The following is a 93,399-nucleotide window of genomic DNA, read 5'->3' on the forward strand; positions in this document are numbered from 1 at the left end:
CTGGCCCAGCTGGATGCCTGTCGCCAGATCATCGGTCAGCACTGCTACAGCACCCAGGAAGAGATCCGCCGCGAGCTGTCGGAGCGCGGCTTTGCCGACATCAGCCAATCCACCATCTCCCGCCTGCTGCGCCGCCTCGGCGTGGCCAAGGCCCAAAATGCCAACGGCAAGAAGGTCTACACCCTGGTCGATGAGCAGCTGGAGCCCGCCGGCAGCACCCGCTCGATCCACGACATGGTGCGCGAAGTGGTACACAACCAGCAGATGGTGCTGATCCACACCACTCCGGGGGCCGCCACCGTGGTGGCTCGCCTGCTGGATCGCAACGCCAATCCCGAGATCATGGGCGCCGTCGCAGGCAATGACGTGGTGCTGGTCGCGCCGCGCCATATCAGCCGTACCCGTCAGGCCCATGCCGCCGTGGTGCGCACGCTGGCGCAGGCCCGCTAAGCCATTTCCCCCAAATACATCGAGGCGACCTGCGGGTCGCCTTTTTGTTGCCTGCTATTTTCTGTCCATCACTTCTTGCGCCCATAAAAAACGGGAGCCCGCAGGCTCCCGTTTCATCTTGCTTGTCATCCTCAGGAGAGCACGGCGCCCAGACTCAGGCAGACCACGATCAGCACGGTCAGGATACCGAGCAGCGGAGCCACCCATTTCAGCCAGCGCACATAAGGCACCTTGGCGATGGCCAGACCGCCCATAACCACGGCGGAGGTCGGGGTCACCAGATTCACCAGACCGGAGGCAGACTGGTAAGCAGTCACCACCAAATCGCGGCCCACGTTGGCGAAGTCGGCCAGCGGCGCCATGATCGGCATGGTCAGCACAGCCAGACCGGAGGAGGACGGCACCAGGAAGGAGAGCACCACTTCCAGCACGAACATCACGTTGATAAAGACGATAGTGGAGAGGCCAGTCACGATCCCTTCTGCACTGTGCAAAATGGTGTGAGTGATCATGCCGTTATCCATTACCACCACGATACCGCGGGCGATACCGATGATCAGCGCCACACCCAGCAGGTCGCGGGCACCGTCGATAAAGTTGGAGGTCAACTCCTCCTCGCTCATACGGGAAATGAGACCAACGATGATGGCGGCAGCCAGGAACACACCGGAGATCTGCGCCATCCACCAGCCCAGCACGGCCACACCATAGATCATCACGGCAAAGGCGGCGACGAAGATACCCAGCACGATTTTACGGGTCAGGGTGAACTCCAGCATCTGGTCGCTCTTGTTGCCAAGGAAGTGGGCACGGTTCTCTTCCCACTTGTCAGCCACCAGAGATTTGCTCGGATCGCTGCGCACCATCTTGGCGTAACGCATGACGTAGGCAACGCAGAGCAGCCAACCGGCGACCAGCATGGCGACACGCAGCCAGATACCATCAGTGAAGGAGATCCCGGCGGCGTTGGCGGCGATAACGGTGGCAAACGGGTTGATGGTTGAGCCGAGAGTACCGATACCGGCGCCCAGCAATACGGTTGCCGCTGCCACCACAGGGTCGAAGCGGGCGGCCATCATCACCGGCACCAGCAGGGTGTAGAAAGGCAGCGACTCTTCGGCCATGCCGTAGATGGTGCCCCCTGCGGCGAACAGCGCCATCAGGATCGGGATCATCCACTCTTCACGGCCACGCAGACGGTCGGTCACACGTTCGATACCGGCATCGATGGCACCTGTCTTGGTCACAATGCCAAGAAAACCACCGATGATCAGGATAAAGAGGGAGACGTCGATGGCGCCTGCCTCATAGGTGTCGTGGTTGTAGAGGCCATCGATAGGTGCCAACAGCACGTCGACGATCCCCTGGGGATTCCCCTCCACCAGTTTGTAGGTACCCGCCACCGGCACTTCTTTGCCGAGGGCTTCGTTCATGGTCATCTCATATTTGCCGGCCGGCACTATCCAGCTCAGGGCGGCCACCAGGGCGATCAGCACAAACAGTATCGTGTAGGCTGACGGGAACTTGAATTTGGTCATGGTCCAGCTTCCTTCTGTGGGTGTGGTATCCATGCAGGCTGCGGGTTGTAGGGTTAGAGGTATTATGCCGCTGTCACATGGTCGAAAAGCCGGGGGTCGCCCCCCGGCACCACTACTGCGACCTTAGTCGCCCAGCGTAGCAACCATCACTGCCTTGATGGTGTGCATCCGGTTTTCGGCCTCGTCGAACACGATGCTGTGCTCGGATTCGAACACGTCCTCGGTCACTTCCAGGCCTTTCATGCCATATTTGTCAGCCACTTCCTTGCCCATGGTGGTCTCGTCGTTGTGGAACGCCGGCAGGCAGTGCATGAACTTCACATCCGGGTTCTTGGTGGCGTTGATGACATCCATGTTGACCTGATACGGAGTCATCAGTTTGACGCGCTGATCCCAGGCTTCTTTCGCTTCACCCATGGATACCCAGACGTCGGTGTAGAGGAAGTCCGCACCCAGCACACCCTCTTTCACATCTTCGGTCAGGGTGATGCGTGCGCCGGTCTCTTCGGCGATCAGGCGGCACTTGGCAACCAGCTCCTCTTCCGGCCAGAAGGCTTTCGGAGCGACCAGACGGATATCCATACCCATTTTGGCGGCGCCGACCATCAGGGAGTTACCCATGTTGTTGCGGGCATCACCCAGGTAGGCGAACTTGATTTGATCCAGACGCTTGCCCTTGCCGTGCTCCAGCATGGTCATGAAGTCGGCCAGGATCTGGGTTGGGTGGAATTCGTTGGTCAGGCCGTTCCAGACCGGGACACCGGCGTAGGCGCCCAGCTCTTCCACGATCTCCTGACCGTAGCCGCGGTATTCGATACCGTCATACATGCGACCCAGTACACGAGCGGTGTCCTTCATGGACTCCTTGTGACCGATTTGGGAACCGCTTGGGCCAAGGTAGGAGACCTGAGCGCCCTGGTCGAAGGCCGCCACTTCAAACGCACAACGAGTACGGGTGGAGGTCTTCTCGAAAATCAGGGCGATGTTCTTGCCGACCAGATGCTTGCGCTCGTAGCCACCGTATTTGGCTTTCTTCAGGTCGATGGCCAGGTCGATCATGTATTGGATTTCGCGCGGGGTGAAGTCCAGCAGTTTCAGGAAGTTACGGTTACGCAGATTAAAAGCCATGATGAGTTCTCTCTATATATGTTTCAGACCAGTTCGGGCAGTAGTGTTGACTACGCATTCTCAGTACAGATATCGGTAATTACGCATGTACGGTGCGGGTGGCGACGATATTGGTGCCGGCTTCACCCTTTAGGATGGCGAGACCATCTTCCAGCGAGCCGATGCCGACCATGCCGCCGGTCGCTTTGACAAATTCACAAGAGGCTTCGACTTTCGGTCCCATGGAACCTGCATCGAACTTGACCCCGTCCAGCTCGTCCGGGCTGGTGACTCGCAGCGGGCGCTGGGTCGGCTTGCCCCAATCCAGATAGACGGCATCGGCATCGGTCAGGATCAGCAGGGCGTCGGCCTTGATCTGCTTGGCCAAATAAGCGGCAGACATGTCCTTGTCGATGACGGCTTCGATACCGGTCAGGCTCTGACCATCCCAAGTCACAGGGATGCCGCCGCCACCGGTACAGATGATGAGGTGGCCCTGGGCAATCAGAGTTTCGATGGCGTCGCCTTCGACGATGCGCTGGGGCAGCGGGGATGGCACTACACGGCGGAAGAACTTGCCGTCAGCCTTGACCACCCAGTGCTTCTCTTCTGCCAGGGTGCGGGCTTCAGCCTCTTCGTAGACGGGGCCGATAAATTTGGTCGGATTGGCAAACGCCGGATCCTTGGGATCGACCTGCACCTGAGTCAGCAGCGCGGTGACGTTGCGGCTCGGCATCAGGTTTTTCAGCTCCTGGATCAGCATGTAGCCGATCATGCCCTGGGACTCGGCACCCAGCACATCCAGCGGATAGGGGGATACCTTGGTGTAGGCGCTGTTTTGCAGGGCCAGCAGGCCGACTTGCGGGCCGTTGCCATGCACCAGCACCACGTTGTACTCCTGAGCGATGAGGGCGATGGTCTTGGCGGCAGTTGCGATGTTCTTGCGCTGGATATCCGCTTCCAGTGGCTCACCACGACGGAGCAGTGCATTGCCACCCAGAGCGACGACGACAGTTGGTTTTTTCATAGTGGTTAATCTCGAGTTTGGTTCTGTGTGGCGCCAGCTTCTGCCGGCGCCACGCCGTCTCATCAGATGCTGTCGCGTTCCATCGGGCAGCTCATGCAGCGGGCGCCGCCGCGGCCACGGCCCAGTTCATCACCCGGAATGGAGAGAACTGTGATACCGGCTTTGTCATACTTCTCGTTGGTGTAGGTATTGCGCTCGTAACCCACCACCACGCCGGGACGCACGGTCAACACGTTGTTGGCGTCGTTCCACTGCTCGCGTTCGGCTTCGAAGCTGTCACCGCCAGTGGTGATGATCTTCAGCTGATCCACGCCCAGTGCTTTCTCGATAGCAGTGACGAAGTAACCCTCTTCCTTGATGTTCATGCCGGTGGCGCCGCCCGGAGTCAGGCTCCAGCACTGCACATCCTTGCGGATCACTTCCGGATAGACGGAGAAGGTATCGACATCCATATGGGTCATGACGGTATCCAGGTGCATGCAGCTGCGGTGTTTCGGCAATTCCATGGCGATGACCTGTTTGGCCTGACCGTGTTTGAACAGGCTGCGAGCCAGGTGCTCGACACCTTGCGGGGTGGTGCGCTCGGACATGCCGATCAGCACGGCGCCGCGGCCGATAACCAGTACGTCGCCACCCTCGATGGTGGAGTTGTCGTAGTCACGCTCCTCGTCACCGAAGTACTTGATGAAGTCCTGACCGGCAAACATCGGGTGCCAGCGATAGATAGCCTTCACATGGTTGGTTTCGCGGCGACGAGCCGGCTTGGCCATCGGGTTGATGGAGACGCCACCATAAACCCAGCAGGAGGTGTCACGGGTAAAGAGGTGGTTGGGCAGCGGCTCGATGATGAAATCGGTCGGAGCGTGCATGCCCACTACCATGTTGATGCCGCTGTAGGGCATCTCGGAGTAAGTCAGGCCACCGGAGAGAATGCGGGCCAGTTCGCGGTGCGGCATGTCAGCCAGGAAGCAGCGCACGTCGTTGGCAAAAGAAGAGCCGAGGCGGTAGTCGGAGACCTGATGTTGCAGCAGCCAGGTTTTGGCTTCCGGCACATCCAGGGTTTCCGCCAGCAGATTGGTCAGCAGGAAAACTTCGACATTCTGATCGCGCAGTACCTGAGCGAATTTGTCGTGCTCCTGACCGGCACGTTCAACAGACAGGACGTCATCGAACAGCAGATCCTGGCAGTTGGAAGGAGTCAGACGCTTCAGACTGAGGTTGGGGCGGTGCAACATGACACGGCGCAATTGGCCAACTTCAGAACCTACATAAAATTTGCTCATGATTATATTCCGTCTAGCAGTGGTCCCTGCGAGTGATTGAATAGATTCCTTCTATTCATGCTCGTGGCTAAGGCGGGATATTCTTTGTGTAGGGTAATCGGCTTATGTTCTATCCTGCCCTTGCCTTTCGAGACCGAGGTTAGCCCTGCGAATCACGACAAACTTAGACATTGATCACATTCACTCAGAACTGAATATATTCACCATCCATTCTATGACCCCGGTAGCAAATTGCGCATTTTCCAAACAAATCGCACCGAATAACCATGCAAAACCACCCTGCTATATTTCAGGTTGATTCATTTTTTATTCATGCCAGTTCACTGGGGTGATTAAATGCAAATAACAAAAACTGTTAAAAATCATAATTATAAATAGCTTTACAAATAGAATTTGAATATTACTCCATATGTATTGAATACATCGCCGTGACGGGAGGAACGCGGGAGAAATAAATACTCACATCGACCACATTCACTGCATAAATTTTTTCTTGTTCCAGATCATGGCATTGATGCCAACCCCATCAGACCAGGCCTCATAAGTCACCACCTCTTTGTTCGGTTCAACTTAATATGCACAAAGTCCGCATCGAGGTGGGCAGCCATCCTCGTCGGTCACCACAACGCCTTTTGATACTTTTTTCATTAATTGAATTTATTCGTCTCACCTTGCGCTGGCGCCAACCTCGACTTAACTCAGAAAGTGATCCAGATCACACAGGAATGGCACTACCAAGGAGTTGTTATGAAGATGAAACCCATGCTGTTGCTCGCGACTTTGCTGCTCTCTGCGCTCCCCACCCTCAGTCAGGCTGAAGGAGCACCTGCCATGCCCATGGTGGTATGCCATGTCGACAAGGCCCCTCAAATGCTGGTGCCTGACTATGTCTGCCGCTGGCAGGGAGGCAGCGTTCATTACTAGTCGAAACAACGAGAGGAGCATCACTCCTCTCGCCTTGTGATGAGACAGGCCCCTCCTATACTGAAATCAGCGGTTTTCTCATGGATAGGGGAACGTCATGATCTTGTTGGTCGGTGGAGAGAAGGGGGGGAGTGGCAAGAGCTGCCTGGCACAAAATCTGGCGGTCTACCTCAGATCCCAATTTCAGGGGGAGGTGTTACTGGTCGACTGCGACCCGCAGCGCACCACCTCTGACTGGATTCAGGAGCGCAATGACAATCCGGAGCTGCCACAAATCAACTGCGTACAGCTCTATGGCAATATTCGCAACGACCTGCTCAGCCTGAAAAACCGCTACGACTACGTCATCGTAGACTGTGGCGGACAAGACAACCGGGCGCTGCGCTCTACCATGGCTGTCGCCACCCACGCCCTGATCCCCTTGCGCCCGAAACGTCGCGACCTCAAGACCCTGCCCCACATGGAAGATCTCATCACCACCTGCAAGATGGTCAACCCGACCCTCAATGCAGCCGTAGTGCTGACCCAGTGCCCCGCCCTGCCCAATCAGGTAAAACGCATTCTGGAAGCGAAAGAGGTTTGCTCCTCGTTCGGTGTCGACGTCCTGAACGCCATCACCTACGGCCGCAATGTCTATGACGACAGCGAAGAGAAGGGACTGTCGGTGATGGAGATCGAGCCGGATGGCAAATCCGCCGAAGAGATCCGGGCCATCGCCAAAGAGTTCCTGCAAGTGGGGGTGTGAGATGGGTCTGGCCGATCTGAAGAAAAAGCACCAGCTGCATCACCAGAAGAAGTTCACCGTCGACGAATTTATCGAAGATGCGGAGTTCTACGCCAAGGGCAAACCCAAAGTGGTCAGCCTTGAACTGGGCCTGCATCGTGACGAAGCCTTGTCGGCGCTGGCCTTTATCGAGAGTGGTGAGCACCTGAAGCCCAGCTACAAAAAAGCCACCTTCTCCATGAGCACGGTGGCCATCGACGAGCTGGGTAATCTGACCCAGCAAGACGGCATGAACAAGTCCCTGTTGCTGCGCCTCTTTACCCACTACTTCTCTTCGCTGACTCCTGAGGAGCGCCAGACCATCTATGAGCGACTCAACCAGCGCTCATAATTTCTCCATTCAGCCGCTCTTTGTCTGCCTCGCCAACTCACCCTGAATGACCATCATCAGACGGCAAAATCTGTTTCTGAAGCAACCAAAACGCCGTGTAAGAGATCTGCCATTACAGATGTAAGCCAACAGCCGAAAAGATCCCCGAGATAATCGGAAGATAAGATCTTAAAACATGAAGAGGATAAACTTAACTAGTTGTTTATAAATGAATAAATCGAAACTCACCACTTTCGAAATAGCTAATGACAAAAACGTTTTCCAATCTGGCGTTGTAGCCGGTTAGAAAATCCTTATAGTTACTCATGCACGGACGCAATGAAGTCGGTCAGGAAGACTGGCTGCCAGGGTTGGGTAAATGGACTAACCACAGGATGTGGTAAAGGACACCTCCCAGGACGGAGAAAGTGCGACGGGACAGGATGACTCGTCAGGCCAAGATGGCTAAAGGACACCCCAAAGGATTGGGAAGGGGAAACCTAAAGGAAGAGGTAAACCGTCAGGGATTGCAGGGAGCAACTTCGTTCAAGGATCTGAGCGATACGACTACCGGGGGCGACGCAAGTCGCCCCCATCTTTTTATCTGCATTTCACCGTCCCCTTGCTTGGCTCTCAATTGCTTGCCTCAGCGCAGAGACTTCTTACCAGAACCTTCCCGACCCGCTGCTTAAGCAAAAATACATATGAAAGGGGCGCCACAATGGCGCCCTTCTCTGTTTTCTAATCGGCAAACAAGCTTATATCACGCGAGAGAACTGCTGCTGACGCGCCTTGTTGCGCAAGTACACGTCGAAACACATGCAGATATTGCGGATCAGCAGCTGCCCGGTGGAGGAGACCTCCAGACCATCCTCCGTCATACGCACCAATCCATCGTTGATGAAGGTCTGCAGCAGCTTGAGATCGTCGGCAAAATACTCTCTGAAATTGAGCCCGTGCGCCTGTTCGACAGTGGCAAAGTTCAGACGGAAATCACAGATGAGCCGCTTGATCACCTCACGGCGGATCAGGTCATCCTGATTGAGCGAGCAGCCTTTCCACTGGGCATGACCCAGCTCTGCAACCTGTGCGTAATAGGTCTTGAGCTCTTTCTGGTTCTGGGAGTAGGTATCACCGATCATGCTGATGGAGGAGACACCCAGCCCCAGCAGATCGCAATCACCTTGAGTGGTATAGCCCTGGAAGTTGCGGTGCAACTTGCCCTCGCGCTGCGCCACTGCCAGCTCGTCATCGGGTTTGGCAAAATGGTCCATACCGATGAACTGGTAACCCTGACCGGTCAGGAAGGCGATGGTGTCCTGCAGCATGGCCAGCTTCTCCTGCGGCGCAGGCATATCCACCTCTTTCAACTTGCGCTGGGCAGCAAAGCGACTCGGCAGATGGGCATAGTTGAAGATGGAGAGGCGCGCCGGATCCGTCTTGAGCACTTCTTCCAGCGTATGGTGGAAACTGGCACGATCCTGATGCGGCAGGCCATAGATAAGGTCGAGGTTGGTCGAGCGGAAGCCTAGTTCACGGGCCCGTTCCAACATGGCTTTAATAAAGTCGTTGTCCTGCTCGCGGTTGACTGCGACCTGTACATCCTTGTTGAAGTCCTGCACCCCGAGGCTGATGCGGTTGAAGCCGACATCTCGCAGCACATCCAGCATGGTAATGGCAATCTCGCGCGGATCGACCTCGATGCTGAACTCCCCCTCTTCGGCGAAATGGAAGTGCTCACGCAGCATGGCCATCAGACGGCGCGTTTGCGCTTCATCCAGATAGGTGGGTGTACCGCCACCCCAGTGCAGCTGGGTAACCAGACGATGCTTGAAGAACGGGGCTTGCGCCTTGATCTCCTTCTCCAGGTAGTCGAGATACTCGTCAGCCTTGTGCTGATGACGGGTAATGACCTTGTTGCAGCCGCAGTAGTAGCAGAGCTTGTGACAGAAAGGGATGTGCACGTAGAGCGACAGATTGCGCTCGGGATACTGGCCGGCTGCGCGGACAAAATCCGGATAGCCGAAGCTCTCGTTGAACTCCAGCGCAGTGGGATAAGAGGTGTATCGCGGGCCACTGTAGTTATATTTTCCGATCAGGGCCTGATCCCACACAATCTGTTCTGCTTGCACGCTCGCTTCCTCTCTTGTTGTTATTGTTGGCTCACCGACCTAACTGAAAATCCTTCAGCTGGGCCACATCCTTGAGGATCTGAGCCTCCAGCTCGGCCTCGTAGCCGCTGCGTTCGAGATCCATCTTCATCACTTCATTGCGCTTGAGGGCGCGTCTGGCCTCATGAGTCGGCATATCTTTCACCTTCTCATACAGCCGGTACAGACCCGGGAACTCGGCAACGAACGCTCGCCCCCCCTTGATCTGCAACGCATCCAGCAGATTGGTCAGCCGAATGGCGCCTTCGGAGTAATCGCACTGCCCCTCCTGCACCGCATGGGCAATGACCCGTACGCTCTCCAGAATTCGCTCATTGCGAGCAGTTATAGCCTGCCACTGCATCGCTTGCTGTCGCCTCAATCTGGCCAGCAGCATGCCTGCATAGATGGCCAATCCTGACAAAATCAGGCCGCCCAACAGGGCGGCCAGCATCCATCCACTCATCACTTTTTCTTCGGCTCAGGCTTGGGTTCCGGCTTGAAATCAACCTGGTTGAAACGGTCCCACAACTCCTCTTCGGAGGCTGGTTTCTGCTCGTCGAACTCGGCGTCATCGCCATCATCAAACGGCAGCTCGTCATCTTCATCATCGTCGTTGTCGATGATGCCCAGTTCATCCATCAGCTCCTGATAACGGTCGACACGCTGATCAACCCAGGCCTGCTCGGCCGCTTCCAGGGTTTCACCGGCATCAAGACGATCCAGCAGATCATTCAAGCGGTCATCGTTTTCGATGGAAGCCAGCTCCTGCTCGGGCGTCATCACCAGCTTCTTCTCTTTCACCGCCTTGGGTGCTGCCGGCTTCTTCTGTTTGTCATCAACCACCAGTACTACCGGCTTGCGGGAACCGATACGCGGATCTTTGGACTGGCTGTTGCCAGACTTGCTCTTCGGCTGTTCAACTTGCTGACGAGAACCAGCCTTCAGGCCCTTGCGCTTGGCAGCCCGTTTACGCTCACGGCCTTCCTGAGCACTGACATCAGATTCTTTGCGCTTGCCAGTAGGCTTGCGAGTGGGTTGTTTGGCAGACATGAATGGCTAACTCCGAAAATAACTGGTTTGACCCGTACCCGGGATGATCTCACCCGGTGGGATACGATGCGAGGAACAGTAAGGCTGGAACAAGAGCAGGATCCCGCACCAATCAGGCCCAATCAGGCCACTGAACACCGCAGGATCGGTATCCTCTGGGCATGTTGCTGGTATTTTGACACAGAATGGCTGATCGGGTTAATGACCCAAAAGAAAAAAGGCAGCCGAAGCTGCCTTGATATGTTCATGCGTGCGCCATCCTGAATGGCAAAACAATCTGTTTCGTCCTCTCCTTGACAACTTGTCGCCGCATCATATCGTTGTGTGGTCATCCTGACCTTATATTGGTCGTTCCTGAATGTGCGTGTGCCTGTTTGACCCGTCTCGACCGCATCCTGCCATCGTGCCGGGGAGTCTGCATCCCGCAACCCCATCCCGCTCCGGAGATGGTCACCATCCTGATCCTTCAATCCTTTGCCAGCTCATCCGAGCCCATGGCATCCCGCCACGCCAGCCATCCTCTGCTCACAACACCCTGTCGTGAAACCGCCACCCAATCCGTGGGTGAATCCATTAAGCCTACTGTACCAACTCTATAAAGCGGCTCAATCCACTCAAAACATTCTCAACATGTCGAAAAATATCAATATTCATATAATTCATTGATAAATAATGATTATTTAATATTTTATGCAATTTTATGAGCCTTGGCCTGCCTTGAGAATGGGAGATCTCTTACAGAACGGGGGGATTAAACCGAGAATTATCTGAAAGCCATAAAAACAACGGGGAGCCCAAGCTCCCCGTTTCAACTCAAATCGACCGTATCGACTATATCAGTGCAGACCCGCCACATATTTGGAGAGGGCTTCGATATCCTGATCAGTCAGTTTCTTGGCAACATCCCGCATCATGCCATTCGGATCGTTGTCACGCGTGCCGGCACGGAATGCGGTGAGCTGAGCTTTGATATAGGCAGGATGCTGGCCGGACAGGTTTGGATACTTCGCCTGCTCGACACCCGAGCCACGGGGACCATGGCAAGCCGTACAAGCTGCCAGACCACGACTCATGTCACCACCCATATAGAGTGCCTTGCCCGCTTCGACCACGTCGTCAGGGACAGCGATAGGGGTAACCTTCAGGCTGGAGAAATAAGCCGCCAGGTCATCCATGTCCTGTTCCGACAAAGGTAACGCCATCGGCCCCATCACTGGCGCAACCCGGCCAATTTGACCAGAAGCGGCAGCCTTCAGTTCAACTAACTGCTTTTTGATATATGATGCGTGCTGACCAGCAATTTTGGGGTACATATCAACCAGGCTGTTTCCGTCCGGTCCATGACAAGCCGCACAAACGGCAGCCTTGGTCTGTCCCGCAGCGGCATCGCCCTTGGCTTGTGCCATCCCCGTTACGCCAACCATCAGAGCAAGAGTAATGACTAGGTTCTTCATGGCGTTCCAACTTTTCGTTATTAGGCTTCCAGATCCCATGCCGCTGAAGGCATGTTAAAATAAACGCGTTTAAGCGACGCTATTTTACACCATTTTACAAAAAAGTAACTCTATAACCCTCTATCTCCATGGGGAATTTACGTTGGATACACAAACTCTGAATTTCAATAAGGTGCATTTTGTGACCAGCGCACCCGACATCCGTCACCTGCCAAATGATGGGGGTGTCGAGATCGCGTTTGCCGGCCGTTCCAACGCCGGTAAGTCATCTGCATTGAACACCTTAACCAAACACAAGAACCTGGCGCGCACCAGTAAGACACCCGGTCGTACCCAGCTGATCAACCTGTTTGAGCTGGAACCGGGCAAGCGTCTGGTCGACTTGCCGGGTTATGGTTATGCGCAAGTTCCGCTCGAAATGAAGCTCAAGTGGCAAAAGTCACTAGCAGAGTATCTGCAGCGCCGTGAGTCATTGAAAGGCCTGGTGATCCTGATGGACATCCGCCACCCGCTCAAAGATACCGACATGAACATGCTGGAGTGGAGCTCGCATCGTCAGTTGCCAGTCATGCTGCTGCTGACCAAGGCTGACAAACTGAGCCCCGGCCCGCGTAACAACCAGGTGATCAAGGTGCGCCAGGCCGTTGCCAACCTTGGTTCCCAGATCCAGGTCGAAGCATTCTCCTCTCTCACCAATATCGGTGTGGAGAAGCTGGCGCAAACCCTGACCGAATGGTACGTCAGTGGTGACGATACCGACCTGCTGAACGCTGACGAGCAGCAACCTGCCGAGGAGTAATCTACTCCTCGCTCTCCTTGCAATTGGCGGAGCACTCCTCCGCTGATTGAAAGGGTTTCAGATTGCCGCTTTCACCTGCCTCACGACAAACACCCAGCATTCGCCTCCCCTGCTATATCCATTACCGCTTACAGTTCATATAGATAGGCAGTTAATTCACGAGAGGAATTAACCTCTAAAGGCGTTGAGAACGTTTTCAAATTCGTTCTTTCAAAACGAACCAGAATTACAAAAAGAGACAAAGATGAAATTTAATTACAAGACCTAATCGAAAGGGATAAAAATGAGGCCGGACGACAGTGATGCCATCCAGCCTGAAAAAATAAGTTCAAAAAATTGGGAAGAAGCTGAATCTTGAGTACCAGACGACAGGTATTCCTCAAGAAGCAGCCTCATTCTATCAAATGCATCGCCAATTTAAAGCATTTACTCTAAATGACACGCATAAAAAAACACCCCGACGAGAACCTCATCGGGGCAGCTATTCAGCCACATTCAATTACGTGAAATAAAAGGTCTGAAAGATAGAACATCTTACCTCTGTACCCTACGCAGACAACTGTACAGCAAAGCAGCAGAAAGTGAAAGTAATTTATGTAATTTAGTTTCACAACTTACAGATTAAGAAAAAACCCTTTACTTTCATGCAGATAAAAAAATCCCCAGTACGAATACCGGGGAGTTATAAAGGTGACTAGCTAGCACTTCCTCAACTATCTAGTTAGTCAGCGCCATTTCAAAGTAGTTCTGCTACAAAACAAAAAAACTTTGAAAAATCAGAGGTAGATAGCGCCATCCTCAGCAAACTCTTGTTCTTCAATGAGTTTTTCAGCCATATCTTCAATATCAAAACGTACACTTTCGAAGGCTCTGACGATGTCATCCTCCCTCGTCAGCGCCAGACCTGTCATTCTCTCCAGTCGCCGCTGGCTGATGTAACAATCTATCAGCGCCCCCATCTGCTGGGCAGGAAAACGCACCCGCTGTTCGTCAGCCTGCCACTCCATCAGGTCGGGAAACAGAATACCCTGGTTCATATCACCCCCAAGTTACGCTTCAACTCTCTCAATACCTGTTTAGTCCCGGGACGAATTCCGCGCCACACGGTAAACGCTTCGGCGGCCTGTTCCACCAGCATGCCGAGTCCATCCATGGTTTGACGGGCCCCATGCTGTTTGGCCCAACTGATAAACGCCGTATCCGAGGCGCCATACATCATGTCATAGATGGCAATATCAGTGTGGATCAAGGCAGGGGCCAACGGCGGCAGCGCTCCTTGCAGGCTGGCGGAGGTAGAGTTGATGACGAGATCGAATGACCCTGCCAACTGCTCATAGATCTGGGCAGTCACAGGCCCCAGATCGTGGAATTCGGCAGCCAACTGTTGCGCTTTTTTGTGGGTGCGGTTGGCGATCACCAGCTCGCTCGGCAGCTCTGCCAGCAGCGGCGCCAATGCCCCACGAGCCGCGCCACCGGCACCCAGCAGCAGGATCCTGCTATCCGCCAGCGTCACACCATGGGATTTGAGATCGGCGACCAGACCGGCGCCATCGGTATTATCCCCCAGCAACACGCCATCATCGGTCAGCTTGATGGTATTGACCGCGCCCGCCCGTTTGGCCCTTGGGCTCAAGCGATCGACCAGAGTGAATGCCTGCTCCTTGAAGGGAACGGTGACATTGCATCCCTTGCCCCCTTGGTCAAAGAAGGTGCGCAGGGCTTGGGCAAACTCGTCGACGGCGGGTTCAGCCAGCCCATACTTCAGCTCTTGCTGGGTTTGTCTGGCAAACAGGGTGTGAATGAAGGGGGACTTGCTGTGGCGCACCGGGTGGCCAAAAACCAGATAACGATCCATCAAAGAGTTCCATCAGAGGGCAATATTCCGATTTAACGGGTTTTCACTCTCGGGAACAAGCCGAATAACGGCCAGTAAAAAGGGACCATCATGGTCCCTCGGGTCACAGCCATTCTCGCGGCGTGAGGTAATCGGTGTAGAGCAAGGCTTCAGGAGTGCCCGCCTCCGGCTGCCAGTCATACTCCCAACGTGCCAACGGTGGCATCGACATCAGGATCGACTCGGTACGTCCGCCGGTCTGCAACCCGAACAGGGTGCCACGGTCATACACCAGATTGAACTCCACATAACGGCCGCGACGATAGAGCTGGAACTCCCGCTCCCGCTCGCCATAGGGCACTGCCTTGCGTCGCTCGATGATCGGCAGGTAGGCATCGAGATAACCCCGACCTACCGCCCGCATAAAGGCAAAGCAGTCGGCAAAAGGCCAGCGATTAAGATCGTCGAAGAAGAGACCGCCCACCCCTCGCGTCTCGTTGCGGTGTTTGAGGAAGAAGTAGCGATCGCACCAGGATTTGAACTCGGGGTAGATCTCATCACCAAAGGGCTGGCAGAGATCACGGGAGACCTGATGCCAGTGCTGCACATCCTCGGCAAACGGGTAGAAGGGCGTCAAATCGAAGCCACCGCCAAACCACCAAATGGGCTCTTCACCCTCTTTCTCGGCGATGAAGAAACGGACGTTGGCGTGGCTGGTAGGCACATAGGGGTTGTGCGGATGGATCACCAGCGACACGCCCATCGCCTCGAACTTGCGACCGGCCAACTCTGGCCGATGGGCCGTAGCAGAGGCAGGCATGGCATCGCCATAGACATGGGAGAAGTTGACGCCCCCCTGCTCGATCACCGCGCCGTAGCGCAGCACGCGGGTGCGTCCGCCACCACCGCCTTCACGGCTCCAGGCATCTTCCACAAAGTGTCCACTGCCATCGGCCTGCTCCAGACCACGGCAGATCTCGTCCTGCAACTGCAACAGGAAGGCCTTGACCTGGGCCACATCCGGTTTGCTCATCTTGTCTCCAGTCAGGCAGGATCGTGAACGCCCTGTCCATTTTTATAGTTAAATCAATCCGATGAGCTCACCGCTCAGCGGATTGATAGCAAATCATGACGTATCCGCCTGCTCAGGAGGGGCGAATAATGGCGCCGGTTCGGGCGTCCTTGATCTCGGATGGGTTAGCTTGACCACCCACTTCACCGGGCAGGATATAGGCTAACTTGCTTGCCAGCCGCTCACCGATATCGGCCACTCGACGGGCAGGATCCTCACCGGTCAGGTTGGCGCTGGTAGAGACCAGCGGCTTGCCAAAGGCACGGCACAACGCCTGTACCTGAGGATGAGCCGTCACGCGCACCGCCAGTGTCTCGAACTGCCCGGTCAGCCAGGCCGGCGTCGTTGCACGGGCAGGCATGATCCAGGTAAAAGGACCGGGCCAGCTGGCTTCAACCCGAGCCAGTTGCTCACCGCTAAGTTGGCTCAGATCGATGTAGTCCTGCAGCTGTGCCATGTCGGCAGCAATCAGGATCAACCCCTTCTCTACCGGACGCTGCTTGATGGCCAGCAGTCGCTGCACCGCAACTTCGGAGTCGGGATCACATCCCAGACCAAACACGGCCTCGGTCGCATAAGCAATCACCCCTTCCTGCTGGAGGGCGGCAACCGCCTGTTCAAATTCATTTGGCATAGGAAAAATGCGGCAGCCTGGCTGCCGCCTCGTCACTTAGTAGCAAGTTGAATCCGTATGGTGGCGACCATGGCAAAGTGACGTGTTGCTGTTGCACAGGAAAATACGACACATCCGGATCGCCACCTATTCACTTACTTGAGTTGAGCCTGCAGGGCGGCATCCTTGGCCATCACCTCTTCGGCATTCTTCTGGCGTTCGGCCCGAACCTTGGCCGCCAGTTCATCATCGGCTACTGCCAGCATCTGGGCTGCCAGATAACCTGCGTTCTTGGCACCGGCTTTGCCGATCGCCACGGTCGCCACCGGTACACCACCCGGCATCTGCACGGTGGAGAGTAGCGCATCCAGCCCCTTGAGCGGACCACCGTCGATGGGCACCCCGATCACGGGACGAGTCGTGATGCCGGCTACGGCACCCGCCAGATGCGCCGCCAGACCGGCAGCACAGATAAAGACCTTGCAGCCACGGGCCTCGGCATCGGTCACATACTGATGGGTCGCAGCCGGCGTGCGGTGCGCGGAGGTGACTTTGACTTCCACTGCGATATCAAATGACTTGAGCACCTCGAGGGTAGTCTGCATCACGGGGAAATCAGAATCAGAGCCCATCAATACGGCAACAAAGGGTTTATTCATGGTGGGAATTTCCTTACTCCAAGTGGGGGGTTGAAGTTCACCGAAAACGTTTCAATCCGGTTGCGGCGGCGGGATTATACCTGCTCACTTTGGTGGCCGCATTTCTTTTGCGGACAGACCCAACGCAGAGTTCCCCTCACTTTTTTCTCTACCATGATGCCCCAACCACACGCGGGACAAGGCATGGGGATCGGCTTGTCGTTCACCACATATTTGCAGTGTGGATAGCCATCACAGGAGTAAAACTGCTTGCCGTAGCGGGAGGTGCGGCTCACCAGATGACCCTTGCCGCACTCGGGGCAGAGGATCTGGGTATCATCGCTCTCCTGCAGGGATTCGATGTGCTGACAGGCCGGATACTGGGTGCAGCCGACAAACAAGCCGTAACGCCCCTTCTTGATCGCCAGCGGCTCTCCGCAATCGGGACAGGCAGAGCCTTCGAGCACCTTTTCGATGTCGCGGCCGGATGGCGTCAGGGAGCGTATGTAATCACAGGCAGGATAGGCAGAACAGCCGAGAAAGGGGCCATGTTTGCCCTGGCGGATCACCAGCTCGGCCCCGCACTGCGGGCACGGCTCGCGCTCGAAGGCATGTTCGTGGGCTGAAAAGAGGTGATGATCGATTTTTGACATGGGCCGCGCCTTGAAATCCAGATGGCCTGAATTCTACCAGCGCGGCACCGGACTGTCAGTGAATGACGCCGTCTGACTCATCAAACACCAGCTCTTCCATCTGCTGGTAGGCATTTTCACTGCCCGGTACGTTGAACAGCACCATCATGACGACCCACTTCAGGTCATCCAGCTCGATATCCGGCTTGTCCAACTCGAGCAGGCGCTCGATACAGATCTCACGGGTTTCGGCATTCAGCACCTGGGCCTGTTCCAGAAAGAGCAGGAAGCCTCGGCACTCGGTGCTGAGGCGTGCCAGCTCTTGCGGAGCATAGATACGCATCGAGCCTTGCGCACTGGCGGTGACATAAACCTCCCGCTCGCTATCGTGCAGATTGGCCAATCGCTCCAGCCAGTCGAGTGCCTTGTCGATCTCTTCTTTATCGAAACCGGCCCGGCTCAACTCGTCGGTGAGCTCATCCTGCTCGACCATCACATCTGCATCGCTGTGGATGTAGGTCTCGAAAAGGTACATCAATACATCAAACATGATTCGCCCTCCTCGCTCTGACGTATCCACCGGCTACCGCCATCACTGCACCGGCCAGCTCCAGCTCTACCAACCTGCCCAATACCACTTCGACAGGAAGCTGGGCCCGCTCGGCAACGGTATCCACGCTCGTGGTCTCATAATCTACGTTATCCAACAAATCGGCATAAGGCAATTCGCTATTATGCGGTTGCTCAGATGGTATGACCGACGAATGTGGCCGTGCGACCCACTCTGGCAGCTCTTCCACTATATCGGCCGCACTCAGCACAAGTTTGGCCCCCTGCTGAATTAATCTGTTGCACCCTATCGCCTGGGCGTTTTGCGGGGCGCCGGGCACTGCAAACACTTCGTGCCCCTGTTCAAGCGCATAGCGGGCGGTGATCAGCGAACCGCTCTGCTCGGTCGCCTCCACCACCAGAGTTCCCAGCGACAGACCACTGATAATACGGTTGCGACGAGGAAAATGTTCAGCCAGCGGCCCTTTATCCGGCGCCAGCTCGGAGATAAGCAAACCACCACTCTCCAGAATCTGGCCTGCCAGCCCCTGATGGCGTTTGGGGTAGAGGCAATCCAGCCCGGAACCCAACACGGCAAGGGTGATACCGCCACCAGCCAGCGCCTGCTGATGGCAAACACCATCGATACCGAGCGCAAGGCCCGAGGTGATGGCTAACCCGCATCCAACCAGCTCGCTACAAAGGCGGGAGGCATTATCTTTGCCTGCATAGGTAGGATGGCGTGTCCCCACCATTGCCAGCTGGGGTAGCGACAGCGCAGCAAGATCTCCACGACAGTAGAGCAACAGGGGGGCCGCGGGAATTTCCCGTAACAAGGGTGGATAAACCGGGTGATCTTGCGGAATAAGGAGATTGTCAGGCAAAGCAGCCCAAGCGAGGCTCTGCTCAACCACCGGCGAGGGCCAGCGCAGTTGTTTGATCTGCTCTGACGACAACCCCATACCATGCAGTTGCGCTTCATCGTTCTGAAACAGGGCCTCAATACTTCCCCCAGCCCGTTCCAACAGACGTGCAGCGGTCACCGGACCGATACCGGTGACCGCATCGAGAGTTAGCCAAAGCGCCAGACGCGCGTCGGGGTAGTTCACGTCAGAAGTGAGTGACCTGATAGCCCGCACTCACCATGTCGTTACTCTGCATGATGAGACCGTAACTCAGCTTGTCATACACCTTGAACAACATGACACGGGCAATCGCTTCAGAGGGCAGTGGTGCCTTCTTGTTACTGCTGTAAAACACCCGGTTAAAAACCGACGAGAGTTCCTTGTACTGTACATCGCCATTCTTGGTGACCAGAGCAGCACCGGGCCGTCTGACATCCAGTACATCCCCGGCGACCAGTTGATCGCGGCCACCCCGGTTGATCAGCACCACATCAAACTTGCCACCGCCCCGGGTCTTGTTCGGCAAATCGATGATATAGCCCGGCGTGATGGCAGGTGCCGCTTTCGGTGTGAAGACGGCGGGCATGTTCTCCTGAGCGGGCAGCGGCATCACCTTGTCGCCCTGCAGCACTTCGCGCTGGTTATGAGTCAGCATCACCTCGGTCCGATCGCCATCCAGACGCGCAACGGCCCGCACCACACCGGCAAAGATCGCCTCCTGGCCCAGCAGTTCACCAGTTTCGCGATCCTTGTAGACCACTCCGGGGTGATAAATGCCATAAACCTGCCCCGGAGTCAGGGAACCCTGCACATAGAGGGTGTCCCCCTCCAGCATGCCGATATGTTTCTGATCCGCCCCCAGCAGATAAGGCAAGGTTTTCTGCTGCTGGCTGTCAGCCAGAATATGGTCGGTTTGCAGGAAGGGGCCGATCTCGCTGATAGGCAGCGTCGGAATGGGGTTGGCTTTGTTTTCGTAACGGGTTTTCGGGCCGAGACGGATAACTTGCTTGCTACCCTGCATCGCCTTGCCGAGCCGGGGTTCACCATTGACCCAGCTCAGATGCAGTACATCACCGGGGTAGATCCAGTGAGGATTGGCTATCTGCGGATTGATGTTCCAGAGACGGGGCCAGAGCCAGGGTTCGGAAAGATACTTGCCGGAGATATCCCACAGGGTGTCGCCTTTTTGCACTACATAGCTTTCGGGGTAACCCGCTTTCAGCCTCAGCTGATCGGCCAGTGCTGCCTGACTCACTGTCACCAGCAGGCAGGCGAGGATGGTTTGCTTCAGATACATAACACTCCCTGTTACTTCTGTACGCAAAGTGTTGCTGTTTTTTGTCGGCGTAAATGACTAGAATTACGCCAATATTGACTGCATTTATACGAAACTAAAGAAAAAACTATGGCCATTCTAGATGTATTGCGTTTTCCCGATGAGCGCTTGCGCACCGTTGCAGCCCCTGTCGAGACCTTTACACCCGAGTTACAACAGATTGTAGATGATATGTTCGAAACCATGTACGCGGAGGAAGGCATTGGCCTGGCCGCGACTCAGGTCGACATTCACCAGCGCATCATAGTGATCGATGTCTCTGAAAACCGTGAAGATCCTCTGGTATTGATCAATCCGGAGGTCATCGAGCAGTGCGGCAGCACCGGCATTGAAGAGGGTTGCCTCTCCGTGCCCGGCAGCCGTGCTCTGGTGCCTCGCGCCGAACAGATCAAAATCCGCGCCCTGGATCGCAACGGCAAGCCGTTCGAGCTGGAAGCCGACGATCTGCTCGCCATCTGCATCCAGCATGAGATGGATCATCTGGTCGGCAAGCTGTTTGTGGATTACTTGTCCCCGCTCAAGCGCCAGCGCATTCGCCAGAAGCTGGAAAAGATGGCCCGTGAAGATCGCAAAGTCCTCTGAGGATCTGCCCCATTGAATAAGCTGAAACTGATTTTTGCCGGTACTCCCGACTTCGCCGCCCGTCACCTGGCGGCGTTGTTGTCTTCCGACCACGAGGTCGTTGCCGTTTATACCCAGCCTGACAAGCCCGCTGGCCGTGGCCAGAAGCTCACCGCCAGCCCGGTCAAAGAGCTGGCACTGGCCCACAACCTGCCGGTTTACCAACCTGCCTCTCTGCGCAAGGAAGAGGCGCAAGCCGAACTGGCCGCACTTGGCGCCGACCTGATGGTGGTGGTGGCCTATGGCCTGATCCTGCCCAAGGTGGTACTCGATACCCCGCGGCTGGGCTGCATCAACGTCCATGGCTCCCTGTTGCCCCGCTGGCGCGGTGCCGCACCGATCCAGCGCTCTATCTGGGCGGGCGATGCCGAAACCGGCGTCACCATCATGCAGATGGATGTGGGACTGGATACCGGCGCCATGATCCGCAAGGTAAGCTGCCCCATCGCCGCCGACGAGACCTCCGCCAGCCTCTATGACAAACTGGCCGAGCTGGGCCCGCAGGCACTGGTCGACACCATCAATGCCATGGCCGCCGGTGAAACCGCTGCCGAGGCACAAGATGATGCGCAGGCAAACTATGCCGAAAAGCTCTCCAAGGAAGAGGCCCGCATCGACTGGTCGATGGAGGCTGTTGCCATAGAACGCTGCATCCGCTCGTTCAACCCTTGGCCCATCAGCTGGTTTGAAGTGGCTGACCAGACAGTCAAGGTATGGCAAGCCGCCGTCATCGACAGCGACCACGGCCAACCCGCCGGCACCCTGCTCAAGGCCGACAAGCAGGGGATCGATATCGCTACCGGCAAAGGGGTACTGCGCCTGCTGACCCTGCAACCGCCCGGCAAGAAAGCGATGTCCGTTTCGGATCTGCTCAACTCTCGCCGCGACTGGTTTGAACCCGGCACGCAATTGAATTGAACTGGATTGAATTGACACAAGCGGGGCCCAGGCCCCGACTTGCGCATCTAAGGTAACTCTATGAAAACACGTGCACAGGCCGCTCTCGTTATTCAACAGGTGCTGGATCAGGGTCAATCCCTCTCCGCTGTTCTGCCTGCTGCCCAGGAGAAGGTTGCACCTCGCGATCGCGCTCTCCTGCAAGAACTCTGCTACGGCACCCTGCGCTGGCTGCCCCGCCTCGATGCGGCAGTCAACGAGATGATGGACAAGCCGCTCAAAAACAAGAGCCGCATTTTCCACTACCTCATCCTGGTCGGTCTCTATCAGCTCATCTACACCCGCATTCCGGCTCACGCCGCGGTGGCCGAGACCGTCAACGCCGTCAAACTGCTCAAGGGCACCTCCCTGCGTGGCCTCATCAACGGCGTGCTGCGCAACTTCCAGCGCAGCGCCGAAGTCATTCTGCTGCGTATCGACCGCGTTCCCAGCATTCGCCTCGGTCATCCGGAGTGGCTCACCAAGCGCCTGCGTCAGGCCTATCACGATGAGTGGGAATTCATCATGGAGGCGAACAACCAGCGCCCTCCCATGTGGATCCGCAACAACAGCCAGCGCCAAAGCCGCGAGCAGATGCTGGCTCGCATGGCCGAAGCCGGCATCAATGCGGTGGCCGGTGAAGAGGGCGAGGATTGCATCCTGCTGGAGCGTCCTTGCGATGTGACCAAGCTGCCCGGCTTCGAAGTGGGGGACTGCTCGGTACAGGATGGTGCCGCACAACAGGCTGCGGCACTGCTCGACCCGCAACCGGGCGAGTGGGTGCTGGATGCCTGCGCGGCTCCCGGCGGCAAGACCGCCCACCTGCTGGAGCGTCAGCCCAAGCTGGCTGGCGTGGTTGCCGTCGATGCCGACGAAAACCGCCTCAAGCGGGTGCAGGAGAACCTGGACCGCATCGGCCTGACCGCCAAGGTGATCCATGGCGATGCCGCGGCACCGGAACAGTGGTGGCCGGAGGGTCAGTTCGACCGCATCCTGCTGGATGCCCCCTGCTCCGCCACCGGCGTCATCCGCCGCCACCCAGACATCAAGTGGCTGCGCCGTGATCAGGACATTCGCGAGCTGGCCGAGCTGCAGCGCCGCATTCTCAATGCCCTCTGGGGCAAGCTGAAAAGCGGCGGCACCCTGCTCTACGCCACCTGCTCCGTCCTGCCAGAAGAGAACCGCGAACAGATCCGCGCCTTCCTTGCCGCGACCAAAGATGCCAAATTGGTACCGTTGCACGAACAGGACACCCCGGACTGCCCGGGTCGCCAGTTCCTGCCGGGTGAAGCCGAGATGGATGGCTTCTACTACGCCAAACTGGTCAAGCTCTGAGTCGGGCATGACAAACCTCATTCGGGAGAGCCGCCAGCTCCGTTCTGGCGCTCCCCTTTACAGCCTCAACGTGAGTAGACGTTCCCTATGAAAATCATCATTTTGGGAGCCGGCCAGGTCGGCGGCACCCTGGCCGAGAACCTGGCCGGGGAGAACAACGACATCACCATCGTCGACACCGACAGCGAACGCCTGCGCGAACTGCAGGACAAGTTTGACCTGCGGGTGGTCAACGGTCACGGCGCACACCCCAAGGTGCTGCGCGAAGCGGGGGCTCAGGATGCCGACATGCTGGTCGCCGTCACCAACAGTGACGAGACCAACATGATCGCCTGTCAGGTGGCCTACTCCCTGTTCAACACCCCGAACAAGGTGGCACGGATCCGCTCGCCGGCCTATCTGACCGAGCGAGATCGCCTGTTCCTGCCGGAATCGGTGCCGGTGGATCACCTGATCGCGCCGGAGCAGTTGGTGACCGACTATGTACGTCGCCTGATCGAATACCCGGGTGCCCTGCAAGTGGTTGATTTTGCAGGTGGCCGCGTCGGTCTGGTGGCGGTCAAGGCCTACTACGGGGGCCCGCTGGTGGGCAATGCCCTCTCCACCCTGCGCGAGCACATGCCCAACATCGAAACTCGGGTAGCGGCCATCTTCCGTCAGGGCCGCCCGATCCGCCCGCAAGGCACCACCATCATCGAAGCGGATGACGAGGTCTTCTTCGTTGCCGCCGCGGGCCATATCCGTGCCGTGATGTCGGAGCTGCAGCGCCTAGAGAGCCCCTACCGCCGCATTATGATCGTCGGTGGTGGCAACATCGGCGCCGGTCTCGCCCGCCAGCTGGAGAAGCGCTACAGCGTCAAGCTTATCGAGCGCAACCAGAAGCGGGCGGAGCAGCTCTCCGAACTGCTGGAGAACACCATCGTCTTCTGCGGCGATGCAGCGGATCAGGAGCTGCTGGCCGAGGAGCATATCGATCAAATCGACGTCTTCATCGCCGTGACCAACGAGGATGAGGCCAACATCATGTCGGCGCTGCTCGCCAAGAAGATGGGCGCCAAGAAGACCATGGTGCTGATCCAGCGCGGCGCCTACGTCGATCTGGTGCAGGGTGGCTCCATCGATATCGCTATCTCGCCCCAGCAGGCCACCATCTCGGCGCTGTTGACCCACGTGCGCCGGGCCGATATCGCCAACGTGTACAGTCTGCGCCGCGGCGCTGCCGAGGCGATCGAGGCGATTGCCCACGGTGACGAGAACACCTCCAAGGTGGTCGGCAAGACGGTAGGTGAGCTCAAGCTGCCGCCGGGCACTACTATCGGTGCCGTAGTGCGCGGGGATGAGGTACTGATCGCCCACGATCGCACCAAGATCCAGCAGGATGACCACGTGGTCATGTTCCTGGTGGACAAGAAGTACATCCCGGAAGTGGAGCGGCTGTTCCAGCCAAGCCCCTTCTTCCTGTAACGTCTTCATGCGCACAGGCTGTCAAACCAGACCCGGCTCAGCTCCCCCAAGGGGATGGTCCGGGTCTTTTGTTAATCAACGACCAGGTTATCGAACATGATCAAGCTGCGTCCCATTATCTTCACCCTCGGGCTGGTGCTCTCCAAGCTGGCGCTCTTCATGTGGCTGCCCACCTTGCTGGCACTGCTTACCGGGTCAGAGGGATTTGTCGAGTTTCTCAAGTCCGTGCTGATCACCCACGGCGCCGCCCTGCTCTGCCTCCACTACGGTCGCAAGGCGGAGTTTCATCTGGGGGTGCGGGAGATGTTCCTGCTCACCACCTCGGTCTGGGTGGTGGCCTGTATCTTCGGGGCGCTGCCCTTTGTCTTCATCACCCACATCAACTTTACCGACGCCTACTTCGAGACCATGTCGGGGGTGACCACCACGGGCTCTACCGTGCTCTCCGGCCTCGACAACATGGCCCACAGCATCCTGTTGTGGCGTTCCATCCTGCAGTGGCTGGGGGGGGTCGGCTTTATCGTGATGGCAGTTGCCGTGTTGCCCTACCTCAACGTCGGAGGCATGAAGCTGTTCCAGACCGAGAGCTCGGACTGGTCAGACAAAAGCGCCCCGCGTGCCAAGACGGTCGCCAACAACATCGTCGTGGTCTATCTGGTGCTCTCCATGCTCTGCTTCATGGCCTACTGGGCCAGCGGCATGAACATGTTCGAGGCGATAAACCACGCCATGACCACTCTCAGTACCGGCGGCTACTCCACCTCCGATCAATCCATGTCCCACTTCTCCAACTCGGCACACTGGATTGGCACCCTGTTCATGTTCCTCGGCGGCCTGCCCTTCCTGCTCTATGTGCAGAGCCTCAACCACAGGGACAACAGCCTGTTCAAGGATGCCCAGGTGCGCGGCTTCTTCTGGCTGGTGGTGTGGGTTACCGTCATCATGACCTTCTATCTGTGGGAGAGAGACCTGTTCGGCTTCTGGGATGCCCTGCGCATCAGCTGCTTCAACATCGTCTCGGTGCTCACCACCACCGGCTACGGCCTTGGTGACTTTGGCACCTGGGGGCCGCTCGCCAGCATCGTCTTCATCGTGCTGCTGGCTCTTGGGGCCTGCTCCGGCTCCACTGCGGGCGGCCTCAAGATCTTCCGGGTACAGGTGGCATTCGCCCTGTTCAGAAAGCAGATGCGCCAACTGATGCACCCTTCTGCTGTCTTCCCGCAGAAGTACAACGGCCGGATGGTCAATGACGCCATCATCCGCTCGATGATCTCATTCGTGCTGGCCTACTTCGCCATCATTCTGGTGATAGCCGCACTGTTGGGCGCCATCGGGCTTGACCCCCTGACGGCTATCTCCAGCTCCATCACCGCTGTCGCCAACGTCGGCCCGGGTATGGGCCCGGTGGTCGGCCCCAGCACCAACTTTGCCAGCCTGCCGGATTCGGCCAAATGGCTTTTGTCATTCGGCATGCTGCTGGGACGACTGGAGATCCTGACGGTCGCCGTGCTCTTCTTCCCCTCCTTCTGGCGCCAGTAATCCCTCACTGCAAGCCAGCAAAAAGCCGCAGCGTTCACCCGCTGCGGCTTTTTATCTCACCCATCCCCACGACTTTCGTTCGCCGCTTATCAGCCCACTCATCATCCATTGCTGATAGCCTGAACGAGCTCATCAGGATGGCCAGAGCGGATCACTGGCATAAAAAAACGGACCCAAACCAGAGGTTTGGGTCCGTTTATCAGTGAACCGTCAGCGGCCGCAAGGGCTGCCGAGACTCAGCACATAGCATTAACCACGGCCAGAGCGCTTGCGATCCAGCTCGGTCAGCAATTTCTTGCGGATACGGATGTTCTTCGGAGTCACTTCTACCAGTTCGTCGTTGTCGATGAACTCGAGAGCCTGTTCCAGAGTCATGCGGATCGGCGGAGTCAGCACTTGAGCTTCGTCGGTACCGGAGGCACGCATGTTGGTCAGCTGTTTGCCTTTCAGGCAGTTAACAGTCAGGTCGTTGGAACGGGAGTGGATACCGATCACCTGGCCTTCGTACACTTCGGTCGCGTGACCGATGAACAGACGACCGCGGTCTTGCAGACCGAACAGGGCGTAGGTCAGAGCCTTACCGGTTGCGTTGGAGATCAGCACGCCATTCTGACGTTCGCCGATGCTGCCACCCTTGTGCGGACCGTAGTGGTCGAAGGTGTGGTAGAGCAGACCGGTACCTGAGGTCATGGTCATGAACTCGGTCTGGAAACCGATCAGGCCACGGCTCGGGATCATGAAGTCCAGACGGACACGACCCTTGCCATCCGGCGTCATGTTGGTCATTTCGCCCTTACGCAGACCCAGTTGCTCCATCACGGAACCCTGGTGCGCTTCTTCAACGTCCACAGTTACGGTTTCGAACGGTTCTTGCAGAACACCATCAACGGTACGCAGGATTACTTCCGGACGGGATACCGCCAGCTCGTAACCTTCGCGACGCATGTTTTCGATCAGGATGGATAGGTGCAGTTCACCACGACCGGATACACGGAACTTGTCCGGATCATCGGTCTCTTCCACACGCAGAGCCACGTTGTGGACCAGCTCCTGGTTCAGACGCTCCAGAATGTTACGGGAGGTCACGAACTTGCCCTCTTTACCGGCGAACGGTGAGGTGTTGACCTGGAAGGTCATGTTCACGGTCGGCTCGTCAACGGAGAGCGGCGGCAGCGCTTCAACGGCACCGTTGTCACAGATGGTGTCGGAGATTTTCAGCTCGCCCAGACCGGTGATAGCGATGATGTCACCCGCTTGCGCGTCGGTAACTTCAGTACGGGACAGACCCAGGTAACCCAGCACCTGACCGACTTTACCGTTACGGGTCTTGCCGTCAGCACCAACGATGGTGACTTGCTGGTTGGTCTTGACGCGACCACGGGTGATACGGCCGATACCGATAACGCCCACGTAGGAGTTGTAGTCCAGCTGGGAGATCTGCATCTGGAAACCACCTTCGGCATCAGCCTTCGGCGCTTCAACGTTGTCAACGATAGCCTGGAACAGCGGTTCCATGTTCTCGGACTCGACGTCCTGATCCATGGTGGCCCAACCGTTCAGTGCAGAGGCGTAAACAACTTTGAAATCCAGCTGTTCGTCAGTCGCGCCCAGGTTGTCGAACAGGTCGAATACCTGATCCATTACCCAGTCAGGACGAGCACCCGGACGGTCAACCTTGTTGATGACCACGATCGGTTTCAGACCCTGAGCAAACGCCTTCTGGGTCACGAAACGGGTTTGCGGCATCGGGCCGTCTACGGCGTCAACCAGCAGCAGCACGGAGTCAACCATGGACAGTACGCGCTCTACTTCACCACCGAAGTCGGCGTGACCCGGGGTATCAACGATGTTGATGCGGTAGTCATTCCAGCGGATCGCAGTGTTCTTGGCGAGAATGGTGATGCCACGTTCCCGTTCCAGATCATTGGAGTCCATGATCCGTTCCTGGCCTTCCGTGGAGCGGTCCAGGGTGCCGGACTGCTGCAGCAGCTTATCAACCAGAGTCGTTTTGCCGTGGTCAACGTGCGCAATAATCGCAATATTGCGTAAATTCTCTAACATTCTCGCCTCAATCACCGGGTAAAATTGGGCGCTAATTGTACTCTTGCCTTTGTGATCTGCCTAGCAGAATTGCAGTACATTCGCGCATAACAACAGATCTGGATCATAGACCTCTCTGACAAACCCTGCTTAGATGGGCGGTGACCGTATTTCGCGCACCATTACAGTGCACCAAAACGATCCACCATCGCACTAAATTGATGCAACGCGAGTCGAGATCGCCTGATTTTGGGGAGCCTCTTCAGCACGATTGCCCTGAAATCAAGCTGTCACAAACTTGGCACGATACTGGCTTATGTGAATACGACGACGCATTCACCCAGAGAGTTTTAACACCGGAGGTTACTTAGCATGTCAGCCCAGAACGTTTTGGCCCTGATCCAGGAACACGAAGTCAAGTTTGTTGATCTGCGCTTTACCGACACCAAGGGTAAAGAGCAGCATGTATCCATCCCTGCTCACCAGGTTGATGAAGATTTCTTCGAAGACGGCAAGATGTTCGATGGTTCCTCCATCGGCGGCTGGAAGGGCATCAACGAATCCGACATGGTACTGATGCCGGACGCAGCCTCCGCCAAGCTGGACCCGTTCACCGAAGAGACCACCCTGAACATCGTTTGTGACGTACTGGAGCCTGCCACCATGCAGGGCTATGACCGCGATCCGCGCTCCATCGCCAAACGTGCAGAAGATTTCCTGAAGTCCAGCGGCATCGCTGACACCGTGCTGTTCGGGCCGGAGCCGGAATTCTTCATGTTCGACAACATCACCTTCTCCAACACCATGGGCCACAGCTTCGTGAAAATCGAATCTGAAGAAGCCGCATGGAACTCCGGCACTGCCTATGAGCATGGCAACAAGGGTCACCGTCCGTTCGTGAAAGGCGGTTACTTCCCGGTTGCACCGGTCGACTCCTCCCAGGATATCCGTGCCGCCATGTGTCTGGTGCTGGAAGAGATGGGCCAGGTCGTTGAAGCTCACCACCACGAAGTGGCCACTGCCGGTCAGAACGAGATCGCTACCCGCTTCAACACTCTTACGCTGAAAGCTGACGAAGTACAGGTACTGAAGTACGTGATCCACAACGTGGCCCACGCCTACAACAAGACCGTTACCTTCATGCCGAAACCCATGTTCGGTGACAACGGCTCCGGCATGCACTGCCACCAGTCTCTGGCCAAGAACGGCGTCAACCTGTTCGCTGGTGACCTGTACGGCGGACTGTCCGAGATGGCTCTGCACTACATCGGCGGTATCATCAAGCACGCCAAGGCCATCAACGCCTTCGCCAACCCGACCACCAACTCCTACAAGCGTCTGGTTCCGGGTTATGAAGCACCGGTCATGCTGGCCTACTCTGCCCGCAACCGCTCTGCCTCCATCCGTATCCCGGTGGTACCGAGCCCGAAAGCCCGTCGTATCGAAGTGCGCTTCCCGGATCCGGCTGCCAACCCGTACCTGGCCTTCGCAGCCCAGCTGATGGCCGGTCTGGACGGTATCATCAACAAGATCCATCCGGGCGATGCCATGGACAAGAACTTGTATGACCTGCCGCCGGAAGAAGCCGCAGAAGTGCCGACCGTTGCCGGTTCTCTGGACGAAGCCCTGGCTGCTCTGGATGCTGACCGCGAGTTCCTGACCCGCGGCGGCGTGTTCAGCGATGACTTCATCAACTCCTATCTGGAACTGAAACAGCAGGATGTTGACCGTGTGCGCATGACCCCGCACCCGCTGGAGTTCGAACTGTACTACTCCGTCTAAGTCTCAGCAGACTGGCCGTTTAAATCAGGTCAGCTTGCTTAATCGTGACAAAACCCGCCATCTGGCGGGTTTTTTCTCTGATAGGATTAAGCAAAATACCGTCAAGGAGAGATGGATGAACAACAAGCATGGCATAGGGGTGCTCAGCCTCCTGTTGCTGACCTCGTTCGCTGCGGATGCGGCCAAGGTCTACTCCTGGGTCGATGGCAATGGCATCACCCACTACTCGGATGCGCCACCACCCGGCAAAAACGCCAAAGAGGTCGATCTGCGGGTCGCCCCGCTGCTGGGCAGCAGCGCGCCCAGATCGGTGCAGGTGGATAACTTCAACAGCCTGACCGGCGCCGATGCCAAGAAAGAGAAAGAGGCGGCCAAGCTGACCATCGAACTGCTCTCCCCGGAACAAGGCAGCACCCTACGCGACAACACAGGCAACATCGTCTTTCAGGGCACCATCAGCCCCAAACCTCCGACCCAGTATGATGTGCGCCTGACCCTGGATGGCAAAGCCGCCCCCATCGTCAGCAACAGCCTCTCTGTCCGCGTCGAAAACGTCGATCGCGGCGCCCACGAGGCTCAGCTCGAGCTGCTCGCCAAAGACGGTACGATCCTTGCTAAATCCAGTGCAGTCACCTTTTACCTGCATAGAGCGAGCGTGACGCCGGCTCCCAAACCCACCCCCAAAGCCGACTAGGGGTGATATAGCGCATCGATGCGGGTAAACTCTATGCACCATATCGGTGCATAACAGGTGTGTAGCACCGTTTTAGGGAGAAACCTGTGCCAACCCGCTCGGACAACGCCAAAACACTCTTGGATAATTTGCTGACCGCCGTGATCCTGATGGATGAGCGGCTCTGCATCCAGTTCGTCAACCCGGCGGCTGAACAGCTGCTCTCTCTCAGTGAACGCCGGCTGATCGGCATCGAACTGCCCCATCTGCTGGAACATATCTCCCTCGATTTGCAGCGGCTCAAGCAGTGCCTCGTGTCAGGGCAAGGCTTTACCGATAGCGAAGTGACTCTGGTGGTAGAGGGAGAACCGCGACTGGTGGAGCTGAGCGCCACCCCGATGGCCGACCACGAACAACGTCTGCTGGTGGTGGAGCTGCGCAAGATCGACCAGCAGAAGAAGATCAGTCAGGAACAGCAGCAACATGCCCAGCAGCTGGCGGCCAAGGAGCTGGTGCGCGGGCTGGCCCACGAAATCAAGAATCCCCTCGGCGGCCTGCGCGGCGCGGCGCAGCTGCTGCAAAAAGAGCTGCCGGATCCGGCCCTGCGCGAATATACCGGCATCATCATCGAACAGGCCGACCGGCTGCGGATACTGGTCGATCGCCTGCTAGGCCCCCAACGTCCCGGCCGCCACCAGATGCACAATGTCCATTCTGTGCTGGAGCAGGTACGCCGACTGGTGGAGCTCGAACTCCCTCCCTCGGTTCGCATCGAACGGGATTACGATCCCAGCATCCCCGAATTCGAGATGGAGCCGGATCAGCTGCAGCAGGCGTTTCTCAACATAGTGCGCAACGCCGCCGAAGCGCTGGGCGATCAGACCGGACTTATCCGCATCAAGACCCGCACCGCCTTCCAGATCACCATCCATGGCCAACGCTACCGGCTGGCGGCGGAGATCAAGATCATCGACAACGGCCCCGGCATTCCCGATGCCATTCGCGACACCCTGTTCTACCCCATGATCACCGGCAAGGAGGGGGGAACCGGGCTCGGCCTCTCCATCGCCCAGAACCTGATCGACCAGCACAAAGGGCGGATTGACTGCATCAGCTGGCCGGGTCACACCGAATTCACCATTTTTCTACCGCTTCGCAAGTAAGGGAACCCCATGACCGCCAAAGTGTGGATCGTCGATGACGACAGTTCTATCCGCTGGGTGCTGGAGCGCACTCTCGGCAGCGAAGGCTTCAACTGCGAGAGCTTTGCCGATGGCGAAGCCCTGCTGCACGCCCTTGAACTGCGCTCGCCCGATGTCATCCTCTCCGATATCCGGATGCCCGGTATCGACGGCCTGAGCCTGTTGGAGCAGATCCACCGCCGTCAGGCCGATCTGCCCATCATCATCATGACCGCCCACTCGGATCTCGACAGCGCGGTCAACGCCTACCAGCGCGGCGCCTTCGAGTACCTGCCCAAACCGTTCGACATCGACGAAGCGGTGACCCTGGTGCGCCGCGCCGAGAATCACCTCAAGGAGCAGCGCACCAAGCGCAAGTCTCGTCAGCAAGAGACCACCGCCACTCCCGAGATCATCGGTGAAGCACCAGCGATGCAGGAGGTGTTCCGTGCCATCGGCCGCCTGTCTCGCTCCAGCATCTCGGTACTGATCAACGGCCAGAGCGGTACCGGCAAGGAGCTGGTCGCCCACGCCCTGCACAAGCACAGCCCGCGCGCCCACAAGAACTTTATCGCCCTCAACATGGCGGCTATCCCGAAAGATCTCATCGAATCCGAGCTGTTCGGTCACGAGAAGGGGGCTTTCACCGGCGCCAACAACATCCGCCACGGCCGCTTCGAGCAGGCCGACGGCGGCACCCTGTTTCTCGACGAGATCGGCGACATGCCGCTGGATGTGCAAACCCGGCTGCTGCGTGTCTTGGCCGATGGCCAGTTCTATCGAGTCGGCGGCCACCAACCGGTGCAGGTGGATGTACGGATCATCGCAGCCACCCACCAGAATCTGGAGAAGCGGGTCGCCGATGGCGAGTTTCGGGAAGACCTGTTCCACCGCCTCAACGTCATCCGAATCCACATCCCCGCTCTCAGGGAGCGCCGTGAGGATATCCCCCAGCTGGCCCGTCACTTCCTGCTGCGCGCAGCCAAAGAGCTGAACGTCGAGGCCAAGAGCCTGCACCCGGATACCCAGGCCTATATCAGCCGCCTACCCTGGCCGGGCAACGTGCGCCAGCTGGAGAACGTCTGCCGCTGGCTTACCGTGATGGCCTCGGGGCAGGAGGTTCTGGTGGGCGATCTGCCTGCCGAGCTGCTCACCCCCATCACCCACAACGCCGAACCGGGCCAACCGGCGTTGCCCGGTTGCTGGCAGCAACAGTTGCAGGAGTGGGTGGCCAGCAAGCTGGCGCTGGGAGAGACAGACATCCTGGCCGATGCCATGCCCCAGTTCGAGCGGATCATGCTGGAGACGGCGCTGGAACACACCCATGGCCACAAGCAGGAGGCCGCCCGCCTGCTCGGTTGGGGTCGCAACACCCTCACCCGCAAGCTGAAGGAACTCGATCTCTCCTGAGTCCCGGGGAAAAACGATTCCCATCACGCCCTGACAAATCACCGCCCGCCAGAACCCCGTTTAACCATAAACGGGGTATCTTTTTTGAAAGCCCCGCCTAGAATGGCAGGCTTTCAAACCTGACTCGACGAGGGCGCCCCCATGATTGACAGATCTCTCCCCCTGACCGACCTGCACCGCCATCTGGACGGCAACATCCGCCCGCAAACCATCCTCGAGCTGGGTCGCCAACACAATATCCAGCTGCCCGCCTTTGAGCTGGAGGCGCTGCGCCCCCACGTACAGATCGTCGAAAACGAGCCGAGTCTGGTTGCCTTCCTGAAGAAACTGGACTGGGGTGTGGCCGTGCTGGCTGACTATGACGCCTGCCGCCGGGTCGCCTACGAGAACGTGGAAGATCTGCTGCGCGCCGGTATCGACTATGCCGAGCTGCGCTTCAGCCCGGCCTATATGGCAATGGCCCACAAGCTGCACCCGCAGGGCGTGGTGGAAGCCATCATCGACGGCGTGGCCGCTGGCAGCCGCGATTTCGGTATCAAGACCAACCTGATCGGCATCATGAGCCGCACCTTCGGCACCGAGCAGTGCAATCAGGAGCTGGCCGCCTGCTTGGCTCACCGCGACAAGCTGGTCGCCATCGATCTGGCCGGTGACGAGCTGGGCTTCCCGGGCGAACTCTTTGTCGACCACTTCCGCAAGGTGCGCGATGCAGGTATGCGCGTCACCGTACACGCCGGTGAAGCCGCTGGCCCCGAGAGCATGTGGCAGGCCATTCGCGAGCTGGGCGCCGAGCGTATCGGCCACGGCGTCAAAGCGATTCAGGATCCGGCCCTGATGGCCTATCTGGCCGAACACCGCATCGGCATCGAATCCTGCCTCACCTCCAACATCCAGACCAATACGGTGGCGAGCCTGACCGAGCACCCGATCCGCCAGTTCCTGGCTGCCGGTGTACTGGCCTGCCTCAACACCGACGACCCGGCAGTAGAGGGCATCGACCTGCCGCACGAATATGAGGTGGCTGCCCCGGCCGCTGGTATGACGACGAGCGAGATCCGTACTGCCCAGCAGAACGGCCTGACCCTAGCCTTCCTGAGCGATAGCGAGAAAGCCGAACTGAGCGCCCGTGCCGCCAGCCGCTGATCCACACCGGCACTGCAAATAACAACGGCCCACTTCGGTGGGCCGTTTGCTTTGCGGATTTCAGATGATGGGTAAGCACTGGGCAAGCAGGCAGATAGCAAAAGGCCCAAACAGGGTTTGGGCCTTGGCTGATGGCGGTACAGGGGAAAACTACTCCTGCTCCTCGTCGCGTTCCAGCGCGCGCTCAACTAGCGGCTCGGGTAGGCTCTTTGTTACCTCCACCCCCAGCTCACGGAAACGCTCGACCTGCGCAATCAGGTTGCCACGGCCGTTGACCAGCCGCCCCATCGCCTTGTCGTAGCTCTCCTGCGCCTTGTGCAGGCTGCCGCCCATCTGCTGCATCTCCTCGACAAACAGCCGCAGCTTTTCGTAGAGACGACCGGCCCGCTCGGCGATCTGGCGGGCATTCTGGTTCTGCCGCTCGTAGCGCCACAGGTTCTCGATGGTGCGCAGCGCTACCATCAGGTTGGTGGGGCTCACCAGCAGGATGTTGTGGTCGAGACCGTAACGTACCAGCGAGGGATCGGCCTCCATCGCGGTAAGGAAGGCGGGCTCTACCGCCACGAACATCAGCACATAGTCGAGGGTGCGCACTCCGGGCAACTGCTGGTAATCCTTGTGGCCCAGCTCGCGGATATGGTTACGCACCGAGGCGACGTGCTCTTTCAGCGCCACCGCCTTCTCCAGCTCGTCATCGGCGTTGAACCAGCATTCGTAGGCGGTCAGCGACACCTTGGCGTCGATGATGATGTCCTTCTCCTGCGGCAGGTGGACGATGACATCGGGCTGGTAGCGCTTGCCCTTCTCCACCTCGATATTGACCTGGGTGTGGTACTCGTGGCCCTCGCGTAGGCCGCATTCGCTGAGAATCCGCGCCAACACCACTTCACCCCAGTTGCCCTGCTGCTTGCTGTCGCCCTTGAGGGCGCGGGTCAGCGCCGCAGCCTCTTCGGTCATGCGGGCATTGAGCTCGGCGAGGCGCTCCAGCTCGAACTTGAGGCTGTGGCGTTGGGCCGTCTCCTGCGCGTGGGTCTCGCCCACCTGACGGCGAAAGCCCTCGAGCTGCTCTTTGAGTGGAGTGAGCAGCAGATCGAGGCTGTTCTGGTTCAATTCGCGGAAGTTGCCGGAGTTTTGCTCGAAGATCCGGTTGGCGAGATTCTCGAACTGCTGGCTGAGGCGCTGCTCCGCCTCCTGTTGCAGTTGCAGCTTCTCTGCAGCGGCCAGCCGTTCGCTGCGCAGGGTCGCTTCCGCCTCCTTGAGGCGGGCGGTGAGCTTGATGAGCAGGGTCTGCTGCTGATCCAGCTTCTGCTGGCCCTGCATCCGCTCATCCTGCAACTCGTCGAAGCGATCCTGAAGCGCCTGATAACGCTCCTGCGCCAGCATCAGCTCCTGAGCCTGCGCCGTGGCGGTACGCCGCCCGATCAGCCAGCCAAGCCCGAGGGCCAGCACGGCGGCGGGCAGCAAGATCCCCCAAAGCCCGGGGTCGATCATTTGCGGCTCCGCTGACGCAGAAACAGCTCGAGATAGCGGTTAACCAGAATCCAGATCACCACGTAGATGAGGTAGGCGGCGAGCACCACCCACTTGTGGGTGTTGACGCCGGTATCAAGCTCGGCGAACTCGATATCCTTGATGCGGCAGTAGGCCCACATCAGCAGGGGAAAGACATAGAGCAGGGACGCACGCCAGAGAAATAGCCACATATGTTTTCATTCAACCACGTAATAAGACCCGCCTAGCTTACACAAGGGCAACTGCGCTTGCGATCCTGACGGCCGCTATTCTCTGGCCTGCTTCCCGAAACTTCGATAAAATTAACCCCTAATAGGTATCAGGGGCGAGCATGACTCACTATTTCCTCCGTTGGCTGACACAAGGTTGGCAAGCTTCCCGCAAGCCCGCCGTGGTTTGCCATGAAGCGCGCCCGCCGTGGGCCATCGAGGAGTCCCAGTACCTCTCCCTCTGCACCCGCTGTGGCGAATGTTTCAAGGCCTGCCCGCGCGGTCTGCTCAAACCGGCCACCCAGGAGGAGTACGAAGGGAGCCCCATCGCTGGCACGCCGGTGCTCGATCTCGCCTGCGGCCAGTGCAGCTACTGCGGCAGCTGCGCCAGAGCCTGTCCCACCGGCGCCCTCGACCTGCAACTGGGTCGGCAGGTGCAGACCCGGGTGCAGATTGAAGAGAGTTGTCAGGCACGGCAGGGCTTCTACTGCCTGCTCTGTGAAGATGCCTGCCCGCAACAGGCGATCAAGGCCACGGCCGATGGCATCAACGTCAATATGGATGCCTGCAATGGCTGCGGTGCCTGTGGCCTCGCCTGCCTGCACGGCGCCATTACCCTGATCCGCCAGCCAGGCAGTCGTTAAAAACCACCTGCGTACAAAAGCAAAAGGGGCCATCAGGCCCCTTTCACATCTTGTTCGTTATCCCGCGCCCCGTCAGGCCATGGTCACAATAGTCTCTTGCTCGATACCCAGCAGGTGGCAGAGACGGTTGGGATCGCGCACCGCATCAGCCAGGGTGTACTCGCCCAGCACTTCGAGAAAGGCGTTCATGGCGCGGCGCAGAATGCCCTGAATGCGGCAACCACCGGAGAGACGGCAGTTCTCGCGCTTGCAATCGACCGGACAGAGCACATGCTCCATGTCCATCACCACATCCCGCAGGTTGATGGAGACTGCAGAGCGACCGAGGCGGATGCCACCGTGCTTGCCGCGTACCGTCTCGATGTACCCCTTGATGCCGAGCTGGTGCACTATCTTGACCACGTGGTTGCGAGAGATGCCGAAGGTATCGGCCACTTCGGTAATGGTCGACAGGCGATCGCCCGGCTGCACCGCCAGGAAGGTCAGGGTACGCAGGGCGTAGTCGGTAAATCGTGTCAGTTGCATGGTCGCACTTGCCTCTTACTACAAGCCAGGAATCAGGACGACAACATTGAGCTAAGAGGCAGGAGACAACCGATTTGCCTCTGTCCACCAGAGGGGGCCTGTCTCTTAATCTGAGTTGCGGAGTGACAAGGTTAAGAGCAGCACAACCGGGTGTCGATGAAGATGCACATAAATCGACACTTTCTTTGATTGATCGCAAACTTGCCGGGTTAGCCCGGCGTTTGCCTCCATTCTGGCGGCTAAATTTCCCGAAATTCCTCACCGCCGCACCCAACAGACAAGAGGGGAAATCCCGCTTCGAACAGTGAATGAACGGGGTGTCAGTGGGGCTGTTTCAGCCAGTTTTTCAGCGCGACCGAGGGGATGGAACTCTCGGAGGCGACGGCAAACGCACCCCAGTCAACCGCGCACTGCAACGCATCCTTGATCGCCATGCCTCGCGCCAGCCCGTGGATCAATCCGCCAGCGAAAGCATCCCCCGCCCCCGTGGTATCAACCACCGAAACCGGCCGGGCGGCGACCCTGATCTGCTCCTCACCATGGATGGCCACCGCGCCCGCCTTGCCTTCGGTCAACACCAGCCATTCGAGCTGCTCCCCCGCCAGCTGACGGGCATGTTGCCAGGGGTCGCTGACCTCGCCGAGATCTGAGCGGGAAGCCACCAGCACGTGGCAGGGACGGCGCGCTTGGCCACCCTTGGGATACTGGGCCACCACGAAGCTCTTGCCGAGCATCTGGCGCATGTAGCTGATGATGGAGGTACCGGGATAGTTCACGTAGAGGCAGTCGATCCCCTCCAGCGGCAGATCGCCGGGCAGATCGGGGCGTCGTGGGCGGCGCAGTATGGTGCGCTCGCCGGTGGAGTCCACCAGAATCAGCAGCTCGCCGGTCTCGCCGCCAAAGCGCTCCACATGGCTGCAATCCAGCCCGTAACCGGCCGCCTGCTCCAGCAGCCAGTCGCCGGTCTCGTCCAACCCGATGCGCGAGGCGATGGTCACCTCGTGACCTGCCCACACCAGCCCGATGCCGGTATTGGCGGCGCCGCCCCCCAGCCTGCGCCCCTGATCCACATATTGCAGCCGAGCCCCCGCCACCAGCGGTTCGGAGAGGGAGAGCACATGATCACAGTTGAGATTGGCAAGCAGCAGAATGCGGGACATAGAGACCTCGGACGATGGAGATAGCCCAAAAGAGACAGGCTGAACCCCGAGTAGAGCCCAGCCTGACAGAAGAGACAACCGGCAGCGATCGGGAATCCGATCGGGATCAATAGATGGGCAGCTCCACCCCGGCCAGCAGCTCGTCGATGCGCGCCTGGGTCGGCTGCTGCATCACGCTCTGGATCACCTCCTTGGTGAGGTGAGGCGAGAAGGAGCTGATGAAGTCATACATGTAGTTCTGCAGCAGGATGCTCTTGCTGAAGCAGATCTGGGCCGGGCAGGGCTTGAACAGGTGCTCCAGATTGATGGAGACCAGCCCGGGGCTGTCGGTGTCGTTGGCCACCAGCGAGGAGATGATGCCGATGCCAAAACCCAGCTCCACATAACGCTTGATCACTCCGGCATCCATTACCGTCATGTAGTAGCTCGGGGTCAGCCCCGCCGCCTGAAACACCTCGTCCTGCACCTGCCGACCGGTGGCACCGCTCTCGTAACTGAGGATGGGGTAGTGGCAGAGCTGCTCCAGCGTCGGCTTCTTCACCTTGGCCAGCGGGTGATCCTGCGGCACCACCAGCGAGAGGGTCCAGAGGTAGGCGGGCAGCGCTATCAGCTCCTTGTCGAAGCCAATCTCGTGGGCAACGATGGAGAAATCGGAGTAACCCTTGCTGATCTGCTCCTTGCTCGCCGACATCACCGGATGGAGGTGGAACGAGATCTTGGGGTACTTCTTGGTGAAGTAGGTAACCGATTTGGGCAGCAGATAGCGGGCAATGGTGTGAGTAGTGTGGATGTTGAGAGTGCCCACGGTCGGATCCAGATACTCGCGGGAGATCGCCTTGATCTTGCTCTCGATGTTGAGCATCGCCTCGGCACACTTGATGATCTCCTCGCCCACCGGGGTGATGCGATGCAGATGCTTGCCACGGCGCTCGAAGATCCGCACTCCCAGCTCGCTCTCCAGCAGGCCGATCTGCTTGCTGACCCCGGGCTGGCTGGTATAGAGCGCATCGGACGCCACCGAGACGTTGAGGTTGTGGTCCCGGATCGCGATCAAGTACTTCAATTGCTGTAGTTTCAAGGCTTCACCCTCTCAAGCTGGTGCGGCGATCACGCCAGACAAACAGGCCGCCACAAAGGGCGGCCAGTGTATCATCCGATCCCGACATCGCAGCGCTTGATCCTTCATTTTGCTACAAAATCTAGCACCCGAAGGGGGTCGCTGACAAACCGGGCTCAGGCCGCGCCAGCCCGCAGCGGCAGGATCCCCAAAAACTGCAGCAACCACTGCATCATGGTGGTCGAATCCACCTCCCCCTCCAGCGAGGAGAGGCTGCTCTGGTAACGCTCGTCGGGCAGCAGGCCACGACGCCGTTCGATCAGCGCCCGGTTGTACTCCACCGAGAACTCGGGGTGCCCCTGAATGGCCACTATGTTGTCCCCCTGCAAGAACATGAAGTTGGGACAAAAATCGTTGCCCGCCAGCCGGGTTGCTCCGGGGGGGAGCAGCGCCACCTGATCCTGATGGCTCGCCAGAATGCGGATATGATCTCGCGCCGGCGCCATCCAGGGGGCATCTTCCAGCATGGGGTGAACCGACACCCCCAGCCCCCACCCCTTGGTGGATTTCACCACTTCGCCCCCCAGCGCCTGGGCGATCACCTGATGGCCGAAACAGATCCCGGCCAGCTTGACGTCAGCATCGTGGGCACGGCGGATCCAGCCGCGCAGTGCCTGGATCCAGGGGATATCGCTGTAGGCATCGTGGCGCGAACCTGTGATGAGCCAGGCATCGCACTCATGCAGATCCTCCGGCAACTCGCCATCGATGGCTGACCAGACCCGAAACTCCAGCTCGGGTGCCAGCGGCTGAAACCCCCTGATAAACATCTCGGAGTAGACGGGGCCAAAACGATCCGCCAGATCGGGATCCAGCCGGTCACAATCGAGAATTCCCAATCGCATCTGTTGCTCCTTTACAGAAGTGCCCCCGCAGACCAGCGATCTGCGGGGGCAAGAGAATCAAATCATGGTGGTGAGCCCTGGGCTCATCACTTCATGGTTGGCATGGAGAACTCGGCACCACTGCGCAGGCTCTGGGGCCAGCGCGCCGTCACCGTCTTCATCCGGGTATAGAAGCGTACTCCATCCGGCCCGTGCATGTTGAGCGGCCCGAAGATGGATCGCTTCCAGCCACCAAAGCTGTGAAACGCCATCGGCACCGGAATGGGGACGTTCACCCCTACCATACCGACCTGCACCCGCGCCGTGAAGTCCCGTGCGGTGTCGCCGTCACAGGTAAAGATGGCGGTACCGTTGCCGTACTCGTGCTCGTTGATGAGGCGCAGTGCCGTCTCGTAATCCGGCACCCGCACGATGGAGAGCACAGGGCCGAAGATCTCCTCGCGGTAGATGCGCATCTCGGGGGTCACCTCGTCAAACAGGCAGCCACCGATGAAGTAACCCTCGTCGTGGCTCAGCGTGCGACCATCGACCCGCAGCGCGGCCCCTTCGGCCACCCCCTGATCCACGTAGCCGCGCACCTTGGCCAGATGCTCCTTGCTGATGAGCGGCCCCATTTCGTTCTCCGGGCTCTGGCCCAGCCCCGGACCCACCCGCAGTTTTTCCACCAGCGGCGTCAGCTTGGCCGCCAGCGCATCGGCGGTCTCGTCACCCACCACCACGGCCACCGAAATAGCCATGCAGCGCTCACCCGCGGCCCCATAAGCGGCCCCCATCAGGGCGGAGACCGCCTGATCGAGGTCCGCATCCGGCATCACCACCATGTGGTTCTTGGCGCCGCCCAACGCCTGCACCCGTTTGCCGTGGGCCGACGCGGTGGCATAGATGTACTGGGCAATGGGGGTGGAACCGACAAACGACACGGCCCCCACTCGCGGGTCGGTCAGCAGCACATCCACCACCTCCTTGTCACCGTTCACCACGTTGAGCACGCCGTCCGGCAGACCAGCCTCCTTGAGCAGCTCGGCCATCCGCAGCGAGAGGGAGGGATCCTTCTCGGAGGGTTTGAGAATAAAGGTATTGCCGCAGGCGATAGCGACCGGGAACATCCAGAGCGGCACCATGGCCGGGAAGTTGAACGGGGTGATACCGGCGCAAACCCCCACCGGCTGCATCATGGAGTAGCTGTCCACCCCGCGACCGACGTTGAGGGAGTGCTCCCCCTTGAGCAGATGAGGAATGCCGCAGGCAAACTCCACCACCTCCAGCCCGCGGGTCAGCTCACCCTGCGCATCGGAGAAGACCTTGCCGTGCTCGCGACTGATGAGCTGGGCCAGCTCGTCCCTGTGCTGCTCCATCAACTCCTTGAAGCGGAAAAAGACCCGGGCCCGCACCAGCGGCGGGGTTTGTGACCAGTCGACAAAGGCGCGCTCGGCGATGGCGATCGCCTCCTGACACTCGGCGGCGCTGGAAAGCCCCACGCTCCCCTGCTGCTTGCCACAAGCGGGATTGAAGATGGCCCCCTGGCGCTCGCTGCGACTCTCCTGCGGTTGGCCGTTGATGAAGTTGCTGACCCTGTATGTCATGTATCCTCCGTGATGACTGATGTCGTGGTGGCGCAGCGCTCGTCAAAACGAGGCAACGCAAGGCCCCGCCAGAGCAGGGCCACCAAATGGGTTAGAGTTGGGCCTGCAGGGCATCCTGCAGTAGGGTGAAGAGATCGTCGATCTGGCTGCGCTCGATGATGAGGGGTGGCGACAAGGCGATGATGTCGCCGGTCACCCGGATCAGCGCCCCCTTCTCGAAGCAGCGAACAAACACCTCATAGGCGCGTTTGCCCGGCGCATCCGGCATGGATTCCAGCTCGATACCGGCCACCAGTCCGTAGTTGCGCACATCCTTCACATGCTTGCAGCCCTTCAGCGAATGGGCCGCCTCCTCCCAGTAGCCAGCAAGATCGGCGGCGCGGCTGAGCAGGTTCTCGTTGCGATAGATCTCGAGGGTCGCCAGACCCGCAGCAGCAGCCACCGGATGGCCGGAGTAGGTGTAGCCGTGGAACAGCTCGATGGCCCCCTTGCCTGCCGCCATCATGTCGTCATAAATGTGCTTCTGCACCAGCACCGCCCCCATGGGGATAGCGCCGTTGGTGAGCCCCTTGGCGCAGGTGATCATGTCGGGGATGACATCGAACTCCTGAGCGGCGAAGGGGGAGCCGAGGCGACCGAAACCGGTGATCACCTCGTCAAAAATCAGCAGGATGCCGTGCTTGGTGCAGATCTCCCGCAGCCGTTTGAGGTAGCCTTTGGGCGGCATCAGCACGCCGGTACTGCCGGCGATGGGCTCGACGATCACCGCCGCGATATTGCTGGCATCGTGCAGGAAGACGATCTTCTCCAGCTCGTCGGCCAGCGCCACATCCTCCTCGGGCAGCCCTTTGGTGAAGGCATTTTTGGCGATATTGAGGGTATGCGGCAGATGATCAACCCCGGTCAGCAGGGAGCCGAACCACTTGCGGTTGCCGGGAATCCCCCCCACCGAGATGCCGCCAAAGCCGACCCCGTGATAGCCACGCTCGCGGCCAATCAGCCGGGTGCGAGTGCCCTGACCTCGAGCCCGCTGCCAAGCCAGCGCGATTTTCAGCGCGGTATCGACCGACTCGGAACCCGAGTTGGTATAGAAAACGTGGCCAAACCCCTTGGGGGCGATCTCCACCAGCTTGTTGGCCAGCTCAAACGGCAGGGGGTGGCCCATCTGGAATGTGGGAGCGAAATCGAGGTGGGAAATCTGCTGGGAGACCGCCTCGGCAATCTCGCGCCGACCATGGCCCGCGTTGCAACACCAGAGTCCGGCTGTGCCATCCAGTATCTTGCGGCCATCCTCTGAGTGATAATACATCCCCTCTGCCGACTTCAGGATGCGCGGCGCCGCCTTGAACTGCTGGTTGGCGGTGAACGGCATCCAGAACGCGGACATGTCGGAGGGCGTATTGATGTCGCTGATCGGTTTCATGGTCACCTCATCCTTAAGGTGTTTAGCAACTGTCGGCCAATGCCTATTAAATTAAACACCTGAATCCATAAAAAAGGGCCCGTTATCGCCCTGTCTGGTGCCACCCCTAGCTAGACGCATCAGCAGGGTGGTATAAGATATTTAACACAATTTTAATAATAGTAAACAGTCAAGGAGTGTCTATAGATGGATATCGGTCACCGCCTCAAGGCGGTTCGCACCAAGGCAGCCCTCTCCCAGCGCGAGCTGGCCAAGCGCTCCGGTGTGACCAACGGATTTATCTCCCAGATCGAGAAAAATCAGGTTAGCCCCTCTGTCGCCTCCCTGCGCAAGGTGCTGGAAGGCATCCCCATGTCGCTGGCCAGCTTCTTCACCGAAGAGACTGAAATGGGCACCGAAGTGATCTTCCGCGCCGCCGATATGCCGGATCTCGGCACGCATCCCATCAGCTACCGGCTGGTCGGGCACAGCCGAGCCAACCGCGCCATCGGCATGTTGCAGGAGGTGCTGCCACCGGGCGCCGACACCGGCGACGACATGCTGAGCCACGAGGGTGAAGAGTGCGGCATCGTCATCAAGGGCGAAGTTGAAGTGACCGTGGGCGAGCAGATCTACCTGCTGGGCGCAGGGGATGGCTACTACTTCGACAGCCGCACCCCCCACCGTTTTCGCAATAGTGGCGAACAGGAGTGCGTGCTGATCTCGGCCAACACCCCCGCCAGTTTCTGACATTCAGACGCACATCGGCAGGGGAGCAATGTTTAATGAATTGTTACAAGATGGATTTACAAGCGGCTGGATGTTTAGCATATTGATACGCGGAAACTGACTTTTGCCGGTTCAAGGAGTGAACATGAGTGACCTGACCCTGGCCCAGTGGCAACACAAGGCCGCCCATCTGACCCTGCCCTCGCAAGCCTTTATCAACGGCAGCTATCGGGATGCCGTCAATGGCGCCACCTTCGATTGCATCAACCCGGCCAACGGCAAGCTGCTGACCAAGGTGGCTGCCTGCGATGCCGCCGATGCCGAACTGGCGGTACAGGCTGCCCGTGACGCCTTCAACGACAAGCGCTGGAGCGGCCTGCCGCCGAAACAGCGCAAGCAGGTCATGCAGCGTTTCGCCGAGCTGATGCGCCTTAACAAGGTTGAGCTGGCGCTGCTGGAATCGCTGGATATGGGTAAACCCATCGGCGACGCCATGGGCTATGACGCCCCCGCTGCCGCCAACTGCATCGCCTGGAACGCCGAAGCGATCGACAAGATCTACGATCAGGTCGCCCCGGTGGAGGAGTCAGCATTGGCGCTGGTGACCCGCGAAGCGCTCGGGGTGGTTGCCGCCATCGTGCCATGGAACTTCCCGCTGGTGATGGCCTGCTGGAAGCTGGGCCCGGCGCTCGCTACCGGCAACTCGGTCATTCTCAAGCCTTCCGAAAAATCCCCTCTGACCGCCCTGCGTATCGCCGGTCTGGCCAAGGAGGCGGGTATTCCGGACGGCGTGTTCAACGTGCTGCCGGGCTTTGGCCACACCGTGGGCGAGGCGCTGGCCATGCACATGGACGTGGATTGCATCACTTTCACCGGCTCCACCAAGATCGGTAAACATCTGGTGGAGTGCTCTGGCAAGTCCAACCTCAAGCGCGCCTTTATGGAGTGCGGCGGCAAGAGCCCCAACATCATACTGGCGGATGCACCGGATCTGGACGCCGCGGCCAAGAGCGCCGCTGGCGCCATCTTCTATAACCAGGGCGAGGTGTGTACCGCAGCCTCCCGGCTGCTGGTGCAAAACAGCATCAAGCCGCAGTTCATGGAGCGACTGCTGGCCCATGCCCGCGAGTGGATCTCGGCCAACCCGCTCGACCCTGCGACCCGCATCGGCGCCATGGTGGATCACATCCAGATGGAGCAGGTGCTGCGCTATATCGAGATTGGCAAGCAGGAGGGGGCCAAACTGCTGCTGGGCGGCAACCGCACCAATATGGAGAGTGGCGGCTTCTATATCGAACCCACTATTTTCGACGACGTGACCCCGCAGATGCGCATCTTCCGCGAGGAAATCTTCGGCCCTGTGCTGGCGGTGACCGGCTTCGATACGCTGGAAGAGGCCATTGCGCTGGGCAATGACACCGACTACGGCCTGGCCGCGGCGATCTGGACTGCGGATCTCAACAAGGCGGTGAAAGGCTCCCGCGCCCTGCGCGCTGGCACCGTGTTCGTCAACAACTGGGACGGCGGTGACATGACCATGCCATTTGGCGGCTTCAAACAATCCGGTAACGGTCGCGACAAGTCACTTCATGCGCTGGAGAAGTACACCGAGCTGAAAAGCACCTGGATTCAGCTGGAATAACACGACAAAGCAGCACTATCGGATCAAAAAGGGGGAGAAATCCCCCTTTTGCATTTTTGGCCTTCCATCACCGGGCTCAATCCTTATAATGATAAAAAAGCCAACATGTTAAATATAAAGACAAAAATGCTATTTTTTCTGGGAAGCGTACTTTTTCTGGTGATCGGTTTGCCCCTGCTGTTCTTCGTGCTGGGGCACGGCGAGGCCTACGTGACCTGGGGCCCCTGGATCTCCGCCATCGCCCTGATGTTGTGGCTGTTGATGGACGTCGACAAGATCCGCCGCGGTAAAGGCTGACCGGCCAGTCACACTCCTCCTATCCCTCAAACTTCGTTTATTCGCTTCTTTCCCCGCAAAAGGATCGCTACACTGATTTTTTGCGATGTTTTCCCGCATCCAACGCTTCAGTAAAGGTCATCCGCATGCCGCAACAGATCCAGCGTCAGGGCGTCATCTACGCCCTGTGCGCCTATACCCTTTGGGGCATAGCCCCCATCTATTTCAAGACCATCTCTGCCGTTCCGGCCGCTGAGATCCTGACCCACCGGATGATCTGGTCCTGCGTGCTGCTGATGGTACTGACCCTGGCAGGGCGCCAGTGGCACAAGGTGCAGGCGGTGCTGCGCCAGCCAAAAGTGTTGCTCACCCTGGCGTTTACCTCGGTCACCGTCGGCGGCAACTGGTTGCTGTTCATCTGGGCCATCAACAACGGCCATATGCTGGATGCCAGCCTCGGCTACTACATCAACCCGCTGTTCAACGTGCTGCTGGGGATGGTGTTTCTGAGCGAGAAGCTACGCCGCCTGCAGTGGTGGGCCGTGGCGCTGGCCTTTGCCGGGGTGGCGATCCAGCTTATCGCCTTTGGCTCCTTGCCCTGGATTGCGCTGGTGCTGGCGTCGAGTTTTGCCATCTATGGGCTGGTGCGCAAAAAACTGGCCCTCGATGCCCTCACCGGTCTGCTGATCGAAACCATGATCATGCTGCCGCCAGCGGCCATCTATCTGTGGGGCTTTGCCGACAGCCCCACCAGCCATCTCACCCAGAACGACTGGCACCTCAACCTGCTGCTGATCGCCGCAGGCGCCGTCACCACGGCCCCCCTGCTTTGCTTCACCGCCGCCGCAACCAGGCTCAAGCTCTCCACCCTGGGCTTTTTCCAGTACATAGGCCCCAGCCTGATGTTTATCCTCGCAGTCACCCTCTATGGGGAAGCGCTGGCGATGGACAAACTGCTCACCTTCGCCTGCATCTGGAGCGCGCTGGTACTGTTCAGTCTGGATGGGCTGCGCAGCGGCAAAGCCGCGCCAAGCCGGACCTGACACCGCCTCACCACCAGCGACCCCGGCTCATCAGCCGGGGTTCTTTTTCGTGCCACCAGCGGTTTTCAGACTGTGACGTCCCCTTCTCCAGAGCCGACTCGCTATCAACAGACCACACCCGAGTCTCACTATCCCGCCAGAGAGCTATGCTATCCATGAACGGAGCCGAATGGAGGCAACATGCTCAAGCACATTCACGACAGATCTCTGCTTTTTGGTCAGGTTCTGGGGATCATGGTCATTATCACGCTGATCTCCATCAGCTTTTTCGGGCTTTATTCGGTCCGGAGCGCAGCCGATCAGATGGGACAGGGGAAGGATGTGGTAGCCGATATTCTGCCGCCGCCTCTCTACCTCATCGAATCCCAGTTGCAGGTCTACACCCTGCTCCATGCCAAACCGGAGGAGCGGGAGCACCTGCTGCAAACCCTCGCCCGACTGCAGCAAGAGTTCGAGAGCCGTAACCGCTTCTGGCAAGAGAGCAGCCTGAACGAGCCCCTCAGGGAGCTGCTGCTGGGGGAGCAAAAAGTGCAGGGGGAGCTGTTCTGGCAGTTGCTCAACGACAAGTTTGTCCCCGCCATCAAGGCTGGGGATCTGGCGCAGGCGGGCGCGATTGCGGCGCGCCTGCACACCCTCTATAACGCCCACCGGCTAGGGGTGGACGCCACCGTCATCCGCGGTAACGAGTATGCCGCCGAGCAGATGGCCCATCTCGCCAACACCACCCGACTCTGCTACGGCCTGCTGTTGTGCGCTGCACTACTGGGGGCCGGGCTCATCTTCTGGCTGGGACGCCCCACCCAACAGCGGCTGCTGGCCGCTGGCAAGGCGACCGCCGCCATCGCCGAAGGGGAGTTGAACCGCCCCATGCCGGAGCCAGGGCTTGATGCCATCGGCGAGCTGATCCGCCAGATCGGGGCCATGCGTGACCAGCTGGCAACCCTAGTGGAGTCGCTGCAACGCAGCGCCAGTACGCTGGATGATCGCGCCACCAGCCTGACCGCCATGGCACAACGGCACACCGATGACAGTCAGGCACAGGTCGGGGCGGCCCACCATATCGAACAGGCCATCGAACAGCTCACCCACTCCATTGAACAGGCGGGTAGCCAGCTACACCAAGTGGGGGAGCAAACCCTGCAGTCAGCAGAGCGGGCACAAGAGGCGACGATCGCCATCCACACCGTGGAACAGGTGATCGGGGAGCAAGTCACGGGAGTGAAGCAGGTCTCCCAGACCATTTCGGATCTGGCTGGCCTCTCGCAGCAGATTGCCGGGCTGGCGGGCGCCATTCACGATATTGCGGAGCAGACCAATCTGCTGGCGCTGAACGCCGCCATTGAAGCGGCGCGGGCAGGCGAACAGGGACGCGGTTTTGCCGTGGTGGCCGATGAAGTACGCTCGCTGGCGACCCGCACCGGCAGCGCCACCACCGAGATCAACACCATCATCGGCAAGATCCAGGATGTCAGCCTGCGCGCCGCCAGCGAGATGGATACCGAGCTGGCCCGGGTCGAACAGGCGGTCACTCACACGATGACAGCGCGCCAGAGCGTCGCCCGGATCGCACAGAGCTGCGAGGAGATCAACCAGCGCATCGCTCAGGTCGATCAGTTGATGAGCGATGAGACCCGGCTGATACAAGGGATCCACCATCAGGTCGGCGAGATGTCGCGGTTGGCGGCCGAAGTCAATCAGAGCGCCAGCCACGCCGCCGAAGAGGCGACCATGGTCGCCCAGCACGCCCGCATCCTGACCAGGCAGACTCACCACTTCCATCTCGACACCACCCGCCATTGATCCCCGGCGCTGACGGGAGTCAGCGCCCCCTTTTTCTCTGCATTGACTAAATGGGTAGCATTGGACTCCACGAGGGAATAGGATCCGCCCCTCTGAAAACCAACTGCAAGGATCAACAGACATGAATCGAAAATGGTCGCTCCCCATCGTGGCAATCGCGGGGGGAGCGTTACTCTGGCTTGGCAACACCTTTGGTATGAAATGGGCTCTGATGGCCCTGATCGGATTCGGCTTCGGCTTCACTCTCTCCTTCAGCCGCTTCGGCATCGTATTCGGTTGGCGCGAAATGCTGACCAAGCGCAACAGCTACTATGTGCGGGTTCACCTGCTCACCATTGCCATCGAAATTCTGCTGTTCACCACCTTCCTCTCCTTTAGTCACGCCCTGTTTGGCGATGCCATGGTGGGTAACGTGATGGCTATCGGCATTCCTTTCATCGTCGGTGCCTTCCTGTTCGGCATCGGCATGCAGCTGGCAGGCGTCTGTGCCACCGGCACTCTTTATTGCTGCGGCGAGGGACAACCCCGCTTCTGGCTGGTGCTGATCTGCTACGGCATCGGCACCCTCATCAGCAACCAGTTCCGCCCCGAACTGGAGGCTACCTTCTCCAGCCATGTGGTATTGGCCCGGGATCTGACCGGCAATATCTGGAGCGGCATGCTGCTCAATCTGGCGCTGGTCGCCGCACTGTTCCTGCTGTTTCGCAACAGCGAACTCAAGCGCACCGGCGAACTCAAGCCCCTCTTCAGCGGCGGCAACCTGTTCTGGCGCGATGGCCGCTTCACCGTGCTGACCGGCGGCATCATCATCGCCCTGCTCAACTCGTCCGTGGTCGCTCTGCACGGCTCGGCCTGGACCATCACCGGCGCCGTCTATGACATGGCGCTGCGCGGAGCCTCCCTGTTCGGCCTGTTCGAGGGGAACCCGAAACTGGCCCAGCCGCTCTTTATCAACCCCATGGTCGGCATGTTCTGGCTCGGTATTCTGGGGGCCATGCTGGCGCGCAGCCTGAGCGGTGGCGGCAACTTCGCCCCGATGCGGATCGGCAACAGTCTGGCCTCCATCATCGGCGGCCTGTTGATGGGGATGGGCGCCATGTACGCCGCCTGCAACCTCGGCGGCTTCTTCGATGGCACCGCCTCTGGCAGCCTGCACGGCTGGGTCTGGATGCTGATGGCCCTCACTGGCAGCCTCATCGGCATCCGCCTGCGCCCGCTGTTCGGGCTCTGAGGCACGACATCGTAAACACCCCATAAGAAACGGGAGGCCAAGCCTCCCGTTTTTACATTTATTGCTCCCGTCACACTGCTTATTGGACAGGCTGGGAAACCCCTTCCAGATGAATTTCCACTCGGCGATCCGGTGCCAGACAGGCGATCAGCTCTTGCTTGGAGCGGCTGGCACAGCTGTTGCCAGTGACCGGATTGGACTTGCCACGCCCCTCGACCCGTACCTTGTCGGCATACAAGCCTTTGGATACCAGATAGCTGGCCACGCTCTGGGCACGCTTCTCGGAGAGGGTCAGGTTGTAGTTGTCGGAGCCGATGCGGTCGGTATAACCGATGACAGTTGCGACGCCATCTTTCGGATTGGCCGCCACAATCTGGCTGAACAGGGCATCGAGCGCCTGATTGGCAGCCGGTTTCAGGGTCGCCTTGTTGAACTCGAACAGCACATCGGAACTCAGACTGAAGGTCTTGGGCTCAACCACGGCTACAGGTGCCGGTTCGGCTGCCGGAGCGGGCGCCGGTGCAGCGACCTCGCCACCTTGCTGACCGAAACGATAGAGCATCCCGAACGAAATCAGGCCGTTATCCATCTCGATGCCGGAACGATCGAGAGACGCATCACCCAGCGGCGTAGTGTACTGGTACTCCAGACGGGCGGCCCAGTCACGATCGATGGCGTATTCGGCACCCAGCGCACCAACGAAGGCGGCGCCATGCTTCTTGCCGGTCTCGCTGGTATTGGCGAAGCTGATCTCGCTATCCGTCCAGGCATAAGCACCGCCCAGTCGGCCATAAAGATCGAGCACATTCGTTGCCGGGAAGCTGATCTTCATGGTGGCCTGAATCATCTGGCTCTTGGCTTCGGTATTGAGGGTATTGGCACCAGTGCCCGAAGTGGTGTCGTATTTGCCAAGCCAGTCATAACCCAGCTCGAAACCCAGGTTGGGGTTGAGCTGGTAACCGGCGAACAGGCCCAGACCCAGATCATCCGTGTTCTCGCTGGTATTACCCAACGTCTGGGCAATCGACTCGGCATACTGGTTGTGGTCAACGCCATAGTAATTGGACCAACCGGCCTTGCCACCGACATACCAGGTATTGTCCTGAGCGGCGGCCTGTACGGCTCCGGCCGCCAGCAAACCACTGACCAATACGGCAAGCATGGATTTATTCATATTTTCGCCTCTGCAATAAGTCGTTATGGGCGCCTGAGTGCGCACTTTCCCTGTGTGAAGCCGTCAGGCGGCCTCTCCGCTATTCAGGGTATCCCATCCGAACGCAGCCTCAAATGACCAGCAGCTCAGGAGTGTGAAGCGGCCTGCATTATCGTGGTATCGTCGGTCAAAATGGTCTTCGCCAGCATTCTGGCCTGCTCCAGCGCCAGTGGCTGCTGATAGCTGTGAGCCATCACGATAGCCCCCTCCAGCAACAGGCAAAGCTCGGTGGCCTGTGCCAGAGAACAGTTGAGCTGGTTTATCACCCAGCCCAGTAACGCCTGCTTGTGGGCCATCACCAGCTTGCGCACCGGATGGCGTGGGTCGGCAAACTCGGCGCTGGCGTTGATAAAGTTGCAGCCATAGAAATCAGAGCGGCCAAACCACTCTGCAAAGCCATCAAACAGCGCCTGCAGGCGATCTTCGCGTCCGGTCACGTCGGCCAGCCGTTGGTCAAGCAGGGCGAAGAACTCCCGGTCACGAGCGAGCAGCACCTCCTCAATCAAGGCATCCTTGGTCGGGAAGTGGCGATAGAGGGTACGCTTGGTACTCCCCGCCTCGGTCCAGATGCGATCTATGCCGGTGGCATGAAAGCCATGACGGTTGAACAGACGGTAGGCCGTCGCCACCAGTTGTTGACGCTTCTCACTCATGATTTGCCTCTTGAAGTACACCGATCTGTCTACCTAATGTGCCTAATCAGTTCTGGCAAACCAAGAGGAAAGCATGATGACAAAATGGTATGGCCCGTTATGGGCAGGTGTGGGCGCCGCACTCACCATCGGCATATTGGGATGGCTCAATCTGAGCTGGCATGTCGCGCTAGTCATGGCACCTTTTGGGGCCAGCTGTGTGTTGTTGTTTTCCCTGCCAGATAGTCCGCTGGCGCGCCCCAAAAACGTGCTGGGCGGTCACCTGCTGACGGCCTGCGTCGGACTGGTTATCGGCCTGCTTCCGCTCCCCGCTGAAGTGCAGATGGCGCTGGCAACCGGGCTGGCCATCGCCCTGATGCAGGGACTGAATATCCTCCATCCTCCGGCGGGCGCCAATCCCTTGCTGATCCTGATGACAGGACAAGAGCCAGCTTTCCTGTGGCAAACGGTACTACCCGGAACCCTGCTACTGATGGTGCTGGCTCATGGATTTCAATGGCTCAGACAGAAGTGGCCAATTGCAGCCTAAAAACAGAGGGAGGCCAACACCTCCCTCTCTCCTCATCGCAGCATCAACTGGCCAGAAACAGCCGGTAGGCGGGGTCGTCGCTCACCTCTTTCCAACCGTAGCCAATCTCGTGCAGGTAGTCGTGGAAGGCGGCCACGTCCTCGTCCGGCAGCTCGAAGGCGCAGAGCACCCGGCCGTAGTCGGCGCCGTGGTTGCGGTAGTGGAACAGGCTGATGTTCCAGCGACAGCCCAAGGTCTCGAGGAAGCGCATCAGGGCTCCCGGCTGCTCCGGAAACTTGAAGCTGTAGAGACGCTCACCAAGGGGCCGGGCCGGGCGGCCGCCAATCATGTAACGCACGTGGTTCTTGGCCAGCTCGCTCTCGGTCATGTTGACCACCGGATAACCGTTGCCGCCGAGTTGATCGATGATCTGGCCGAGCTCTTCGTCACCGCCGGTGAGGCGCACCGAGACGAACAGCGACGCCTGCTCGGCATCGGAGTAGCGGTAGTTGAACTCGGTCACCATGCGGGGCCCGAGCTGACGGCAGAAGTCGAGGAAGGCCCCCTTGCGCTCGGGGATGGTCACCGCCAGCATGCCCTCGCGCTTCTCGCCGATTTCGCAACGCTCCGACACATAGCGCAGGCTGTGGAAGTTGACGTTGGCACCGGACAAAATGGCCGCCATCCGGCCCCCCTTGACCTGCTCGCGCTCGCTGTAGGCCTTGAGGCCCGCCAGCGACAGTGCGCCTGACGGCTCGGCAATGGCGCGGCAGTCGTCGAAGATATCTTTCAGTGCGGCGCAGATCTGGTCATTGGAGACGGTCACCACCTCGTCCAGATACTGGTTGCACAGCCGGAAGGTCTCCTCGCCGATGCGCTTGACCGCCACCCCGTCGGCAAACAGCGAGACCCGCTCCAGATTGACCGGCTCGCCGGCCGCCAGCGCGGCCTTGAGACAGGCGGAACCCTCCGCCTCCACCCCGATAACCTTCACATCCGGCAGCAGCTGTTTGATGTAGACCGCCACCCCGGCGGCCAACCCGCCGCCGCCCACCGGCACGAACACGTGGGTGAGGTGGGTATCCTGCTCCAGCAGCTCCTTGCCGATAGTGCCCTGCCCAGCGATCACCTCGACGTCGTCAAACGGCGGGATCAGGGTGTAGCCCTCCAATTCAGCGAGGCGGCGACTCTCGCCGTAGGCCTCGTCGAAACTGTTGCCGAACAGCATGACGTTGCCGCCCTGACGGCGCACCGCGTCGATCTTGATGTCCGGCGTGGTCTTGGGCATCACTATGATCGCTTTAATACCGAGCTTGGCGGCCGACAGGGCGACCCCCTGCGCGTGGTTGCCGGCGGAGGCGGCGATGACGCCACGCGCCTTCTGCTCCTCATTCAGAGTGGCGATCTTGTGGTAGGCACCGCGCAGCTTGAAGGAGTGGACCGGTTGCAGATCCTCCCGCTTCAGGCTGACATGGTTGCCGAGCCGCTCGGAGAGTTTCTTCAGGGTTTGCAAAGGGGTCACCCGCGCCGCCTCATAGACGGGGGAGAGCAACACCTTGCGTAGATAATCCGCCGCAGAGACCATGATTTATTCCCCCAGCATCGAGCGATCGCGAACCGCGCCTTTATCGGCGCTGGTAGCGAACATAGCGTAGGCACGCAGGGCAAAGGAGACCTGACGCTGACGATCGAGCGGCTTCCAGCCCCGAGCCTCGACGGCTACGCGGCGGGCAGCCAGCACACTGTCGGCCACCTCCAGCACCATGCTGCGGGCCGGGATATTGATACTGATGATGTCGCCATCCTCCACCAGACCTATGGTGCCGCCGGAGGCCGCCTCCGGCGAGACGTGGCCGATGGAGAGGCCCGAGGTGCCGCCGGAGAAGCGACCGTCGGTGATCAGGGCGCACGCCTTGCCCAATCCCATGGATTTCAGATAGGTGGTGGGGTAGAGCATCTCCTGCATGCCCGGCCCCCCTTTCGGCCCTTCGTAGCGGATCACCACTACCTCGCCTGCTTTCACGGTACCGTCAAGGATGCCGCTCACAGCGCTCTCCTGACTCTCGAATACCCGGGCCGGGCCACGGAAGGTGAGGTTCTCCTCATCCACCCCGGCAGTCTTGACGATGGCACCGTTGACCGCGAGGTTGCCGGAGAGTACGGCAAGGCCGCCCTCCTGGCTGTAGGCGTTGTCCAGCGAGCGGATACAGCCTTCTGTTCTGTCCAGATCCAGCTCTGGCCAGCGGCAATCCTGACTGAACGCCTTGGTGGTGCGGATGCCGGCAGGCCCTGCGCGGTAGAAGTCCACCACCTCCTGACTCGGCTGGCGGCTGACGTCATATTCATTGAGCTGTTCAACGAGGGAGCAACCCAGCACGGTACGGGTATCCCCATGCACCAGACCCGCTTTTTCCAGCTGACCCAGAATGGCGACCACGCCGCCGGCGCGGTGTACATCTTCCATATGGTACTTCTGGGTGGAGGGTGCCACCTTGCAGAGCTGTGGCACCTTGCGCGACATGCGGTCGATATCGGCCATGGTGAAGTCGACGCCCGCCTCCTGCGCCGCCGCCAGCAGGTGCAGCACGGTATTGGTGGAGCCGCCCATGGCGATATCGAGCGCCATGGCGTTCTCGAACGCCGCCTTGGTGGCGATATTGCGCGGCAGGGCGGTCTCGTCATCCTGCTCATACCAACGCTTGGCCAAAGTCACGATGCGCTGGCCCGCCAGCTTGAACAGCTGCTCACGATCGGCGTGGGTCGCCAGCATGGAGCCGTTACCCGGCTGGGAGAGGCCGAGCGCCTCGGTCAGACAGTTCATGGAGTTGGCGGTAAACATGCCGGAACAGGAGCCGCAGGTGGGGCAGGCGCTGCGCTCCACCTGTTCGCTCTGGGCATCCGATACCTTGGGATCGGCGCCCTGGATCATGGCGTCCACCAGGTCCAGCTTGATGATCTGGTCGGAGAGCTTGGTCTTGCCCGCTTCCATCGGGCCGCCGGAGACAAAAATGACCGGGATGTTGATGCGCAAGGCGGCCATCAGCATCCCCGGGGTGATCTTGTCGCAGTTGGAGATGCAGACCATGGCGTCGGCGCAGTGGGCATTGACCATGTACTCCACCGAGTCGGCAATCAGCTCGCGCGACGGCAGGGAGTAGAGCATGCCGCCGTGGCCCATGGCGATGCCGTCATCCACGGCGATGGTGTTGAACTCCTTGGCGACGCCGCCCGCAGCTTCGATCTCGCGCGCCACCAGCTGACCCAAATCCTTGAGGTGGACGTGGCCCGGTACGAACTGGGTGAAGGAGTTGACCACGGCGATGATGGGTTTGCCGAAATCCTGATCGGTCATTCCGGTGGCACGCCACAGGGCGCGGGCCCCGGCCATGTTACGTCCGTGGGTGGTGGTGGCGGATCTCAACTTCGGCATTGTCTCTACTCCCTGAATGCCCATATGGGCTCGATGCGTTATGCGGTGATGATACGAGTGGATCGGAATCGATCCTGGTGAAGACTCCTCTGGGAAGTTCTCACCGGAAGCGACTCGGGGAGGCACAGCGCCTCCCCTCTCTTATCAGTCGTTGACGGGCGTCAGCCAGCCCCACTTGTCTTCGGTCTGGCCTTTAAACAGGCCGAAGAAGGCGTTCTGCAACTGCTCGGTCACCGGGCCACGGCTGCCAGCGCCCACCTTCATCCGATCGACGGAACGCACCGGGGTCACCTCGGCGGCGGTGCCGGTCATAAAGATCTCGTCCGCGACATAGAGCGCCTCGCGGGGCAGTGCCTGCTCGCGCACCTCGTAACCCAGATCACGGGCCAGCGTCATGATGGTGTCGCGGGTGATGCCGGGCAGGATGGCGGCGGTAGCGGGCGGGGTAAACAGCACGCCGTTCTTCACCAGAAACAGGTTCTCCCCCGCCCCTTCGCTCAGGTAGCCGTTCACATCCAGCGCCAGGCCCTCGGCGAAGCCATTGCGCTTGGCCTCGCGGCTGATCAGCTGGGATGACAAATAGTTGCCGCCCGCCTTGGCGCCGGTGGGAATGGTGTTGGGAGCGAGCCGGTTCCACGAGGTGACGCAGACATCCACCCCGTTTTTCAGCCCCTCTTCCCCCAGATAGGCGCCCCACGGCAGAGCCGCGACCATCAGGTCAGCCTTGGCATCCAGCGGCGGATGCAGCCCCAGCCCCACGTTGCCGACAAAGGCCAGCGGGCGCAAGTAGCCGCTCTTCAGGCCGTTCTCGCGCACCACGGTGCGACAGGCTTCATTCACTTCGGACTCGCTGTAGGGAACCTCCATCCAGTAGATCTTGGCGGAGTCGAACAGGCGGCGGGTGTGCTCCTGCAGACGGAAGATGCAGGTGCCTTTGGGGGTATCGTAGGCGCGTACCCCCTCGAACACCGAGGAGCCATAGTGCAGGGCGTGGCTCATCACGTGCACCTGGGCATCCTGCCAGGGCACCAGTTTGCCGTTGAACCAGATGTATTGGGGGTGAGTGGCGGATTGGGAAGGCTGTGACATTGGCTTGGCTCCTTAAGCTCTGATCCGGGGTTGCTGTTCCAGTGCATCGACCCGGGAGACGTCCACCAGCTTCACCAGCTGGCTCCACAACTGCTGGATGGGACGCCCCGACTCGACAGTAACCGTGATCCGCAGCTGTTGGCAATCCTGCTCCATGTTGAGGGCGCAGAGATTGAAGCCGCGGTGACGCACCACCCGCAGCACCCGCTCCATCACTTCCGGTCTGGGCTGGGCGTGGATATGCAGGGTGTGCTGTGCAAATGCTGGCTGGGCAAGGGTGTGCGGGTTCATGGGCGTTGCTCCATCATCTGGTGGTTGGCGACTCCCGGCGGAACCAGGGGCCAGACGTTTTCTTCCTCTGAAATAGCCACATGCAGCAGGTAGGCACTCTCGCTGGCCAGCAGGCGATCGAGGGCTCCGGCTATCTGTTCCTTGCATGTGATGGTCTCGCCCGGAATGCCGAAAGCAGCAGCCAGGGCGACGAAGTCGGGGTTGTCGGAGAGGATGGTCTCGCTGTAGCGGCCGTCGAAGAACAGCTCCTGCCACTGGCGCACCATGCCGAGGCGCTGGTTGTCCAGCAGCACCATCTTCACCTTGAGCTGGGCTCGGCGGATGGTGCCAAGCTCCTGCACGTTCATCATGAAAGAGCCATCACCGCTCACCAGTACCACTTCATCCTCCGGGCGCGACATCTTGGCGCCGATGGCGGCGGGCAGACCAAAGCCCATGGTGCCGAGACCGGCACTGGAGAGGTGGTTGCGCGGGCTGGTGAAGCGCATGTGCTGGGCGACCCACATCTGGTGCTGACCCACATCGCAGGCCACCACGCTGCTCTCCGGCAGCCGGGCAGAGAGCTGCTTGAGCAGGGCCGGGGCGTAGATGGCCTGACCCGGGTGGTCGTAGCGGAACGCATACTCGCGGGCCATGTTCGCACAGTGTTCACGCCAAGGGTCGATGGAGAGGAACATGGCGAGGCGCGGCAACACCTGTTTGAGATCCGTGGTGATCCCCACCTCGGCGGCACGGCGCTTGCCGAACTCGGCGGCATCCACATCGAGATGGATCACCTTGGCCTCGGGAGCAAACTCCTCCAGCTTGCCGGTCACCCGATCATCGAAACGAGCCCCTACCACCAGCAGCAGATCGCACTGCTGCACCGCGTAGTTGGCCGCCTTGGTGCCGTGCATGCCGAGCATGCCCAGATAAACAGGGCTGTCGGGGTCGAGCGCACCAATTCCCTTGAGGGTGGTGACCGCTGGCATGCCGGTTGCGGCAGCAAAGTCACGCAGCTGCTGCTCGGCATTGGCCATGCCCACTCCGCCACCGACGTAGAGCACCGGGCGCTCGGCGGCGGCCAGCAGGGTGCGGGCCGCGGCCAGATCCGAGGGGTTGAGCACCTCCGGCTCTTCCACTGCAAACAGCGGGCTCTGGGCAGGCACCGCGGCCAACTGCACATCCTTGGGGAGATCGATCAGCACAGGACCAGGACGCCCTTCGGTGGCGATGGCGAAAGCTTCTGCCAGCACTCGCCCCAGATCGGCGGCATCAGTCACCATGAAGGAGTGTTTGGTGCAGGAGAGGGACATGCCGAGCACGTCGACCTCCTGAAACGCATCGGTACCGATGGCTGAACAGGGCACCTGACCGCTGATGGCCACCAGCGGCACCGAGTCAAGCAGCGCCTCCGCCAGACCGGTTACCAGATTGGTGGCGCCGGGGCCGGAGGTAGCGATGCAGACCCCCACCTGACCGGAGGCGCGGGCATAACCGACCGCGGCCATGGCGGCGCCCTGCTCATGGCGGCAGAGCTGATGGGCCAGACCACCGTCATACAGGGCATCGTAGACCGGCATGATGGCCCCGCCCGGGTAACCAAACACCTGGGTCACACCCTGTTTCTTGAGAGCCTGTACCAAAAACTGCGCGCCGTTCATGTGGAAAATCCTGTCCTTTGGTCGAAAAAAAACCCCCGAGCGGTGAGGCTCGGGGGTCGCTTGTTTCGTTCTGTCCGGTGGTGGGTCTATCCCTTGTTCCGTGCAGCTAAACGAGCCCCGAGCGGTGAGATAATAATCACCACTAGGACCACAATAATGCTGACGAAACGGGAGGCCATGTTCATAGTTACAACCGGAAATCCTGTGAAATTGGGGCGGTTTCTACCGCGAATGGCTATTAGAACTAGCACGGTGATTTTTATTGGGCAAGCCTTTTTTCTGTGACAACCCACTGATTTTGGCTCTTCCCCAGCCGGAACTCTGGAATAAAAAACCAACAACAAGCAGTTAGTCAGAACATATATCAACTCAAGGACGGGATTTATGTCATTAGCTGTGGTTTATAGCCGTGCCAGCCTCGGGATCGCGGCCCCGCAAGTTACGGTGGAAGTTCACCTCTCCAACGGCCTGCCCGCCTTCAACATGGTCGGCCTGCCGGAAACCTCGGTGAAAGAGTCTCGGGATCGGGTGCGCAGCGCCCTGCTCAACGGCAACTTCGAGTTCCCGAGCAAACACATCACGGTCAATCTGGCCCCCGCCGATCTGCCCAAGGAGGGGGGCCGTTTCGATCTGGCCATCGCCATCGGAATTCTCGCAGCTTCAAAACAAATACCTGCAAAATACCTGCTTGATCACGAATTTTTGGGGGAGTTGGCCCTGACCGGCGAGATCCGCCCCGTGCTCGGGGTGCTACCCGCCGTACTCGCCTGCCGGGATGCGGGGCGTACCCTGCTGGTACCGCGGGAGAACGGCCCGGAAGCCTCCCTCATTCAGGATGCCGAGGTGCGCACCGCCCACCAGTTGCTGGCCGTCACCGCCTGGCTGGCAGGCCAGTACGAACTGCCGCTGCCGGATCCCCAAAGCGCGGAGAGCCTGCCAGATGTGCCGGACCTGCAGGATGTGATCGGCCAGTCCCAGGCCAAGCGTGCACTGGAGATTGCCGCCGCTGGCAGCCACAACCTGCTGTTCATCGGCCCGCCCGGCACCGGCAAGAGCATGTTGGCCAGCCGATTGCCCGGCATTCTGCCGCCGCTGAACGAGCAGGAGGCGCAGCAGACCGCCGCCATCCACTCCATCGGCGGCCTCACTCCGCGCGCCGGTCACTGGCACCACAGACCCTATCGCACACCCCACCACAGCGCCTCGGCAGTGGCGCTGGTGGGTGGTGGCAGCCACCCAAGGCCCGGCGAAATATCGTTGGCCCACAACGGGGTGCTGTTTCTGGATGAATTGCCCGAGTTCGAGCGCAAGGTGCTCGACTCCCTGCGCGAGCCGCTGGAGACGGGCCACATCACCATCAGCCGGGCCGCCCGTCAGGTCGATTTCCCCGCCCGCTTCCAGCTGGTGGGCGCCATGAATCCCAGCCCCTGTGGCCACTATGGCGATGGCCAAACCCGCTCCAGCCCGGATCAGATCCTGCGCTACCTCGGCAAGCTCTCCGGCCCCTTTCTCGACCGCTTCGACCTGACGGTGGAGGTGCCGCTGCTGCCCAAGGGGAGCCTGACCGGCAAGGCGGAGCGGGGAGAGTCGAGCCAGCAGATCCGCGGTCGAGTGCTGGCGGCACGGGAGCGCATGCTGAGCCGCAACGGCAAGCTCAACAATCTGCTGGATAGTCGTGAAATCGAAGATATTTGCCGATTATCGCCGCAAGATGCCGAATTTTTGGAGAATGCCATCCAGAAGCTGGGGCTCAGCATCCGGGCCTGGCATCGCATTTTGCGGGTGTCGCGTACCATCGCCGATCTGGCCGGACAACCCGCCATCGGCAAGGAGCATCTTATCGAGGCACTCGGTTACAGGGCCATGGACAGGCTGCTGTCGCGATTGCGCAGCAGCTGACAGGAGGGAAAAGGGTGAGTCCAACCCCGTAACGGCTCTGAATGGTCTCACGGGCAATCGGCTGATATTATGGCCACAGATCTGACCACTTGATGGCCCTTTATCGACAGCAAGACGGACCCGACTCATGCCCAACAAGCTGACAGAGCGACTGCGCGGCAGCCTCTCCACCCTGCTCTATTTTTTCAACACCCTCTTCTGGTTTGTCCCCATCTTCTCGCTGGGTCTGCTCAAGCTCCTGCTCCCCCTCAAGGGGTGGCGCACCCTCTGCAACTGGCTGCTCGATGGCTGTGCCAGCTGCTGGATCGGTTTCAACAATCTGATCCAGAAAACCATCATCAAAACCCCTTTCGAGGTGGTCGGAGTGGACAAAGGGCGCCGGAATGAGTGGTATATGGTGATTGCCAACCATCAATCCTGGGTCGACATACTGGTACTGCAGCGGGTTTTTAACCAAAAAATCCCCTTCCTGAAGTTTTTCCTCAAGAAAGAGCTGATTTGGGTACCTTTTCTCGGTCTGGCATGGTGGGCGCTCGACTTCCCCTTCATGCGGCGATATTCCCGGAAATTTCTGGAAAAGCATCCCCATCTGAAGGGAAAAGACATAGAAACAACCCGTAAGGCCTGCGCCAGGTTCCGCCACATTCCGGTGAGTGTGATGAACTTCGTCGAAGGCACCCGCTTCACCGGCAGCAAGCATCAGAAGCAGGGCTCGCCCTATCGTCATCTGCTGCTCCCGAAAGCGGGGGGCATCGCCTTTACCCTGGCCGCCATGGGTGATCAGTTGCATCAACTGGTGGATGTCACCATCGCCTATCCGGACGGCATCCCCAGCTACTGGGACTTCATGTGTGGCCGGGTCGGGCAAATCAAGGTTCAGGTCCGCTATTTGCCGATCGACCGTAAGCTGGTGGGGGATTACTTCAATGACCCCGAGTTCCAACAAGAGTTTCAACAGTGGTTGAACGGGATCTGGCACGAAAAGGACCAGACCCTGAGCCAACTGCTGGCAACCAAGGCGCAGTAAACATTCATGCTATCCCTGCTTCCCGGCCCGCTGGTGCTGATCATCAGCGCGGGCCTGACCATCCTTTTCACCGCCTTGTGCGCCAGCCTGATCCTGCTGGTGTCGCTGGCCAAACTAGCACTGCCGATCCCGGCCTTTGGCCGTGCCTGCAGCCGGCTCAACAACCGCTTCATGAGACTGTGGCTGGCCTGCAATGCGCTGGTGATCCGCCTCACCACCCGTATTGACTGGCAGGTGGAGGACAATACCAAGCTGCGCAAGGATGGCTGGTATCTCATCATCAGCAACCATATGAGCTGGACCGATATCGTGGTGCTCGGCCACCTGTTCCGCGATAGGCTGCCGGTGCCCAAGTTCTTCATGAAGCACGAGCTCATCTACATCCCGCTGCTGGGGCTCGCCTGCTGGGGGCTCGATATGCCCTTTATGCGTCGCTACTCACGGGAGTTTTTGCTGAAGAACCCGCACCTGCGCGGCAAGGATATCGAGACCACCCGCAACGCCTGCGAGAAGTTTCGCCACATCCCCACTACCGTCATCAACTTCGTGGAAGGAACCCGCTTCACCGAGCAGAAACGGGATGCGGCCCTCTCCCGCTATCGTCACCTGATGCCGCCCAAGGCGGCAGGACTGGCCTTTACACTGGCGGCCATGGGCGAGCAGTTCGACAGCCTGATCAACGTCACCATCCGCTATCCGGACAACGCCGAGACCCCGTTCAAGGACTTCCTGATGGGACGGGTAAAACGCATTCAGGTGCGGATTGAGGAGCTGCCGGTGAATGAACAGCTGATAGGAGATTACTTCAACGACAAGCAGTTCAAGCGCAGTTTTCAGGAGTGGCTAAACCAGCGCTGGCAGGAGAAGGACGAGGTGCTGGAGGGGTGGCAGAGCGGTCAGGTGCCGCTGCCGGTTGCCGCCAAATCCGGGGAAGAATCCAAAGAGAGCGCAGAAGCCAACTCGGCCAACTGATCTTCGGAAAAGACAGCAATCCCGTGGCGGCGCAGCAGGTCGGTGGTCTTACCCTCGCCCGCCACAGAAACACCTTCAAAGCGGCCGTTATAGATACGGCCGCTGCCACATGAGGGGCTCCCCTCTTTCAGCAGGGCGAAGCGAATGCCCTGCGTCTGACAGATTTCCAGCGCCAGCTCGGCGCCGCGATCAAACTCGGCAGTCACATCCATCCCGCTCGCCGTCACTACGCGCTCGCCCTGTCGCTCGGCAGGAGGACGCGGAGTTGGCAGACCGCCCGCCACTTCGGGGCAGAAGGCCAGCGCCCGCCCCTCGGCACCCAGCGCACTCAGCCAGTCGCTGACAATCCCCTTGCTCTGACCGTCGTAACGCACCGGCTGACCCAGCAGGCAGGCACTCACCAGCACCTTGTGCACGCCGGCCTCACTCACGCTTCCGCTCCGTGCATCACCTGATCGAACATCACGCAGCAGGGGCTCTCCAGCCGATAGAGAATGGCGGGGCGCTGTTTGCCGGTGCGCTTGCGACCGGTATCCACCAGAATGTCGGCGCGATGGATCCGCTTGCGAAAGGCGGCCGTATTCATGGGTGTTTGCAGGATGATTTCGAAGGCGCGCTGCACCTCGGAGAGGGTGAACTCGGGCCCCAGCAGTTGTAGCGGCAGGGTGCTGTAACGGCTCTTGATCCGCAGCCGCTCCAGCCCCTTGGCGATGAGCTGGACATGGTCGAAGGCGAGGCTCAGCCCCGGCAGGTTGGCGAGCGGATGCCAGCAGCCGTGGATCGCTTCCACTTCCGGATCGACCAGACACAGATAGACCAGGGTCGTGGACCAGCCGCGAGGATCACGCTCCAGATTGCCGAGGGTGCAGACCTGCTCGCTGTAGCAGTGACCGAGCCCCCACTCCGCCAGCAGACGGCGCTGGGCGGCATCGAGATCCCGATCCCGGGTCTCGTCGATGCGCAGCGCCGGCAGTTGCCAGCAGTGGGCAAAGGGGGGGCGATCGCGGGTCTCGAGGAGCAGCTCGAGCCGCTCCTCATGCAACCGCAGCACCACCATATCCAGACTCATTCTCAGCATGCCGATCGCCCTGCTCGCCTTCCATTAATGTTTGGTAGATAATATCACACGAATAGTATGTGCAGGAGCCAATCATGGGAACCGTCGCCAGCCTGGATATTGATGCGCAGAAGGGCTTTACCCCCCTCTGCCCGAACGAACTGCCCGTCGCGGGCGGTGATGATATTGTGGCTGCGCTCAACGCTCAGGCCACCCTCGCCACGCTGCGGATCGGCAGCAAGGACTCTCACCCCGCCAATGCCGACTGGGCCGTCTCTGACCCCGCAGGCATGCTGTTGCCGCTGGATCTGCCCAACGCAGACCTCACCTGGCCGGTGCACTGTGTACCGGGTAGCAAGGGCTTCGAGCTGCTCGACGGCCTGCCCGCTCCCATCGACTATGACTTCTTCGTCTGGAAGGGGGTCGAGCCTGATCTGCATCCCTACGGCACCTGCTTCCACGACCTGGCCGAACGGCGCAGCACCGGACTCATCGAATTCCTGCAAGCCCGCAAGGTCGATACCGTGCTGGTCGGCGGCCTCGCAACCGACTACTGTGTCAAAACCAGCGTGCTGCAACTGCGCCGCGCCGGTTTCCGGGTGATCGTCCATCTCGATGCCTGCCGTGGCATCGCCCCCGCGACGGTTGCCAGCGCCCACACCCAGATGATCGAGGCAGGGGCCGAACTGGCCCAGACCCTGATCGATGTACAACGCCTGCTGGACGCCTGATATGCCCCCAATCCTCACCAGCCTGCTCGACACCGACGCCTACAAGCTGCATATGCAGCAGGCGGTGTTCCATCGCTATCCGGATGCCGAGGTGGTGGCCGAGTTTCACAGCCGCAATGAAGAGGATCTGCTGCCCATGATGGGGCAGATCGAGGAGCAACTGCGCCTCGCCGGTTCCCTGCGACTGACCAGGCCAGAGCTCGATTTTCTGGCCGAGCGTCCCTTCTTCACCCCTGACTACCTCGACCACCTGCGCCGCAAGCCGCTCGACGCCTCCCTGCTCAAGGTGTTCGAGCAGGATGGCCGCATCAATGTGCGGGTCGAGGGCCCCTGGCAGGATGTGATCCTGTGGGAAATCCCGGTGCTCGCCATCATCAGCGAGATGCGCAACCGCTTCCGCTACCCCCAGTTCGGCGTCAGCCACGCTCTGGAGCGGCTCGATCAGAAGATCGACAAGCTGGAGAAGGAGCTGAGCAGCGACGAGATGAGCGAGTTTAACCTCATCGACTTCGGCACCCGCCGCCGCTTCTCTCACGCGGTACAGGATGCGGTAGTGGGTCGCCTCAAGGAGCGGCTGCCGGCGTTTCGCGGCACCAGCAACTACATGCTGGCCCAGAAGTACAAGCTGCCCGCGGTCGGCACCCAGGCCCATGAGTGGTTCCAGGCGCACCAGCAGCTCGGCTTCCCGCTGGAGCACAGCCAGCGCGCTGCCCTCACCAGCTGGCTGGACGAGTTCACCGACCATCTCGGCATCGCCCTGACCGACTGCATCACCATGGATGCCTTCCTGCGGGACTTCGACTTCGAGCTGGCCAGCAGCTATCAGGGCTTGCGTCACGACTCCGGCGATCCCGTGGTGTGGGGCGAGAAGGCGATCAGCCACTATCAGCGCCTCGGCATCGACCCCACCGACAAGACCCTGGTCTTCTCCGACGGGCTCAACCTCGACAAGGCGGTGCAGCTGTTCCGTCACTTCCGTGGTCGCATCAACACCAGTTTCGGCATCGGCACCAAGCTCACCTGCGATCTGCCCGGTGTCAGCCCGATGAACATCGTCTTCAAGCTGATCGAGTGCAATGGCGGCCCGGTTGCCAAGATCTCCGACAGCCCGGGCAAGACCCTCTGCCGGGATGCGGAGTTTATCCGCAACCTCAAACAGGCGTTCCACGTCGGGGTCTGATCTTCCCGAACACCAGAAAACAAAAAGCCCGCCGGTTCGCACCGGCGGGCTTTTTTATCGACTCAAGGGGTATCAGTCTTTCTTGGCCAGCAGGAACTGCACCAGCTTGTTGAACTGCTCTTGAGAGGTGATGGATTCAATCTTCACCATGTACTTGCCGTTCACCAGGAAGGCCGGTACACCGCGAATGTTGTAGCTCTCGGTGTTGCGATCGAACTGGGAGACCATGCCGGAGACGGCGAAACTGTCGACGGCACCGTCGAACTCTTCAGCAGGTACGCCGTTGTCCACGAAGATCTTCTTCACATCGTCACGGCTCATCGGCGGCTGACGCTGGGTGTGGATCTTGGTGAAGATGGCCGGGGTCAGCTTGGCTTCGGCGTTGAGCAGGCTGGCAACGGCGTAGGCACGCTGCATCTCGGGGCCCATCTCGCGGCCGAGGAAGGCAACCGGGTTCTTCTTGAGGGGCACACCCTCTGGCAACCCGGCCTTCAACTGTTCAACGATCGGTTCGAAGGTAGCGCAGTGCGGGCAGTAGTAGGAGAAGAACTCCATCACTTCCGGCTGGGCACTGCCAGTCTGTTTGACCACATCGTAGTTGACGCCTTCCTTGAACTCGGGGGCGGCGTGAACCATGGGGATCATCAGCATGGCAGCAAGGAAAAATAGAACTTTTTTCATGATGTTTCCTGTTAAGGGATCACTGTGAGGCACGCCCGGCGAACCGAAGCAGTGCCAAGCCTATTGTTTCGCCATGCTGACGTCAATGGTCAGGGCCGGAGATCGAGTCCCCCTTGCCGCGCAAGATCCCTTCTATTTCACCAGTTTGGCATCAGGCTCAACGGTGGCGCCTTGAGTGCCTCCAGCTGATCGTGCAGTGTCGCTATCTGTTGACGCCAGTAGTGATCGGTATTGAACCAGGGGAAGTGACGGGGGAAGGCGGGATCTTCCCAGCGCCGTGCCAGCCACGCCATGTAGTGAACGATGCGCATCGCCCGCAGCGGCTCGATCAGCGCCAACTCCCGAGAGTCGAACTCCATAAACTCCTCGTAGCCCGCCAGCAGGGTGTCGAGCTGGATCTGCTGCTCGTGGCGCTCGCCGCTCAGCATCATCCAGAGATCCTGAATCGCGGGGCCGGTGCGGCAATCATCGAGGTCGACAAACATGGGACCATCGCGCCAGAGGATGTTGCCCGGGTGGCAGTCGCCATGCAGGGAGATCTGCGCCACATCCAGGGTCATGGCGTCGCTGACATGTTTGATCAGCTCGTCGAGCACCCCGAAGAATTGCTTCGCCAGCCCGCTTGGCAGCCACTCGCCAGACGCCAGCAGCTGACGCGATTCGTGCAGCATGCTCTCCACATCGAGCCGCACCCGATGGTGAAACGGCTTGCTGGCGCCGATCTGATGAATACGACCGAGGAAACGCCCCACCCACTCCAGCTGGTCAAGGTTATCCACCTCGAACTGGCGGCCACCGACGCTCTGCCAGATGGCAAAGGGGTAGCCCTCGTGCTCCAGCAGGGTCTCGCCCGCGAAGGCGAGCGGTGCGGCGACCGGGATCTCAGCCTCTGCAAGGCGGGTGGCAAACTCGTGCTCCTCGAGGATCTGGGCCCTGCTCCAGCGGCCGGGACGGTAGAACTTCACCACATAGCGGCGACGATCCTCATCCTGAAACTGATAGACCCGGTTTTCGTAGCTGTTGAGCTCGATAAGGCCGGAGTCGAGCCGCAGGCCACTGAGATCGAGCGCATCCATGATGAGGTCGGGATTGAGGTCGGAATAGTTGAAACGCATGTCATCCACCATAAGAAAGGGGCGCCGTTGCGCCCCATTCTATCACTACTGACCGGCATTGCCGTGCTCGCTGGTGACCGGACTGGTGTCACGCCCGGCCCGCAGCCACACGCAGTTACAACCGGCTGATAAACTTGCTGCCCTGGCGCAGGTTGCCCTTGCTGTCATCGGGCGCCGCCCCCTCCCGTTTCAGCACGAACTGGATATCCAGCGCCGGCCGTTTCAGGTTGTAGGGATCGACCGCCAGACTGACCGGCAGGGTGTAGATCTCGCCCGCCTTCAGGGTCACTTCACGGGGGCCGAACCACTGATACTCGGGCAAGCCCTCCACATCCAGCTGGTAGGTCTGGGACTGCAGGGTCTTGTTGAGGATCTTGAGGGTGTAGGTGTTCTCAATCAGCCCCTCGCTATTTTCGCGGAACAACTGGTTGCGATCCCGCAGGATATCGAGCCCCATCGGCATGATGGACATGGCGTTGTAGACAAATACCCCCAGCATCACCGCCATCACCAGCCCGTAACCAATCAGCTTGGGCCGCGCCACATGAGTGGAGTCGTTGGCCAGCTTGTGCTCTGTGGTGTAGCTGATGAGCCCTTTCGGGTAGCCCATCCGCTCCATGGTCTGGTCGCAGGCATCGACGCAGGCACCGCAGTTGATGCACTCGTACTGCAGGCCGTCGCGGATATCGATACCGGTCGGGCAGACCTGTACGCAAAGATCGCAGTCGATACAGTCACCCAATCCCATCGCCTTGGGATCCGCCTTGCGGGAGCGGGCGCCACGGGTCTCGCCACGCTTGGTGTCATAGCCGACGATGAAGGTGTCCTTGTCGAACATGGCGGACTGGAAGCGGGCGTAGGGGCACATGTGGATACACATGATGGCACGCATCCAGCCTGCATTGCCGTAGGTGATGATGGTGAAGAAGAGCACCCAGAACAGCACCCATCCGCTGGCCTGCAGGGTGAAGAGGTCTGGCACCAGTTCAGTCACATCCTGGAAGTAGGCGACGAAGGTCAGGCCGGTCACCAGCGAGATCGCCAACCAGGCCAGATGCTTGGCCCCCTTGCGAGCCAGCTTCTCGCCGCTCCAGGGCGCCTCGTCCAGCTTGCGCCGTTTGTTGGCGGGCCCTTCCAGCTTCTCTTCAAACCAGATGAACATGAAGGTCCAGACCGTCTGCGGGCAGAGATAGCCACACCAGACCCGACCGAGGAAGGTGGTAATAAAGAAGAGTCCGAAGGCGGCGATCATGAAGAGCCAGGCGAGCAGGGTCAGATCCTGCGGCCAGATGGTGGCGCCAAAGATATGGAACTGCTGGTGACCGAGGTCGAACAGCACCGCCTGTCGTCCATCGTAACGCAGCCAGGGCAGCAGCACGAACAGCGCCACAAAGAACCAGCCCATGGCCTTGCGCATCCGCTGCCAATACCCTTTCTGGGCCCGCACATAGATGCGGTTGCCCGGGTTGAATCTGTCGTCGCTGGCTTTGAACGTATTGGGGTTGAAGGTCCCGGTTACGCCCTTGTCGGTGACGTCCTTGATATCGATTTTATCGTGGTCGGCCATTGCAAGACATCGCTCCCTTATTTGTTATGGAGCGGATTATATCTTAAACAGCATGCTAATTGTGTGGATTAGATGTATCTAATATTGGGGTTGGATCGCAATTTTCGGCAACAAAAAAGCGCATCACCCCGAGGTGATGCGCTTCCGCTAAAGATTCACTTGATTCCGCGTGCCTTGAGCAGTGCCTCTTTGAAATCGGGTACATGATCCTTGGCCAGACCGGGGATCATCGCCTGCTTGTCGGATTCCCGCATCTTGAGGTGATAGATCAGCATGTCGTCGGTCAGCTCGGACAGAGGCCCTTCAAATCCCGCTTCTTGGGCCAGTTTGGCAACAAACTGCACCAGGCTGAGATCCTGTTCCTTGATCCAGGCAGGCTGCAACAACTCCAGCAGCTCTTCGATACGATGACATTGCATAGACAACCTCTTTAATCTGTCACGTTAAATTCAGGCAACCTTACCCATCAAGGCTACTTCGATTCGATCCCGCCCATTATGCTTGGCCTGATAGAGTGCCGCATCCGCTTTTTGGATCAAATCGGCGATTTTCATGCTGTTGTCCGGTATCAGTGTCGCAACACCAAAACTACATGTGACCCGACCGGAGACCAGTGACTTCTGGTGCGGGATGGCCAGCTCCTTGAGCGCCTGCCGCACATTGTCGGCCACCTGCAGTGCCCCCTGCATGCCAGTGCAGGGCAGCAGCAAGGCGAACTCTTCGCCGCCATAACGGGCCGCCAGATCGTCCTCGCGCCGCTCCACCTCGGCCAGCAGCCCCGCCACCTGTTGCAGGCAGTCATCCCCCAGCTGATGGCCGTAGAGATCGTTGAACTGCTTGAAATAATCCACATCCACCAGCACCAGCGACAACGGCGCCCGGGCGCGATGGCAGCGCCGCCAAGCCCGCTCCAGAGAGTCGTCGAGATGGGCGCGGTTGGCGATGCCGGTCAGGCCGTCGAGGCGGGAGGTGAGACGCAAATGCTCGGAGACCGCCTTCAGCTCGGCCACCAGTTCGGCGTTGGAGAAACGATGGTGGAGCGAGGCGATCTGATCCCGCCGCATCCGGCGCAGCAGGGTCGGCAGAAAGACAAACAGATAGCCCGCCAGCATGCAGGAGACAATCCGCTCCTGCTCGTTGCCATTGCCCAGCTCAAACAGCATCGCCATACCCAGCGGCAGGGCGGAACCATAGAGGGTACGGCGGCTGCCAAACAGCATGATGGCGCTGCCGGTAAGAATGAGGCTGGAGAGCATCATCATGGCGGCCCGGTAGGTATCGGGCAACTTGTCCATGTAGAGCAGCACCCCGAGGGCCCAGATGATGGAGGTGATGGTGGCTCCGATAAAGAGCTCCCGCTCCAGCACCGGCAACGGCGTCTGGTGCAGGCGGGCTCGGCGCCAGCGCAGGTGCCAGCCCCGACCCAGCAGCCATAGGAAAGTGCCTGCCAGCCAACCGAGCGCTTCGATGGCGGGTAGATAGTCGTGAAACAGCAGACTCCAGCCAAATGCCAACACGCCCAAACAGGGGAGACTGAACGATGCATGGGTATAGAGCTGGGCCATGATGGCCTGCTTAACCTGGCGTGTCACACTCTGGGTCAACTGAGTACTCCTGTACAAGAGCCGAGCAGTCTACCATTACCCCCTGACCCGCAACAATAAAGCGCCGCTTATTAAGAAGTTAATCAATCAATAACGATTTCTTCTGCGCTGGCAGGTGAGTCCTTGCTCACCCCTTCTCCAATTCGTCGAGGATCGGGCACTCGGGATTTTCATCCCCATGGCAGCAGCAGACCAACCCTTCCAGGGAGGTAAGCATCGCCTGAAGCCCAGCGATGCGGGCCCGCAGATCGACGATCTTCTCCTGCGCCAGCTTCTTCACCTGGGCGCTGGTTCTGTGCTCGTCCCGATAGAGCGCCAGCAGCTCCTGACACTCTTCCAGATTGAAGCCGGTCTCCCGCGCCCGCTTGACGAAACGCAGCTCCCGCAGCGCCCCCTCGGTGTAACTGCGATAGCCGTTGTCACTGCGTACCGGGGCTGTGATGAGGCCAATGCTCTCGTAATAACGGATGGTCTTGGCGGTCAGCCCAGTGGCCTTGGCAACCTTACTGATGTTCATTTATGCCTCCTTACTGATCGGGTTGGATGCTGGCCCGTGCGCCGCCCTGGGCTGCCAGCGTTTCAATAACAGGGAATTGCTCAAAACCGTGATACTGCTCAGGGCCATGGCCGCCCCCGCCAGCTCGGGGCTCAGGTAGCCCAGCGCCGCCAGCGGAATGCCGATGATATTGAACACGAAGGCCCAGAACAGATTCTGCTGTATGGTGCGCCAGGTCGCCGCCGAGATGTCGATGGCATCGGCCACCAGCCGCGGGTCAGATCGCATCAGGGTGATGGAAGCGGTCTCCATCGCCACATCGGAGCCGGAGCCCATGGCGATGCCGACATCCGCCGCCGCCAGCGCCGGGGCGTCGTTCACCCCGTCCCCCACCATGGCCACCAGCCCGCGGGTTTGCGCCCGCAACGCCTCCACTTTCTCCACCTTGCCCGCTGGCAGCACGGAGTCAAAGGCTCCGTCCAGCCCCAGCTTGGCGGCGATATGGGCCACCGGTGCCGGTGCATCGCCACTCACCAGCCAGCTGGCGATGCCGCGCTGGCGCAGGGTGGCGATGGCTTCCGGGCTCTCGGGGCGCAGGGTATCAGCCAGCGCCGCGATGCCAGCCACAGCACCGTCGATGGCAACCCAAACCCGGGTCGCCCCATCGGCGGCTTGTTCATTCTGTTGCGGCTGATCAATGCCGAGCTGGGCCAGCAGGGATCCATTGCCGATAGCGACCCTATGGCCCGCCACCTGACCGACAATACCAGCACCGACCAGCACCTCCACTGCCTCCGGCTGGGGCAACGCCACTTCTGTGCCGACGGCCTCCCGCATCGCCAGCGCCAGCGGGTGTTCGCTCGCCTGCTGCAGGGCGGCGGCCAGATGCAACTGCTCGTCATTGCCGCTCCAGCTCGCCAGCACGGGCTTGCCTTGGGTCAAAGTGCCTGTCTTGTCGAAGATAAGCGCCTTGATGGCGTGGGCCTTCTGCAGGGTATCCACATCCTTGATCAGAATGCCGTGGCGCGCCGCCACCCCGGTACCGGTGACGATGGCCGCCGGTGTGGCCAGCCCCAGCGCACAGGGGCAGGCGATCACCAGCACCGCCACCGCTGCCAGCAGCGCCTGACCGAAATCGTTGCTGATGGCGTACCACACCAGCAGGGTGAACAGGGCGATGGCCATCACCACCGGCACGAACACGGCGGAGACCTTGTCCACCAGCTGTTGCAGCGGGGCCTTGCCCATCTGGGCGCTCTCCACCAGTGCGATGATCTTGCTGAGGCTGGAATCCTCCCCCACGGTCGTGGCTTCGATCTCCAGTACGCCGGAGCGGTTGATGGCGCCGCCCAGCACCTTGTCGCCCGTACTGCGCGGCACCGGCAGACTCTCGCCGGTGAGGATCGACTCATCCAGCTCGCTGGCGCCGCTCACGATTTTGCCGTCCACCGGCACCCGCTCACCCACCAGCACCCGCAGCCGATCGCCGCGCAGCACCTCGTCGATGGCGACGCTCTGCCAGCTCTCGCCACGCCAGACGGTGGCGGTTTCCGGCCGCAGCGCCATCAGTTCGCGAATGGCGGACTGGGTGCTGCGGCGGGCTCTCGCCTCCAGCAGTTTTCCCAACGAAATCAGGGTAATGATGATGGCGCTCGCCTCGAAATAGAGCTTGCCGCTGGCGGCCATCCCCAACGTCAGCAGCAGATAGAGGCTGTAGAAGTAGGCGGCGCTGGTACCGGTTGCCACCAGCACATCCATATTGGCTGCGCGGTTCTTGATGGCAAGCCAGGCGCCGCGATAGAAACGGGCCCCGATCCAGAACTGCACCGGGGTGGCGAGCACCAGCTCCAGCCAGGCGGGTAGATGCCAGGGGAACAGTCCGGCCATGGCCAGCATCCCCACCAGCAGCGGCAAGGTCAGCAACGCCGAGACGATGACCCGGATCTGCGCCTGACGGGCAGTGGCGGCCTCCTGCGCCTCCCGCTCCAGCAACTGCTGGCGGCGGCCGCTGGCCGAACCCTGTGCCAGCTGGGCGCCAAAGCCAAGCGCCTCGATCTGCTCGCGCAAAGCGGCGGGCGTCTGCATCCCGGGGATCAGCACGATGCGGGCCTGTTCGATGGAGAAGTTGACCTCGGCGGAGATAACGCCAGGCAGCGCGGCCAGCATTTTGTTCAGTCGAGCCGAACAACCGGCACAAGTCATACCGGTAATTTGAAACAAAAAGGTCTCGCTGCCGTAGTCGTAACCCTGACTCTTGATGCTGTCGAGCACCGCAGACAGGCGATCGGGGCTGGCCAGCTCGATGGCCGCCTGCTCCAGCGCGAAGTTGACGGTTGCCGATACCCCGTCGAGTTTGTTGAGACTGGCCGCGATACGGCCTGCGCAGTTGGCGCAGCTCATGCCGCTGAGCGGCAACTGCAGATGCATCGGTGATTGAAGATGAGTGGTCATATTGTTCCTCCCCGGAACCCGTCGACACCACAAAACGCCGACTGGCAAACCCTAACCTTTACTGTAAGGGCAAGCTCAAGCCACATGATCCACTTTTTGCAGATGAAAAAAACGGCGCCCGTTTGCTGCCAGAGAGCAAACGGGCGCCGCATTCAGCTATTGCGCGGTGTGAGCGGAGCTCAGATACCGTACTGGGCGCGGTAAGCCTTCATGGCCGCCAGTTGCGCCGCCAGCTCCGGCTGTTCGGCCTGCTTCTCTTCCAGATAAGCAATCAGGTCGCTCATCTGGATGATGGCGATGATGTGGGCGCCGTAGTCACGCTCCACCTCCTGAATGGCGGAGAGCTCGCCCTTGCCCTTCTCCTGACGGTCCAGCGCGATCAGCACGCCCGCCAGCGAGGCGCCGTTGGCCTGGATCAGATCCATGGATTCGCGGATGGCGGTGCCAGCGGTGATGACGTCGTCCACCAGCATGATCCGCCCCTTGAGCGGGCAGCCCACCAGATTGCCGCCCTCGCCGTGATCCTTGGCCTCCTTGCGGTTGAAGCACCAGGGCACGTCCACATCGTGCTGCTCCACCAGCTGCACCGCGGTAGCGGAGGCGATGGGGATCCCCTTGTAAGCCGGGCCAAACAGCACATCGAACTCGATACCGGCATCCATCAGGGCGGCGGCATAGAAGCGGCCGAGACGGGCCAGATCGCGGCCGCTGTTAAACAGACCGGCGTTGAAGAAGTAGGGGCTTTTACGACCGGATTTCAGGGTAAATTCACCGAATTTGAGGACCTGTTTCTCCAGGGCGAACTCGATAAATTGACGCTGGTAGGCTTTCATTCTGGCTCCTTGCTTGGCTTGTCGTTGTCTTGTGTGGGGGTATAAAAAAACGCGGTCAATGCCGCGTTTGCAGGATCTGTTGACGCTTCGTCACAGCCGCGACGGAGTCGGTTTTTGCGCAGAACTAGGCATGAGATGCGAAGTTTGGTAATCCAAACGAGGCATCGAATAACGACGTTATGCACAAAAACCGCCCCGTCCCTACGGGTTGCGTGGCAAAGGATGCCATGCGTTGTTGCAGGACTTGCCAAGGGAATAACCATTGGCGGCATCCTGCGCCTAGCCTGGCATCCTTTGACACTGCAACGCGACTTGTGCCGAAACATCAACAGGTCCTGGTATCAGGAGAGCGACTGCTTCTGCAGCGCAATGATGTCGGCGATGCCGCCCTTGGCGAGCGCCAGCATCTCCAGCAGCTCTTCGTGGGTGAAGGGCTCGGCCTCCGCGGTGCCCTGCACCTCGATGATGCGACCATCTTCGGTCATCACCACGTTCATGTCGGTCTCGGCGGCGGAGTCTTCGATGTACTCCAGATCGCAGATGGCTTCTCCCTGATACATGCCGACGGAGACGGCGGCGATCATCTGCTTGAGCGGGCTCTGCTTGATCATGCCCTTCTCGACCATCCAGTTCAGCGCATCCACCAGCGCCACGCAGGCACCGGTAATGGAGGCGGTACGGGTGCCGCCATCGGCTTGCAGCACATCACAGTCAACGGTGATGGAGTGCTCGCCCAGCGCAGTCAGGTCTACCGCCGCGCGCAGGGAGCGGGCGATAAGACGGGAGATCTCCAGAGTACGGCCACTCTGCTTGCCGGAGGCCGCTTCGCGGTTCATCCGGGAGTGGGTGGAGCGCGGCAGCATGCCGTATTCGGCAGTCACCCAGCCCTGGTTCTTCCCTTTCAGGAAGCGCGGAACGCTGGTGTCAACGCTGGCGGTGCAGAGCACGCGAGTGTTACCAAACTCCACCAGCACTGAGCCTTCTGCATGTTTGGTGAAATTGCGGGTAATGGTAACCGGGCGAAGTTGCGCGGCACTGCGATCGCTTGGACGTGACATGGAACGGACCTCTGGGCTGGCTCAAATTGGCGGGGGATTATAAGTGATCCCGCCCCAAATATCAGCCGCTAAAACCACGGCATCGGCTGACGAGCAGGGCCGGGCTGAGTATACTGGCCGCACACTTCATCAAGCCCGGAACAATCAATGATTCACAGCATGACCGCCTACGCCCGCAAGGAATTCAAGGGCGACTGGGGCACAGCCGTTTGGGAAATTCGTTCGGTCAACCAGCGCTATCTGGAAACCTACATTCGCCTGCCGGAGCAACTGCGCAGCCTGGAACCGGTTCTGCGTGAGCGTTTCCGCGCCAAGCTGCAGCGCGGCAAGGTGGAGTGCAACCTGCGTTTTGAAGCCGCTCAGGCCGCCGCCAGCCAACTCCATATCAATGAAGAGCTGGCCAAGCTGATCATCGACAGCGCCAGCTGGGTAATGAAAGAGGCGGGTCAGGGCCAACTCAATCCGGTCGACGTACTGCGTTGGCCGGGCGTCATGGCCGCCGCCGAGCAGGACATGGACGCGGTCGCCACCGAGCTGCTCGGCGGTTTTGACCAGACCATGGAAGATTTCCTCGCCTCCCGCGCCAGCGAAGGGGCCAACCTCAAGGCGCTGATCGAACAGCGTCTGGCCGGTATTCAGGTGGAAGTGAAGAAGGTACGCGTCCACCTGCCGCAGATCATCGAGTGGCAGCGCCAGAAGCTCACCGACCGTCTGGCCGAAGCCAAGGTGGAGCTGGATCCGGCCCGCATCGAGCAGGAGATCGTGCTGCTGGCCCAGAAGATCGACGTGGCCGAAGAGCTGGATCGTCTGGAGATGCACATCAGCGAAACCAACAAAATCATGAAGAAGGGTGGCGCCTGCGGCCGTCGTCTCGACTTTATGATGCAGGAGTTCAACCGCGAGTCGAACACCCTCGGCTCCAAGTCCATCAACGCCGAAGTGACCCAGTCCGCCGTCGAGCTGAAAGTCCTTATCGAGCAGATGCGCGAGCAGATCCAGAACATCGAATGATGGGTCGCTGACTATCCGGTTGTTGCCTGCAAAAGAGCCCTTGATTCCTCAAGGGCTCTTTTATTTTCCGGCCATCGCACCTGTCGCCCGCCGCCGGTGAGTCAACGGCTGGGGAGCCCCTAGCCTATCGGCATCACCAGCGCCGGTTGGTGAGGGTCGCTCAGCCGTTCGGCCAGATAGTCCACCAGCAGCCGCACCTTGGGGGAGAGGTGGCGGTTGTGGGGATAGAGGGCCCAGATCCCCTCCGCCGGAGCCCGCAGTTCGGGCAGCAGCTCGATCAATTCGCCTCGGGCCAAATGGTCGCTCACGTAGTAGTCCGGCAGCTGGATGATGCCGATCCCCTTGAGCGCCGCATCCAGCAGGGCGTGGCCACTGTTGCACTGCAGCAAGCCGCGCACCCGCACGCTGTGGGGGCGGCCATCCAGGGTGAAGTGCCACTCGTCGCTGTTGCCCACCAGACAGGTGTGGCGGGTCAGCTCGGAGAGGCTGTTGGGCATGCCGTGGCGGGCGGTGTAAGCCGGTGAGGCGCAGACATAGGGCACCCGCTGCGCCAGCTTGCGCGCTACCAGCGTCGAGTCCTTGAGATGACCGAGCCGCAGCGCCAGATCGTAGCCTTCATGCACCAGATCCAGCAGCTGGTTGGTGAGGTTGAGGGTCACCTCCAGCTGGGGGAAACGCACCATGAAGTCATTCACCAGCGGGGCGATGCGGCTCTCGCCATAGGAGACGGGGGCAGTGATGCGCAGCGAGCCTTGCGGTACCGCCTGATGGCGCCCCACCGCCAGTTCCGCCTCATAGAGGTTGTCGAGCAGCTGACGGCAGTGGCGATAGTAGATCTCGCCAAGCTCGGTGAGCCGCACCTGACGGGTGGTGCGCAGCAGCAGCTTGGCCTGCAGCCGATCCTCCAGCTGTGCCACCTGACGGCTCACTTGCGCCACCGACACTCCCAGCTTGCGTGCCGCCGGGGTAAAGCCCCCCTGCTCCGCCACGCTGACAAATTCACAGATTCCTTCCCAGCCGAACATTATTACCTGTGTGTAAAAGTGATTTGAGATTTGCCCTCATTATCACCAAATCGGCGGGAAACTACACTGACTGTCCGAACTCATCTCTGTTCACCCTGCTCAACAAGAAGGATGTCATTCATGGCACAGGTTCAAAGCATCAAGTGTAAAGCCGCCATCGCCTGGGGCCCGGGTCAGCCCCTCTCCATCGAAGAGGTCGAGGTCATGCCGCCACAAGCGGGAGAGGTGCGAGTGCGTATCGTCGCCACCGGCGTCTGCCACACCGATGCCTTCACCCTCTCCGGTGAGGATCCGGAAGGGGTCTTCCCCTGCATTCTCGGCCACGAGGGGGGCGGCATCGTCGAATCCATCGGCGAAGGGGTCACCAGCGTCAAAGTGGGGGATCATGTGATCCCGCTCTACACCCCCGAGTGCGGCGAGTGCAAATTCTGCAAATCCGGCAAGACCAACCTGTGCCAGAAGATCCGCGCCACCCAGGGCAAGGGGTTGATGCCGGACGGCACCACCCGCTTCTCGAAAGATGGCCAGCCCATCTATCACTACATGGGCACCTCCACCTTCAGCGAATACACGGTGCTGCCCGAAATCTCCATCGCCAAGGTAGACCCGGCCGCCCCGCTGGAAGAGGTCTGCCTGCTCGGCTGCGGCGTCACCACCGGCATCGGCGCCGTGATGAACACCGCCAAGGTGAAGGAGGGTGAGAGCGTCGCCATCTTCGGGCTGGGGGGCATCGGCCTCTCGGCGGTGATCGGTGCCCGTCTGGCCAAGGCCGGTCGCATCATCGCCATCGACATCAACGAGAGCAAGTTCGAGCTGGCCCGCAAGCTGGGCGCCACCGACTGCATCAACCCGAACGACTACGACAAACCGATTCAGGAGGTGATCGTCGAGCTGACCGACGGTGGCGTCGACTTCTCCTTCGAGTGCATCGGCAACGTCAAGGTGATGCGTGCGGCGCTGGAGTGCTGCCACAAGGGTTGGGGCGAGTCGGTCATCATCGGCGTGGCCGGAGCGGGTCAGGAGATCAGTACCCGTCCGTTCCAGCTGGTGACCGGTCGGGTCTGGCGCGGCAGCGCCTTCGGCGGGGTACGCGGTCGCAGCGAACTGCCGAGCTATGTGCAGCGCTACATGCAGGGCGAGTTCCGCCTCGATGACTTCATCACCCACACCATGCCGCTTGAGCAGATCAACGAGGCATTCGATCTGATGCACCAAGGCAAGAGCATCCGCACCGTCATCCACTACTGAGCATGATCACCCCGCCCGCCATCGTGGGCGGGGTGCAGGAGTCCTTCGATGAATCTGGAGATTATCAGCAGCAACAAGAGCTTCGGCGGCTGGCACAAGCGCTATCGCCACAGCGCCAGCGTGCTCGGCTGCGAGATGAATTTTGCCATCTATCTGCCGCCTCAGGCCCTCACCGGCCAGAAGGTGCCGGTACTTTACTGGCTCAGCGGCCTCACCTGCACCGATGAGAACTTCATGCAGAAGGCGGGTGCCCAGCGCATTGCCGCCGAGCTCGGCATCGCCCTGGTGGCACCGGACACCAGCCCCCGCGGCGACGGCGTGGCCGACGATCCCGGTTATGACCTCGGCATGGGAGCAGGCTTTTACGTCAATGCCAGCCAGAGCCCCTGGCAGGCTCACTACCAGATGTATGACTACATCACCCGCGAGCTGCCTGACTTGATAGAGACCCACTTCCCGGTCTCGACCCGACGCGCCATCAGTGGCCACTCCATGGGCGGGCACGGGGCACTCATCGCCGCTCTGCGGGAGCCCGGTCGCTACCGCTCGGTCTCGGCCTTCAGCCCGATCTGCCACCCGAGCCGCTGCCCCTGGGGCCAGAAGGCGCTTGGCGCCTATCTCGGCAGCAATCCTCTGCTGTGGCAGGAGTGGGATGCCTGCCAACTGCTGCGCCACCAGCCGGTCACGCCGCTACCAACCTTGGTGGATGTGGGGCTGGATGATCCCTTCCTCGCCGAGCAGCTGCATATCGATGCGCTGGCCGAGGTGGCGGCCAGCAGGGAGTGGCCGCTGGAGCTCAACCGCCACGACGGCTATGACCACAGCTACTACTTCGTGGCGAGCTTTATCGAGGCGCACCTGCGCTTTCACGCCCGCCACCTCTGATCTACACAGGCCCGTGACGGGTCTGTTTCAGTTGTGGTGATCGGTTGATATCAGCTGCCCGCGCGGGTCACCCCGCCGGAGCCCACGATCTGCTGCTCCACCTCGGGGTCACCCCAGTAGGTGATGTTGCCAGTGCCTGCGATGCCGATCTTGAGCGTTTTCTGGGCCCGCACCGCCACATCACCGCTGCCGGCGATATTGACCTCGACCTCGTTGCCACGCATTTCGCTGCCCAGCACATCGCCAGCACCGGCAATGTTCAGCTCGATGCTGGCGGCAGAGCCGCTCCCCAGATCCAGGCTGCCTGCACCAGCGATATTGCCTTTCAATCGCTGTACCTCCAGCTGGCTGGCGACGATACCACCTGTTCCCGCCACTGACAGCTCCAGTGCCTCACCCTTGAAGCCGCTCAGATCGCCGTTGCCGGTACCTGCCAGCGCCATTTCACTGAGCTCTGGCAGGGTGATGGTGATCTCCAGCGGTTCGGTAGGCCGCAGTCGGTAACCCTCCTTCACCTCGATCTCCAGCTTGCTGCCGCGCTCGGTCAGCTCCAGATAGGGCAGCAGGTTCTCCTGCCCCTTGATCAGGATGCCACGCTGCTCCCCCGCTACCAGATGGAGGGTGGCCGGAGTTCCCGCCAGCACCCGGGTCACCCGCTCGCCCAGCGCCTGCTGGCGCTCGACCGGGACACCTTCCCCCTTGATCTCGGTGTCGGCAAAGACGTTGCAACCACCCATCACCAACGCCACCAAGACGCCAATCATCCACCGCATAACTGTTCTCCTTTTTATTTATTGATAAGCCACCTGACAGGCCCTGTTCGAAACCACAAAAATAAAGGCCGTATGAAACCACAGATAGCAATGGCCATGCCAGAAGCTAACTAGATGATTTTCAATAAAAATAAAATCAACAGTAAGAAGTGGCACGCATTAAAAAGAGCCATTTAGACCACCATTTGGCGAATCTGACCATCCCCTAACAGGCTGGTGGAGAGCTGGCTGGCGAGCCGTCCTGCCGGTCGCTACGCTGACAGCCCGTGGAAGTTTTTGATTGCCCTGCCGGTCTGTTGAGCCAATAGTGGTACTTCGTGCGTACCAAGCTCTCCATTGCGGTAATGTCATTACCACTGTCTTGTCAGTCTTCACTGCCAACAAGGAGTCAGAGCGTGACCCAAGCAAGCCCTCTCTATTCCACTGCCACCGGTCTGCCGGAGCCGACTCGCACCCCGTTGCTGACCGGCAGCGATCCCGAGCAGAAACGGCGCGAGCTGCTCGCCTACTTCTGCCAGACCTTCGATCTCTACGACTCACTGTTCGACTGTCTGGCCGATGAGCGGGCCTGGTTCAACAAGGCGATCCCGCTGCGCCATCCGCTCATCTTCTACTACGGCCACACCGCCGCCTTCTTCATCAACAAACTGCTGGCGGCGCGCCTGATCGACCAGCGGCTGGATGCCCGCATCGAGGCCATGGTTGCCATCGGGGTGGACGAGATGAGCTGGGACGATCTGGACGAGACCCACTACGACTGGCCCAAAGTCAGCGAGCTGCGCAGCTATCGGGCCAAAGTCCGTTCGCTGGTGTGTGATTTCATCCGCCAGATGCCGCTCACCCTGCCCATCGACTGGCAGAGCCCGGCCTGGGTGATCCTGATGGGGATAGAGCACGAGCGCATCCACCTCGAGACCTCCAGCGTGCTGATCCGCCAGTTGCCGCTCGCCTGGGTGCGGCCGCAGCCTTATTGGCCCGCCTGTACCGAAGCCCGCCACCGCATTGACCAGGTGCCCGCCAACAGCCTGCTGCCGGTGGCTGGCGGCAAGGTGCGCCTTGGCAAGCGGGACGCCACCTACGGCTGGGACAACGAATATGGCGAGCGCCAGATCGAGCTAGCCCCGTTTCAGGCCAGCCGCATGCTGGTGAGCAATGCCGAGTACCTCGCCTTCGTCCAGGCGGACGGCTATGGCCAGCAACAGTGGTGGGATGAGGAGGGGTGGAGCTGGTGCCAGTACGCCAAGGCACAGATGCCCACCTTCTGGGTGGGTGACCCCGCCGAGCCCGAACAATTGCAGCTGCGGCTGATGACCGAGCAGGTCGCCATGCCCTGGGACTGGCCAGTCGAGGTCAACCAGCTGGAGGCGGCTGCCTTCTGTCGCTGGCAGGCAGCTCGCACCGGACTCCCCATCCAGCTGCCGAGCGAGGCGGAATGGATGCTGCTGCGAGAGCAGCTACCCGGCGATCAGCCGGACTGGACGGAAGCCCCCGGCAATATCAATCTGGCCCGTTTCGCCTCCTCCTGCCCGGTGGATGCCTGCCCGCAAGGGGAGTTCTTCGATCTGGTGGGCAATGTCTGGCAGTGGACCAGCACCGCCATCGATGGCTTCGACGGCTTTAAAATCCACCCGCTCTACGACGACTTCTCCACCCCCACCTTTGATGGCAAGCACACCCTGATCAAGGGCGGCAGCTGGATCAGCACAGGTAACGAAGCGCTCAAATCATCCCGTTACGCCTTCCGGCGTCACTTCTTCCAGCATGCGGGTTTCCGCTATCTGGTCTCCCGTTATCAGGAACCCGTTATCGTGAATCCCTATGAAACCGACACGCTGGTCGCTCAGTACCTCGACTTCCAGTACGGTCCGAGCCACTTCGGGGTCGCCAACTACGCCAAGACGCTTGCTGATCTTGCTGGCGAGCTGTGCAGCAACCACCAGCGGGCGCTGGATATCGGCTGTGCCACCGGCCGCGCCAGCTTCGAACTGGCTCGCCACTTCCAGCATGTGGACGGGGTCGACTACTCGGCCCGCTTCATCGATGTGGCGCTGGCCCTCGCCAGTCAGGACAGTTTCCGCTACGCCATTCCGCTGGAGGGTGAACTGGTGGAGTATTGCGAGGCACGCCTGTCGAGCCACGGGCTGGGGGCAAGTCAGGCTGAGCGCATCCACTTCAGTCAGGGGGATGCCTGCAACCTCAAACCCAAATATGACCACTACGATCTGGTGCTCGCCTCCAATCTGATCGACCGGCTGCGAGAGCCCGCCCGCTTCCTGCGGGATATCGCACCCCGGCTGCGCAGCGGTGGCCTGCTGGTGCTCACCAGCCCCTATACCTGGCTGGCGGAATATACCCCGCCCGCCAAATGGCTCGGCGGCATTCGCGAAAACGGCGAGGCGCTCACCACCTATCAGGCGCTGCAACGGCTGCTGGCGGCGGAGTTCGAGGAGCACTGCCCACCCCGGGATGTGCCTTTCGTCATCCGCGAGACCGCCCGCAAATACCAGCACACGGTGGCGCAGCTGACCGTCTGGCGCAAACGCTAGCACGCCGGTCAGCATGCAGATGAGAAGAGGGAGGCCAACGGGCCTCCCTCTTGTTATGGCAGTCAAAACGGCGCGAGTATCAATGCCCCTGCTCATGATAGCGGCGCGCCAGCACGGCGCAGACCATCAGCTGGATCTGGTGGAAGATCATCAGGGGCAGCACCATGACCCCGACACTGGCGGCGGGGAACATGACGTTGGCCATCGGCACCCCGTTGGCAAGACTCTTCTTGGAGCCGCAGAAAACGATGGTGATCTCGTCCGCCTTGTCGAAGCCGAGGCGGCGGCTGATCCAGACGTTCCAGCAGAGCACCAGCGCCAGCAAGATGCAGCTCAGCAGCACGATACTGGCCAGATCGTACCAGCCGACCTGGTGCCAAATCCCCTGCACCACCGCCTCGCTGAAGGCGACGTAGACCACCAGCAGGATGGAACTCTGATCCAGCTTGCCAATGAGCGGCCGATGGCTGTCGACCCAGCGGCCGATGAGCGGGCGCGACAGGTGGCCGACCACAAACGGCAGCATCAGCTGCACCATGATGGACTGAATGGAGTGCCAGGTGTCGATCCCCTCCCCCTGTACGTGGATCATCATCCCCACCAGCACCGGCGAGAGGAAGATGCCGAGGATGCTGGAGGCCGAGGCGCTGCACACCGCCGCCGACACATTGCCCCCCGCCATCGAGGTAAAGGCGATGGCCGACTGCACGGTGGCAGGCAGGGCGCAGAGATAGAGAAAGCCGAGGTAGATGGCCGGGCTCAGCCAACTCGGCACCAGCGGGGTGAGCAGCAGCCCCAGCAGCGGAAACAGCACGAAGGTGCTGAGCATCACCACCAGATGAAGCCGCCAGTGACCGAGGCCCGCCAGCAGGTTCTGACGCGACAGCTTGGCGCCATGCATGAAGAACAAGAGCGCCACCGCCAGCTTGGTCAGCAGACCGAACCAGACGGCCACCTGCCCCTCGCAGGGAAAGAGGGAGGCCAGGGTGACCACCGCAATCAGCACAACAGTAAAGGGATCCAGACGCACGAAAGGTCTCCATCAGAAGGGCATCCTGCTGCCGTGACGGCAGTCAGGATTGGGGAGGACAAGAAACAGAGCGGGAGATGTCTGGCACCTCCCGCTAAAACGAACCTCCAGCTTACCCCGATAACGGAGAGGCGCAACGTTGTGCAGCGGTTAATTGTTCATCAATGCTTAACGCCTTTGCTTTGTCGAATAGCGGAAGTTGATGACCCGCGGCCAGATAGCGCCAAACCGGCGCGAAATGGATAAAAAAACGGGCGACCAAGGCCGCCCGTCTCGCGTTGATGGTCAGCCGATCAGCGCTGGCTGGCCAGCTTGCCATTGCCGCTTTTCTTCTCATTGCTGGCGAGCTTGCGGGCCTGCCGCTTCTCGAAGCGGGAGATCCACCAGTATGCCAGTGCCGAGAAGACCGCGGTCATAAAGACGTTGATGAAGAAGGCGCGCACCAGATCCACCCCGCTCGGGAAGGCGGAGGCGCTCATGCTCACCACGAAGATGGCGATCAGCACCGACACCACGCCCATCCCGAAGGTGCGCGACCCCATGCGGAAGTCACGGGGGGTATCGTCATGTTTCCAGCGGAACACGAAGTAGGCCACCATGATGAAGATCGGCGGCAGCATGGCAGTCCCAGCAGTGAGATTGATGGCGGTGTTCATCATCTGCTGCACCGACTCGGAGCCGAAGCCGTTGACCACCAGCATCGCGAACACGAAGACAAACTGCCACCAGGCGGCGCGCACCGGCACGCCGTGCTCGTTGAGCTGGGTGGTCTTCTCGCCGTAAACCCCCTGCGGGATCTCGGAGAAGTGGATCTTCACCGGCGCCGAGGTCCACATCATCATGGAGCCGAACATGGCGATGAACAGCACCACGCCGACGAAGCGGCCCACCAGCGCTTCCGACAGCTGGAAGTACTGGGCCATGCCGGTGAAGATCTCCACCATGCCGCCGGCATAGGTGAGGCTCTCGCGCGGTACGAACACGTTCACCAAAAGGGAACCGACCGCATACATGGCACCGATGACGACACCCGCGCTGATGATCACCTTGATGAAGGACTTCTGGCCGCCCTTCACGTCATTGAGGTAGGCCGCTGCGGTCTCGGCACCGCCCGCCGCTTGGAAGATCCAGCACATGATGCCGAGGGTCGCCCAGTTGACGGTGGGAGTCATAGCCTCCAGCGTGATGGGCTGGGCCGGCACATGATCCCCACTCAGGGCCATCAGGGCGCCCAGCACATAGATGGCGAACAGGGCAAATACCCCGTAGGCCACGATCTCGGCAATCTTGCCGAGCCAGCTCGCCCCCTTGGTGGAGATGTGGGTCGCCGCCGCAAAAAGAACGATGGAGATGATCGAGGTGACCATGGGCGAGAAGCTGTACTCATAGCCCAGCATGGCGTAGGAGGCGTAGGCGATGACGTTGGGCAGCAGGGAGACAAACCAGAACAGGTTCACGAACCAGTAGAGAAACGAACCCAGATAGGCCATCCGGGTGCCGAGCGGTTTTTTAAGCCAGTCGTACATCCCCGACTCGGAGTTTTTGTTGGCCGAGACGAACTCGGCGATGATGAAGACGAACGGGATGAAGTAGACGATGGTCGCCAGCAGGAAGATGGGGGCGGAGCTGAGCCCCAGCTCGATGTTGTTGTTGACGATGTTGCGCACATTGAACACGGCGGCAAAGGTCATCGACAACAGGGCAAACTTGCCTATGGTGCCGCGTACGGATTCAGACATGGTGTCCTCCAGTGGACTTGCGCTCCCTGCGGGGAGCGCTGTGACTCTGTGATGTGTTCGGCAAGGGTCTGTCGGCCCCGCGCTTTACTCTCTTGTTATGATCGGGCCGCGTGGACGGCCTCGTTGCTGAACCGGTACCGTCTCCCGCACCGGCTCGCAATACCATTCAGACGATCGGAGTGCCCGGCGCCATCGGCACCCGCGGTTGCAACAGCACGCTCTGGCTCTCGTCCGGGGTCTCGGCGCAGAGCAACATGCACTCGGATCGCTCACCGCGCATTTTGGTGGGCTTGAGGTTGGTCAGTACCACCACCTCGCTGCCCATCAGCTCCTCTTCGCTGTAGTAAGGCACCAGACTGGTGACTGTCTGCAGCGGCCGCTCGCCACCCACGTCGATCTGGACGATGTAGAGTTTGTCGGCCCCGGGGTGGCGCACCACCTCCAGCACCTTGCCCACCTTCATCTCGACCCGCTTGAATTCGGCAAACTCGATCGTCTCGCTCATTCTCTTTTCCTTTTCTGGTTCAACGGTTTGCGGGTGGCCAACGGCCACCCGGTTTGATTGGGATTCAATGCAGTGCCTATGGCGTCTGCATGGCAACCTGCGCCGCCGGCTGGGCCTCTTTCGCACGCGCCTCGGCGCTGAGGGAGGCCTCGTATCTGTTGTATTTCCACCAGGCGAAGCCGAGGAAGATCAGGATCCCGCCGACGTTGTAGAAGATGATGGTCATGATGTCGGCACCGGTAGGGAAGGTGGAGGCGAGGAAGCCCACCGAGAAGATGGCGATCAGCACCGAGACCACGGCGATGCCGGTAGTGCGCGAACCCATCCTGAAATCCCGTGGCAGGTGATCGAGCTTCAGACGCAGATTGAGGTAGGCCAGCATGATGAACAGCGGCGGCAGCATGGAGGCGGCAGCGGTCATGTTGATGACGGTGTTCATCAGATCCTGCGCTGTGTTGGAGCCCAGGGTCGGGATCACCATCAGCGGCAGCACGATGAGGTACTGGATCCAGGCTGCACGGGCGGGCACGCCATTCTCGTTCAGCTCGACGGTTTTCTTGCCGAAGATGCCGGCCGGGATCTCGGAGAAGAAGATCTTCACCGGGGTCGCCGTCCACATCAGCAGGGAGCCGAACATGGCGGTGAAGGAGACCAGCCCGACGAAGCGGTTCATCAGGATCTCCGGCAGGCCGAAGTAGGCCGCCAGCCCCTCAAATACCTGCACCGAGCCGCCGGTATATTTCAGGGTACCGCTCGGCACGAACACGTTGATCAACAGCGATGCGATGGAGTAGAGCACGCCGATAAAGATCCCGGCGATGATGATCACCTTCACGAAGGATTTGGAGCCCCCTTTCACGTCATTGACGTAGACCGCCACCGACTCGGCGCCACCGGCTGCCATAAAGATCCAGGTGGTGATGCCGAGGAAGGCCCAGCTGAAATCGGGGATCATCGCCTCTACCGTGATGGGGTCAGCCGGTTGCACGCCGCCCACCAGTGCCGCACCCGCCAGCAGGATGTAGGAGAGGGTCAGCAGCAGCATCAGGGACGAGGTCACCGAGGTGATGGGGCCGAGCATCTTGGCGCCGTTGGTGGAGACATAGGTGGCAAAGGCAAACAGCACCATGCTCAATGCCGTGGTCGCCACCGGGGTGAGAATGTACTCGTAGCCGAGGAAGGCATAGGAGGCGTAGGCGATGACCCGCGGCAGCAGCGAGGTGAAGAAGAAGAGGTTCACGAACCAGTAGGTGTAGGCGGAGATGAAGGCCCAGCGACCGCCGAGGGAGCTCTTCACCCAGGCATACACCCCTGCTTCGGAGTTTTTGTTCAGTGACACGAACTCCGCAATGATCAGGCAAAACGGAATGAAGTAAAAAATGGTGGCCAGAAAGAACATCGGGGCCGAGGCCAGACCGATCTCGATGTTGTTGTTGATGACGTTGTTGAAGCTGAATACCGCCGCGAAGGTGAGCGACAGCAGACCAAACTTGCCGATAGTATTGCGTTTGGAATCAGACATGGTGCATCTCCAGACCTGTAGTTATTGCCGCGAAAGGGCGGGGCATGAGTTGTAGGGTGAGCCCCGCCTTTCCGGCTTTTATCAGTGCAAAAACAGCGGCTTGTTATTTGTTTTTGAAGTAGCCGCCTTCGACGGTGACCTTGATGATCAGCTTGCGCACCGGCCCGTCGCCGACGAAGCGGTAGGCCTCGTCGTTCTCGAAGATCACCACCTGACCATTGCCGACTTTCTGGCGCTCACGCACCTCACCGGCCAGCCACTCGCGGTCTGTGGTGTCGTCATAAGCCTGCTCGACCCGCAGATCCGACTTGGCAGCCCACTCCACCGTCTCTGTCCCTTCCAGGTAGTAGTGGACGTCGAAATAGCGGCGCTGCCCCTCGAACAGTGAGGTGGCCGGGCTGGCCCCCTCCTGCAAGCGGTAGGTGAGGGAGTCACCGATGGAGTGGCAGATGCCGGGCTTGAGGTTCGGCAGGTTGTTGATGGCCTCCACGCAGCGGCCCCACTTCTTGCCCTCCCGGTAGATGTTTTTGAACAGGGTCAGGTTGTCCAAGGTGATCATGCGAGGTTCCTCCCGCCGTTGATGGTGAGATCGAGCCCGGCCAGCGCAGCCGGATTGAGGTTGCCACGGGCGATGGGCAGCAGGGTCAGACCGAAGCTGAACGGCTCGAAGCGCACCCGCCAAGAGTCCAGCACCTCGGAGCCCCAGGAGTTGGAACCCAGCCCCAGTACCTTGTGATCCAGATTGAGGGTGAGATAACCGCTCGGTTCCAGCTCGTTGATGTGCTGCGCCGCGTGGATATGCTCCCAGCTGTAGGGCCAGACGCTCAGGTTGATGGGGACATCGGGCCGGACGTAGAGACCGGCGCCGTGGCGGTTGGTCAGGGTCGCCCAGCGCACCTGCTGGCGGTTGCCGTTGTCCTGCGGGAAGGGGTAGTGCTCCCACATCTCGCTGACTGTGCTCTGGAAGCTGTCGATCCAGTTGCTCTGGCGGCTGTCCTGATAGTTCTCGCCCGGCCCCATGCCGTAGTAGTGCACCCGGTCGAGATCCTGACGAATGCCCAGCTCGAAGCCGATCTTCGGGATGATGTCGTCATAGCCGCCGTAGGGCTGGCCGGAGAGCGCCACGTGCAGCTGGCCGTTCGGGCTCAGGGTGTAGACGTAACGGCAGCGCATGCCGAAGTCGAACACCGGCGGTGCGATCAGGCTCTCTACCGTTACCTCAACCGCCTCGCCCAGCTGGCGCCAGCTTAAGGTGCGGAAGTGCTCCTGCATGATCTGCAGGTGGTTCGGGTGCCACAGGCTCTCGTACTCCTGCTTGTGGTTGTCGATCATCGGCTTGAAGAAGGTGAGGCGCGGCGAGCGCTCAATCAGTTCGATACCATCCTGCTGCCAGCTCACCAGCTTGCCGTCGAGGCGCGAGAAGCGCAGGGCGAAGCCGCTGCCGCTCAAGGTCAGATCAAGCCGTTCGTCGGCAATCTGCAACGGGGTGGCGTTGGGATTGGCAAAGGGCTGCAGCTGGCGAGTCGACTCTTTCAGCTGGAACTGGTACTGGCCCAGCTCATGCTCCGCCGCGCTGTAACGGGTGGCGGTGGCCTTGATGACCCGCAGCTGGACGAAGGTTTCCCGCCCATCGAGGGATGGCAGTTCGAGTTGCAACTCGGTGGTGGCACCGGGATCAATCCCTTCCAACCGGATTTGCTGGCTGGCCAGCAGTTCGCCTTCGGCCTTCACCTCGACCAGCAGGCGGATGTCGTCGAGAGTGGAGAACCAGTAGCGGTTTTCCACCGCCAGCTTGCCGCTGGCCAGATCCAGCGCGCGCACCTTGACCGGGCAGATCACCTGCTTGTATTCGCGCAGGCCAGGCCCCGGGGTCTGATCCGGATAGATGAGGCCATCCATGCAGAAGTTGTAGTTGTTGGGGTAGTCGCCGTAGTCGCCGCCGTACTTGTAGACGGGGCGGCCCTGTTCGTCCTGATCCAGAATGCCGTGATCGCACCACTCCCAGATGTAGTGACCCTGAATGTGGGGATGGCGGTCGAACACCTGCTGGTATTCGCTCAGGCCACCCGGGCCATTACCCATGGCGTGGGCGTATTCGCAGAGGATGCGCGGCTTCGCCATCGGGAACTCGCCAAAGCAGTTCATCTGGGAGACGCGGGAATACATGGTACTCACCACATCCACCACCTCGGCATCGCGATCCTCTTCGTAGTGCACCAGCCGGGTCGGGTCGATCGCCTTGCAGCGCTGGTACATGGCTCTGATGTTGCAGCCGTAGCCGGACTCGTTACCCAGCGACCAGATGATGATGGAGGGGTGGTTTTTCTGGGCGTGTACGTGGCGCTCGATGCGATCCACGAACACCGGCTCCCAGAAGGGGTCGTCGGTGATGCGGCTGAGATCGCCGACGTTGGCAAAACCGTGGGTCTCCACGTCGGTCTCCGCCATCACGAACAGACCATACTGGTCGCACAGCTCGTAGAAGCGCGGGTCGTTCGGGTAGTGGGCGGTACGTACCGAGTTGAGGTTGTGCTGCTTCATCAGCACGATATCGCGCTCCACCCGATCCATGCCGACCGCACGGCTCTTGAGGTGGTCGTTGTCGTGGCGGTTCACCCCGTGCAGCTTGAGGTAGTGACCGTTGACGTAGAAGAGGCCATCCTTGACCTTGATCTCACGCACCCCGACCCGCTGCGGGATCACTTCCAGCAGCTCGCCCTGACCGTTGTAGAGGGAGAGTTGCAGCTGGTAGAGGTAAGGGCCTTCGGCGCTCCACAGATGGGGGTTGGCCAGATCCAGCGTGAAGCGGCAATCACACTTGCCATCGATGGCGAGATGGTCGAGCGAGCCGCTGGCGATCTCGTTGCCCTGATCCAGCAGCGACCAGACCAGACGGTGATCACGGGCAGCCGCCCCCAGATTCTCCAGCTGGATATCGCAGCTCAGGGTGGCGCTTTGATTGTCATCGGCCAGCGTGGTGCGGATAAAGAAGTCCTGCACATGGGCGGCCGGTTTGCCCACCAGATAGACGTCGCGGAAGATCCCCGCCATCCACCACATGTCCTGATCTTCGATGTAAGTGGAGTCGGCCCACTGCATCACCCGCACTGACAGCAGGTTCTCGCCAACCTTGGCGTAGGCGCTGATATCGAACTCGGCGGTGAGGCGGCTGCCCTTGCTGAAGCCCACGTAGTGGCCGTTCACATAGACCTCGAAGTAGGTCTCCACCCCGTCAAACTTGATGATCACCTGCTCGCCATCCCAAGCCGGGCTCAGCGTGAAGCTGCGCTGATAGGCGCCGGTGGGGTTGTTGGTCGGCACGAAGGGTACGTCGATGGGGAAGGGAAAACCTTCGTCGGTGTACTGCAGCTGACCATGTCCTTCCATCTGCCACATGTTGGGCACGGTGATCTGGCCCCACTCGCTCATGGGGCTGTGATAGAAGGCCTCCGGCACCTGCAGGGGGTGGTCGAAGTAGTGGAACTGCCACTGGCCGCCAAGGCTCAGAAAACGGCGGCTCAGCTCGCGCTGCATGGTGGCCGCCAGCGCGTGGTCGGCATAAGAGAAGAAGTAGGCGCGCGGGGCCAGCCTGTTTTCACCAACGAATTGGACGTTTTCCCAGTTATTCACATGTCCTCCCGGAACAAGGCAACGTTAACTGGGTAAACTCTAGATAAACATTTACTAAATATCAGTTTTGGATTGGTAAAGTTTTAACCTGGTCACAATGAACAGATGGTTTTGTGAGCGAGATCAGAAGCGGGAGATAAAGGAGGGCAAGATATGGAGGAGTGGCATGGATGTTGATAAGAGTTGGCTGATTAGCAATAAAATCAACTATAAAACAATATGATATGAAGTTACTGGATGATATGGGAAAGAGGTTTACTTGGGAGAGGTGTCGCACCACCGCAAGATGGTGCGACTAAAAAGCCCTGAGTTTTACTAAAATCAGCGAGTGGTGCCACGCAGGGTCAACTTGCTCGGTACCAGCACCCGAAGGGGAATATCCCGCTCGTCTCGCAGCCGCTCAACCAGCAGATTGACCCCCTGGGAGCCCATCAACTCGGAGTGGATCCGCACCGTGGAGAGCGGCGGGAAGGTGAACTTGGCGGTCGGAATATCGTTGACGCTGATAAGCTCGATCTGCTGGGGAATCGCCAGCCCCTTCTCGTGAATGGCACGCAGCACACCGATGGCGATGGAGTCGGAGGCGACGAACAGCGCCTTGGGCCAGTCGCCGGCCAGCATCTCCTTCGCCAACTGGTAGCCGGAAGCGCTGGAGAAGTCCCCACGATAGAGATCGCTCTCCTGCACCACCCCCAGCCGCTGGCCATAATCCCGGAAGGCCAGTTCACGCAGATCCGGATTCTCATCCTGGCCACCGATATAACCGATACGCTGGTGCCCCTGCGCGATGAAGTAATCGACGACCTGCTGGCTGATCAGTGCGAGATCCACATCAACCGAGTCGAACTCTCCCTGTGAACGGCAGTCGACAAACACCAGCTGGCTGGAACAAGCCCTTAGCTGGACGAGACGTTCGGCTGTGAGTGTGCCGACAACCAGAATGCCATCCACGGCGCTCAGCTCGCGCCCTTCACCACAGTTGTAGAGATGAGTCAGCTCGATATTGAGGCGGGCACTCTGGGTCTCGATGCCATAACGGATAGCGAGATAGTAAGGATCGTTGACCTCGGTACTCTGGGGATAGGCATAGACCACCAGAAAGTGCAGCTTGCTCTTGTGTACCCCCTTGCGGGCGCTGCTGGTCTTGTACTCCAGCCGTTCGGCAATCTCGAAGATCCGCTGCTTGGTCTCTTCCTTGACGCTCAGGCTGGGATCCTCGTTCAGTACCCGGGATACCGTGGCGAGAGAAACCCCCGCTTCCTGTGCAATTTCCTTCAACGTAGCCATCAATACCTCGCTGGCAGCATCACGTGTTAATCGGCAACGGCTAAAGAGTAACGGGCAATCCCTTGATAGCCCAGCACTTTTACTAAAATCCCGGTGGCATGGCAGATTTTTGGAACACAGAAATGCAAAAAGGCCTCCCGAATGGGAGGCCTCTTCTAAATAGGTGCCTGACAGTGTCCTACTCTCGCATGGCGAATGCCACACTACCATCGGCGCTACCGCGTTTCACTTCTGAGTTCGGCATGGGATCAGGTGGTTCCACGGCGCTATTGCCGTCAGGCAAAAGCTTTTAAAACTAACTTGAAAATGGTGCTGATACCCAGAATCGAACTGGGGACCTCATCCTTACCAAGGATGCGCTCTACCGACTGAGCCATATCAGCACACTAACCGGTAAAGA

The 93,399-nt window shown here is 59.9% G+C and carries 85 protein-coding genes, 1 tRNA gene and 1 rRNA gene (1 of these 87 only partly in view); 32 read left to right on the top strand and 55 right to left on the bottom strand.

What is annotated here, in order from left to right:
• Window positions 1-450, top strand: the 3' portion of a protein-coding gene (locus AB5Y73_RS18195) for an arginine repressor (protein ID WP_005339728.1). It extends 42 nt beyond the left edge of the window; the window shows 450 of its 492 coding nt (coding positions 43-492); its start codon lies off the left edge, out of view; its stop codon occupies window positions 448-450.
• Between the two features lie 131 nt (window positions 451-581).
• Here AB5Y73_RS18195 and AB5Y73_RS18200 read toward each other — a convergent pair whose 3' ends face one another.
• The 4 genes from AB5Y73_RS18200 to arcA all read right to left on the bottom strand — a co-directional run bounded on the left by AB5Y73_RS18200 (window position 582) and on the right by arcA (window position 5,405).
• The gene (locus AB5Y73_RS18200) at window positions 582-1,988 is read right to left on the bottom strand and encodes a YfcC family protein (RefSeq protein ID WP_005339725.1); all 1,407 of its coding nucleotides are present in this window, start codon (window positions 1,986-1,988) and stop codon (window positions 582-584) included.
• A gap of 123 nt (window positions 1,989-2,111) precedes the next feature.
• A complete protein-coding gene (gene argF, locus AB5Y73_RS18205; protein WP_005339721.1) occupies window positions 2,112-3,116 on the bottom strand; it encodes an ornithine carbamoyltransferase in 1,005 nt (334 codons plus the stop codon).
• Between the two features lie 79 nt (window positions 3,117-3,195).
• Window positions 3,196-4,122: a carbamate kinase gene (gene arcC / locus AB5Y73_RS18210; RefSeq protein ID WP_107683217.1), complete on the bottom strand. Its 927-nt coding sequence runs from the start codon at window positions 4,120-4,122 to the stop codon at window positions 3,196-3,198.
• A gap of 62 nt (window positions 4,123-4,184) precedes the next feature.
• Window positions 4,185-5,405: an arginine deiminase gene (gene arcA / locus AB5Y73_RS18215; RefSeq protein WP_107683216.1), complete on the bottom strand. Its 1,221-nt coding sequence runs from the start codon at window positions 5,403-5,405 to the stop codon at window positions 4,185-4,187.
• A 747-nt stretch (window positions 5,406-6,152) separates the two neighbouring features.
• On the opposite strand from arcA, the gene AB5Y73_RS18220 reads away from it, so the two are divergent.
• The 3 genes from AB5Y73_RS18220 (at window position 6,153) to AB5Y73_RS18230 (ending at window position 7,444) form a co-directional block, all read left to right on the top strand.
• On the top strand, window positions 6,153-6,329 hold the full coding sequence (locus AB5Y73_RS18220) for a hypothetical protein (RefSeq protein WP_005339717.1): 177 nt from the start codon (window positions 6,153-6,155) through the stop codon (window positions 6,327-6,329).
• Between the two features lie 97 nt (window positions 6,330-6,426).
• Entirely contained in the window at window positions 6,427-7,074 is a 648-nt protein-coding gene (locus AB5Y73_RS18225) for an AAA family ATPase (RefSeq protein ID WP_005339716.1), read from the top strand.
• Window position 7,075: 1 nt separating this feature from the next.
• Window positions 7,076-7,444, top strand: coding sequence for a hypothetical protein (locus AB5Y73_RS18230; protein WP_005339715.1), 369 nt, complete (start codon window positions 7,076-7,078; stop codon window positions 7,442-7,444).
• A gap of 737 nt (window positions 7,445-8,181) precedes the next feature.
• On the opposite strand, the gene hemN is transcribed toward AB5Y73_RS18230, so the two are convergent.
• The 4 genes from hemN to AB5Y73_RS18250 form a co-directional block, all read right to left on the bottom strand.
• A complete protein-coding gene (gene hemN, locus AB5Y73_RS18235; RefSeq protein ID WP_107683215.1) occupies window positions 8,182-9,555 on the bottom strand; it encodes an oxygen-independent coproporphyrinogen III oxidase in 1,374 nt (457 codons plus the stop codon).
• A gap of 31 nt (window positions 9,556-9,586) precedes the next feature.
• Window positions 9,587-10,027, bottom strand: coding sequence for a DUF2489 domain-containing protein (locus tag AB5Y73_RS18240; RefSeq protein WP_107683214.1), 441 nt, complete (start codon window positions 10,025-10,027; stop codon window positions 9,587-9,589).
• Between the two features lie 11 nt (window positions 10,028-10,038).
• A complete protein-coding gene (gene yihI, locus AB5Y73_RS18245; protein WP_047438995.1) occupies window positions 10,039-10,626 on the bottom strand; it encodes a Der GTPase-activating protein YihI in 588 nt (195 codons plus the stop codon).
• An 836-nt stretch (window positions 10,627-11,462) separates the two neighbouring features.
• A complete protein-coding gene (locus tag AB5Y73_RS18250) occupies window positions 11,463-12,080 on the bottom strand; it encodes a cytochrome c (protein WP_005339710.1) in 618 nt (205 codons plus the stop codon).
• A gap of 142 nt (window positions 12,081-12,222) precedes the next feature.
• Between AB5Y73_RS18250 and yihA the strand changes: the two genes are divergently transcribed.
• Window positions 12,223-12,879 carry a ribosome biogenesis GTP-binding protein YihA/YsxC gene (gene yihA / locus AB5Y73_RS18255; protein ID WP_005339709.1) on the top strand — a complete coding sequence of 219 codons (657 nt, stop codon included), beginning with the start codon at window positions 12,223-12,225 and terminating at the stop codon, window positions 12,877-12,879.
• 776 nt (window positions 12,880-13,655) lie between these two features.
• Here the strand turns inward: yihA and AB5Y73_RS18260 are convergent.
• The 9 genes from AB5Y73_RS18260 to AB5Y73_RS18300 all read right to left on the bottom strand — a co-directional run bounded on the left by AB5Y73_RS18260 (window position 13,656) and on the right by AB5Y73_RS18300 (window position 20,419).
• Window positions 13,656-13,916, bottom strand: a complete 261-nt coding sequence (locus tag AB5Y73_RS18260; RefSeq protein ID WP_019445781.1) for a DUF1488 domain-containing protein — start codon at window positions 13,914-13,916, stop codon at window positions 13,656-13,658.
• Window positions 13,913-14,734 carry a shikimate dehydrogenase gene (gene aroE, locus AB5Y73_RS18265; RefSeq protein WP_107683212.1) on the bottom strand — a complete coding sequence of 274 codons (822 nt, stop codon included), beginning with the start codon at window positions 14,732-14,734 and terminating at the stop codon, window positions 13,913-13,915. The genes AB5Y73_RS18260 and aroE overlap by 4 nt, the downstream gene beginning before the upstream one ends.
• Before the next feature lie 103 nt (window positions 14,735-14,837).
• The gene (hemF, locus tag AB5Y73_RS18270; RefSeq protein ID WP_107683211.1) at window positions 14,838-15,746 is read right to left on the bottom strand and encodes an oxygen-dependent coproporphyrinogen oxidase; all 909 of its coding nucleotides are present in this window, start codon (window positions 15,744-15,746) and stop codon (window positions 14,838-14,840) included.
• Window positions 15,747-15,858: 112 nt separating this feature from the next.
• Window positions 15,859-16,419, bottom strand: a complete 561-nt coding sequence (locus tag AB5Y73_RS18275; protein WP_107683210.1) for a Sua5/YciO/YrdC/YwlC family protein — start codon at window positions 16,417-16,419, stop codon at window positions 15,859-15,861.
• A gap of 134 nt (window positions 16,420-16,553) precedes the next feature.
• Window positions 16,554-17,057: a 5-(carboxyamino)imidazole ribonucleotide mutase gene (gene purE / locus AB5Y73_RS18280; RefSeq protein ID WP_005339704.1), complete on the bottom strand. Its 504-nt coding sequence runs from the start codon at window positions 17,055-17,057 to the stop codon at window positions 16,554-16,556.
• A 74-nt stretch (window positions 17,058-17,131) separates the two neighbouring features.
• Complete coding sequence (locus tag AB5Y73_RS18285; RefSeq protein ID WP_005339702.1) at window positions 17,132-17,689, bottom strand: type I DNA topoisomerase; 558 nt, start codon at window positions 17,687-17,689, stop codon at window positions 17,132-17,134.
• 55 nt (window positions 17,690-17,744) lie between these two features.
• Entirely contained in the window at window positions 17,745-18,218 is a 474-nt protein-coding gene (locus AB5Y73_RS18290; RefSeq protein WP_005339699.1) for a DUF494 family protein, read from the bottom strand.
• Window positions 18,211-19,326 (bottom strand): DNA-processing protein DprA, encoded by a 1,116-nt coding sequence (dprA, locus tag AB5Y73_RS18295; RefSeq protein ID WP_181497667.1) that lies wholly within the window; start codon window positions 19,324-19,326, stop codon window positions 18,211-18,213. Before dprA ends, AB5Y73_RS18290 begins: the two co-directional genes overlap by 8 nt.
• Before the next feature lies 1 nt (window position 19,327).
• Complete coding sequence (locus AB5Y73_RS18300; RefSeq protein ID WP_107683208.1) at window positions 19,328-20,419, bottom strand: LysM peptidoglycan-binding domain-containing protein; 1,092 nt, start codon at window positions 20,417-20,419, stop codon at window positions 19,328-19,330.
• A gap of 108 nt (window positions 20,420-20,527) precedes the next feature.
• Between AB5Y73_RS18300 and def the strand changes: the two genes are divergently transcribed.
• The 5 genes from def to AB5Y73_RS18325 all read left to right on the top strand — a co-directional run bounded on the left by def (window position 20,528) and on the right by AB5Y73_RS18325 (window position 26,353).
• Window positions 20,528-21,040, top strand: a complete 513-nt coding sequence (def, locus tag AB5Y73_RS18305; protein ID WP_005357510.1) for a peptide deformylase — start codon at window positions 20,528-20,530, stop codon at window positions 21,038-21,040.
• A 12-nt stretch (window positions 21,041-21,052) separates the two neighbouring features.
• Complete coding sequence (fmt, locus tag AB5Y73_RS18310; protein ID WP_107683207.1) at window positions 21,053-21,997, top strand: methionyl-tRNA formyltransferase; 945 nt, start codon at window positions 21,053-21,055, stop codon at window positions 21,995-21,997.
• A 60-nt stretch (window positions 21,998-22,057) separates the two neighbouring features.
• On the top strand, window positions 22,058-23,350 hold the full coding sequence (rsmB, locus tag AB5Y73_RS18315; protein ID WP_107683206.1) for a 16S rRNA (cytosine(967)-C(5))-methyltransferase RsmB: 1,293 nt from the start codon (window positions 22,058-22,060) through the stop codon (window positions 23,348-23,350).
• Window positions 23,351-23,437: 87 nt separating this feature from the next.
• A complete protein-coding gene (trkA, locus tag AB5Y73_RS18320; protein ID WP_005339689.1) occupies window positions 23,438-24,814 on the top strand; it encodes a Trk system potassium transporter TrkA in 1,377 nt (458 codons plus the stop codon).
• A gap of 96 nt (window positions 24,815-24,910) precedes the next feature.
• On the top strand, window positions 24,911-26,353 hold the full coding sequence (locus tag AB5Y73_RS18325; protein ID WP_107683205.1) for a TrkH family potassium uptake protein: 1,443 nt from the start codon (window positions 24,911-24,913) through the stop codon (window positions 26,351-26,353).
• Between the two features lie 249 nt (window positions 26,354-26,602).
• Here AB5Y73_RS18325 and typA read toward each other — a convergent pair whose 3' ends face one another.
• Complete coding sequence (gene typA / locus AB5Y73_RS18330; RefSeq protein WP_005339679.1) at window positions 26,603-28,414, bottom strand: translational GTPase TypA; 1,812 nt, start codon at window positions 28,412-28,414, stop codon at window positions 26,603-26,605.
• Window positions 28,415-28,765: 351 nt separating this feature from the next.
• On the opposite strand from typA, the gene glnA reads away from it, so the two are divergent.
• The 5 genes from glnA to add all read left to right on the top strand — a co-directional run bounded on the left by glnA (window position 28,766) and on the right by add (window position 34,582).
• The gene (gene glnA / locus AB5Y73_RS18335; RefSeq protein WP_005339672.1) at window positions 28,766-30,175 is read left to right on the top strand and encodes a glutamate--ammonia ligase; all 1,410 of its coding nucleotides are present in this window, start codon (window positions 28,766-28,768) and stop codon (window positions 30,173-30,175) included.
• Between the two features lie 115 nt (window positions 30,176-30,290).
• Complete coding sequence (locus AB5Y73_RS18340) at window positions 30,291-30,869, top strand: DUF4124 domain-containing protein (RefSeq protein ID WP_021231489.1); 579 nt, start codon at window positions 30,291-30,293, stop codon at window positions 30,867-30,869.
• An 86-nt stretch (window positions 30,870-30,955) separates the two neighbouring features.
• Window positions 30,956-32,011: a nitrogen regulation protein NR(II) gene (gene glnL / locus AB5Y73_RS18345; RefSeq protein WP_107683204.1), complete on the top strand. Its 1,056-nt coding sequence runs from the start codon at window positions 30,956-30,958 to the stop codon at window positions 32,009-32,011.
• A gap of 9 nt (window positions 32,012-32,020) precedes the next feature.
• Window positions 32,021-33,439, top strand: coding sequence for a nitrogen regulation protein NR(I) (gene glnG / locus AB5Y73_RS18350; RefSeq protein ID WP_107683203.1), 1,419 nt, complete (start codon window positions 32,021-32,023; stop codon window positions 33,437-33,439).
• Window positions 33,440-33,580: 141 nt separating this feature from the next.
• A complete protein-coding gene (gene add, locus AB5Y73_RS18355; protein WP_107683202.1) occupies window positions 33,581-34,582 on the top strand; it encodes an adenosine deaminase in 1,002 nt (333 codons plus the stop codon).
• Window positions 34,583-34,732: 150 nt separating this feature from the next.
• Here add and rmuC read toward each other — a convergent pair whose 3' ends face one another.
• Window positions 34,733-36,073: a DNA recombination protein RmuC gene (gene rmuC, locus AB5Y73_RS18360; protein ID WP_368148322.1), complete on the bottom strand. Its 1,341-nt coding sequence runs from the start codon at window positions 36,071-36,073 to the stop codon at window positions 34,733-34,735.
• On the bottom strand, window positions 36,070-36,285 hold the full coding sequence (locus tag AB5Y73_RS18365; RefSeq protein ID WP_021231493.1) for a hypothetical protein: 216 nt from the start codon (window positions 36,283-36,285) through the stop codon (window positions 36,070-36,072). Before AB5Y73_RS18365 ends, rmuC begins: the two co-directional genes overlap by 4 nt.
• A gap of 140 nt (window positions 36,286-36,425) precedes the next feature.
• Here AB5Y73_RS18365 and AB5Y73_RS18370 point away from each other — a divergent pair, with 140 nt between their 5' ends.
• A complete protein-coding gene (locus AB5Y73_RS18370; protein ID WP_005339657.1) occupies window positions 36,426-36,947 on the top strand; it encodes a ferredoxin-type protein NapF in 522 nt (173 codons plus the stop codon).
• Between the two features lie 72 nt (window positions 36,948-37,019).
• Here AB5Y73_RS18370 and AB5Y73_RS18375 read toward each other — a convergent pair whose 3' ends face one another.
• The 6 genes from AB5Y73_RS18375 to AB5Y73_RS18400 all read right to left on the bottom strand — a co-directional run bounded on the left by AB5Y73_RS18375 (window position 37,020) and on the right by AB5Y73_RS18400 (window position 43,600).
• Window positions 37,020-37,472 (bottom strand): Rrf2 family transcriptional regulator, encoded by a 453-nt coding sequence (locus tag AB5Y73_RS18375; protein ID WP_005339654.1) that lies wholly within the window; start codon window positions 37,470-37,472, stop codon window positions 37,020-37,022.
• Between the two features lie 320 nt (window positions 37,473-37,792).
• Window positions 37,793-38,632 carry a PfkB family carbohydrate kinase gene (locus AB5Y73_RS18380; protein ID WP_104016273.1) on the bottom strand — a complete coding sequence of 280 codons (840 nt, stop codon included), beginning with the start codon at window positions 38,630-38,632 and terminating at the stop codon, window positions 37,793-37,795.
• A gap of 106 nt (window positions 38,633-38,738) precedes the next feature.
• Window positions 38,739-39,710 carry a LysR substrate-binding domain-containing protein gene (locus AB5Y73_RS18385; protein WP_033114758.1) on the bottom strand — a complete coding sequence of 324 codons (972 nt, stop codon included), beginning with the start codon at window positions 39,708-39,710 and terminating at the stop codon, window positions 38,739-38,741.
• 155 nt (window positions 39,711-39,865) lie between these two features.
• Complete coding sequence (locus AB5Y73_RS18390; RefSeq protein ID WP_041209488.1) at window positions 39,866-40,594, bottom strand: glutamine amidotransferase; 729 nt, start codon at window positions 40,592-40,594, stop codon at window positions 39,866-39,868.
• An 86-nt stretch (window positions 40,595-40,680) separates the two neighbouring features.
• Window positions 40,681-42,177, bottom strand: a complete 1,497-nt coding sequence (locus AB5Y73_RS18395; protein ID WP_181497670.1) for a CoA-acylating methylmalonate-semialdehyde dehydrogenase — start codon at window positions 42,175-42,177, stop codon at window positions 40,681-40,683.
• A gap of 91 nt (window positions 42,178-42,268) precedes the next feature.
• Entirely contained in the window at window positions 42,269-43,600 is a 1,332-nt protein-coding gene (locus AB5Y73_RS18400) for an aspartate aminotransferase family protein (RefSeq protein ID WP_124242137.1), read from the bottom strand.
• 186 nt (window positions 43,601-43,786) lie between these two features.
• Between AB5Y73_RS18400 and AB5Y73_RS18405 the strand changes: the two genes are divergently transcribed.
• The 6 genes from AB5Y73_RS18405 (at window position 43,787) to AB5Y73_RS18430 (ending at window position 50,300) form a co-directional block, all read left to right on the top strand.
• Window positions 43,787-44,329, top strand: a complete 543-nt coding sequence (locus AB5Y73_RS18405; RefSeq protein ID WP_005339643.1) for a cupin domain-containing protein — start codon at window positions 43,787-43,789, stop codon at window positions 44,327-44,329.
• A 124-nt stretch (window positions 44,330-44,453) separates the two neighbouring features.
• Entirely contained in the window at window positions 44,454-45,950 is a 1,497-nt protein-coding gene (locus AB5Y73_RS18410; RefSeq protein WP_047439034.1) for an aldehyde dehydrogenase, read from the top strand.
• 126 nt (window positions 45,951-46,076) lie between these two features.
• Window positions 46,077-46,247, top strand: a complete 171-nt coding sequence (locus tag AB5Y73_RS18415; protein WP_005341999.1) for a hypothetical protein — start codon at window positions 46,077-46,079, stop codon at window positions 46,245-46,247.
• 125 nt (window positions 46,248-46,372) lie between these two features.
• Entirely contained in the window at window positions 46,373-47,269 is an 897-nt protein-coding gene (gene rarD / locus AB5Y73_RS18420) for an EamA family transporter RarD (protein WP_005356175.1), read from the top strand.
• A 180-nt stretch (window positions 47,270-47,449) separates the two neighbouring features.
• Window positions 47,450-49,069, top strand: a complete 1,620-nt coding sequence (locus AB5Y73_RS18425) for a methyl-accepting chemotaxis protein (protein WP_107683198.1) — start codon at window positions 47,450-47,452, stop codon at window positions 49,067-49,069.
• Between the two features lie 121 nt (window positions 49,070-49,190).
• Window positions 49,191-50,300 (top strand): YeeE/YedE thiosulfate transporter family protein, encoded by a 1,110-nt coding sequence (locus AB5Y73_RS18430; protein ID WP_181294880.1) that lies wholly within the window; start codon window positions 49,191-49,193, stop codon window positions 50,298-50,300.
• A gap of 79 nt (window positions 50,301-50,379) precedes the next feature.
• On the opposite strand, the gene ompA is transcribed toward AB5Y73_RS18430, so the two are convergent.
• Together ompA and AB5Y73_RS18440 are read right to left on the bottom strand one after the other, a co-directional pair.
• Window positions 50,380-51,474 carry a porin OmpA gene (ompA, locus tag AB5Y73_RS18435; protein ID WP_107683197.1) on the bottom strand — a complete coding sequence of 365 codons (1,095 nt, stop codon included), beginning with the start codon at window positions 51,472-51,474 and terminating at the stop codon, window positions 50,380-50,382.
• A gap of 125 nt (window positions 51,475-51,599) precedes the next feature.
• Window positions 51,600-52,166: a TetR/AcrR family transcriptional regulator gene (locus AB5Y73_RS18440; protein ID WP_076492654.1), complete on the bottom strand. Its 567-nt coding sequence runs from the start codon at window positions 52,164-52,166 to the stop codon at window positions 51,600-51,602.
• A 76-nt stretch (window positions 52,167-52,242) separates the two neighbouring features.
• On the opposite strand from AB5Y73_RS18440, the gene AB5Y73_RS18445 reads away from it, so the two are divergent.
• Window positions 52,243-52,695: an HPP family protein gene (locus tag AB5Y73_RS18445; RefSeq protein ID WP_076492734.1), complete on the top strand. Its 453-nt coding sequence runs from the start codon at window positions 52,243-52,245 to the stop codon at window positions 52,693-52,695.
• 43 nt (window positions 52,696-52,738) lie between these two features.
• Here AB5Y73_RS18445 and ilvA read toward each other — a convergent pair whose 3' ends face one another.
• From ilvA to ilvG, 5 genes are all read right to left on the bottom strand, one after another.
• A complete protein-coding gene (ilvA, locus tag AB5Y73_RS18450; protein ID WP_107683196.1) occupies window positions 52,739-54,259 on the bottom strand; it encodes a threonine ammonia-lyase, biosynthetic in 1,521 nt (506 codons plus the stop codon).
• 3 nt (window positions 54,260-54,262) lie between these two features.
• Window positions 54,263-56,104, bottom strand: a complete 1,842-nt coding sequence (ilvD, locus tag AB5Y73_RS18455) for a dihydroxy-acid dehydratase (protein ID WP_107683195.1) — start codon at window positions 56,102-56,104, stop codon at window positions 54,263-54,265.
• A 144-nt stretch (window positions 56,105-56,248) separates the two neighbouring features.
• Window positions 56,249-57,193 (bottom strand): branched-chain amino acid transaminase, encoded by a 945-nt coding sequence (locus AB5Y73_RS18460; RefSeq protein ID WP_107683194.1) that lies wholly within the window; start codon window positions 57,191-57,193, stop codon window positions 56,249-56,251.
• Between the two features lie 12 nt (window positions 57,194-57,205).
• On the bottom strand, window positions 57,206-57,484 hold the full coding sequence (gene ilvM, locus AB5Y73_RS18465; protein WP_107683193.1) for an acetolactate synthase 2 small subunit: 279 nt from the start codon (window positions 57,482-57,484) through the stop codon (window positions 57,206-57,208).
• A complete protein-coding gene (ilvG, locus tag AB5Y73_RS18470; protein ID WP_107683192.1) occupies window positions 57,481-59,127 on the bottom strand; it encodes an acetolactate synthase 2 catalytic subunit in 1,647 nt (548 codons plus the stop codon). The genes ilvM and ilvG overlap by 4 nt, the downstream gene beginning before the upstream one ends.
• A 384-nt stretch (window positions 59,128-59,511) precedes the next feature.
• Between ilvG and AB5Y73_RS18475 the strand changes: the two genes are divergently transcribed.
• From AB5Y73_RS18475 to AB5Y73_RS18485, 3 genes are all read left to right on the top strand, one after another.
• The gene (locus AB5Y73_RS18475) at window positions 59,512-61,026 is read left to right on the top strand and encodes a YifB family Mg chelatase-like AAA ATPase (protein WP_181497671.1); all 1,515 of its coding nucleotides are present in this window, start codon (window positions 59,512-59,514) and stop codon (window positions 61,024-61,026) included.
• 127 nt (window positions 61,027-61,153) lie between these two features.
• Window positions 61,154-62,053, top strand: coding sequence for an acyltransferase (locus AB5Y73_RS18480; RefSeq protein ID WP_043823224.1), 900 nt, complete (start codon window positions 61,154-61,156; stop codon window positions 62,051-62,053).
• 6 nt (window positions 62,054-62,059) lie between these two features.
• The gene (locus AB5Y73_RS18485; protein WP_107683180.1) at window positions 62,060-63,025 is read left to right on the top strand and encodes an acyltransferase; all 966 of its coding nucleotides are present in this window, start codon (window positions 62,060-62,062) and stop codon (window positions 63,023-63,025) included.
• On the opposite strand, the gene AB5Y73_RS18490 is transcribed toward AB5Y73_RS18485, so the two are convergent.
• Window positions 62,950-63,456: a DUF523 domain-containing protein gene (locus tag AB5Y73_RS18490; protein ID WP_107683179.1), complete on the bottom strand. Its 507-nt coding sequence runs from the start codon at window positions 63,454-63,456 to the stop codon at window positions 62,950-62,952. The two genes, AB5Y73_RS18485 and AB5Y73_RS18490, sit on opposite strands and share 76 nt — an antisense overlap.
• On the bottom strand, window positions 63,453-64,103 hold the full coding sequence (locus AB5Y73_RS18495; RefSeq protein WP_005339607.1) for a DNA mismatch repair protein MutT: 651 nt from the start codon (window positions 64,101-64,103) through the stop codon (window positions 63,453-63,455). Before AB5Y73_RS18495 ends, AB5Y73_RS18490 begins: the two co-directional genes overlap by 4 nt.
• Window positions 64,104-64,177: 74 nt before the next feature.
• Here AB5Y73_RS18495 and AB5Y73_RS18500 point away from each other — a divergent pair, with 74 nt between their 5' ends.
• Window positions 64,178-64,813 (top strand): nicotinamidase, encoded by a 636-nt coding sequence (locus tag AB5Y73_RS18500; RefSeq protein ID WP_005357452.1) that lies wholly within the window; start codon window positions 64,178-64,180, stop codon window positions 64,811-64,813.
• A gap of 1 nt (window position 64,814) precedes the next feature.
• A complete protein-coding gene (gene pncB, locus AB5Y73_RS18505) occupies window positions 64,815-65,993 on the top strand; it encodes a nicotinate phosphoribosyltransferase (RefSeq protein ID WP_005342020.1) in 1,179 nt (392 codons plus the stop codon).
• Window positions 65,994-66,065: 72 nt separating this feature from the next.
• On the opposite strand, the gene AB5Y73_RS18510 is transcribed toward pncB, so the two are convergent.
• The 9 genes from AB5Y73_RS18510 to rph form a co-directional block, all read right to left on the bottom strand.
• Window positions 66,066-66,674, bottom strand: a complete 609-nt coding sequence (locus tag AB5Y73_RS18510; protein WP_005339604.1) for a thiol:disulfide interchange protein DsbA/DsbL — start codon at window positions 66,672-66,674, stop codon at window positions 66,066-66,068.
• A 137-nt stretch (window positions 66,675-66,811) separates the two neighbouring features.
• Window positions 66,812-67,801: a serine/threonine protein kinase gene (locus tag AB5Y73_RS18515; protein WP_107683178.1), complete on the bottom strand. Its 990-nt coding sequence runs from the start codon at window positions 67,799-67,801 to the stop codon at window positions 66,812-66,814.
• Window positions 67,802-67,904: 103 nt separating this feature from the next.
• On the bottom strand, window positions 67,905-69,356 hold the full coding sequence (gene ccoG, locus AB5Y73_RS18520) for a cytochrome c oxidase accessory protein CcoG (protein WP_005356121.1): 1,452 nt from the start codon (window positions 69,354-69,356) through the stop codon (window positions 67,905-67,907).
• A gap of 155 nt (window positions 69,357-69,511) precedes the next feature.
• On the bottom strand, window positions 69,512-69,775 hold the full coding sequence (locus AB5Y73_RS18525; protein ID WP_005339598.1) for a YihD family protein: 264 nt from the start codon (window positions 69,773-69,775) through the stop codon (window positions 69,512-69,514).
• 30 nt (window positions 69,776-69,805) lie between these two features.
• Entirely contained in the window at window positions 69,806-70,960 is a 1,155-nt protein-coding gene (locus AB5Y73_RS18530) for a GGDEF domain-containing protein (protein ID WP_005339596.1), read from the bottom strand.
• Between the two features lie 127 nt (window positions 70,961-71,087).
• Window positions 71,088-71,477, bottom strand: coding sequence for a Cu(I)-responsive transcriptional regulator (gene cueR, locus AB5Y73_RS18535; RefSeq protein ID WP_005356117.1), 390 nt, complete (start codon window positions 71,475-71,477; stop codon window positions 71,088-71,090).
• The gene (locus tag AB5Y73_RS18540; protein WP_107683176.1) at window positions 71,478-73,907 is read right to left on the bottom strand and encodes a heavy metal translocating P-type ATPase; all 2,430 of its coding nucleotides are present in this window, start codon (window positions 73,905-73,907) and stop codon (window positions 71,478-71,480) included. It abuts the gene before it with no gap.
• A 179-nt stretch (window positions 73,908-74,086) separates the two neighbouring features.
• Complete coding sequence (pyrE, locus tag AB5Y73_RS18545; protein WP_107683175.1) at window positions 74,087-74,740, bottom strand: orotate phosphoribosyltransferase; 654 nt, start codon at window positions 74,738-74,740, stop codon at window positions 74,087-74,089.
• A gap of 341 nt (window positions 74,741-75,081) precedes the next feature.
• Entirely contained in the window at window positions 75,082-75,798 is a 717-nt protein-coding gene (gene rph, locus AB5Y73_RS18550; protein WP_005339589.1) for a ribonuclease PH, read from the bottom strand.
• Window positions 75,799-75,945: 147 nt separating this feature from the next.
• On the opposite strand from rph, the gene AB5Y73_RS18555 reads away from it, so the two are divergent.
• Window positions 75,946-76,809: a YicC/YloC family endoribonuclease gene (locus AB5Y73_RS18555; protein ID WP_005342032.1), complete on the top strand. Its 864-nt coding sequence runs from the start codon at window positions 75,946-75,948 to the stop codon at window positions 76,807-76,809.
• 119 nt (window positions 76,810-76,928) lie between these two features.
• Here the strand turns inward: AB5Y73_RS18555 and AB5Y73_RS18560 are convergent, their stop codons facing one another.
• Window positions 76,929-77,834 carry a LysR substrate-binding domain-containing protein gene (locus AB5Y73_RS18560; RefSeq protein ID WP_019446199.1) on the bottom strand — a complete coding sequence of 302 codons (906 nt, stop codon included), beginning with the start codon at window positions 77,832-77,834 and terminating at the stop codon, window positions 76,929-76,931.
• Between the two features lie 120 nt (window positions 77,835-77,954).
• Between AB5Y73_RS18560 and AB5Y73_RS18565 the strand changes: the two genes are divergently transcribed.
• Entirely contained in the window at window positions 77,955-79,082 is a 1,128-nt protein-coding gene (locus tag AB5Y73_RS18565; protein WP_107683174.1) for an S-(hydroxymethyl)glutathione dehydrogenase/class III alcohol dehydrogenase, read from the top strand.
• A gap of 48 nt (window positions 79,083-79,130) precedes the next feature.
• Window positions 79,131-79,967: an S-formylglutathione hydrolase gene (fghA, locus tag AB5Y73_RS18570; RefSeq protein ID WP_107683173.1), complete on the top strand. Its 837-nt coding sequence runs from the start codon at window positions 79,131-79,133 to the stop codon at window positions 79,965-79,967.
• Between the two features lie 50 nt (window positions 79,968-80,017).
• Here fghA and AB5Y73_RS18575 read toward each other — a convergent pair whose 3' ends face one another.
• A complete protein-coding gene (locus AB5Y73_RS18575) occupies window positions 80,018-80,740 on the bottom strand; it encodes a head GIN domain-containing protein (RefSeq protein WP_107683172.1) in 723 nt (240 codons plus the stop codon).
• A 395-nt stretch (window positions 80,741-81,135) separates the two neighbouring features.
• On the opposite strand from AB5Y73_RS18575, the gene ovoA reads away from it, so the two are divergent.
• Window positions 81,136-83,286, top strand: coding sequence for a 5-histidylcysteine sulfoxide synthase (gene ovoA / locus AB5Y73_RS18580; RefSeq protein WP_107683171.1), 2,151 nt, complete (start codon window positions 81,136-81,138; stop codon window positions 83,284-83,286).
• A 79-nt stretch (window positions 83,287-83,365) separates the two neighbouring features.
• Here ovoA and AB5Y73_RS18585 read toward each other — a convergent pair whose 3' ends face one another.
• The 9 genes from AB5Y73_RS18585 to AB5Y73_RS18625 all read right to left on the bottom strand — a co-directional run bounded on the left by AB5Y73_RS18585 (window position 83,366) and on the right by AB5Y73_RS18625 (window position 93,382).
• Window positions 83,366-84,316 carry a bile acid:sodium symporter family protein gene (locus AB5Y73_RS18585; protein WP_107683170.1) on the bottom strand — a complete coding sequence of 317 codons (951 nt, stop codon included), beginning with the start codon at window positions 84,314-84,316 and terminating at the stop codon, window positions 83,366-83,368.
• A gap of 293 nt (window positions 84,317-84,609) precedes the next feature.
• Complete coding sequence (locus tag AB5Y73_RS18590; protein ID WP_181497683.1) at window positions 84,610-86,055, bottom strand: amino acid permease; 1,446 nt, start codon at window positions 86,053-86,055, stop codon at window positions 84,610-84,612.
• A gap of 166 nt (window positions 86,056-86,221) precedes the next feature.
• The gene (locus tag AB5Y73_RS18595) at window positions 86,222-86,560 is read right to left on the bottom strand and encodes a tRNA-binding protein (protein WP_005342042.1); all 339 of its coding nucleotides are present in this window, start codon (window positions 86,558-86,560) and stop codon (window positions 86,222-86,224) included.
• 76 nt (window positions 86,561-86,636) lie between these two features.
• Entirely contained in the window at window positions 86,637-88,082 is a 1,446-nt protein-coding gene (locus AB5Y73_RS18600) for an amino acid permease (RefSeq protein ID WP_181497684.1), read from the bottom strand.
• A gap of 103 nt (window positions 88,083-88,185) precedes the next feature.
• Window positions 88,186-88,641 carry a beta-galactosidase subunit beta gene (locus tag AB5Y73_RS18605; RefSeq protein WP_107683167.1) on the bottom strand — a complete coding sequence of 152 codons (456 nt, stop codon included), beginning with the start codon at window positions 88,639-88,641 and terminating at the stop codon, window positions 88,186-88,188.
• Window positions 88,638-91,712, bottom strand: coding sequence for a beta-galactosidase subunit alpha (ebgA, locus tag AB5Y73_RS18610; protein ID WP_107683166.1), 3,075 nt, complete (start codon window positions 91,710-91,712; stop codon window positions 88,638-88,640). The genes AB5Y73_RS18605 and ebgA overlap by 4 nt, the downstream gene beginning before the upstream one ends.
• Before the next feature lie 321 nt (window positions 91,713-92,033).
• Entirely contained in the window at window positions 92,034-92,999 is a 966-nt protein-coding gene (ebgR, locus tag AB5Y73_RS18615) for a transcriptional regulator EbgR (protein ID WP_005342046.1), read from the bottom strand.
• Between the two features lie 165 nt (window positions 93,000-93,164).
• A 5S ribosomal RNA gene (rrf, locus tag AB5Y73_RS18620) occupies window positions 93,165-93,279 on the bottom strand.
• A 27-nt stretch (window positions 93,280-93,306) separates the two neighbouring features.
• Window positions 93,307-93,382, bottom strand: a tRNA-Thr gene (locus AB5Y73_RS18625).
• Between the last annotated feature and the right edge of the window lie 17 nt (window positions 93,383-93,399).

This window comes from Aeromonas sp. s7(2024), assembly GCF_040907825.1.
Taxonomy (GTDB): Bacteria; Pseudomonadota; Gammaproteobacteria; order Enterobacterales; family Aeromonadaceae; genus Aeromonas; species Aeromonas veronii.

Bases quoted from the DNA above. Each gene is read 5' to 3' on its own strand.
- AB5Y73_RS18200 (WP_005339725.1), bottom strand. From the start codon at position 1,988: ATGACCAAATTCAAGTTCCCGTCAGCCTACACGATACTGTTTGTGCTG.
- argF (WP_005339721.1), bottom strand. From the start codon at position 3,116: ATGGCTTTTAATCTGCGTAACCGTAACTTCCTGAAACTGCTGGACTTC.
- arcC (WP_107683217.1), bottom strand. From the start codon at position 4,122: ATGAAAAAACCAACTGTCGTCGTCGCTCTGGGTGGCAATGCACTGCTC.
- arcA (WP_107683216.1), bottom strand. From the start codon at position 5,405: ATGAGCAAATTTTATGTAGGTTCTGAAGTTGGCCAATTGCGCCGTGTC.
- AB5Y73_RS18220 (WP_005339717.1), top strand. From the start codon at position 6,153: ATGAAGATGAAACCCATGCTGTTGCTCGCGACTTTGCTGCTCTCTGCG.
- AB5Y73_RS18225 (WP_005339716.1), top strand. From the start codon at position 6,427: ATGATCTTGTTGGTCGGTGGAGAGAAGGGGGGGAGTGGCAAGAGCTGC.
- AB5Y73_RS18230 (WP_005339715.1), top strand. From the start codon at position 7,076: ATGGGTCTGGCCGATCTGAAGAAAAAGCACCAGCTGCATCACCAGAAG.
- AB5Y73_RS18240 (WP_107683214.1), bottom strand. From the start codon at position 10,027: ATGCTGGCCGCCCTGTTGGGCGGCCTGATTTTGTCAGGATTGGCCATC.
- yihI (WP_047438995.1), bottom strand. From the start codon at position 10,626: ATGTCTGCCAAACAACCCACTCGCAAGCCTACTGGCAAGCGCAAAGAA.
- AB5Y73_RS18250 (WP_005339710.1), bottom strand. From the start codon at position 12,080: ATGAAGAACCTAGTCATTACTCTTGCTCTGATGGTTGGCGTAACGGGG.
- AB5Y73_RS18260 (WP_019445781.1), bottom strand. From the start codon at position 13,916: ATGAACCAGGGTATTCTGTTTCCCGACCTGATGGAGTGGCAGGCTGAC.
- aroE (WP_107683212.1), bottom strand. From the start codon at position 14,734: ATGGATCGTTATCTGGTTTTTGGCCACCCGGTGCGCCACAGCAAGTCC.
- hemF (WP_107683211.1), bottom strand. From the start codon at position 15,746: ATGAGCAAACCGGATGTGGCCCAGGTCAAGGCCTTCCTGTTGCAGTTG.
- AB5Y73_RS18275 (WP_107683210.1), bottom strand. From the start codon at position 16,419: ATGCCAAATGAATTTGAACAGGCGGTTGCCGCCCTCCAGCAGGAAGGG.
- purE (WP_005339704.1), bottom strand. From the start codon at position 17,057: ATGAATAAACCCTTTGTTGCCGTATTGATGGGCTCTGATTCTGATTTC.
- AB5Y73_RS18285 (WP_005339702.1), bottom strand. From the start codon at position 17,689: ATGTCAAAAATCGATCATCACCTCTTTTCAGCCCACGAACATGCCTTC.
- AB5Y73_RS18290 (WP_005339699.1), bottom strand. From the start codon at position 18,218: ATGTTTGATGTATTGATGTACCTTTTCGAGACCTACATCCACAGCGAT.
- AB5Y73_RS18300 (WP_107683208.1), bottom strand. From the start codon at position 20,419: ATGTATCTGAAGCAAACCATCCTCGCCTGCCTGCTGGTGACAGTGAGT.
- def (WP_005357510.1), top strand. From the start codon at position 20,528: ATGGCCATTCTAGATGTATTGCGTTTTCCCGATGAGCGCTTGCGCACC.
- rsmB (WP_107683206.1), top strand. From the start codon at position 22,058: ATGAAAACACGTGCACAGGCCGCTCTCGTTATTCAACAGGTGCTGGAT.
- trkA (WP_005339689.1), top strand. From the start codon at position 23,438: ATGAAAATCATCATTTTGGGAGCCGGCCAGGTCGGCGGCACCCTGGCC.
- AB5Y73_RS18325 (WP_107683205.1), top strand. From the start codon at position 24,911: ATGATCAAGCTGCGTCCCATTATCTTCACCCTCGGGCTGGTGCTCTCC.
- typA (WP_005339679.1), bottom strand. From the start codon at position 28,414: ATGTTAGAGAATTTACGCAATATTGCGATTATTGCGCACGTTGACCAC.
- glnA (WP_005339672.1), top strand. From the start codon at position 28,766: ATGTCAGCCCAGAACGTTTTGGCCCTGATCCAGGAACACGAAGTCAAG.
- AB5Y73_RS18340 (WP_021231489.1), top strand. From the start codon at position 30,291: ATGAACAACAAGCATGGCATAGGGGTGCTCAGCCTCCTGTTGCTGACC.
- glnG (WP_107683203.1), top strand. From the start codon at position 32,021: ATGACCGCCAAAGTGTGGATCGTCGATGACGACAGTTCTATCCGCTGG.
- add (WP_107683202.1), top strand. From the start codon at position 33,581: ATGATTGACAGATCTCTCCCCCTGACCGACCTGCACCGCCATCTGGAC.
- rmuC (WP_368148322.1), bottom strand. From the start codon at position 36,073: ATGATCGACCCCGGGCTTTGGGGGATCTTGCTGCCCGCCGCCGTGCTG.
- AB5Y73_RS18365 (WP_021231493.1), bottom strand. From the start codon at position 36,285: ATGTGGCTATTTCTCTGGCGTGCGTCCCTGCTCTATGTCTTTCCCCTG.
- AB5Y73_RS18370 (WP_005339657.1), top strand. From the start codon at position 36,426: ATGACTCACTATTTCCTCCGTTGGCTGACACAAGGTTGGCAAGCTTCC.
- AB5Y73_RS18375 (WP_005339654.1), bottom strand. From the start codon at position 37,472: ATGCAACTGACACGATTTACCGACTACGCCCTGCGTACCCTGACCTTC.
- AB5Y73_RS18380 (WP_104016273.1), bottom strand. From the start codon at position 38,632: ATGTCCCGCATTCTGCTGCTTGCCAATCTCAACTGTGATCATGTGCTC.
- AB5Y73_RS18390 (WP_041209488.1), bottom strand. From the start codon at position 40,594: ATGCGATTGGGAATTCTCGATTGTGACCGGCTGGATCCCGATCTGGCG.
- AB5Y73_RS18395 (WP_181497670.1), bottom strand. From the start codon at position 42,177: ATGACATACAGGGTCAGCAACTTCATCAACGGCCAACCGCAGGAGAGT.
- AB5Y73_RS18400 (WP_124242137.1), bottom strand. From the start codon at position 43,600: ATGAAACCGATCAGCGACATCAATACGCCCTCCGACATGTCCGCGTTC.
- AB5Y73_RS18405 (WP_005339643.1), top strand. From the start codon at position 43,787: ATGGATATCGGTCACCGCCTCAAGGCGGTTCGCACCAAGGCAGCCCTC.
- AB5Y73_RS18410 (WP_047439034.1), top strand. From the start codon at position 44,454: ATGAGTGACCTGACCCTGGCCCAGTGGCAACACAAGGCCGCCCATCTG.
- AB5Y73_RS18415 (WP_005341999.1), top strand. From the start codon at position 46,077: ATGCTATTTTTTCTGGGAAGCGTACTTTTTCTGGTGATCGGTTTGCCC.
- rarD (WP_005356175.1), top strand. From the start codon at position 46,373: ATGCCGCAACAGATCCAGCGTCAGGGCGTCATCTACGCCCTGTGCGCC.
- AB5Y73_RS18425 (WP_107683198.1), top strand. From the start codon at position 47,450: ATGCTCAAGCACATTCACGACAGATCTCTGCTTTTTGGTCAGGTTCTG.
- AB5Y73_RS18430 (WP_181294880.1), top strand. From the start codon at position 49,191: ATGAATCGAAAATGGTCGCTCCCCATCGTGGCAATCGCGGGGGGAGCG.
- ompA (WP_107683197.1), bottom strand. From the start codon at position 51,474: ATGAATAAATCCATGCTTGCCGTATTGGTCAGTGGTTTGCTGGCGGCC.
- AB5Y73_RS18440 (WP_076492654.1), bottom strand. From the start codon at position 52,166: ATGAGTGAGAAGCGTCAACAACTGGTGGCGACGGCCTACCGTCTGTTC.
- AB5Y73_RS18445 (WP_076492734.1), top strand. From the start codon at position 52,243: ATGACAAAATGGTATGGCCCGTTATGGGCAGGTGTGGGCGCCGCACTC.
- ilvA (WP_107683196.1), bottom strand. From the start codon at position 54,259: ATGGTCTCTGCGGCGGATTATCTACGCAAGGTGTTGCTCTCCCCCGTC.
- ilvD (WP_107683195.1), bottom strand. From the start codon at position 56,104: ATGCCGAAGTTGAGATCCGCCACCACCACCCACGGACGTAACATGGCC.
- AB5Y73_RS18460 (WP_107683194.1), bottom strand. From the start codon at position 57,193: ATGTCACAGCCTTCCCAATCCGCCACTCACCCCCAATACATCTGGTTC.
- ilvM (WP_107683193.1), bottom strand. From the start codon at position 57,484: ATGAACCCGCACACCCTTGCCCAGCCAGCATTTGCACAGCACACCCTG.
- ilvG (WP_107683192.1), bottom strand. From the start codon at position 59,127: ATGAACGGCGCGCAGTTTTTGGTACAGGCTCTCAAGAAACAGGGTGTG.
- AB5Y73_RS18475 (WP_181497671.1), top strand. From the start codon at position 59,512: ATGTCATTAGCTGTGGTTTATAGCCGTGCCAGCCTCGGGATCGCGGCC.
- AB5Y73_RS18480 (WP_043823224.1), top strand. From the start codon at position 61,154: ATGCCCAACAAGCTGACAGAGCGACTGCGCGGCAGCCTCTCCACCCTG.
- AB5Y73_RS18485 (WP_107683180.1), top strand. From the start codon at position 62,060: ATGCTATCCCTGCTTCCCGGCCCGCTGGTGCTGATCATCAGCGCGGGC.
- AB5Y73_RS18495 (WP_005339607.1), bottom strand. From the start codon at position 64,103: ATGCTGAGAATGAGTCTGGATATGGTGGTGCTGCGGTTGCATGAGGAG.
- AB5Y73_RS18500 (WP_005357452.1), top strand. From the start codon at position 64,178: ATGGGAACCGTCGCCAGCCTGGATATTGATGCGCAGAAGGGCTTTACC.
- pncB (WP_005342020.1), top strand. From the start codon at position 64,815: ATGCCCCCAATCCTCACCAGCCTGCTCGACACCGACGCCTACAAGCTG.
- AB5Y73_RS18510 (WP_005339604.1), bottom strand. From the start codon at position 66,674: ATGAAAAAAGTTCTATTTTTCCTTGCTGCCATGCTGATGATCCCCATG.
- AB5Y73_RS18515 (WP_107683178.1), bottom strand. From the start codon at position 67,801: ATGGTGGATGACATGCGTTTCAACTATTCCGACCTCAATCCCGACCTC.
- ccoG (WP_005356121.1), bottom strand. From the start codon at position 69,356: ATGGCCGACCACGATAAAATCGATATCAAGGACGTCACCGACAAGGGC.
- AB5Y73_RS18525 (WP_005339598.1), bottom strand. From the start codon at position 69,775: ATGCAATGTCATCGTATCGAAGAGCTGCTGGAGTTGTTGCAGCCTGCC.
- cueR (WP_005356117.1), bottom strand. From the start codon at position 71,477: ATGAACATCAGTAAGGTTGCCAAGGCCACTGGGCTGACCGCCAAGACC.
- AB5Y73_RS18540 (WP_107683176.1), bottom strand. From the start codon at position 73,907: ATGACCACTCATCTTCAATCACCGATGCATCTGCAGTTGCCGCTCAGC.
- pyrE (WP_107683175.1), bottom strand. From the start codon at position 74,740: ATGAAAGCCTACCAGCGTCAATTTATCGAGTTCGCCCTGGAGAAACAG.
- rph (WP_005339589.1), bottom strand. From the start codon at position 75,798: ATGTCACGTCCAAGCGATCGCAGTGCCGCGCAACTTCGCCCGGTTACC.
- AB5Y73_RS18555 (WP_005342032.1), top strand. From the start codon at position 75,946: ATGATTCACAGCATGACCGCCTACGCCCGCAAGGAATTCAAGGGCGAC.
- AB5Y73_RS18560 (WP_019446199.1), bottom strand. From the start codon at position 77,834: ATGTTCGGCTGGGAAGGAATCTGTGAATTTGTCAGCGTGGCGGAGCAG.
- AB5Y73_RS18565 (WP_107683174.1), top strand. From the start codon at position 77,955: ATGGCACAGGTTCAAAGCATCAAGTGTAAAGCCGCCATCGCCTGGGGC.
- fghA (WP_107683173.1), top strand. From the start codon at position 79,131: ATGAATCTGGAGATTATCAGCAGCAACAAGAGCTTCGGCGGCTGGCAC.
- AB5Y73_RS18575 (WP_107683172.1), bottom strand. From the start codon at position 80,740: ATGCGGTGGATGATTGGCGTCTTGGTGGCGTTGGTGATGGGTGGTTGC.
- AB5Y73_RS18590 (WP_181497683.1), bottom strand. From the start codon at position 86,055: ATGTCTGAATCCGTACGCGGCACCATAGGCAAGTTTGCCCTGTTGTCG.
- AB5Y73_RS18595 (WP_005342042.1), bottom strand. From the start codon at position 86,560: ATGAGCGAGACGATCGAGTTTGCCGAATTCAAGCGGGTCGAGATGAAG.
- AB5Y73_RS18600 (WP_181497684.1), bottom strand. From the start codon at position 88,082: ATGTCTGATTCCAAACGCAATACTATCGGCAAGTTTGGTCTGCTGTCG.
- AB5Y73_RS18605 (WP_107683167.1), bottom strand. From the start codon at position 88,641: ATGATCACCTTGGACAACCTGACCCTGTTCAAAAACATCTACCGGGAG.
- ebgR (WP_005342046.1), bottom strand. From the start codon at position 92,999: ATGGCTACGTTGAAGGAAATTGCACAGGAAGCGGGGGTTTCTCTCGCC.